The sequence below is a fragment of the Leptothoe sp. LEGE 181152 genome (assembly GCF_032906605.1).
GTDB lineage: Bacteria > Cyanobacteriota > Cyanobacteriia > Phormidesmidales > Phormidesmidaceae > Leptothoe > Leptothoe turfae.
In genome coordinates, this window is record NZ_JASATU010000008.1 from 57,672 (window position 1) to 173,014 (window position 115,343).

Annotated in this window: 83 protein-coding genes, 1 tRNA gene, 2 pseudogenes and 1 riboswitch (1 of these 87 only partly in view); of the genes and pseudogenes, 44 read left to right on the forward strand and 42 right to left on the reverse strand. The window is 47.9% G+C overall.

Going from position 1 to position 115,343, the window contains the following annotated elements:
• The first annotated feature begins 1,069 nt into the window (after nt 1-1,069).
• The gene (locus QGP82_RS04585; RefSeq protein ID WP_163700870.1) at nt 1,070-1,813 is read left to right on the forward strand and encodes a hypothetical protein; all 744 of its coding nucleotides are present in this window, start codon (nt 1,070-1,072) and stop codon (nt 1,811-1,813) included.
• A gap of 156 nt (nt 1,814-1,969) precedes the next feature.
• Here QGP82_RS04585 and QGP82_RS04590 read toward each other — a convergent pair whose 3' ends face one another.
• From QGP82_RS04590 to QGP82_RS04605, 4 genes are all read right to left on the reverse strand, one after another.
• On the reverse strand, nt 1,970-2,539 hold the full coding sequence (locus QGP82_RS04590; protein WP_163700873.1) for a sugar O-acetyltransferase: 570 nt from the start codon (nt 2,537-2,539) through the stop codon (nt 1,970-1,972).
• Nucleotides 2,540-2,684: 145 nt separating this feature from the next.
• A complete protein-coding gene (locus QGP82_RS04595) occupies nt 2,685-3,101 on the reverse strand; it encodes a gamma-glutamylcyclotransferase family protein (RefSeq protein ID WP_499057335.1) in 417 nt (138 codons plus the stop codon).
• A gap of 225 nt (nt 3,102-3,326) precedes the next feature.
• Nucleotides 3,327-3,950, reverse strand: a complete 624-nt coding sequence (locus tag QGP82_RS04600) for a hypothetical protein (protein ID WP_163670960.1) — start codon at nt 3,948-3,950, stop codon at nt 3,327-3,329.
• A 1,032-nt stretch (nt 3,951-4,982) separates the two neighbouring features.
• Nucleotides 4,983-5,783 carry a queuosine precursor transporter gene (locus QGP82_RS04605; RefSeq protein WP_163670962.1) on the reverse strand — a complete coding sequence of 267 codons (801 nt, stop codon included), beginning with the start codon at nt 5,781-5,783 and terminating at the stop codon, nt 4,983-4,985.
• A gap of 644 nt (nt 5,784-6,427) precedes the next feature.
• On the opposite strand from QGP82_RS04605, the gene leuS reads away from it, so the two are divergent.
• The 4 genes from leuS (at nt 6,428) to QGP82_RS04625 (ending at nt 11,711) form a co-directional block, all read left to right on the forward strand.
• Complete coding sequence (gene leuS, locus QGP82_RS04610) at nt 6,428-9,013, forward strand: leucine--tRNA ligase (RefSeq protein WP_163670964.1); 2,586 nt, start codon at nt 6,428-6,430, stop codon at nt 9,011-9,013.
• Between the two features lie 138 nt (nt 9,014-9,151).
• Nucleotides 9,152-9,472, forward strand: coding sequence for a thioredoxin (trxA, locus tag QGP82_RS04615; protein ID WP_163671866.1), 321 nt, complete (start codon nt 9,152-9,154; stop codon nt 9,470-9,472).
• An 805-nt stretch (nt 9,473-10,277) separates the two neighbouring features.
• On the forward strand, nt 10,278-10,958 hold the full coding sequence (locus QGP82_RS04620; protein WP_163671867.1) for a Crp/Fnr family transcriptional regulator: 681 nt from the start codon (nt 10,278-10,280) through the stop codon (nt 10,956-10,958).
• 261 nt (nt 10,959-11,219) lie between these two features.
• Nucleotides 11,220-11,711: a tellurite resistance TerB family protein gene (locus QGP82_RS04625; protein WP_163670966.1), complete on the forward strand. Its 492-nt coding sequence runs from the start codon at nt 11,220-11,222 to the stop codon at nt 11,709-11,711.
• Between the two features lie 16 nt (nt 11,712-11,727).
• Here the strand turns inward: QGP82_RS04625 and nadA are convergent, their stop codons facing one another.
• Complete coding sequence (gene nadA, locus QGP82_RS04630; RefSeq protein ID WP_163670968.1) at nt 11,728-12,684, reverse strand: quinolinate synthase NadA; 957 nt, start codon at nt 12,682-12,684, stop codon at nt 11,728-11,730.
• Between the two features lie 273 nt (nt 12,685-12,957).
• On the reverse strand, nt 12,958-13,794 hold the full coding sequence (locus QGP82_RS04635) for an HAD-IIB family hydrolase (RefSeq protein WP_499057339.1): 837 nt from the start codon (nt 13,792-13,794) through the stop codon (nt 12,958-12,960).
• Nucleotides 13,795-13,849: 55 nt separating this feature from the next.
• Here QGP82_RS04635 and QGP82_RS04640 point away from each other — a divergent pair, with 55 nt between their 5' ends.
• The 9 genes from QGP82_RS04640 to QGP82_RS04680 all read left to right on the forward strand — a co-directional run bounded on the left by QGP82_RS04640 (nt 13,850) and on the right by QGP82_RS04680 (nt 23,102).
• Entirely contained in the window at nt 13,850-14,815 is a 966-nt protein-coding gene (locus tag QGP82_RS04640; protein WP_499057341.1) for a TIGR04168 family protein, read from the forward strand.
• A 47-nt stretch (nt 14,816-14,862) separates the two neighbouring features.
• Nucleotides 14,863-14,947 (forward strand) — tRNA-Ser (locus QGP82_RS04645).
• Between the two features lie 177 nt (nt 14,948-15,124).
• Nucleotides 15,125-16,021, forward strand: a complete 897-nt coding sequence (locus tag QGP82_RS04650) for a 3'-5' exonuclease (protein ID WP_499057343.1) — start codon at nt 15,125-15,127, stop codon at nt 16,019-16,021.
• A 799-nt stretch (nt 16,022-16,820) separates the two neighbouring features.
• The gene (locus tag QGP82_RS04655; RefSeq protein WP_499057345.1) at nt 16,821-18,026 is read left to right on the forward strand and encodes an ABC transporter ATP-binding protein; all 1,206 of its coding nucleotides are present in this window, start codon (nt 16,821-16,823) and stop codon (nt 18,024-18,026) included.
• The gene (locus tag QGP82_RS04660) at nt 18,023-18,949 is read left to right on the forward strand and encodes a carbohydrate ABC transporter permease (protein WP_499057347.1); all 927 of its coding nucleotides are present in this window, start codon (nt 18,023-18,025) and stop codon (nt 18,947-18,949) included. Before QGP82_RS04655 ends, QGP82_RS04660 begins: the two co-directional genes overlap by 4 nt.
• Before the next feature lie 10 nt (nt 18,950-18,959).
• Nucleotides 18,960-19,775, forward strand: coding sequence for a carbohydrate ABC transporter permease (locus QGP82_RS04665; RefSeq protein WP_163670980.1), 816 nt, complete (start codon nt 18,960-18,962; stop codon nt 19,773-19,775).
• A 206-nt stretch (nt 19,776-19,981) separates the two neighbouring features.
• Nucleotides 19,982-21,292 (forward strand): ABC transporter substrate-binding protein, encoded by a 1,311-nt coding sequence (locus QGP82_RS04670; protein ID WP_499057349.1) that lies wholly within the window; start codon nt 19,982-19,984, stop codon nt 21,290-21,292.
• A 147-nt stretch (nt 21,293-21,439) separates the two neighbouring features.
• Nucleotides 21,440-22,243 (forward strand): YmdB family metallophosphoesterase, encoded by an 804-nt coding sequence (locus QGP82_RS04675; RefSeq protein WP_163670984.1) that lies wholly within the window; start codon nt 21,440-21,442, stop codon nt 22,241-22,243.
• Nucleotides 22,194-23,102 (forward strand): phosphodiesterase, encoded by a 909-nt coding sequence (locus QGP82_RS04680; RefSeq protein ID WP_348918277.1) that lies wholly within the window; start codon nt 22,194-22,196, stop codon nt 23,100-23,102. The genes QGP82_RS04675 and QGP82_RS04680 overlap by 50 nt, the downstream gene beginning before the upstream one ends.
• Nucleotides 23,103-23,146: 44 nt before the next feature.
• On the opposite strand, the gene QGP82_RS04685 is transcribed toward QGP82_RS04680, so the two are convergent.
• The 4 genes from QGP82_RS04685 to QGP82_RS04700 form a co-directional block, all read right to left on the reverse strand.
• The gene (locus tag QGP82_RS04685) at nt 23,147-25,189 is read right to left on the reverse strand and encodes a chromosome segregation ATPase (RefSeq protein WP_499057352.1); all 2,043 of its coding nucleotides are present in this window, start codon (nt 25,187-25,189) and stop codon (nt 23,147-23,149) included.
• A gap of 180 nt (nt 25,190-25,369) precedes the next feature.
• Nucleotides 25,370-25,636, reverse strand: coding sequence for a hypothetical protein (locus QGP82_RS04690; RefSeq protein WP_163670987.1), 267 nt, complete (start codon nt 25,634-25,636; stop codon nt 25,370-25,372).
• 52 nt (nt 25,637-25,688) lie between these two features.
• On the reverse strand, nt 25,689-27,080 hold the full coding sequence (locus tag QGP82_RS04695; RefSeq protein WP_163670989.1) for a hypothetical protein: 1,392 nt from the start codon (nt 27,078-27,080) through the stop codon (nt 25,689-25,691).
• A 249-nt stretch (nt 27,081-27,329) separates the two neighbouring features.
• Nucleotides 27,330-28,178, reverse strand: a complete 849-nt coding sequence (locus tag QGP82_RS04700) for a WD40 repeat domain-containing protein (protein WP_499057354.1) — start codon at nt 28,176-28,178, stop codon at nt 27,330-27,332.
• A gap of 26 nt (nt 28,179-28,204) precedes the next feature.
• Here QGP82_RS04700 and QGP82_RS04705 point away from each other — a divergent pair, with 26 nt between their 5' ends.
• The gene (locus tag QGP82_RS04705; RefSeq protein WP_163670993.1) at nt 28,205-28,408 is read left to right on the forward strand and encodes a hypothetical protein; all 204 of its coding nucleotides are present in this window, start codon (nt 28,205-28,207) and stop codon (nt 28,406-28,408) included.
• A gap of 259 nt (nt 28,409-28,667) precedes the next feature.
• Here QGP82_RS04705 and QGP82_RS04710 read toward each other — a convergent pair whose 3' ends face one another.
• Complete coding sequence (locus QGP82_RS04710) at nt 28,668-29,462, reverse strand: hypothetical protein (protein ID WP_163670995.1); 795 nt, start codon at nt 29,460-29,462, stop codon at nt 28,668-28,670.
• A gap of 774 nt (nt 29,463-30,236) precedes the next feature.
• Here QGP82_RS04710 and QGP82_RS04715 point away from each other — a divergent pair.
• The gene (locus QGP82_RS04715; RefSeq protein ID WP_499057356.1) at nt 30,237-31,256 is read left to right on the forward strand and encodes an IS701 family transposase; all 1,020 of its coding nucleotides are present in this window, start codon (nt 30,237-30,239) and stop codon (nt 31,254-31,256) included.
• A 10-nt stretch (nt 31,257-31,266) separates the two neighbouring features.
• Here the strand turns inward: QGP82_RS04715 and QGP82_RS04720 are convergent.
• A pseudogene (locus tag QGP82_RS04720) lies at nt 31,267-32,007 on the reverse strand (IS701 family transposase); the annotation flags it as partial.
• 148 nt (nt 32,008-32,155) lie between these two features.
• On the opposite strand from QGP82_RS04720, the gene QGP82_RS04725 reads away from it, so the two are divergent.
• The 4 genes and pseudogenes from QGP82_RS04725 (at nt 32,156) to QGP82_RS04740 (ending at nt 34,450) form a co-directional block, all read left to right on the forward strand.
• Nucleotides 32,156-33,229: an IS630 family transposase gene (locus QGP82_RS04725; RefSeq protein ID WP_499057358.1), complete on the forward strand. Its 1,074-nt coding sequence runs from the start codon at nt 32,156-32,158 to the stop codon at nt 33,227-33,229.
• A 40-nt stretch (nt 33,230-33,269) separates the two neighbouring features.
• Nucleotides 33,270-33,548: pseudogene (locus tag QGP82_RS04730) on the forward strand (integrase core domain-containing protein); the annotation flags it as partial.
• Nucleotides 33,549-33,581: 33 nt separating this feature from the next.
• Nucleotides 33,582-33,926, forward strand: a complete 345-nt coding sequence (locus QGP82_RS04735; protein ID WP_163669052.1) for an IS66 family transposase — start codon at nt 33,582-33,584, stop codon at nt 33,924-33,926.
• Nucleotides 33,927-33,931: 5 nt separating this feature from the next.
• Nucleotides 33,932-34,450 carry an IS66 family transposase gene (locus QGP82_RS04740; RefSeq protein ID WP_163669054.1) on the forward strand — a complete coding sequence of 173 codons (519 nt, stop codon included), beginning with the start codon at nt 33,932-33,934 and terminating at the stop codon, nt 34,448-34,450.
• 190 nt (nt 34,451-34,640) lie between these two features.
• Here QGP82_RS04740 and QGP82_RS04745 read toward each other — a convergent pair whose 3' ends face one another.
• Entirely contained in the window at nt 34,641-35,858 is a 1,218-nt protein-coding gene (locus QGP82_RS04745; protein WP_163669056.1) for a molybdopterin molybdotransferase MoeA, read from the reverse strand.
• Nucleotides 35,859-35,998: 140 nt separating this feature from the next.
• On the opposite strand from QGP82_RS04745, the gene QGP82_RS04750 reads away from it, so the two are divergent.
• Entirely contained in the window at nt 35,999-37,381 is a 1,383-nt protein-coding gene (locus QGP82_RS04750) for an aminopeptidase P family protein (RefSeq protein WP_499057361.1), read from the forward strand.
• Nucleotides 37,382-37,459: 78 nt separating this feature from the next.
• Here the strand turns inward: QGP82_RS04750 and gor are convergent, their stop codons facing one another.
• Both gor and QGP82_RS04760 read right to left on the reverse strand, forming a co-directional pair.
• Complete coding sequence (gor, locus tag QGP82_RS04755) at nt 37,460-38,800, reverse strand: glutathione-disulfide reductase (RefSeq protein ID WP_163669060.1); 1,341 nt, start codon at nt 38,798-38,800, stop codon at nt 37,460-37,462.
• A 20-nt stretch (nt 38,801-38,820) separates the two neighbouring features.
• Nucleotides 38,821-40,212, reverse strand: coding sequence for an aldehyde dehydrogenase (locus QGP82_RS04760; protein ID WP_499057363.1), 1,392 nt, complete (start codon nt 40,210-40,212; stop codon nt 38,821-38,823).
• A 169-nt stretch (nt 40,213-40,381) separates the two neighbouring features.
• Between QGP82_RS04760 and QGP82_RS04765 the strand changes: the two genes are divergently transcribed.
• The gene (locus QGP82_RS04765) at nt 40,382-41,758 is read left to right on the forward strand and encodes a sensor histidine kinase (RefSeq protein ID WP_163669064.1); all 1,377 of its coding nucleotides are present in this window, start codon (nt 40,382-40,384) and stop codon (nt 41,756-41,758) included.
• Between the two features lie 28 nt (nt 41,759-41,786).
• On the opposite strand, the gene QGP82_RS04770 is transcribed toward QGP82_RS04765, so the two are convergent.
• From QGP82_RS04770 to QGP82_RS04785, 4 genes are all read right to left on the reverse strand, one after another.
• Nucleotides 41,787-42,584 (reverse strand): helix-turn-helix domain-containing protein, encoded by a 798-nt coding sequence (locus QGP82_RS04770; protein WP_163669066.1) that lies wholly within the window; start codon nt 42,582-42,584, stop codon nt 41,787-41,789.
• Between the two features lie 71 nt (nt 42,585-42,655).
• Nucleotides 42,656-43,390 carry a pseudouridine synthase gene (locus QGP82_RS04775; protein ID WP_163669068.1) on the reverse strand — a complete coding sequence of 245 codons (735 nt, stop codon included), beginning with the start codon at nt 43,388-43,390 and terminating at the stop codon, nt 42,656-42,658.
• A 160-nt stretch (nt 43,391-43,550) separates the two neighbouring features.
• A complete protein-coding gene (locus tag QGP82_RS04780; RefSeq protein WP_499057366.1) occupies nt 43,551-44,756 on the reverse strand; it encodes a PAS domain-containing sensor histidine kinase in 1,206 nt (401 codons plus the stop codon).
• 264 nt (nt 44,757-45,020) lie between these two features.
• Complete coding sequence (locus tag QGP82_RS04785) at nt 45,021-45,191, reverse strand: DUF4278 domain-containing protein (RefSeq protein ID WP_499057368.1); 171 nt, start codon at nt 45,189-45,191, stop codon at nt 45,021-45,023.
• 42 nt (nt 45,192-45,233) lie between these two features.
• Nucleotides 45,234-45,354: riboswitch (Glutamine riboswitch) on the reverse strand.
• A gap of 170 nt (nt 45,355-45,524) precedes the next feature.
• Between QGP82_RS04785 and QGP82_RS04790 the strand changes: the two genes are divergently transcribed.
• The 8 genes from QGP82_RS04790 (at nt 45,525) to QGP82_RS04825 (ending at nt 54,969) form a co-directional block, all read left to right on the forward strand.
• Nucleotides 45,525-46,334 (forward strand): creatininase family protein, encoded by an 810-nt coding sequence (locus tag QGP82_RS04790; protein WP_006519531.1) that lies wholly within the window; start codon nt 45,525-45,527, stop codon nt 46,332-46,334.
• 58 nt (nt 46,335-46,392) lie between these two features.
• A complete protein-coding gene (locus QGP82_RS04795; RefSeq protein ID WP_490793050.1) occupies nt 46,393-47,148 on the forward strand; it encodes an ROK family protein in 756 nt (251 codons plus the stop codon).
• Nucleotides 47,149-47,348: 200 nt separating this feature from the next.
• Nucleotides 47,349-48,866 (forward strand): glycosyltransferase family protein, encoded by a 1,518-nt coding sequence (locus tag QGP82_RS04800; protein WP_163669074.1) that lies wholly within the window; start codon nt 47,349-47,351, stop codon nt 48,864-48,866.
• Nucleotides 48,867-48,888: 22 nt separating this feature from the next.
• Nucleotides 48,889-49,872, forward strand: a complete 984-nt coding sequence (locus tag QGP82_RS04805) for a glycosyltransferase family 2 protein (RefSeq protein WP_163699191.1) — start codon at nt 48,889-48,891, stop codon at nt 49,870-49,872.
• A 108-nt stretch (nt 49,873-49,980) separates the two neighbouring features.
• Nucleotides 49,981-51,579, forward strand: coding sequence for a hypothetical protein (locus QGP82_RS04810; RefSeq protein WP_163699193.1), 1,599 nt, complete (start codon nt 49,981-49,983; stop codon nt 51,577-51,579).
• Nucleotides 51,580-51,633: 54 nt separating this feature from the next.
• Nucleotides 51,634-52,581 (forward strand): lysylphosphatidylglycerol synthase transmembrane domain-containing protein, encoded by a 948-nt coding sequence (locus QGP82_RS04815; RefSeq protein ID WP_499057373.1) that lies wholly within the window; start codon nt 51,634-51,636, stop codon nt 52,579-52,581.
• A gap of 130 nt (nt 52,582-52,711) precedes the next feature.
• Nucleotides 52,712-53,083: a hypothetical protein gene (locus tag QGP82_RS04820; RefSeq protein WP_499057376.1), complete on the forward strand. Its 372-nt coding sequence runs from the start codon at nt 52,712-52,714 to the stop codon at nt 53,081-53,083.
• A gap of 32 nt (nt 53,084-53,115) precedes the next feature.
• Nucleotides 53,116-54,969 carry a caspase, EACC1-associated type gene (locus QGP82_RS04825; protein WP_499057378.1) on the forward strand — a complete coding sequence of 618 codons (1,854 nt, stop codon included), beginning with the start codon at nt 53,116-53,118 and terminating at the stop codon, nt 54,967-54,969.
• Nucleotides 54,970-55,203: 234 nt separating this feature from the next.
• Here QGP82_RS04825 and QGP82_RS04830 read toward each other — a convergent pair whose 3' ends face one another.
• Nucleotides 55,204-56,055, reverse strand: coding sequence for an aldose epimerase family protein (locus QGP82_RS04830; RefSeq protein ID WP_490793036.1), 852 nt, complete (start codon nt 56,053-56,055; stop codon nt 55,204-55,206).
• Nucleotides 56,056-56,255: 200 nt separating this feature from the next.
• Between QGP82_RS04830 and puuE the strand changes: the two genes are divergently transcribed.
• Entirely contained in the window at nt 56,256-57,161 is a 906-nt protein-coding gene (gene puuE / locus QGP82_RS04835; protein ID WP_499057380.1) for an allantoinase PuuE, read from the forward strand.
• Nucleotides 57,162-57,289: 128 nt separating this feature from the next.
• The gene (locus tag QGP82_RS04840; RefSeq protein ID WP_163669090.1) at nt 57,290-58,075 is read left to right on the forward strand and encodes a VOC family protein; all 786 of its coding nucleotides are present in this window, start codon (nt 57,290-57,292) and stop codon (nt 58,073-58,075) included.
• A 62-nt stretch (nt 58,076-58,137) separates the two neighbouring features.
• Here QGP82_RS04840 and murD read toward each other — a convergent pair whose 3' ends face one another.
• The 5 genes from murD to QGP82_RS04865 all read right to left on the reverse strand — a co-directional run bounded on the left by murD (nt 58,138) and on the right by QGP82_RS04865 (nt 65,463).
• Nucleotides 58,138-59,517 carry a UDP-N-acetylmuramoyl-L-alanine--D-glutamate ligase gene (gene murD, locus QGP82_RS04845; RefSeq protein ID WP_163669092.1) on the reverse strand — a complete coding sequence of 460 codons (1,380 nt, stop codon included), beginning with the start codon at nt 59,515-59,517 and terminating at the stop codon, nt 58,138-58,140.
• A gap of 236 nt (nt 59,518-59,753) precedes the next feature.
• A complete protein-coding gene (glyS, locus tag QGP82_RS04850) occupies nt 59,754-61,895 on the reverse strand; it encodes a glycine--tRNA ligase subunit beta (protein ID WP_499057382.1) in 2,142 nt (713 codons plus the stop codon).
• 190 nt (nt 61,896-62,085) lie between these two features.
• Nucleotides 62,086-62,280: a 4-oxalocrotonate tautomerase gene (locus tag QGP82_RS04855; protein ID WP_499057383.1), complete on the reverse strand. Its 195-nt coding sequence runs from the start codon at nt 62,278-62,280 to the stop codon at nt 62,086-62,088.
• Between the two features lie 75 nt (nt 62,281-62,355).
• On the reverse strand, nt 62,356-62,622 hold the full coding sequence (locus tag QGP82_RS04860) for a hypothetical protein (protein WP_499057385.1): 267 nt from the start codon (nt 62,620-62,622) through the stop codon (nt 62,356-62,358).
• A gap of 135 nt (nt 62,623-62,757) precedes the next feature.
• Entirely contained in the window at nt 62,758-65,463 is a 2,706-nt protein-coding gene (locus tag QGP82_RS04865) for a TIGR02921 family PEP-CTERM protein (RefSeq protein ID WP_499057387.1), read from the reverse strand.
• A gap of 708 nt (nt 65,464-66,171) precedes the next feature.
• Here QGP82_RS04865 and QGP82_RS04870 point away from each other — a divergent pair.
• Nucleotides 66,172-69,366: a pentapeptide repeat-containing protein gene (locus tag QGP82_RS04870; RefSeq protein WP_499057389.1), complete on the forward strand. Its 3,195-nt coding sequence runs from the start codon at nt 66,172-66,174 to the stop codon at nt 69,364-69,366.
• Nucleotides 69,367-69,444: 78 nt separating this feature from the next.
• On the opposite strand, the gene QGP82_RS04875 is transcribed toward QGP82_RS04870, so the two are convergent.
• Nucleotides 69,445-70,359, reverse strand: a complete 915-nt coding sequence (locus QGP82_RS04875; protein WP_499057391.1) for a branched-chain amino acid transaminase — start codon at nt 70,357-70,359, stop codon at nt 69,445-69,447.
• Nucleotides 70,360-70,642: 283 nt separating this feature from the next.
• Nucleotides 70,643-71,470: a metallophosphoesterase gene (locus QGP82_RS04880; protein WP_499057393.1), complete on the reverse strand. Its 828-nt coding sequence runs from the start codon at nt 71,468-71,470 to the stop codon at nt 70,643-70,645.
• A gap of 379 nt (nt 71,471-71,849) precedes the next feature.
• On the opposite strand from QGP82_RS04880, the gene QGP82_RS04885 reads away from it, so the two are divergent.
• The 3 genes from QGP82_RS04885 to QGP82_RS04895 all read left to right on the forward strand — a co-directional run bounded on the left by QGP82_RS04885 (nt 71,850) and on the right by QGP82_RS04895 (nt 76,232).
• On the forward strand, nt 71,850-73,775 hold the full coding sequence (locus QGP82_RS04885; RefSeq protein ID WP_499057396.1) for an AMP-dependent synthetase/ligase: 1,926 nt from the start codon (nt 71,850-71,852) through the stop codon (nt 73,773-73,775).
• 490 nt (nt 73,776-74,265) lie between these two features.
• Nucleotides 74,266-74,706, forward strand: coding sequence for a YlqD family protein (locus QGP82_RS04890; protein WP_163669113.1), 441 nt, complete (start codon nt 74,266-74,268; stop codon nt 74,704-74,706).
• A gap of 230 nt (nt 74,707-74,936) precedes the next feature.
• Complete coding sequence (locus QGP82_RS04895) at nt 74,937-76,232, forward strand: dihydrolipoamide acetyltransferase family protein (RefSeq protein ID WP_499057397.1); 1,296 nt, start codon at nt 74,937-74,939, stop codon at nt 76,230-76,232.
• 302 nt (nt 76,233-76,534) lie between these two features.
• Here the strand turns inward: QGP82_RS04895 and QGP82_RS04900 are convergent, their stop codons facing one another.
• On the reverse strand, nt 76,535-76,666 hold the full coding sequence (locus QGP82_RS04900; RefSeq protein WP_284681998.1) for a hypothetical protein: 132 nt from the start codon (nt 76,664-76,666) through the stop codon (nt 76,535-76,537).
• Between the two features lie 272 nt (nt 76,667-76,938).
• Between QGP82_RS04900 and QGP82_RS04905 the strand changes: the two genes are divergently transcribed.
• Nucleotides 76,939-79,911 carry an NB-ARC domain-containing protein gene (locus QGP82_RS04905; RefSeq protein WP_499057399.1) on the forward strand — a complete coding sequence of 991 codons (2,973 nt, stop codon included), beginning with the start codon at nt 76,939-76,941 and terminating at the stop codon, nt 79,909-79,911.
• Nucleotides 79,912-80,092: 181 nt separating this feature from the next.
• Here the strand turns inward: QGP82_RS04905 and QGP82_RS04910 are convergent, their stop codons facing one another.
• The gene (locus tag QGP82_RS04910) at nt 80,093-85,708 is read right to left on the reverse strand and encodes a CHAT domain-containing protein (protein ID WP_499057401.1); all 5,616 of its coding nucleotides are present in this window, start codon (nt 85,706-85,708) and stop codon (nt 80,093-80,095) included.
• 562 nt (nt 85,709-86,270) lie between these two features.
• Here QGP82_RS04910 and fbp point away from each other — a divergent pair.
• The 6 genes from fbp (at nt 86,271) to QGP82_RS04940 (ending at nt 94,051) form a co-directional block, all read left to right on the forward strand.
• Nucleotides 86,271-87,338 (forward strand): class 1 fructose-bisphosphatase, encoded by a 1,068-nt coding sequence (fbp, locus tag QGP82_RS04915; protein ID WP_163669121.1) that lies wholly within the window; start codon nt 86,271-86,273, stop codon nt 87,336-87,338.
• 89 nt (nt 87,339-87,427) lie between these two features.
• Nucleotides 87,428-88,567, forward strand: coding sequence for a transaldolase (gene tal, locus QGP82_RS04920; RefSeq protein WP_499057404.1), 1,140 nt, complete (start codon nt 87,428-87,430; stop codon nt 88,565-88,567).
• Between the two features lie 99 nt (nt 88,568-88,666).
• Nucleotides 88,667-90,196 carry a glucose-6-phosphate dehydrogenase gene (gene zwf, locus QGP82_RS04925; protein WP_163669125.1) on the forward strand — a complete coding sequence of 510 codons (1,530 nt, stop codon included), beginning with the start codon at nt 88,667-88,669 and terminating at the stop codon, nt 90,194-90,196.
• A gap of 125 nt (nt 90,197-90,321) precedes the next feature.
• Entirely contained in the window at nt 90,322-91,662 is a 1,341-nt protein-coding gene (gene opcA / locus QGP82_RS04930; protein WP_163669127.1) for a glucose-6-phosphate dehydrogenase assembly protein OpcA, read from the forward strand.
• 504 nt (nt 91,663-92,166) lie between these two features.
• Nucleotides 92,167-93,351: an HhoA/HhoB/HtrA family serine endopeptidase gene (locus tag QGP82_RS04935; protein ID WP_163702796.1), complete on the forward strand. Its 1,185-nt coding sequence runs from the start codon at nt 92,167-92,169 to the stop codon at nt 93,349-93,351.
• A gap of 283 nt (nt 93,352-93,634) precedes the next feature.
• Nucleotides 93,635-94,051, forward strand: a complete 417-nt coding sequence (locus QGP82_RS04940; RefSeq protein ID WP_006519597.1) for a hypothetical protein — start codon at nt 93,635-93,637, stop codon at nt 94,049-94,051.
• 40 nt (nt 94,052-94,091) lie between these two features.
• Here the strand turns inward: QGP82_RS04940 and QGP82_RS04945 are convergent, their stop codons facing one another.
• From QGP82_RS04945 to QGP82_RS04990, 10 genes are all read right to left on the reverse strand, one after another.
• Entirely contained in the window at nt 94,092-95,528 is a 1,437-nt protein-coding gene (locus QGP82_RS04945) for an AAA-like domain-containing protein (protein WP_499057407.1), read from the reverse strand.
• A gap of 192 nt (nt 95,529-95,720) precedes the next feature.
• A complete protein-coding gene (locus QGP82_RS04950) occupies nt 95,721-99,959 on the reverse strand; it encodes a beta-propeller domain-containing protein (RefSeq protein WP_499057409.1) in 4,239 nt (1,412 codons plus the stop codon).
• A 3-nt stretch (nt 99,960-99,962) separates the two neighbouring features.
• Entirely contained in the window at nt 99,963-102,155 is a 2,193-nt protein-coding gene (locus tag QGP82_RS04955; protein ID WP_499057411.1) for an AAA-like domain-containing protein, read from the reverse strand.
• Nucleotides 102,156-102,511: 356 nt separating this feature from the next.
• Complete coding sequence (locus QGP82_RS04960; RefSeq protein WP_499057414.1) at nt 102,512-103,948, reverse strand: carotenoid oxygenase family protein; 1,437 nt, start codon at nt 103,946-103,948, stop codon at nt 102,512-102,514.
• Nucleotides 103,949-104,012: 64 nt separating this feature from the next.
• The gene (locus QGP82_RS04965; RefSeq protein WP_163669142.1) at nt 104,013-104,987 is read right to left on the reverse strand and encodes a hypothetical protein; all 975 of its coding nucleotides are present in this window, start codon (nt 104,985-104,987) and stop codon (nt 104,013-104,015) included.
• Between the two features lie 226 nt (nt 104,988-105,213).
• Nucleotides 105,214-106,245, reverse strand: a complete 1,032-nt coding sequence (locus tag QGP82_RS04970; protein WP_499057416.1) for an endonuclease/exonuclease/phosphatase family protein — start codon at nt 106,243-106,245, stop codon at nt 105,214-105,216.
• 182 nt (nt 106,246-106,427) lie between these two features.
• Nucleotides 106,428-106,955: a hypothetical protein gene (locus tag QGP82_RS04975; protein WP_163702800.1), complete on the reverse strand. Its 528-nt coding sequence runs from the start codon at nt 106,953-106,955 to the stop codon at nt 106,428-106,430.
• An 87-nt stretch (nt 106,956-107,042) separates the two neighbouring features.
• Nucleotides 107,043-108,779, reverse strand: a complete 1,737-nt coding sequence (locus QGP82_RS04980; protein ID WP_499057418.1) for a protein kinase domain-containing protein — start codon at nt 108,777-108,779, stop codon at nt 107,043-107,045.
• 53 nt (nt 108,780-108,832) lie between these two features.
• Nucleotides 108,833-110,953 carry a mechanosensitive ion channel domain-containing protein gene (locus QGP82_RS04985; protein WP_499057480.1) on the reverse strand — a complete coding sequence of 707 codons (2,121 nt, stop codon included), beginning with the start codon at nt 110,951-110,953 and terminating at the stop codon, nt 108,833-108,835.
• A 28-nt stretch (nt 110,954-110,981) separates the two neighbouring features.
• Nucleotides 110,982-111,581, reverse strand: coding sequence for an FHA domain-containing protein (locus QGP82_RS04990; protein ID WP_163669146.1), 600 nt, complete (start codon nt 111,579-111,581; stop codon nt 110,982-110,984).
• 297 nt (nt 111,582-111,878) lie between these two features.
• Here QGP82_RS04990 and QGP82_RS04995 point away from each other — a divergent pair, with 297 nt between their 5' ends.
• The gene (locus QGP82_RS04995) at nt 111,879-113,867 is read left to right on the forward strand and encodes a protein kinase domain-containing protein (protein WP_499057420.1); all 1,989 of its coding nucleotides are present in this window, start codon (nt 111,879-111,881) and stop codon (nt 113,865-113,867) included.
• Here the strand turns inward: QGP82_RS04995 and QGP82_RS05000 are convergent.
• The 3 genes from QGP82_RS05000 to QGP82_RS05010 all read right to left on the reverse strand — a co-directional run.
• Nucleotides 113,849-114,553, reverse strand: coding sequence for a carbonic anhydrase (locus QGP82_RS05000; protein WP_163669148.1), 705 nt, complete (start codon nt 114,551-114,553; stop codon nt 113,849-113,851). The two genes, QGP82_RS04995 and QGP82_RS05000, sit on opposite strands and share 19 nt — an antisense overlap.
• A gap of 23 nt (nt 114,554-114,576) precedes the next feature.
• Nucleotides 114,577-115,233 carry a hypothetical protein gene (locus tag QGP82_RS05005; RefSeq protein WP_499057421.1) on the reverse strand — a complete coding sequence of 219 codons (657 nt, stop codon included), beginning with the start codon at nt 115,231-115,233 and terminating at the stop codon, nt 114,577-114,579.
• An 80-nt stretch (nt 115,234-115,313) separates the two neighbouring features.
• Nucleotides 115,314-115,343, reverse strand: the end of a protein-coding gene (locus tag QGP82_RS05010) for an alpha/beta fold hydrolase (protein WP_499057423.1). Its footprint extends 774 nt past the window's final position; only the last 30 of its 804 coding nucleotides appear in the window; its start codon lies off the right edge, out of view; its stop codon occupies nt 115,314-115,316.

Genomic DNA, 115,343 nt, shown 5'->3' on the forward strand with positions numbered 1-115,343 from the left:
AAAGCAGCTCACACCAATTATGCCTCTGTGAAAAAATAGTCTCACCCAAACTTGCAAACCCAGGTTATTCCAGAGGCTTACATATTCTGCGGAGAGATGTATAGCAAACTGCTGAATGCATATTTCCAAAAGAGAGGCTGTGCCAAGCTATATATTACAACTTACAACTGTGAACTTTCATCTCATCAGTCCCAACCTATTGGTGAAGGGATCTATATTGTGGGTGGAGCGAAAGTTCCCCTGACAGATTAAATCAAAAAGGCCTGTAAAGGCTGAGGAGGTTAACATAGCTGAATCACAAGAATCTGTCTCGTCAAATCAAAAGCAGCACTCAATTGTGTTATCAATATTTTCTCTAATAAGCTAATGGGAGCACTGTTGTTGCTATTTAACCGATTGCAACACATCTCTAAGTTAAGCGCATGGTATGAGAGAAATGGTTTTGATAACTGTTTGGGTGTTGTTTTTGTTTAAATTCGCCAAATGGCTATTGCTGGTGTTACCGAGCCTTAGTCTCCACCCAGCTTTATGGGGGATTCGCCTCGAAGATAAGGTTCGCACCTAGCAGTGACAGGATTGTTCCATTTGAGCCACCATAACAAAGCTAAGCCCAGAACCCATGGGCTCCGACTCCCAGGACAACCGCAATGCTAACCATTGAAGCAACTCTTTCCATGGCCGATTCAGTTGGTTAGCCGGTAGCCTATCAAAGGTCTATTAATAGCTCTATCGAAAGTATTCATAGAAGTATCACAACAAAGACATACTTCTATGTTTTGAATAGAGATGCAACAAGTTAATGGAGATATCTAAATATCTATTTCGGTAGCCTATTATACAATTCTGTGGAGCTATCATATCAATTCCATGCATCTATTTTAAAAGTCTCTATGCGGTCCGTCAGTGAGAAATAGGTAGATGTCTTAGGTGCTTGATAAATATAGGTATTCTGAGTAACAAGTTTCTAGTGTCTACCTCTGAGTTTCTAAAAAAATCTCCGGGTTAACATCTGTTCATAAGAACAATAGACAAGCGCTCATATTCAAAAAAATATTTAGTCATTTAAACAATGTACAGTCTTGAAACCTTTACAAATGCCGATGTTTCCCATTGCGCTGTTGCTCTTCGCAACCTAGAGTACGAGTCACAGAATATGGAAGATGCTGCCAATCGCATTGTGCGTTATATTTACGACAGTTTTCTTGACTCACGCACTGGCGATCAGGAATTGGCCCTTGTTCGCTTCTTTAAAACTCACCCTTTTAGAGAACTGAATCCACAACTCCAGAGAGAAGCGCAATCAATCGCCCAAGAACGATATGTTCCTCCTTCGACAAAATGTCTGACATTAATGGCCACAGCAGGTGATGAGCCTCAATGGAATTCTCGATACAAATCTAACGGTCATCAGGCTATTCCTCTGATAGACGAAGATTTTGTACGACAGGCACCAATGGTTTTTCAACTGATCCAGCAGTTTGGATTAAAAGTCAGTACAGTAGTTGATACCAATTCTTCCTTAATTACCAAAAGTCCCCATAAAGCATTTAATGTTTTTTATGTACCAACTGCTCTAAATAGTCCCTATATTCCTGCGCAGAAAAAGTTTGTTGTCCCCTATCGGGTAAAATCAGTTCTGGGATTTGGCGGTATGTTGCCATCTAATGAGCTGTTTGCAGTTATTCTGTTTAGTAAGACTTTTGTGCCTGATCAAACTGCCAATCGGTTTAAGTTTATCTCAGCCTATATTCGTGTAGCTGTTGAATCATTCAATCGCAGCAACATTTTTGCGTCGGAAGCTCTAAAAGACTAGTCTTTAACAGGAAATTGAGCACCGTCAACAAACATTGCCTGATTTAGAGCTCATGAGTAACCATTATCAGGCAACTTATCGTTATCCTGCCCCTGCTCAATAACACAAACGCATGCTATCTAATGGCTAGGTGTTAGTTCAGTGCTGCTCAGTGCCCTAGGGCTCTCTGTGCAAAAGTCGAATCACGCGGCAAGGATTACCCACAGCTACACTATTGGCCGGAATGTTTTTAGTAACAACACTACCTGCACCAATACTGCTGTTATCTCCAATAGTGACACCGGGGCAAATAATTGCTCCACCACCAAGCCACACATTATTGCCAATGGTAATAGGCGCAGCCATCTCTACACCCGTCATCCGCACTGCCGGATCAGTCGGATGATAGGCTGTATAAATCTGTACGTTCGGAGCCATTAAGACATCATTACCAATGGTCACCCAATTACAATCGAGAATAGTGCAGTTGAAATTGATGTAAAGATTTTTGCCAGCCCGAATATGGTGGCCATAGTCACAGTAAAAAGGTGGATTTATTTCAAACCCAGGTCCAAGATCACTAAAAAGTGATTGAATAATTTTCTGGCGCTCCCTCAAATTATCAGGAGGAGTCATGTTTAATACATGCAAAAGACCCTGTGTCTTATGTCGCATAGATACCAACTCTGGATCGGTCGACAGATAGGGCTCATTTGCTAACATCTTTTCCCATTCTGTTTTACCCATAATTTACGAATTAATTTAAAATCTCAGACTGCGGATGACATAAAAAGAACACATCACTAATCATTACCCACGATTCACTGCCCTAACGCAAATTTTGAATTTGATGCGTTACTAGTAATCATGATTTGTAGAAGTTAAATTTTCTTTATTTAGCGTACGCTTCCCACTCTCCTGACGCTACCCAAACCGCCCCTACAGGTGGTTTATCCATTAAATATATCCAAGCTTCACCAATAGGCTGACCAGCTAAATTAAAAACCATTGTCCGTTGACGTGTATATTCTTCCTCAATATCATCAATGCTCATATTCTGATACTCATCGGGATTATAACCTTCTAAATAGTCCAGTCTTGCCATGGCGGTTGCATCTAGGGTCAATAAATACCCTTTAACCCAACCATCTCCCATTGTCATAGTTGGGTAGCCTAGATGCGGTAAGTCGTAGAGCAGACCCTGCACCTGGGCAGGCTGAGATTGCTTTAAATAAGCGGCGCAATATTGCTGATAATAGATGCCTTCCGGCTTGAGCGTACCGTAAACAAAAACATCAATGGTTCCCATCTGGAAAATCTACCTTTAACAGCACAGTAGCCGTATACATTGAGTCCAAGGAGTGGTACTGCCTCTTCCATGAGTTCTCCAATCATTATTAAGTAACGTATGGATTGAGGAAAGAGATACTATTTCTCACGTCACTCAAACATACACCGCTACAACAGGAAACGTGCTGCCGATGGTAAATCCTTCGACAGCACGTTTCCTGTTATTCAGAGAGCGTGTGGGGCTCTATCTAGTCTTAACTGCCTTTTTAGACAGGCTATAAGTACCGCCACGGCCACGATACCAGTCACCATCACGAGCACCTGCCGACAGGATATTCGAAACGCGGCTACGTGCCTTTAAGTACTGAGGCTTTGGCATATCCTCTTCAAAAATACTCAACATCACATCAGTAATCTTAAAGCTATCCTTAGGCTTAGTCTTTAAGACATCAGTCACAACATCAGGCAACCGTTGCTGGCGATACTTCTCAAGTACATACCGTTGCCACCGCGCTGATCGACCATCTGCCTTTTTGGTTGGAGCAGATTTTTTCACAGTGCTTGTTTGCCGTGCTTTGGTGGGCTTTGGTTCATCAGCGGCAATCTTTGATTTTGTCACCCTGGCGAGCTTCGCAGCCACAGTCTCTTCAGCAGCTTCGGCTTTAGTAGATGCAATGGCTTCTTTAATAACAGGAGCTACCACGGCAGCAAGTTGACCGTTATCGGCTGATGAGTCAAACATTGCAATGACTGTCTGTAAGCCTTTACGTTGCTCCTGAATTTCAGCAAGTTGTTGCATTAATGCAGCTTCTTGCGAAGACAAAAGGGACTCAGCTTCTACAAGCTGAGGAAGCACAGTTACTGACATGTTACGTTTCCTCTATGGGGTCTAAAGTTCAAAGATGAAGTCAATTGACGTCTTAATGTGTGACTTTGGAGAGTAATCAAGCATACCGCAATCTCAGCACTTCAAAACACTAATCACCAAAATACTGACAGATTAAAGTTTTCCCTGATCTCTCTTTTTCTCTACAAACAGTTGAATCTCGAAGGCGAATAAATTTCAATGCTTTTTTAACCACAGATTGCTTTTCGTAAGTAGGTTAGGGCTTCTATCCTATTTCTTATTCTCTACAGCCATTTGACTTTTGGCAATATTTTAGATGCTAAACCTATATAAAATGTGTAGCGTCCTCCAACGACAATAGATCAAAATCAGTGAGATCGAGGCCAGTAAAAACCTCATAATCCGCTTCAGTGAGCAGCTTTTCCCATAATTTTCTTTGATCGACATTTGATTGACAAATGAGAAGTAGTTCATGCGAACTAATTGACTAGATAAATCCTCAAAAGGGTGATACTTACTTTTTAGTTGCTATCCTAGCGTTTCTTCAAATCTCTGAGATTCTTCAATAATCTAATTCACCGAGATGGTGTGCTTATGAAAGCCTCTACAGATGGTTGCTTGACGGCATATTTAGGTCAAAGCTAAGAATAGCTTCATCAAAGTTTCTGATGGGCTTTAATGTTTCTCATTTAAGAGCGCAAACCTGGTAATAGCAGCCCCTTAATAAGCAATCTGTTCAAATATGCTTGAGTAACCATAGATAGATATAGACACTCAAGCCATCTACGTGGGCTTTTTAGCAAAATGTGAGTTAAGTATCTATGGTCTCTCAAAAATCACCTCAAACTCTGCCACTCCCAATGTTGCGCCAATCTCCCTATGGCCTGGTATCGTCATATTCGAGTCCCCTGGTGAGTGATGCGTTCGAGTCCCCTGGTGAGTGATGCGTTCGAGTCCCCTGGTGAGTGATGCGTTTGATTGCTTTGAAATCTCCAAGAATTTAGATGCCTGATCAGGTGTCTTCTAGGTGAACTTGGGATCGCTAGTTGCTGTTCACTTAAATGATTTTCTAAAGACCGGAGACTCTAATTGCAGGTAGTTCGATAACCAATACACGCACAGATAAAATGGCCCCGTATCCAATAGGGCTGCTACCAGTTTAAATACATAGCCATAACCAATAAACAGCAGTAGCTGAGTCCAAAGATCCTGGGTCGGATCAATTGGCAAGACACCAGCAAAAAAATGAGTAATCAGCACCACCGCCGCCGTATCCACCAACTGACTGATCAATGTGGAGCCATTGTTTCGTAACCACAAATATTTTCCCTGGGTTAACTCTTTCCAAAAATGAAACAGCTGCACATCCACAAACTGAGCCGTTAGGTATGCGATCATTGAGGCTGTTACTGTGCCAAAGGTAAGATTCCGAATCTCGAAGAAAATGGGAAGACGTTCAGCTGCATCCTTTACCAATTCCCCTGTGGTGGGATCAACTGCTTCAAACCCTGGTAAAACCCCCCCCAGCCAAACAATAAATACAACCCATAGGTTAAGCAACAGTCCTACCCAAACTACCTGATTGGCCCGATTACGACCATATAGTTCAGAAATTAGGTCAGTACATAAAAATGTAAGCGGATAGGGTAGTGCTCCTACGGCCACAGTAATGGCAAAATCATTCCAAGTGAAAATGTTGACAAACCGGCTAATTCCAAGAATATTCAGCATTCCCAAGGTGCCAAGGAATAAGCCTGATAAGACTAGAAAGACTACAGCACGCCGCTCCTGAATGTAGTCGGGTACTAAATTAGAAGTAACTTTAGAGATCGGATCGTTGATGCTGACTGACATAGATAGATAGGAAACGAGGCCAAAGCTAAGTAACAGGAATAAAGGCTAACCAGCCGAGCAATTAATGTAGATTTTGGTTGTAAGGCATTCTTATGTTTAGAAGGTATCGTGCATGTAAATCCAGAAGATTATTACTTGAAAGATAATCTGAATCTTGACTTGACTCTCATCCTAAACCCTTCTCTCTAGGAGATGAGTACCCTCAACCATTTATCCCATCTATAGAATTAATCCAATCTTGCCTAGATTCAACGAAGGTTCCCATTGCGCATACCTTAAAACAGAATTGCGGCGGTGAACGCATTGGCATCATCCACTCCCGTCATATACGTATCTACTTGAAACGTATCTACTTAAAATTTGCCGGATGGAATCATGATTTGGATCGGCAACAACCTCCATTTATATAGCTGATAAGCCAATTTTTAGCCTTTAGCTCACCGATACGTATCATTTCTGATAACGCCTACATTCAACGACTACTTGCCAAACCACTCAAAACTTTTTTGCTCGATGCAGTTCCAATTCCATCCAGATGGTCACCAGACGACTAGAATTGATTATGCAATTCTGCAAGGTTGCCGAAAGTGGGCATCCGCAGATGTATCTAACTGAAAACATTTATTAGGAAGGGGAAACCAAACGTGGAGTCTCGATACAATCCAGCAGACATCGAGAAAAAATGGCAGCAGCATTGGGTAGAGCAGGGGCTAGATAAGACACCTGCGAACCCAGGGCAGAAAAAATTCTATGCCCTATCCATGTTCCCCTATCCTTCTGGCAACCTGCACATGGGGCATGTGCGTAACTACACGATTACGGATGTCATTGCTCGTGTGCGTCGCATGCAGGGCTATAACGTGCTTCATCCCATGGGTTGGGATGCGTTTGGTCTACCCGCAGAAAACGCGGCTATTGACCGTGGCATTCCTCCGGCCAAATGGACGTATCAGAATATTGGCCAAATGCGAGAGCAGCTTAAAGAGTTGGGTCTTTCCTATGACTGGGAACGGGAAGTGGCTACTTGCTCGCCAGACTATTACCGCTGGACCCAGTGGATCTTCTTGCAGTTTTACGAAGCGGGCTTGGCTTACCAAAAGGAAGCCGCTGTTAACTGGGACCCCATCGACCAGACTGTATTGGCCAATGAACAGGTTGATAGTGAAGGCCGATCCTGGCGCTCGGGTGCAAAGGTGGAGCGTAAGTTGTTGCGTCAGTGGTTCCTCAAAATTACGGACTACGCTGACCAGTTGTTGAGCGATCTCGATCAGCTTGATGGCTGGCCCGAACGAGTCAAGCTTATGCAGGCCAACTGGATTGGTAAGTCCACTGGAGCCCACGTGGTATTTACCACTGAGGACGGTGACGATATCAAAATTTACACCACTCGCCCAGATACGCTTTGGGGTGCATCCTTTATGGTGCTGTCTCCGGAGCATCCGCTGGTGGAAAAACTCACTACAGTTGACCAGACAGATGCCATTAAGGCCTACCAAGATACGGCAGCAGGCATGAGTGAGATGGATCGCACTGCTGAAAACCGTGAGAAAACTGGCGTGTGGACTGGAAGCTATGCCATCAATCCAGTTAACCACCAGAAAATTCCCATTTGGATTGCTGACTATGTGTTGATGGATTATGGTACTGGTGCAATTATGGCAGTGCCTGCCCATGACCAGCGAGACTTTGAGTTTGCTCGTAAGTTTGATTTACCGATCCATGTGGTGGTGCAACCCGAGGGAGAAGCCTTGGAGTCGAACTCCATGGAGGAAGCCTATTCCCACGATGGCGTGATGGTTAACTCGGGTCCTCTGGACGGGATTCCTGCGGGTAAAGGGGAAGGCCAGAGTGTTCCTGCCGCAATTAAGTGGTTAGAGGATAACAATAAGGGGGAAGGCACAGCCAACTATCGTCTGCGAGACTGGTTGATTTCTCGCCAGCGCTATTGGGGTGTGCCCATCCCCATGATCTACTGCGATAGTTGCGGCACGGTGCCCGTACCTGCCGATCAGCTCCCCGTGGTCTTGCCTGAGGATGTGGAATTTAGTGCTCGCGGTGGTTCACCGTTAGCTAAGATGACCGACTGGATTAATTGCCAGTGCCCCAGCTGTGGCGCAGATGCCAAGCGAGAAACGGACACGATGGATACGTTTATCGATTCGTCCTGGTATTTCTTGCGCTATGCCGATGCCAAGAATGAAGAGTTGCCCTTTGCAAAAAACAAGGCGAATGACTGGCTCGCAGTAGATCAATATGTGGGCGGTATTGAGCATGCCATTTTGCACCTGTTGTATTCCCGGTTCTTTACCAAGGTGTTGCGCGATCGCAACCTCGTCTCCATTGACGAACCCTTCCAGCGACTGTTGACCCAGGGTATGGTGCAGGCCATCACCTACAAAAACCCCACCACTGGTAAGTACATCGCCCCTGGCGACATCGCCGATCTAAACGAGCCCAAAGATCCTGAAACCGACGACCCACTGCAGGTGTTCTACGAAAAAATGTCCAAGTCGAAGTATAACGGCGTGGAACCCCGTGTGGTGCTCGGCAAGTATGGGGCCGACACCGCCCGCATGTTTATCCTCTTTAAAGCACCACCTGAGAAAGATTTGGAATGGGATGATGCCGATGTGGAAGGTCAGTTCCGTTTTTTGAATCGAGTATGGCTGTTGGTAAACGGCTTTGCAGAGACCCATGGCAGCAAAAGACGGATTACCAATGTGGATCAAAGCAGTCTCAACAAGGCTGACAAAGACTTGCGGCGGGCTATTCATACGGCTATTAAGGAAGTCTCAGAAGATGTTGAGGAAGGCTACCAGTTCAACACAGCCGTGTCTGAGCTGATGAAGCTGAGCAACGCTCTCAAAGATGCCAAACAACAAGACAGTGATGTCTATGCTGAGGGTGTGCAAACCTTAGTACTTCTTTTGGCCCCCTTTGCGCCCCACATTGCCGAAGAGCTGTGGCAAAAGTTGGGCTTTAGCGAGTCGGTTCACCGCCAAAGCTGGCCTACCTTTGAGGAAAGTGCCTTGGTAGCCGATGAGATTACCCTAGTGATCCAAATTAAGGGTAAAACCCGAGGCACCATTGCCGTTCCTGCCAGTGCTAGCAAGGATGAGCTAGAGCAGTATGCCCGCGCATCGGACATTGCCCAAAAACATCTTGCAGGCAAGGAGATTAAAAAGGTAATTGTGGTGCCAGGTAAATTGGTGAACTTCGTGGCTGTTTAAGCCCTTGCAGTTAAACGGTTTCATCGAGGGATGTTACAAGGAATAGCTGAAAGTAGCTGTGATTAGGTGAATGTAACCATCTATGGTTATGATAGGAGTTGCGATCGCAATATTCTGCACCTTTGGAGCATTTCCACCATGGCCACCGACTACATCCCCGATGAAGCCGCTCTCGACAATCTCATTACCAGTAAGCCTCTAGTTGTCATAGACTTCACAGCCTCTTGGTGTGGTCCATGTAAACTCGTTGGCCCATTAATGGATCAGCTTGCAGAAGAGTACGGTGAGAAAATTACAGTTGCCAAACTTGATATTGATGCCAATAAGCCCGTTGCTAAGCGATTTGGCATCAAAAGTATTCCCGCCGTTCTATTCTTCAAACAAGGGGAACAGATAGACACCGTCATCGGAGCCAAGCCCTACAGCGAGTTTAGTGCAACCCTAGAAAAGCATCTATAAAGGAGTTTGCCAGTTAGCAGCTAGGCAAACTTTGCCGTTGCTGATTTAGAAATGCACCCAGCACAGCTACGTGAGTGAATATGCCCACTAGGCAAGGCTTTAAGTAGCGTCGTCAGCATTGGCATCCCATTGTCTGTTCTCGAACTCAACATTTCAGCCGTTTTATCAAGAAAACTTCAGCTATATTGCGTAAACACCCCTTAATTTATCCGACTAAACTAAGGACATATAAATACAACAAGCAAGTTTGCAGTTAATCTTATCGATTTTTTGCTTGACACTTGGCTGGTTTGTGTTCCCTTTTTTAATCCTCTGACACGTTTGTGTCATCTATATTCCCAATGAGCTAATCGGCTCATTGGGATTTTTTTAGGGATAGCGTTTGCTGTAAATTAGAAATTCTGAGCAAGGAATAGCCATTGGCGGTTCGTTTATTCCAACTGGCTAATAAAATCCTTAAATACACTGACAGCAACCAAACCAGGATGTATTTTTTTTAGCATACTCCCCAATTGGCCCTCACCCATTGAGGCTGTGACCCCTCCCCCTAGATAACGTGTATAACGCACCTCAGCTGGGTAGACTATGGGATGTCACATTTCCTAACCTCTGTAATGAAAATTACGAATATCGCTCGTTGATGTCCAACAGCTATTTCCGTAACCCTACCTAGTTATTTGTTCAACTTTATCGATTTTTTAACAAACACAGAGAGTATCTAAGAAAATACATCCACCCTGCTTTTTGTGGCATTGCTGCTCACGCGTAGATCTACTATATGACTACACTTACCCTGAAAAAGTCCATGCGGCCCGATCTCCTAAGTGAACTATTTCCACTCTTTAATGCCGCAAATCCTGAAACCTTAACGGGTCTTTTATCTGCATCCACCGAACTTACGTATCCAGCCGGTCGCACTGTCCTCATGGAAGACTCCTGGGGTAATGCTATCTACCTGATTGTGGCTGGCTGGATTAAAGTACGCCATGACACCGGTGGCGATTACGTTACATTAGCCGTTTTAGGTAAAGGCGATTTCTTTGGGGAAATGGCCATCCTGGATGAGTCCCCCCGCTCCACGGACGTCGTCGCTCTGTCGCCGGTTAAGTTACTAAGCATTCCAGCTCAGCACTTCATCGACACCCTTTTTCAAGATCATCACCTGCATCATCGCATGCTACAGATGATGGTACAGCGACTACGCCATACCAATAGTCATTTTCAGCGGCGACGCAAGCCCATGGCGGTAAAGCTAGCCCATACCCTTGTCGCCCTAGCCGAAGCCTATGGCGACAAGACAAACGCTGCTCCAGAAATTTTCAACCTGACGATTGATGATCTAGCCGCCATTGCCAATATTCCTAAAGATGACGCAACCAAGATTATGGAAAAGCTGCATGAAAAGGATTGGGTTGTCATCAGTGATAATGGCCAGACACTTCAGTTAAAAGGGTTTAATCATCTGACTCAGCTGGCACAGAAGTAGTTATAGGGTATCAACTCACATCAGGACAGCTCCCAACAAAATAGCCATCAGGGGTCAGGAGTCAGGAGGGTACTGGCTTCTGATTTCTGATTTCTGATTTCTGAGCCCTAACTAACCAAGATCTCCCAGCTCAAATTGATGCCCCCTGATGCATCAGTCTGATTACAAATTATTGCGACATATTGAAAAAAATCTTGCCCCACGGAGGTGTTCTTAAAGTTAGGCAGATACTTAAGATGCCGTGCCACACAGTGAAGCTTCATGGGTACTCAACTGCCTCCGTCTATTACCCCTCGTCAAATGAATCTGCTCCGCATCGTGCTAGCACTGGCATGGGCTGATGGCAACTTAGCCAAAGAAGAGGCTGATGTCATGCTCACTAACTTTAGTCAGGTTTTTGCCAATACACCTGAAGCTCAAGAGGCCGTTAAACAGGAACTCCAAGGTTATTTAGTACAGGATATTCCCCTAGAAGAGGTAGTCCCCAACATCACAACTCAGGCAGAAAAGGAATTTGTCCTACGCCTGGGCTATGAGGTGATCAGTGCTAGTGCTCGAACACCAGATGAAGATCTGATCAACCAAGACGAACAAGCCACCTATGAAAAGTTAGTAGACTTGCTAGGGCTGCCGAGTGGCACCGTTCAGCGGATTGAGCAATCAGCCCAAATAGCCCTTGGTCAAAATCAAGCCCAGGGTAGTAATGTGGTTGATCTGCTAACGTACCAGCTGCGAGAACATTTGAAGGGCTAAACCTCAACATCCATGGCTAAGCACTCATCGTTAACATACGTTGAATAGGCACCAACGCTTTTTTCTGAATGTCCGCAGGCAGCGTAATTTCAGGGGTGCGATTTTTCATCGCTAAGTAGAGCTTTTCCAAGGTATTTAGACGCATGTGGGGGCACTCGTTGCACTGGCAATTAGCATCGGGTGGGGCAGGGATAAATAACTTATGAGGTACCTGCTTTTCCATCTGGTGGATAATGCCAGCCTCTGTGACCACAATAAACTGCTCAATCTCGCTGCTTTCTACATACTTGAGCAGAGCCGTGGTTGAACCAATATAGTGGGCGTGGTGCAAAATGGCCTCTTCACACTCAGGGTGAGCCACAATTTCGGCATTGGGATATTCCATTTTGAGCTGCAGCATTTTCTTCTCTGAAAAGGTCTCGTGCACAATGCAGCTGCCTTGCCATAACACTAGATCGCGTCCAGTTTGGGCCGCAACGTAGCGCCCTAGGTTACGGTCAGGCGCAAAAATAATTGGCTGCTCCGGTGGAATCTGGTTCACAAGTTTTACGGCATTTGAGCTGGTACAAATAATGTCGCTCATGGCCTTAATTTCAGCGGTGCAATTGATATATGACACCACAATATGATCAGGGTGGGCGGCCTTAAATTTGGAAAACTCTGTCGGCGGACAGCTATCCGCCAGTGAACAACCTGCATCTAAATCTGGCAACAGCACTAACTTGTCAGGGTTCAATATTTTGGCCGTCTCCGCCATAAAGTGCACCCCAGCAAACACAATCACCTCAGCATCAGTGGCCGCCGCTTTCTGAGATAGCCCCAGCGAATCCCCAATATAGTCAGCAATATCTTGGATGTCAGGCTCTTGGTAGTAATGGGCCAACACAATGGCATTGAGTTCTTTTTTCAAGTCTTCAATGGCCCTAAACAGATCCTTAGGTAACGTGGCCGATGCTGATGCGATTGTGAACATAGAGATAAACTCGTGCCTAGTTTTAGTTTGATTTTAATTGCAACGTGACTTAATTATAGTTATTTTAACCATAAATGTCAGCAGGGTCTTTTGTATGTCTTAATTAAATAGCCCTCAATAAGTAGTTGGTTTCAAGATAGAGCAATTGTTTTATAGGGAGCAGAGATCAGGAGTTAGTAGGGATCAGGTGTCAGTCGAGGCCAGAGAACAGTGCCTCACTGACTACTGCCCCCCGCATAACCCAGAAGATGTCCCAGCTTAAGTGTGCATTCCCTAATTTTTCAAAATCACATCAAACTGCTGGCATATGGATGTCACAGCCTCTACCCACCCTTGGGGGGCCGGTGATGGCGCAATTTCCCAACTACGATTTCCTAGTTGAGGATGGGGTCCTTCAACCCCTGGCAGCACAATTGGATGGTCCACGTGCTCTAACATATCTAAGTCATTCGGGCTATTACCTAAGCCAATGGTGACGATGGTTTCCTCAGGTGGCAAGATACTTTGGTAAAGTTCTACCAAACGCTTCACAGCATTCCCTTTACCAGCTTCAGGTCCAATCAAATGGGAAAATCGGTCACCAACCACGACCTTGAACCCCATGGATTCAACCGCCTCAACGATTTGTCCTGCGGTCAGGGCTTTAGGGGTGATAAAGGGCTCACTGAATTCGCGTGCCTTAGCCTCTTGCGCATCGTTAGCCGAAAGCCCCGTATACTTCTGCAATCGGGTAATCGTCATATCGCCAAATCCCAGTAAGGAATGACGTAACTCATTCGCAATTACCCGTAAACCAGCTCTCGCTTGGACATAGGGACAGCCCAACTCCACTACATAATAGTCTGCCTCCTGTTCTCCTGGCGGTTCAGGGAAGGGATTATGATTAACTTCAACAAAAATACCACTGCCATTCTCCGTCACAAATGGATCCGTCAGCCCCACATCTTTACGGAGCGTAGAGACCTCAGCTCGCGTTTTGCTGGTGACCGGTACCACCGGGATCTTTAATGACTTTAATTGCTGGATAATAGGTACGGTCGCAGCGTAATCATAGGTCTCGCTGTTGAGTAGCGTACCGTCGAGGTCGGTAAAAATAATCAGCTGGGTCATCGGAATTAAAAGCACCTTGGACCAATCAGAACATGTTTAGATTAAACAATGATTTATGACGCCGATAGAGGCAAATAAAGCTGGCGCGATCTCAAATCCCACAACCATCGCTATCATCGGCGATGTCCATGACCAATGGAACGATGCAGATGCCCATGCTTTGCAAGCTTTGAACGTAGACCTGGCCCTGTTTGTCGGTGACTTTGGCAATGAAGCGATCGACATTGTCCGCCAGATAGCCGCTGTCTCAGTGCCTAAGGCTGTCATTCTGGGTAATCACGACGCCTGGTACACAGCCAGTCGGCAAAACCGCAAAAAAAGTCCTTATGATCACACCAAAGAGGACCGTGTCCAACAGCAGCTAGACGCTTTGGGTGGCTCCCATGTCGGCTTTGGCAAATTGGAGGTGCCCCAATGCAATCTGACTGTAGTCGGTGCACGTCCATTTAGCTGGGGCGGTGCGAACTGGCGTTACAAACGGTTTTATCGAGAACGATACAACATTTCAAGTTTTGCCGACTCAACGGCTAAAATCTGTGCATCAGTAGATGCAGCACGACAAGACACGCTCATCTTTTTGGGGCACAACGGTCCAGCCGGTTTTGGCAGCCAGGCTCATAATATCTGTGGCCGAGATTGGAAACGTAGCGGCGGTGACTATGGCGATCCGGATTTTGCAGATGCGATCGCCCATGCACAGCAATCTAACCGGCATGTAGCCCTGGTTACCTTTGGCCATATGCACCACGAACTCAGGCATGATAAAACCCGACTGCGAGAGCGTCTAGTGGTAGACGACTACGGCACGGTGTATATCAACGGAGCCCAGGTGCCTCGGGTGATTGAAACCAACAGTGGCCGGCATCGCAGCTTTACCCTGGTGACAATGCAACACGGTATTGTCCAGACGGTCCGTTTGGTTTGGGTCAATAACACAGACACCATCGTATCTGAAGAATATCTCTATGGCTCTACATCAAAAACTATCCCCCCTCTAGACGTAGTGATGAATTTGGGCTAGCATGGCTAGCTGATGCTTCTGGCGCTTGTCAGCAAGCTATCTTACCTGGAGAGGTGGCAGAGTGGTCGATTGCGCTCGACTTGAAATCGAGTGAGCCGCAAGGTTCCGAGGGTTCGAATCCCTCCCTCTCCGTTATACGTTTCAGTTTAACCGCCCTGATAGCTGAAGGTGACCTTGGCACGGGCACATAAGGGCGTAGATAGTGAGTGTCAAGTCAACATGTAGATTCTCTGTAGATGTCGGTATAGGTTCTATAGTTGGATTTATACATAGTTAGTCACCCACAGACATCTAACCGGATATCTAGCTATGACGCCTATTGCTGCGAGAAACAATGCTATCCAAACAGCCCAGGCAATTTTGGCAAATCCAGATCGGTACGTCATTCTCGATACTGAGACCTCTGGTCTAGGTAAGACGGCGGAGATTTTGGAAATTGCCATCATTGACCCGGTGGGGGCTACTTTGTGCAACTATTTTCTGGACCCGGTGCATGCCATTGCACCGGCAGCGGCGGCGATTCATGGACTGACAAGGGACGTGCTAAAAGCAAAGGGTGCGATCGCATGGCCTGAAATCCATGATGAGGTGGTGGAGCACCTGGATGGTAAAACCTTAGTGGCCTATAACGCTGTTTTTGATATGGCCATGTTGGATGCCACTGCCATACTCCACGGTAGGGATACACCCCACACTGGCGATATCCTATGTGCCATGCGGTTATGGCAACGGTTTCGGGGCGCTACCAAAGTTGAGGCCCTGGAGGGTGATCACAGTGCTCTGGGTGACTGTCTGGCCACACTGGAACGAATTAAGGAAATAGCCAATAGTTCATTAGAGGACGACCCGGACCTGGTGGATATTCAGGACGTAGAAGATCTAGTACAGTGGCAGGCTCGGATAGAAGAGTTGACCGCTCAGCGCAATGCCTTGGATGCAACGGTGAAGTCCTTGAAAGCCCAGGTGACTCAATATTTGATTGATAACGGTGCTGAGGCGATTCCGTTGAGCAATGGCAAGCAGGTGAAACTGTACCGCACACCAACAAAAATTAAACCTTTGGTACCCTTGGAAGAACTACCTGAACGCTATTTGAAACAGGCTGTTGATCAGCAACTGGTCAAAGCTGAGATTAAATCTCGTCACTTGGAAGATGGACTGTTTAGCTATGAGACATCAAATACCATTCGGTTCGTAAAGCTATGAACATTCATACACTTTCCGTAATCACCCCTGCTGTATATGTTCCTGTATCTAACGCCTTAATGTTTTAATACAGAGCAATAATAATCGCTAGTAAAACAAAAGCAACGAAACAATCGGATGAAATATTGTTTGTTCTGTATGTCGTCATCATTGATGGCTCAGTAACAGAAGAGGCCCAGTAACAGAAGAGTTTATAGAAGATAATCCTGAAACTCACGCATCATTCAACTTAAGGGTGACCACACCCTTAAGGACCTACACAAGCTCCTGTTTAGTGCCTTTGATCGATAAGAAGAACATTTCTATGAATTTCAGTTAGGGAGATTTCTTTGGGTACTGGTTTGATGTTGGGGATGACTGGTGGCATCAGGTGGAAGTCATTGATATTCAGGCCAAAGCTCTTAAAGGGAAATACCCTAAAGTAACCAAAAGAGTTGGGGCTAATACTGTGTCAAACTAAAAATTAGGACTATGTATTGATGAAGAGTAAAGGGTAAAGGAGTGCCCTCTCTGCACTCTTTACTCGCCCCACGGCTTATCCTAAATCTTAGTCTTGACAGTCCACTAGAAAATTGTCTTATTCAAGTTCTTCAATCAAAGCCATTGACACAGTCTATGGTCTGTATTCATAGGCTTTACCAGGCAGCGTTCGCTTTCTTTGAAATACATACCTTAATCCAAACTTAAAGTTCTCTTGATGTGGATTGAATGCTCGACAATTAATGTCTAAACATCTATACAACATAGATGTTTGGTCTGTTTCTGGGCATAGCATCTATGATCGCACTCCCCCAAAACGATGACTAATCTTGTGCTACAAGGTATCTCCAAATATTTTGGTGCCAGTCAAGCCCTGAACAATATTTATCTCACCGTTGACGATGGAGAATTCGTCTCTCTGGTAGGACCATCGGGTTGTGGTAAAACCACGTTGTTGCGAATTATTGCTGGTTTGGAAACCGTCAGCGAGGGTGACGTGATGATTGCAGGGCAGACCGTCAATGAGTTGGACCCAGCTCAGCGCAATATTGCCATGGTGTTCCAATCCTATGCCCTGTATCCCCACAAGAGTGTATTTGAGAACATTGCCTTTCCTCTGAGGATGCAGGCCCCCTGGTTCACACGCATTCCCATTATTAGTCACCTATTCAAAGCTCGTAAAACCCTGGAAGCCCATCTGCAAGAACAGGTTCCCCAAACGGCTGACCTGATGCACCTGGGGGAGCTATTAAAACGTAAGCCAGGGCAACTGTCTGGAGGCCAGCGGCAGCGGGTTGCTCTGGCCAGGGCCATGGTGCGATCGCCCCAATTGTTCCTGATGGATGAGCCTCTGTCTAACCTGGATGCCAAGCTGCGGGCAGATATGCGAGCGGAGATTATTGAACTACGGCGGCAGCTGGGGGGCACATTTATCTATGTCACCCACGACCAAAGTGAAGCCATGACTATGTCGGACCGAGTGGTGTTGATGCATGAGGGTAGTATTCAGCAGATTGCTGCCCCCAGTGAGCTGTACGACAACCCTGCCAATCTGTTCGTGGCTGAGTTTATTGGCAGTCCCAAAATTAATACCCTGGCAGTAAGCTCTCCAGCCGTTGGAGAGCTTTATGGCTTTGGTAATCATTTGCAGGGGGTGCCGAAACACATTGATGGTGTTGCTGTGCCGGTGCGCGAGGCCCTCTCACTTTGTTTACGGCCTGAAGCCCTGAGGTTGTTGCCCACTCAGGCCCGAGATGCCTTCACTGGACGCATTCACATCCTGGAAAATCTGGGTAACGAGTTTCTAGTCATTGTTCATCCCATCGGTGAAGTGGAAAATAGTGGGGATGATACGACAAAGCCGATGAAATTAGTGGCTCGGGTGGCGGCTATGGTGGGGCGTCAACTGCACCCGGGCGATACTGTTCATCTACAACCCGACTGGTCCCAGGCATTGCTATTTAACCAGGATGGCTTCCGGCTTTCTCAGGCCACAGTTACTGTGCTAGAGGAGGTAAGCGTATGACCCTGGTTGCTCCCGGTCGCGATCGCGTAGGTACTCGTGTGAAGAGTCGCGATCGCACCCCCTGGATAATTTACCCCCTGTATCTGCTGCCTGCCTTCTTTTTGTTGCTGGTGTTCTTTGTAGTACCTGCTTTGACCACCATTGGTATTAGCTTTACCGACTGGCAGTTGGGGTCATCCTCCATTGACCTCATCGGGTTAGACAACTACAAAGAACTGTTTACAGATGAGGTTTATCGTAAAAGTCTGATCAATACCCTCAAGTTAGACCTGTTTGTCGTCCCAGTGTCATTCTTCCTGGCCCTGGGACTGGCCCTGGCCATCAATGGGTTAAATCGCTTTCAAGGCTTTTGGCAAACGGTGTACTTTTTGCCCGTAACCACGACGCTGGTGGCCATGGCCCAGGTATGGTCCTGGATTTTGCATCCCCAGTTTGGCATGGTGGCCCAGTTGTTCAAACTGTTTGGCCTCACCCCCATTAACTGGCTCAACGACCAGAGCGTGGTGCTTTACACCATTGGCTTTATCTCCATCTGGCAGCTGGTGGGTTACTACACGGTGCTGTTTATTGCCGGGTTGTTAAATGTGCCCAAAGAGCTGTACGAAGCGGCACTGATTGACGGTGCCCGCTCTCCCTGGGATAAGTTTTGCCACGTTACTTGGCCGATGCTGGGTCCCACCAGTTTGTTTATTTTTATCATCACCATCATCAAGTCATCTCAGATTTTTGACACGGTGAAGGTGCTGACCCAAGGCGGCCCCAACAACGCCAGTGAGATTCTGCTGTATACCCTCTACAGTGAAGGGTTTGAGTTTTTTAGGACAGGATTGGCATCTGCGATCGCCACACTGTTCTTCGCCATCATGCTGCTGCTGACCATGTATCAGATGCGGGTATTTGAAAAATACGTCCACTACCGTTAGGGAGCCTCTGATGAAAAAGCACGAACTCTTTCTGCATTTTATTTTGGCCATTGGTGGGGTGGTCATGCTCACCCCCTTTATCTGGATGCTGAGTCTGTCGGTCAAGCCAGAGAACGAAATTTATAACGCTCAGATCAGGCTATTCCCCCAGCAGTGGGATTGGGCCAACTACACTGAAGCCTTTATTGACGCCCATGTGGGCTCGTTTATTGTCAACGGGGCCATTGTTACCCTGGGGATTTTACTGTTTCAATATCTCACGACCATTCCAGCAGCTTATGTTCTGGCCCGTAAAGATTTTCGCTTGAAGGGGGTGCTGTTTGCCATTGTGTTGGGGGTGTTGCTGATTCCTCCCCAGGTGACCGCCATCCCGGTATACTTGTTGATGGGTAGATTAGGATTAATCAATACCACTTGGGCGTTGATCTTGCCCTTTACCACCAGCGCCTTTGGCATTTTTCTCTTCCGCCAGAGCTTCAAAGCCTTTCCCCAAGATCTGATTGACGCGGCTCGGGTAGATGGGGCCAATGAATTGTACATTCTCTGGAATCTGATTGTACCGCTCTCGTTACCCACCCTGGCGGCCTTTGGCATTTTCTCCATCGTGGTCCACTGGAACGATTTGTTCTGGCCATTGCTGGTGATTTATGACTGGGAAAAGGCTACCCCTCCCCTAGGTATTACCTTTTTTGAGGGGGGGGACAGTGGCGACAACGTGGGGGCAATGATGGCCGCCGCCACCCTAATTGTGGCCCCCCTCACCATTGCGTTTCTAGTTGCCCGTCGTCGGTTTATTGAGGGCATTACCATGACGGGCATCAAGTAAAAATCTGCTAGATGCCAGTCAATAGGTCTTCGAACACCCGATACCCAACACCTTACCCAACCAACATTTTCCAGATTAAGTTGATACCCGGTCTTAGCAGTATCTCTACTCTAATGCCTGATATCTGGTGTCTTTGCCTTTGTGTTTCCTCTGTTTTTTGAGTTCCTGCATAATCTCCGACTAACTTGTTGTAAGGAATCCTGATTATGACTCTACCGTTAGCAAAAACATTAACCCGTGGTGCTCTCGCCACACTGATGCTGTTAGCTGTTGGCTGCAGCGGTGCTACTACTACCTCCGAGAATACTGCCTCCCCTGACACAGCCGCCGCTGATAGTCAAGACCCCGTTACCATCACTTTGGCTTATCCCTACGGTGATCTATTTACCGATGTACACAGGGAGACAATCGAAAAGTTTGAGGCCGAGAATCCCAATATCGACATCGCCCTCCAAGCTCCCCTGGCGAACTACGAAGAACTGGCCCAGCGTACCCTGGTGGGCATTACCCAGCGACAGGCCCCCACCATTTCTTTCCAGGGCATTAACCAGGTGCGTCAGTTTGTAGATGCAGGCCATGCCAGTGACCTGAGTGAGTTTGTGGCGGCAGATTCCCGTTGGACCGACGGTGGTCTCTATGAAAATATGATGGCCTTGGGAGAATTCGACGGCAAGCAGTATGCCATTCCCTTTGCCGTGTCTACTCCCATCATGTACTACAATGTAGAGCTATTGGAGCAAGCCGGTCTTGATCCTGAGAATCCTCCCCAAACCTGGCCTGAGGTCATCGAAGCAGCTAAGAAAGTTCAAGCTTTGGGTGGTGACGTCACTGGCATGTGGTATGACTACCTGATTACGGGTAACTGGGCCTATCAAGCCCTGGTGTACTCCAAGGGCAGCAGCATGATGGACGATAGTGAAAGCAACATCACTTTCGGTGGTGAAACCGGTGTAGAAGCCGCTCAGCTGCTCCGTAGCTTTGTGGATGAAGGGGTGATGCAGGACTGGAGTCGTGAGCAGGGCATTGAGTCCTTTGTCAGTGGCAAAGTAGGGTTTTACTTTAGCTCCACCTCCTCCCTGGCTAACCTGCAAGAGAAGTCTAATTTTAACCTCAAGACTGCCCTCTTCCCCACGGATGAAGGTGGCGAACGTCGTCTACCTACCGGTGGTAATGCCGCTGTGATCATTACCGATGACCCCGCAGAAGCCAAAGCCGCTTACGAGTATGCCATGTTTGCCGCTGGTCCCATTGGTAACAACATTATGGTGAACGGCACTGGCTATATGCCCATGCACAAAGAAGCCGTTGACGAAGCATTCTACGAGGCTAACCCCAACTACCAGGCGTCTATTGATCAGATTCCTTACATCTTCCGCTGGTACTCCTTCCCCGGTGAGAATAACCTGAAGATTATTGACACCATCAAGGAGTCATTACAGGCGGTTGTTTCTGGTAAGGAAACCCCTGAAGCGGCGATTACCAAGGCGGCTGATCAGGCTCAGGACCTGGTGAAGTAAGCGTTCCTTTGAAATAGATGTCTCTCAGACAGGGAGACATCTATTCTTTCTTACTCTCACATACTCTTACTCTTTAGGGGAAGCCAGATTGTCTCCTCACCTGAGATGTCGTCCATGCGGCTTCTCCTTTTCTTATATTGTCTGAAAATGCGTGTATTATTTTTTGGTGATATTGTTGGTGAACAGGCAGTTGACCAATTAGTCACCGATATCCCCCGCTGGCGACAAGAGCACTCCATTGATTTGGTTATTGCCAATATGGAAAATGCCATTGTTAGTCATCCGGAGGATCTCTGGGGTGGGTTCGGTATCTCTCTAGATGTGATCACTCGCTTAACCGAGGCAGGGGTAGATGTGCTGACCGGGGGGAATCACTCCTGGGATGCGCCTAATACCGATGCTGTGATGGCTCATCCAAAAATAGTGCGCCCCGGAAACGTGACCAATGATTTACCCGGACGTGGGCATATCACCCTGGAGGTGAGCGGGGAACTAGTCACCGTTGTGAACCTGATTGGCGATACTGCCGCTGGGAAGCGCTATCACACCCAGCGACCGTTTGACTATTTTCAGGCTCAAACATTTTCAGAAAACAGTTTAATTATTATCGATTACCACGCCAATACTCCCATTGAAAAATGGTCTCTGGCCCGCGTTTTAGACGGTCAGGTGATGGCCATAATGGGCACCCACACCCACGAACCGACGTTAAATCTATATCGTCTACCCCAGAAGACTTTCTTTGTGACCGATGTGGGTATGAATGGACCTACGGGTGGAGTATTGGGCATGGGCAATCGATATTTCCTGTCTAAGGAAAATCAGCCGGATGCACCTGTAGATTTTGATCTGGCACCAGGACCGTTGCAGCTAGGAGCGGTGATTTTTGATAATCAGAGTGGTGAAATTGTTAGGTTGTGCGATCGCAACTGGCCTGGCGATCTCCTATGATGTGTTGCATAACCCACGACTTAATATGACTCTCATTGCCCAAATTAGTGATCTCCATGTCCAAGTAGCTGATGATCGCGCCTACGGTGTGGTGGATACCAATGCCCTGGTGGCCAATGCCATTACCCATATCAACGACTTGAACCCTCAACCCGATTTAGTCATTGCCACAGGAGATTTAGTTCATCAAGGCACGGAAGCTGAATACGAACAACTAAAAATCATTCTCTCGCAGCTCAATGCCCCCATCTATTTGTTACCAGGAAACCACGACTGCCGAGAATCTTTAAAACAAGTATTTAGTCATCATACGTATTTACCCCATCATCATCTAGGGCATTTGAGTTACACCCTAGAAGACTATCCAGTACGGATGATTTTGCTAGATACTACTATTCCTGGTAAGGGAAGTGGTCTGGTGGATGCTGGCCGTCTCGCCTGGTTAGAGGCTCAACTCAACGCTGATACCACCAAGTCCACCATTCTCTTTATGCATCACCCGCCGTTTCCGACGGGCATTACCATGATGGACAATATCGGTTTGGAGGGACGTACAGAGCTGGAAAATCTCATCCGCCACCATCCCCAGATTGTGCGTGTGAGCTGTGGTCATCTGCACCGTAGTATTCATTGCCAGTGGGCCGGGACCACCGCTAGCACCCAGTCCAGTCTGGTTCACCAGGTCGTTCTCGATCTCCAACCTGACGCAGCAGGAACCTTTGTCATGGAACCTGCTGCTTACCAGCTACACCTATGGCATCAAGATATTTTGGTGTCCCACACGGTTTATGTGGGGGAGTTTACGGGTCCTTTCCCATTTTCTGATCCCAAAAAACGTAGAAATGCGCCAGTTATCTAGCGATTCTATCCCGCGAATGGCTTCTCATCTTTTCTCAGATGTTATTATCTAAAAGATTGAGCGTCAACAGTCTCATCCATTTCTAAAAACACAGGTGCAGCCTCTGATTCAGTCCACTCGATGACGTCTGTTTCTTGCGGTTGATTCGCCGCTTGCCAAGTCTGAATTCTTGCTTGAGCAGTCGTATACGCTTCGGCCTGAGAGGGAATTTGCGTAGCCAGCTTAATGGCACGATCTAAATTACTGCGAGATTCACTGTCGGCCAGATTTAAGAGATCCCAACTCCAGCGGTTGATTTGTTGCAGCGCATCCGTATATTGGCTGCTACTGACAGGAATTTGGTTAGCCGTAACAATGGCACGGGCCAGGTCATTGGCAGCGCCAGAACGGGCAATACTTTTGGCTTCCTGCATCAGGGTTTGGTTTTGTTGCTGGTCACGCCAGACTGCTAAATCGTTTTGGACTTCTTGGTAGAGAGAACGTCCTGGAGAAATACGAGATGCGGTTGCGATCGCACCCGACAAATTTCCCGTTGCCGCCAGCCGACGGGCTTGATCCATCAGGGGCCGATCTTCAATGGCTTCAATCCGTCCTTGCCAACCGTCAATGCGCTTTTTAGCATCATCCGTCAGGGCTCGACCAGACTCAATTCTACGAGCTTCCTGAATTGCCTGGCGCAGTGCTTGAGGGGTGCCCACAGCTGCTAGCTGGTCAGCCCGATTCAAAATGGGTAAATCTTCCGCTGTTTCCACCCGATCTTCCCATTGGCCAATCTGGTCGGAAACCTCATCCCAGCGAGGATTATCGCGATTAACCTGATTGGCTTCAACAATGGCTGAACGCAGATCATTGATATTCCCCTGGGCCGCAATTTGACGAGCAATATCCAATTGGGCCAGGGCCTTAATCTCGGAACGCCACTGACCGATCAACGTCTGGGCTCGATCATAGAGTGGCCGATCTTTGCCTAAACTTTGTAAGCGGGTAATGGCAGAATCTAACCCCAGGGCATCACCACTCCAAGCGCGCCGATAGGCTTCTGTAAAGACCTGAAAATCAGCAATTTCCTGATCTAACCCTTCATTTCTAGGAATTGCCCCTAAAATTTCTTCGGCCTGGGGTAGCTGCTGACGAGCTAAGAATCTCTCAGCCAACCGTAGCATGTCCTTAGCGATAGTCTTTTTCACAGCCTTTGCTTCATCATGGAGCACGCTCTCAGGCTTGATGGAAGCCAGGAGTTTCAAGGCATCTTGAAAGCCTTTGACCGTTCCCTTATCGGCGAGGCGTTTAATTTTGCCGAGCTTACGACTATCTTCCCGCGCCATGGCAATAAGCTTAGTCAGCTCGGTATATTTGGTGTCTGACCAATAGTCATTGTTGACATCTAATAACAAAACTGATAGGCGAAACGCCTCTTTGAAATTGCCATCAACTAGCTTTTCTTTGGCGTTTTCAAAGACTTCTGAGCCTTCTCCCCAGACCCTCTGCCAGCGACGAACATTTGTTTCAACCTGATCTGCTGCTGCTGTATTGGCCGGAATTTTATTGGCGGTTGCGATCGCAGCTTCAAGCTCTCCCTGATGAAATAGATCGTCAGCCCTTTCTAGAATTTCACTGGACCAGGTTTCCACCTTGGCATTGATCTCAGCCCGCAGCGGATGATCATCCGGTAGCCTTTCAACCAGGGCAATGGCCTCTAACAAGAAATCCACGCTTCCCTGATTTGCATAGGATTCAGCACACTGCAAGCGCATGGCTGCCGACGCCGTGGGCCAAAAAATCGCTCGGCAGTTGGGCAGGTTCGGCATCCGAAACAAGCTAGTTACCGCAAAGGCCAAACTGCCTGCCAGAATCATCAAGGTCGTTAGCAATAGAAACTGCCAGCTACCAACCCATCTAAAAACCACCATTCCCTTTAAGTCAGATGGCCGGGATGCAGTCTCAGCAGGAGCCGCATCTACAGGAGATCCCCCTGCATAGGACGGAGAGGGTGCCGGACGAGTAGGCGGCACTGGCATACGCTGAGGCCGACTGCGGGGCACAGAAATAGGCTTAGACGGGCGGCGACGATTGCGTTTGGAGCTCATAAACAGATCAGCCAGAGAAAGAATACGCTGAATATGGCGATACTTTAGCGCAATGACTCAGTAGTGTATACGCTATTCGCTAAAGTGATCCAACTTAAAGGACAAAGACACCATGTCTTACTTGCCCTGTCTACACTGTTCGTCCCCTGAGCATCTTATCAAGACAATTGCTTAAGAAGATTACACATCACCTAAAACCATGGCTTTAATTGTGCTGCCTGCCTGAATCAGGGTTTCCCCAAGCGGCACCCTGCCTAAGCCATTGGTGCGACTCAGATTAATTAAGTTTCCAGAACTATGTCCTCCTTTCGCCAGGGTAAATCGATAGCCGTCAACATCTAGGGAAAGCCCCCCACAAAAGGGTTTTCCGTTTACCCCTGCCTTGAGTTCACTGTCGGCTGTGGCCGTTACAAACGTCGGCGAGCCGCCATGGCCCAGACCTGACATTTTTTGTAATGCTGATTTTACAAGTTTTGATATGATTCAAACTCAAGCAGATTCACCACAATCGTTTCAATTCGGCTAGAACTTCAGGGGTAAATGGATTTTCGCCCTTTTGTAGGGTTTCCACCCAGTCTGAAGCGTTATTAAAATACTCAGGATAGTCGTCTAGAGCATCTTCGCTCTTGAGAACAAATTCCCAGTCTGACAAGGCTCCATTTGTATCCCCGATTTGCGCCCTAGCCAAGCCCCGAAAAGATCTTGGCCAATGTTTCTGAAAATCTGGAGTAAGTTTTACTGCATGCTCGCAAAGCCCTAGTACTTTTTCTGCAAGGCCATAAATGCTACCACTAGCGCAAAAGTCTATATAGTCGAAATAAGTCACAGTTATGTCGGGGTCGAGGCTAACTGCTTCAGCGTGAAGGTCAAGCGAGTCCGAAATCTCAGCTTCATCACCATCCCACATAAGATTTCGAGCCTTATCTAAGAGTAGCGATGCCATTTTTTGATTCGCGTATAGGTCTGCTTCTGTTTTTAAGCTATCAGGGGATAACTCCAGGGCTTGTTCGAATTTCTCAACGGCTGCTGACATGTTGTTTGCCGCAATCAAGTCGTCTCCTTCTTTAATCAATGCTTCAGCAGCCAGCTCATTAGTCCGTAGTTCTGATTCAAAATTTAGACTGGCATCCATAGGATCCAACTTTAGGGCCTGATCATATTTAGAAACTGCGGCTGTAACCTCACCTTTAGCAGCTAATTCTTTCCCTTGATTAATCAAGCTAGCCTTTTGGGCCTTCTCTTCGGGGGTTAGCTCCAATTTCTGCCAGCGATCGGCTTTACGAAATGCTTTGAGTGCGTCCTCTTCATTGCCCTCGGCCATTAAACTTTTTCCTCGCCGTTCCCAAGCTGGAGCCGCCGCCGTTTTAATCGCATCGTTCTGACAAATTTCCAACTTTTCTAACTTTTCGGGGTGGGTAACTAAGTAGGCCTGCACCTGTTTACAGGCACGATCGGTCAATGTCTCTAAGTCTTTCAGTTCTTTTAAACGACGAATTACGGTCTCATTTTTACTGACGGTGAACAGTTGCTGGTTGTCAAAACTAAACTCTAAAAAATCCACCTGGTTGGTATGACCCGCTAAGGTAGCAAAAAGCTGGGGCTCAGTTTGCTTCCATATGTGAACTAGGCTATCGGTAGTACTTACGGCCAACCGTTGGCTGTCAGAGCTGAAGGCCAGGGTTTTGAAGGCCGCTGAATGCTCAAATTCTGTAATCAGTTTGCCAGTGGTCGCATCCCAGAGTTGCAGAGCTGCTTGAGATAAAAGGGCTAGCATTTGACCATCAGGACTAAAGTTTACCAATTGATAATCCTGGCCTTTGTCTGTAAGTTCGCTAATTTTGGTGCCATCAGTTTTCCAGAGAACAACGGGGCCTTCATTTTGGTAAGTCACTATTGTTGAGCCTGCTGGAGACATTTGAAAGTTATTGGTAGCGTCGGTTTTGGGAACTAAGTCTTTAATTAAAGTGCCATCAATTCTCCAAAGCTGAATGGGACCACTCGTATTCCCCTTGCTGAAATGGGTGACTAAGGTTTGACTATCGGCGCTAAATTCTGTTGTCAGTCTGTGGCGCTCTTGGCGTAGGGTCGTATGATCAGTTTTTTTAATTAAAGCATTACTGATGGGAGTGCCATCTCGCTGTCAGAGACTGATAGGACCATAACTGTCACTGCCGTAGTCCGAAGGATTAACAACAGTCAAAAACAGTTGACTATCTGGACTAAAAACAACCTGGGTAGGGCTATTTTCACCGCCAGTTGGAAAGCTTTTGATTAGAGAACCGTCAACAGTCCACAGCTTGACAGTTCCTTTTTTGTCAGATGTGGTAATCAGACTGCTATCGGGGCTAAAGCTAATATTTGCCGTGCCTTTGCTAACGTCTGCAAGGGTAACGACTCGAATACCCGTTTCCGCCTGCCAGAGAATCACCGGGCCATTACGCTCCGCCGTGACCACCCATTGACTATCGGGGCTCAACATTACCTGCACTGACCGATCAGTGTCTAACAATTGCTTGATGGGCTTACCGTTACTCTGAAATAGGGTAGTGACATTATCGCCAAGCACAACTAGCCTTTTGCCGTCCTCACTAAAGAAGGAGCGCTGAGAATATATATCACGGACAGTGGCTAGTTGTTTAATCGGCGTCCCATCCATACGCCAGAGTTGAATAGAAGACTCTTCTTCATCACTTCTGTCCACTTTAATCGTAGTAAGTACCTTGCCCTCAGGGCTAAAGTTAATAAGGTCTGAGATTGGTTGCCAGGACTCTATATCTCCAAAGTCTAGGGTAAGTGTTTTGAGTGCATTAGAACGAGTCAGCTGCCACAGCTTAGCGGTACGGTCAGCACTAATGGAAACCAAAAACTCGTTATCAGGACTAAACTTGGCATCAATCACATCATCCTTATGACCTTTCAGGGTTCTGAGCAGTTTTCCCTCGGTATCCCACAGGTTAAGGGTATTGTCATCGTTCGCCGTAACCAACATGACTTTACCCGTTTGATCTCGTCCAAATGGTACTCGTCCCAAAGCAGCGAGGTATCCAAACTGAGGTAGAACCTATCTTCCTGCCAATCGGCGAGCACTGCTTGGATGATGGATTTGTAGAGTCGGTGGACGTTAATCTGGCTATTGCCGAGCCATCGTCTGACGCGTCTTTGCTAGCGCCCCTGGGGAAGGCAGGAGTCCAACACGTCAGGTTGACTTCACCGGCCTGAATCAAAGCTGCCACCATCCACAGCCCCGTGGTCAGTTGGCTCAGATGCAACCAGTTGTCACCTTGAGCCAACCAACTCATCAAGGCATGGTGGAGGTGGGAGTTTTTGTCACAGCATTCTTGAGTTTTGAGTCGTATCTGATTCTAGAATGCTGGCTCCCCCTTGTTGACCTCTGTTGACCCGCTGACAAGTATCTCAGCGATACACGACGACACAACTTTTGCCAGTCAATCAGGCTATCTACCTGTACAGCCGTTATTTAGCTTGGTTGGAACTCAGCTAAATTTCTGGCCAAATAGACTATTCTCTGTAAAAGGTCATCGTTATTATTTGAACTAGGTTTATCTCCAATTAATGCTGAGATTGGAGGAACAATATACTCCACTGGCTCAACATAGTTAACGATGTTGAAATTTAGCACAGGGAGACTAGACAAGTATGGCTGCAATGCATTTTGTAATGCATTGCCACTTTCTTGCAATACCCTTTCTACTAATCTACATGTTTCTCTGCGTTCAAAAAAAATGCGTGAATTGTATTCTAACCATAGCTTCTCAAGCAATAGCTTTACATCAACGTCATGACGCCAATACTCTACAGGATTTGAGGGTCTTTCAGGCAGATTAGATCTTCCAAGCAGTTGAGGTATTGAATTTAGAGCAATTTGATGTTGAGACTCTTGCCATTCTAAAAGTTTCCTGTGTCTTGCTTCCAGACTCTGCACACTTATTGAAGATGGACTTATGTTGGGATTCATCTCCAGAATCCTAGGAATCATTTCCATATCAGTAGCAACTTTTTTATTTATTTCTGTCTGAAGAGATGGCACTTGCCAACTCAAGCGAGGATCTCTTAAGACTACAATCTCGTTTAACCACGATTGCCAACTATGGCAAGTCATACCAGTTTCTCGGAGACTTCCATTTCCATCAGAATGCTTATCAAAAGGGGCTACATTCAAACCATCTATCTCTAATACCCAGATGCAGAAATCTACTGCGGGACTGGTATTGATACTAATAGAGTAGGAAGAATTATTTTCCTTTGAAATCATGATTACTTCAATTAAATTCCCGACTGGGCAAACCTTACCCTTATTAAGGATATGGAGACCATCAGGGCGTGCTCTAAAAGTCAGTCAAATACCATTCCTTGATACGCAAAATAAAGGTTTTAGGAAATTTCACAACAGGCTCTAGTCGTTGTCCTCTCTTGAGATAGAGAACATTGTCACTTCATATCAGGAGTTAATACCTTTACTATGATCATAGCTTGTGAATCAAAAAAGCGTGTGACGCGTCACAAAAAGAGATGATACCTATGAAGTGTTATGGACTGTCCCTATTGCGACTACCGGCATGACTTCGCGACCTATCCTACAGTCTTCTGATGCACAACCGCATTGACATAGCTAAAACAACCGAAGTAAGAGCTGCTTCAGCATACTTTCACCGCTACGTTCAATTCCGCTTCTCTACTTAGGGCTTGCTGAATAAATCGGAATCGAATCTGGATAAGGCTTTCAGCCTCAAAAGGCTCAGTTAGGTGCAAGGTTAAATAACAGAATTTTACGGAAAATCAATGGTTTCAGCGATTTCGACCTTGCACTAGCTTTTTGAAAAATCGGTCAAATTCCTTGCTGTTAAAGCACTGATTACTTTTTCAGCAAGCCCTACTTACATCGGCTTTATCAAAACGTAAGCCTTCCTTGAGAATGAAATAGTCCTGTAAAGTGTGACTGTTAATACCAATAGGACTTACGCAAAGCAGATCAGAAAAAGGAAGTTAGTCATAGCTTAATACAGGGGAAATCGATAAGATCAAGGGCATGAGGAAACCGTTCAGCCGACTTGATGACTGCCAATATCTCCTGATCAGCCAAGTCAACTATACGCTGACCAATTTTGCTGACCATAGCGAAGCCTGGACCCATGACACCATTAATCGATACTTAAAACGAGAACGCATTACCCCTCGATTGGTCTGGGAGAACACACAATCGCAAGTCGAGGCAGATATCTATGGCTATGTGCTCTTTGACGACACGGTTCTCGACAAACGGCATTCGTTCTCGATCGATTTGGTGCGTCGACAATACAGTGGTAATGCCAAACAAGTGATTAAAGGCATCGGTGTAGTCAGCTGCATCTATGTCAATCCCAACAGCGATCAGTTCTGGTTGATTGATTACCGAATCTATGACCCCGATGGCGATGGCAAGAGTAAACTTGACCATGTTAGCGAGATGCTAATAAATCTCGTGTATCACAAGCAATTACCTTTTCATGCCGTCCTGATGGACAGTTGGTATGCGGCCAAGGCGTTGTTGTTACTCATCGAATCGCTTGATAAAGTCTATTACTGCCCACTCAAGTCAAATCGCAAAGTAGATGATTCAGGAGGACAAGGTTCTTATGAACGTGTAGACAGTTTGAACTGGAACGAGACCGAACTATCCACAGGTAAAGTCATTAAGCTTAGAGGATTTCCCAAAGACCATAAGGTGAGACTGTTCCGGGTTGAGGCGTCTACCCGCCGCACGGACTATATCGTCACCAACGATTGGACTCAAGAGTCAACAGCGGCGACACAAGAAGCGTGTAGCTACCGTTGGCGCATTGAGCAGTTACACCGAGAGGGAAAACAGACCACGGGCTTGGAACACTGTCAGTGTCGGCTTGCCAGAATTCAGCGCAACCACATTGGGTGTGCGCTGTTGGTCTGGGTCAGGCTCAATCAATTAGCGATCCAAACAGGTCAGACACTTTACCAGCTCAAACGTGGGTTGCTTGACAATTATCTGGTTCAACAACTCAGAAACCCTGATATTCAGTTCGCTGCTGCGTAAGTCCTAGTTTCTCTGTTTTTCCATCCGAGAACGTACGGATATACTCTCGCCAACGGTTGTGGCGAACTCGTTGTTCTTTGGGTCACCAAACGCCATGATTAGAACGGATAGCGAGGACATAAGGTATCTTCAGTTCTTGCAGAACTCGCACAAAATTACTGCCGCTTTCGCCATATAGACTATCGGCTAAAACCAAATCAAATTTAAAGCCTAACGCACATAACTCTCGAATCATGGCAGCGGCGATCTCTGGTTTAGTCTGATAACGGTCTGTAGGTTTGAGTCGCTCTTTGGGTTTATACACCTCAAAGGCAAGTGGAAACGTAATATCATCCAACAGCCCATAAGCACTTACAGCGACAATTCCATTTTCGACCTTGCCCAAATTACCGATGTATTGTCGTTTTACATAATCGGTAGAGGTGCCTTTTTTACGGTCGCCCGTTTCATCGATAATCAGTGTGACTTTTCTGCCAGCGATAACTTTGAGAATGAGCATTAATCTTCGCTGGCAGAAGGTTTGGCTAGACCAAGGAGACTCACATATAAATTGTTGTAATGACTGTGAATTAGGCAAACCAACAACTTTAGCGATAGCCGGTAAAGATTTTCGTTTAACCTCTGAAATCAGACCCACATGTAAATGTTTGAAGGCTTCAAAACTTCTGACTTCAGCAAACAGGTCTCGATAGGACTCGCAGTAGTCATCAATAAATTTGACGGTAGGTTGGGCAGCTCGGGGCGTCACCATGAGTACGGTTTGACCACCTTGGGTCGATAGTTACCCCTATTTTATACTGCCAGAGTCATTAAAGAGCGCTAAGTAGGTCAGTCTTGAAAAAATCAGCTATGTGAAGTTGAATAAAGCAGTTGATTCTATCGCAAAGGGGCTTTACGGGATGGGTGCCCGATTACGAGTGTTTCTGAGTCCTGAAGAAGATCGCACGTTATTTGAACTTCGCACAGCAACGACGGTTCCTCAGCGGGTTAAAGATCGTGCAGAAGTAGTCCGTTTAAGCCATCAAGGGATGTATGTCGAAAAAATAGCGGCGTTTTTCAAGTGGAATGTTCGGACCGTGCGAGAGACACTTCATCGATGGCAAGAGCAGGGGTTAGGTGGACTGTGGGATGCCCCTCGTCCTGGTGCCCAACGCCGTTGGCAACCAGAAGATATGGAGTATCTTGAAAATTGCTTACGTGACGAGCAACGCACCTATAATAGCCATCAGTTAGCCGAGAAATTGAAAACAGAACGCAATGTGACCTTGAGTGCTGATCATCTCAGACAACTCCTGCAAAAAAGGGGGGTGATTTGGAAGCGAACTCGCCATAGCCACCGTGGCAAACAAGATCCGGTTGAGAAAGCGACCAAACTTGCGGATCTGGATATGCTGCAATGGTCAGCGGCCCTCGGAGAGATTGATCTCTATTACCTCCTCGATGAATCGGGCTGTTGTCTTTGGATGCCTGTGGAATACAGCTATTTCTTTCGAGGTGAACAGAAACGTCTTGAACAAACAAAACGCAGAGGCAAACGGATTAGTATTTTGGGGCTCCTCCAGCCGTTGGTCAGTTTTGTCTATGGTTTGGTCGTCGGAAGTTTTGATGGAGACCGTTATATCACTGTGATGGATGACCAAGCGCGTCAAGCCAAACAACAATTCGATAAGACCGGACGAATTCGAGTGGTTGTTCAAGACAATGGACCGGTTCATACCTGCAAAAAGGTGAAGGCAAAATGGACCGAATGGGAGGCCCAAGGCCTTTATTTCTTCTTTCTGCCCAAATACTGTTCGGAGTTGAATCCGATTGAAACCGAGTGGCATCAACTCAAAACTCATGAATTAAAAGGCCAAATGTTCGACCATGAAATCGATCTAGCCTATGCCGTGATGGATGGGGTTGATGCTAGAGCTGAGGCTGGAGGCTATGAAGCAGAACGATTTCGATTCCCGTCAAAGCTAGCTTCTTAAAAGTGCGTTACATACATGCATCTTTTTACCCTTGGCTACTTATCAAAAGGCTTTGCAAACGGCAGGCATTCAATGTAGTATGAGTCGTCGTGCAAATTGTTGGGATAATGCTGTTGCAGAGAGTTTTTTTGGTACGCTTAAAACAGAGTTAGTGCATTCTCAGATTTTCTCTGACCAAGCTGAGGCTAAAACCGTAATCGCTGAGTGGATTGAGGTTTTCTATAATCGACAACGGATTCATTCAACCATTGATTTTCTCTCCCTTGTTCAATTTGAGGATAAGTACTGGCTCTCTCTAAGACAGTCCATCGCAGCTTAAGTTTACTGTCTACTACTTTGGGAGAAGATCAGTGTGGGTCGCTTGCGTAATGAGATGAGCGAGGCCCTCAGTGATCCGGTGACCACTGCCAAGGCGTATGTTCAGGCTCAGTCCGTGCTCCACACCGATGAAACAAGTTTTCCTCAAGGAAACCGTGATGGTCGCAATCCGAAGCAGACGAAAGGTTTCCTGTGGGGTTTGGTAACCCCGCTGGTGAGCTTTTTTCAAGTAGTTCTGAGTCGGTCTCAAAAGACTGCTAAGGAGTTGATTGGTGAATCCTATCGAGGGATTGTCACCTCTGACCGCTATATAGTGCCTATGGTTGGATTGCACTGGAGCAACGACAAGTGTGTTGGGCACATCTCAAATGAGATTTAACAGCTATGGCTGAGCGGATGGGGGCATCCCATGAAATTGGAGAGGCTCTGTTGCGTCGTCAGCGTTGGTTATTTCGCTGGTGGCATCGGGTTCGGGATGGCACCTTATCTCGTGAGCAGTTTATCTGTCAGGTCGCCCATCTACGACATGGGTTCAAAACAACGTTAGACGAAGCCGCCGCACTGCCAATTGCCTCTGACGAGCAGTCACCCTTAGCCAAAACAGTCAGAACCTGCCGACGGTTGCTCACGGTTGAACCGGCTCTGTGGACCTTTGTTTCAACAATCGGAGTGGAACCGGCGAATAATTCGGCTGAACGAGCCTTGCGAGCAGCGGTGATTTGGAGGAAAGCCAGTTTTGGTGCTCAATCTCAACGGGGAAGTCAGTTTGTCGTACGGGTGATGACAGTGACCACTTCGCTCAAGGCGCAGGGGCGAAATATTCTCGATTTCCTTGCTCTTGCCTGCTTAGCTGCACGGACTGGAAAAGAGCCCCCTTCCTTACTGCCACAACAGCAATACTAGGGACGGTTACGATTTTGTTCAACTAGCCGTTCGTAGAGTTCCCTCGCAAAGATTTTACTGTCAACACGACCATAGGAAATAAATGCATCCTGAAAAGGATTCATGGTAAAGCACTAATTCACACAAGCAATATCTTAATATACCCAACCTGAATGTGAGAGGGATAGAGTTATACAGTCATTTAACGAACTTACCTGACCATAAGTACCCTAACCTCACTACCAGCCTGAATCATTGTTTCTCCTAACGGAATTCGCACTAATCCACTGGTCTGACTGAGGTTGACTAGATTTCCAGAACTGTGGCCACCAGCCGCCAGGATAAATCGATAGCCATCCTGCCCTAGGTATAAATGTCCCCACAGATAGGTCTCCCGTTTACCACCGGCCTTAAGATCATCGTCTGTCTTTGCCGATACAAAGGTCGGTGACCAACGGGTCTCAAGACCAGAAAGCTTACGCAGGGCTGGTTGTACAAATCGCCAAAAACTGACCAGCGATGAGACCGGATTACCCGGTAAGCCAAAATAAAGTTGCTGATTCTTCCCACGCCCAAACGTAGCCACCGTCAGGGGTTTGCCAGGCTTTACGGCCACCGAACGAATGTGGATAGTCGCCCCTAATTCAGTCAAAATTTGGTCCACATAGTCATAGTCACCCACAGACACGCCACCGGATGAAATCACGACATCCGCTTGATTGAGGGCATCAGCAATGGCCTGCCGCGTGGCTGCCTTTTGGTCTGGCACAATTCCTAACGGCACAGGCACCGCACCTGCTTGAGCGATCAAAGCTGCCAAGGCATAGCGATTAGAATCCACAATTTGCCCAGGTGCTAAGGGGTGGTTTACATCAACTAACTCATCTCCGGTGGATAAAATTGCCACACGGGGGCGTCGATACACAGGCACTGACACACACTGCGCTGCCGCCAGCACGGCTATTTCAGCAGCTCCAATTTTGATGCCAGGCTTTAATAACTCTGCCCCTGCCTGATAAAAGCTACCTTGCTTACGGATAAAAGCCTGGGCTGAAGGAGCGGTCAATACAGTTACCTGCGGTCCCTGACGCTGGGTATTTTCTTGAATCACAATGGTATCGGCACCCGTGGGCACCATGCCCCCAGTAAAGATGCGAGCTGCTTCCCCCGTCTGTAGCTCGCATTTAGGCACCTGTCCCGCCGGAATTTCCTCTACAACGGTCAATGTGGCGGGTACTGTTTTTACATCGTCGTACCGCACCGCATAGCCATCCATGGCTGAGTTATCCCAATGGGGAAAATCCAGCTGACTACTTATGGGTTGGCCTAAAACTCGTCCTAAACAGTCCCCTAAAGACGCTGTTTCTAAAGCCTCCACAGGGGTTACCAGGTCTAGGATCAACTTTTCCGCATCGTTTGCAGGCACCATAGGCTTTAATTTTAAATTTTGATTCTTTGAATTTTGATTCAGACTCCGTATCAGTCATACCTAACCATATCAAAGGCTCCGGTTACGATAGGAGAGTGGGCGTTGCCTACCCTTCGGATTGATCGTTTCTGTTTTCTAACATGCCCTTCGCTTCCAGCCTTGCAAAATCCCTTGAACACCGTCGCCAGCAATTGGCAAAGCACCTGGATAACCCGGTCTTACTCTGGTCGGGGCAAGCAACGCCACGCAACTTTCCGGCTAACACCCATCCGTTTCGACCTAGCAGTCACTTTCTTTATTTTGCAGGGCTGCCCTTGGAAAATGCGGTCATTCATATGGCAGATGGGCACTTAACGTTATTTATGGATGAGGCGACACCGGCTGAAGCACTATGGCATGGTCCTAGCCCTAGTCGCACTGAGTTGGCCCATAAAATTGGTGCTGGCAAAGCCCTGCCCCTAGAAGACTTAAAACATTTTGTGGGCGATCAGGTGGCTACTCTCAAGGTACAAGATAATGCCACAGCGGTGCACCAGGAACAACTTTTAAATCGCTCGATTCCTATCGCCAAACAATCTCAGGATCAAGATCTGGCGTTACTCCAGGCTATTGTGCAATTACGCATGTGTCACGATGACTATGCCCTGGATGAGATGCGTCGTGCCGCAGGGGTTTCAGTCGCAGCCCACAGGGCAGGCATGGCGGCAACAAAACTGGGAAAAAACCTGACTGAGGCCCATGTTCGGGCAGCTATGGAACAGGTGATCATGGCCCATGGCATGGCCTGTGCTTATAACAGTATTGTGACGGTCCATGGTGAAGTTCTCCACAACAACCATTACCACTATGCCCTAGGGGAAAACGATTTAGTGTTGGCGGATGTGGGGGCAGAAACCAAGGCGGGTTGGGCGTCAGACATTACCCGTACCTGGCCTGCTGGTGGCAAATTTTCATCGACTCAACGGGACCTTTATGATGTGGTTTTGGCAGCCCATGATGCTTGCATTGAGGCGGCCAAACCTGGCGTGGAATATCGGGAGTTGCATCTCTTGGCCTGTCGAACTCTGGCAGCGGGTTTGGTAGACCTTGGTATTCTCATCGGCCAGCCTGATGACCTGGTGGAACAAGATGCCCACGCGTTGTTCTTTCCCCACGGTGTCGGTCATCTGTTGGGGTTAGATGTGCATGATATGGAAGATTTGGGTGATCTGGCAGGGTATGCCAGCGGTCGTAGTCGTAGTGACCGTTTTGGCCTCGGCTTTCTGCGTCTTGATCGGCCTTTACAGACGGGCATGGCCGTGACCATTGAACCTGGTTTTTATCAGGTGCCGGGCATTTTGGAGGATAAGGGCAATTGCGATCGCTATGCCCACATCGTCAACTGGGACCGCCTAGCCCAGTTTAGTGATGTCAGAGGTATCCGCATCGAAGATGATGTGCTGATGACCGAAAATGGCTGTGAGGTCATCACAAAAGATCTACCAACACACGCTAAGGATATCGAGGCACTAATCATAAATTAGGGGGTTAATTGTTCCTGGTGTAGGGACATTCCATGGAACATCCCTACACTAGGAATACGATTTCCCGTATTCACTTGTTTACCGCATGGTGACAAACTCTTCTGCCGAGCTCGGGTGAATCCCTACGGTGGCATCAAAATCTGCTTTCGTTGCCCCCATTTTGACCGCCACCGCCACCCCTTGAATAATCTCAGCGGCAGCATCACCCACCATATGTGCCCCCAGAACCTTATCAGTCTGCACATGCACAATCAGTTTCATAAGCGTTTTTTCTTCTAGCTTAGGCAGGGTATAGTACATCGGTCTGAATCGGGACCGATACACCCGAATGGCGACTTCGCCATATTTCTCCATGGCCTCGGTTTCAGTCATACCCACCGTGGCCACCTCTGGTGTAGTGAATACGGCTGAAGGGACATTTTCATGGCTCATTACCCGACGTTTGCCACCGTAGTGGGTATCGGCAAACACCCGCCCCTCATTAATGGCGACAGGCGTGAGATTAATGCGGTCTGTGCAATCTCCTACGGCATAGATATTGGATTCTGCTGTCTGGCTATGGGCATCGACAACAATGGCTCCATTTTTCACCTCTACCCGAGTATTTTCCAAACCCAGATTCTCTAGTCGAGGGATACGCCCCAGGGCAGAAAGACCAACAACATCAGTCAATACCAGGTTGTTATTTTTGAGATTAACCTGAAGTCCCTCATTGGTTTTCTCAAGGCTAACCAGCTCATCATTAATAATGCGGATGCCGTGGCGCAGCATGGCATCTTGGACCTCGGTGCGAATATCTTCATCAAAGCCTCGCAAAATCTTATCGCGTCGAATAATTTGGGTGACTTCTGTTCCCAAAGCATTGAGGACACAGGCAAACTCACAGCCAATGTAGCCACCGCCAAAGATCACCATGCGTTTGGGCTGCTGCGCTAAGTGGAAAATCTCATCGGAGGTGATGGCCAGCTCAATCCCCGGAATGTTGGGTTTACTGGGCTTGCCGCCAACGGCAATCAAAATTTTCTCCGCTGTGATTGTTTGTCCTGCCACCTCAATCGTATGGGGATCCATAATTCGGGCATGGCCCTTAAAGAGAGTCACCTCCGCATTGTCAATCATGCGTTGATAGATGACATTTAGCCGAGTGACTTCGTCGTTGACGGCTGTAAGCATGCGAGACCAGTCAAATTTACCTGGCTCAAACGTCCAACCATAGCCTGCGGCCTCTTGCACATGGCTGGCAAAATGAGAGGCGTACACCATGAGCTTTTTGGGCACACACCCCCGGTTTACACAGGTGCCGCCCAAGCGATCAAATTCTGCCACTGCGACCTTTGCCCCATACTGGGCAGCCCGTCTAGCGGTCGCAATGCCACCGGAACCAGCACCAATCGCAAACAGGTCAAAATCATAGGCCATAGGTAGGTTTTCCTCTGTAATTACCGGGTAACAAGCTTTTTAATCTGGGCTAGCTTAGCTGGCTTGTAGGGCGCATAACGCCAGTCTAAATCAAACAAAAATGTCTTTTTGAGAACACTCTTGTAGTGGGAAAAGGTATCAAACGTGGCTTTGCCATGATAGCTACCCATACCGCTTTGTCCCACACCTCCAAAAGGTAGATCGGGAACACCAATATGCAACACCGTATCGTTGAGACAAACGCCCCCGGATGACGTGCCGGTTAATACCTGTTGTTGTTTAGCCTGATCCCGAGAGAAGAGATAAAGGGCTAAAGGCTTGGGGCGAGCATTAATTTGAGCCAGGGCCTGGTCAAATTGGTCGTAGGTTAATATCGGTAGAATGGGACCAAAAATTTCATCCTCCATCACTGGAGACTCCCAAGTGACGTTATTCAACACGGTGGGAGCCATGTAGCGAGTGCCAGCATCCGTTTGCCCCCCAATAAGCACATCACCGCTATCGAGGAGAGCGGTTAATCGGTCAAACTGCCGCTGGTTAATAATACGACTTAAGTCAGCACTCTGGGACGGGTCATCACCAAAGAATTCACGAATCGCTGCTGTGAGTTTGGCTAAAAATGCATCTTTGACGGTGCGGTCAATCAGCAGGTAGTCAGGAGCAATACAGGTTTGGCCAGCATTGATAAACTTGCCCCAGGCAATCCGCTTAGCGGCATGGTCAAGGTTGATATCGGCATCAATAATGCAGGGGCTTTTGCCGCCTAACTCCAGGGTTACAGGCGTGAGGTGCTTCGCCGCAGCTGCCATGATGATGCGACCAATGGCAGTGCCACCCGTAAAGAAGATGTGGTCAAACTTTTCGGCCAGTAGCTGCTGACTGACGCTGGCATCTCCTTCAAATACAGTGACATAGCTGGGGTCAAAGGTATTGACAATCAGGTCGGAAACAACGTTGGCTGTATGGGGGGCATGCTCAGATGGCTTCAGAATGGCACAGTTTCCAGCTGCGATCGCACCCACTAGCGGCGATACCATCAGCTGGAACGGATAGTTCCAGGGACCAATAATCAGGACTACGCCTAACGGATCAGGCTGTACCCATGCCGACGACGGAAAGTTCTCCAGCGTTGACTTGACTCGCTTGGGCTTCATCCAACGTTTGAGTTTTTTGAGCGCCAGGTTAATTTCTGAAAGGGTGGCGATTTCAAAATAAGCTTCAAACTCAGGTCGTCCTAAATCAGCCTTGGCCGCAGCTACAATATCTGATTGACGGTCAATAATAGCCTGCTTGAGTTTGGCCAGCTGAGCCAGACGAAACTCTAAAGGTTTAGTCTGCCCCGAAGCAAAGAAAGCTCGCTGCTGCTCAAGGGCAATGGGAATGGGAAAAGATTTTGTCAGCTGAGCTGTCATAGTTCAGTAGGGCAGATGGAGCAAAAGTTTAGAGTGTTACACAATCTATGATGTCGTGAACTCACTTATCTGACCAGCTTCTGTTAAGCATGTTTTCTGTCAGGCTTAAAACAGAATCATCCTGCTGCTGTCATTTTAATCCTGAGGTTTTTCATTGACACAATCTCCCATGTTCCAGACCACCCGCCGCCGTTTGGCGCTGTGGTACACGGCCATCACCGGTATTCTGCTGATCCTTTTTGCCAGCGGCGTGTACTTCTATGTGCGCAATACGCTGGTGGAGCGGGTAGATGACACCCTAAATCATGTGGTAGAGGTGGTGCAGCGCTCATTGGTGATCGAAGCCGCAGCACCATCCTCAGGTCGGGTGCTGACCGCTGCAGGTGTTAAAGGGCAAGCTCCCCTACAGGTGAATGTGGAAGATAGCTTTCGCGATAATGCCCAGACCCTAGAAGACGACCACATTGACATTGAATGGTTTGGCCCCAACGGTCAACTACAGTGGAGTACCCTGTCAGTCCCTAGCAACCTGCCACTTCAGGTAAATGCTGCTGGGGAAACGGTGCATCTTAGACATCGTTCAAACAATGGTCAGAACGATGGCGAGGATACCGATCAGGTACTCCGGCAAATTAGCCGCCGAGTGCAGATCAACAACCAGGTACTGGGCTATTTGCGGGTTAGTCATCCCTGGTTTGAGGTGAGCAAACCCAGCCGTCAGTTGGTAATCGATCTCAGTGTTTGGTCTGGGCTGGTCATGGTGGCCACTGGCACCATTGGCTGGCTCCTGTCGGGGCTAGCCATGGCCCCGGTACGCCAGTCCTATCAGCAGCTCAAGCAGTTTACGGCGGATGCCTCCCACGAACTACGCAATCCCATTGCCGTCATCCAAACCAATGTGCAGGTGGCGCTGGCGGATCCTGAGCCGGATGTGGAGTTTCAGCACAGTCAGCTACAGGTGGTAGAACGGTTGACCCGGCGCTTGGGTCGCCTAGTCGACAACCTGCTGTTTCTGGCTCGACAGGATGGGGGGCTAATACCGATGCAGTGGGAGCACCTGGACCTTAATAAACTGCTATTAGACGTGATTGAAGAACAGTCTCTCGTAGCTCAGGGGCAGGGGTTAGATTTGATTTATAATCCCATGCCATCTGAGGTGTCCATGCCTGGCGATCGCGACCAGTTGATTCGCCTATTTACGAACCTGATTAGCAATGCTATCCAGTACACCCCCGAGGGGAAGGTGACCGTCACTCTAGCCACTACTCAATGGCAAGGCCAAGAGGCATCCAAAGTAACCGTATGCGATACCGGTATTGGGATCTCAAAAGAACTACAGCCCCAAGTGTTTGACCGGTTTTATCGGGTGGATAAGGCCCGCAGCCGTCGTGATGGAGCAGGCTCGGGGTTGGGATTAGCGATCGCAAAAGCCATCATCACTAACCACCAAGGCCGCATCCAGCTAGAGAGCCAGACTGGACAAGGAACAACGGTAACGGCAACGCTGCCTTGTCATATAAAATCCGAATTCATTAAACCCGATTAACCATGGATAACCCAGTAGGGGCATGCTACTACCAGACTAAACTGGCTAGCTCACCCGGTGTGCTGGGAGTAAACGTTTGTTCAACGACGGTGCCAGGTTTACCCATGGGTTTGGCCGTTCCTTGGTTGTAGGTCAAAACCACGCCCCCTGCGTTACCGGCACGAATAGTCAGAGACTCTTGAGCCGTCCAGGAACGTTCAGCTCCCTCCTGCAAAATCCCTTCATACGCCTCATCGCCATCAGCCGTCACGCGTACCCAAGACTGTTGAACGAACTCGACATCTACCACAATTGGCTCTTTAGGAGCCGGCGTTGTCTCGGCCTGCTCAGGTGACACTTGAGCAGGTGCCGTGGGCGCAGCTTGTCGAGGAGCTAACTGTTCAGCAGTGGCAGAATCCACAATGGGCTCAGCGGCATTTTGCGGAATTGCACGCTGCATGAGGTATGACAAGCCGCTGACTGAGATTGCAATTAGGGCCACGTAGGCAGCATACAAGTGATAGGGACGCAGCTGGACAGACTCATGGGACCAGTTACGACCCCCTCCTTTCAGGGCAGGCATTGCCACATAGTTCTGAGATAGAGCCTTACCGTCAAGACCCAACACATCCGCGTAGCGTCGGATTAAACCACGAATATAGATAGGCTCAGGCAGCTCAGATGTTTGAGCTTCTTCTAGGGCCATTAACAGCCTGGAACGAACTAAAACTTTACCGGCCACTTCGTCTAGCGTCTGACCACTTGCAACACGAGCATCACGTAGCATAGACCCTATGGCCAATAACTGCTCATGCTGCGGTTTACTCGTGTAGCCTTGCCGTTTCATAAGTTCAAAATGTTTCTTAACAATTTAACCACACTGACGTGATCCAAGCATACGTTGTTGGAAATGGTGAATCAGAGAAGACTCAAGAGTTTCTTAGTCTCTTCTGATGTTAGGTGACGACAATGCCCCAACGGTAAATCTCCTAGACAGATAAAACCAATGGCACTGCGATGAAGACTAATGACAGGATGACCTAATTGCTCAGCAACACGACGAATCTGACGATTACGACCTTCACGCAAAACAATCTCTAGCAACGTAGGGGCGTTAGGGTGCAACACCCTAACCTCTGCAGGCGCGGTCATTTTGCCTGCTAAATTCACACCAAGACGCCACTGGTCTAAACTGGCCTGATTGGGAGAACCTTGTACCCTCACCCGATAGGTTTTGGAAATATGGTGCCGGGGATGGGTCAAGGTTTGAGTCAGTTGGCCATGGTTGGTGAGTAACAGTGCCCCAGTAGAATCCGTATCTAGACGACCTACAGGATGTAAACGAACATCGCCTTGACGTAGTTCCTGGGGAAGCAAATCAATCACCGTTTTGCGACCTTGGGGATCATCGCAGGTGGAAACTACGCCCCGAGGCTTATTTAGCAGCACATAGTGATTCTTTGGACGATTGTCTGGTTTGAGAGAACGGCCATCAATCCGAATATCATCCACCGCTGGATTGGCCCGTTGACCAATGTGGGCCTTAACACCATTGACGGTGATATGCCCTTGAGAAATCAACAACTCCGACTGACGTCGTGAGGCCACACCCCACTGTGACAGAAGCTTCTGAAGTTTTTCGTCGGATGACACGTGTTTAGACAATAACAGCTTAGACAATGCTCCCAACCAAATATATTCTTTTGAAGATCAACCTCGGGTGCATGTTACAGCACTTTAACTAAGCCTGTTAATACAGAAAAGTTTGAAGCTCTGTCTTAGTGTACATCAGTGATTCTACGTAATGAACACGTTACTTAGACACCGAATAGTCTGCATCTGTCCTGTTCAGAGACTTGGGCAGCCAAACCTGTAGCCAAGCGCCTCCAGTTTCAGGGTGGTTGCGAGCTTGTACAGTGCCTTGATGAAACTCCACAATTTTTTGAACAATGGATAATCCCAATCCTGTGCCTTTTGAGATCGCATCATCCCCCGAACGAGTGCGTGAGACATCGGAGCGATAAAAACGATCAAAAACAAAGGCCAAATCTTTTTCTAAAAAACCTTCACCACAGTCAAAAACATCGAGTAACATGCCCTGAATACCGGCTTTCTCAGAAGGCTGGTAATGGACATGGATAGTCTGATGCGAGGGACTATATTTCAATGCGTTGTCCAATAAATTGAGCAACATACGATATATCAATCCGCTGTTAACGGCTGCGATCGCATGTTCAGGCCCTTGGTACTCCAAATGCTTATCCCACTGTTTTGCCTGGGGTTCCAAACTTTGCCACGCCTGCTGTAGTAACTTAACCAAGTCGGTTTCTTCTAATTGCTCCTGCTGGCGATGTTCTATATGACTTAGGCTCAGCATGTCATCGACTAACGCACTCAAACGATTCACTTCCCGCAATAGTCTATCGGCCCAGTTGACGAGGCTGGGATCAATCCGATTGCGTAGGGTTTCGCCCACCAAACGAATTGACGTTAGCGGAGTTTTTAACTCATGGGCCACATCTGACGTCCAGCGATCCCGTTGCTGTGCCAGGGTTACGGCTTCCTGACGGTTCTCCAGAAATATGCCGACATGGCCACGACTTAACGGAATACCGTAACCGCTCAAGGGATAGACCGGTCCTTCTAAAACATTGGCGGGATCAGGGGAAATCGACCTGAGTGTCCATTCCTTTTTGCACTCAATCTGGCTTTCACGAGTCTGTTCAACAAGGTGGTCCAACTCATAGGATCTTGCGATCGCCAGGAGCAATCTGGGGGATGTGTAGTCAGTCTGCTCAATCCCTAAAAGTTGCCTGGCCTTAGCGTTACACCAGAGCAGACGATTTTCCTCATCGATTTTCAAATACCCCAACGGTGCATATTGTAGAACCCGATTGTTTTCATCGACTTCAGTCTGTAGCTCATCCACCAGTGTGCTCTGATTGGCAATGGCGCTGGCAATCTGAGCTTCGTAAGAAAAAAATTGGGCCTCAGGCTGAATACTGATACGTTCAAACAAAGCTTTCCGCCTAGCACCAGAACGTAGGCGGGCAACCAAAAGAAACGATAATCCTATTGATAAACCTGCTAGGAAAGAGAGCACAGCACAACAGACTTATGGCTCTCAGCATAATACCCCAGGTCAAGAAGCAAGAATGATATTCAATTGTCTAATAAAAAAGGCTCCTTCAAACTAGAAGGAACCCGTGAAATCAAAACAAATTGAATGGAACAGTATAGCTGTTCTATACGCACCCTTGTAACGAAAGGGAAACGCTAAACCTTAGCGGACCTGAGCACCGCGATACTTTAGACCATGTACATGACCATGTGCAGAGCCTACAGCCTTTTTCACACGATAAGATACGCCACGGTAACGAACAACATCACCATCTTCAACAGCGACGTTGCGCTCAGGAACAGTGTATTTAACTCCACGGTAAGACAGTTGCATGGATTTCGCCTCCTTAATAATCAGCGTAGAGAGTTAAGATGAGGCGCGTTCCTTCAGTTGGACAGTCAATGGCTAACAGTCAATGGCCACCCTTCCTACTTCCGTTCCCATCAAGACCAAACGCAACTGGTAGATGCAATTAATCCGGAGAGGAATGAACGTTTCGTTTCTGTATTCAAATATACAGAAGACAAGATTATATTGTCAATCTTTTTTTGTTTTCTTTTAGAAGCTTACGTGTATTGGCTTAGGGCACAGAATTAATTAAGAGCTCCAATTTCCGACTGTAGAGGCGTTCCATGGAACGCCTCTACAGTCTCTACCCCGCATATGATGAACCAAACTATTCCATCCCATCGCTTCTACCCCTACCTCACCTGGCAAGACATCGACACCATGGCTGATAAGGAGCAGGTTGTGATTATCCAACCTGTGGGTGCCATTGAACAACACGGCCCTCACCTGCCCATAGCGGTTGATACAGCCCTGGGACTCGCCATCATTGGCCGTGCCCTGGAGCAATTAGAGCCATCGATTCCGGCCTATTGCCTGCCGCCGCTTTGCTATGGCAAATCTAACGAGCACTGGGGTTTTCCGGGCACCATTACCCTATCAGCGTCAACCCTAATGGCTGTGCTCACAGATGTAGCAGAGAGTGTTTATCGTGCTGGGTTTCGCAAACTAGTATTCCTTAACTCCCATGGCGGACAACCCCAGGTCCTGGACATTGTGGCCCGCGATATCCATCAGAGACAGCCGGATTTTTGGGTATTTCCCCACTTTGTCTGGCAAGTGCCCCACCAGGTAGGCCAGCTGCTAAACCCCCAGGAGCGTCAGGAGGGTATTCACGCCGGGGATGCTGAAACCAGTTTGATGCTGGCGATTTTACCCGACCAGGTTCACATGGACCGAGCCGTTAAAGAATATCCACCTAAACCTGATCATGAAACGCTTTTAAGCTTGGAAGGTGCGCTGCCCTTTAGCTGGACCACCCGTGACATTTCTAAAAGTGGCGTTGTCGGGGATGCAACCGTAGCCACGGCGGAAAAGGGCGAGCAAATTTTGGCCGATGTGGCAACTGGCTGGGTAACAGTTTTGGAAGAAATTTATCGGTTCGAACCACCCCAGCGTTGGCGTGAGTGATCGAGGGGCAGAATAGGAGGCACTTGCCATTACCACCTAACCTGGCCAAGGAGTTTCCATGCTAACCACTAAGCAACCTGCCCCCAATCAACCTGACACCCAGAAAGCCGCAACCGATCAAAAAGCAGCGGTTACATTGGCTATCGATATTGGTGGCAGCGGCATTAAAGTGATCCTGCTAGATGCAGCGGGTCAACCCCTGGGGGAGCGAGCACGGCTCAAAACCCCATCACCCGCTAAACCGGAGACGGTGATGGATGCGATCGCAAAACTCGCTGCTGACCAACCCGCTTTTGACCGCGCCTCCGTTGGTTTTCCGGGTGTGGTGCGTCACGGTATCACCTACACCGCCGTCAATCTGGACAAATCATGGGTTAACTATCCCTTAGCCGAACGCTTAACTCAGCGATTAAACTGCCCTGTGAGAGTAGCCAATGACGCTGATATTCAAGGCTTTGGGGCAATCTCAGGGGAAGGTGTGGAGTTAGTCATTACCCTGGGCACTGGATTTGGCTCTGCCCTATTCGTCAATGGTCATCTGGTGCCTAACTTAGAAATGGCTCACCATCGCTTTCGCAAAGCAGAATCCTATGAAGAGCAGTTAGGCCGGGCTGCCCTTGAAAGAGTGGGTAAGGAAAAATGGAACCGCCGCTTGCAAAAGGCCATGGATTCCCTTGGGCACTTATTCAACTACGATCACCTCTACATCGGTGGTGGTGAAACCAAGCACATCACTCTGAAGCTGCCACCTAATGCTGCCATTGTACCCAACGTATTGGGGCTGCTGGGTGGAATTGCCCTATGGCGAGAATGAGAACACCTGCATTCTTCCTATCAATTCTTTTAATATCCGATTTAATAGAAAAGGGGATACCGCTGCTGTCTCCCATTGAGGCAGCGGGCACCATGTATTAGAAAGTTTTGAATTTTGAGCAAGCTGTTGGCTTAATCCTCAAGATTTAGGCTGGTTCTTATTTTGATTTCTAAACACGCGAACACCAATTAAATTTCCATATGACTGGCCAGGTAAAGGATCCACCAGCAAAACACCATCAGCTTTTTGGGTGTCCGACCATTGCTTTATTTGTTGCTATTAGTCTGATCTATTTGGCCTTCCTCAAACCAGGTATTTGGGGGGTGGATGGCAACGATATGTTGCACATGTCCCAATCCCTGATTCAAAAGGGCAACTTTTCTATTCCTGAAGGAACAGGGGGCATCCAGGGACCGGATGGACAATTCTACTCTATTCGTTATCCACTACTGCCCATCATTGCCATGCCCTTTGTTTGGTTCGGCATGATCCTTGGCGAGGCGTTTAACTTGCCTGTGAGGTACACATCCGCAAGTTTAGGTCTGGTGCTCAACATTTTGCTAACAGCTGCTACCGCTATCCTGATTTATGCCTTAACTCTAAGACTGGGAGGGCAGCGTCGGGGGGCCTTTATCGCCGTCATTGGCTATGCCTTTGGCACCACGGCCATGGTCTATGCCCGTGAGTTTTTTGCTGAGCCGCTTTTAGCGTTCATCATTACCCTGGCCCTCTATCTGGCATTTGGAAAATACCGTTGGGAGCATTGGACAAGCGGGTTATTGGTTGCCTTGGCCATTGCGGCTAAACCGGCTGGCATTCTCCTGGGTCCGGTGTTGGCCCTATATTTTTTGCTGCGACGCTGTAGCTGGGATCGCATTTTGGCCCCCTGCCTTGGCACCGCCATCGGTGTTGGTCTGTTTCTGGCCTATAACTATGTCCGGTTTGGCAGTTTTACCTCATCGGGGCAAGACACCTCGCAGTTAGGCGGAGACGGCTTTTTGATGCGGGCTCTGGGGCAGTTAGTTAGTCCTGGTAGCGGCGGTGGTTTGTTTTGGTACTGCCCTCCCACAATTTTGGCCATTGTTGGTTTTTGGGTATTGTGGCAGCGTCGTAAGTTGGAGTTTGTTGCTCTATTTGGCATTGTGGCTAGCTTTTGGCTGCTGCACAGTGGCTGGGACTTTAACGGTTGGAATTGGGGGCCTCGTTTCTTAGTCCCCATCATTCCGGCGATGATGGTCGCTGTTGGTCTGTTGGGTAAGCGTTGGCGGATGCCGTTAGTGGGCCTGATTGTGTTGGGTTTCTTGGTCAATGCCCCCATACTATTGACCTACTATCAGCGTTATTTTGCTGAGGTTTCCGACCAAAGTATGGATTTGCTGATGCAAACCGTGTCGCTTTGGAGTGAGCCTTCCCAGGCACCGATTTTTAATATTTGGGGTGCAGCTGGGCGACAGTTAACGGATGCATTTAATACCCCTGTGCAAGAGATCATTAGCAATGTCGGCGAACCGCCACCGCGTGGCGAGTTTACGAAAGCTGAGTTGCTAAGGATTGTGGCCGTATGGTGGTGGTTTTTACCCGCCGTGGGTCTTCCCATATGGGTTGGAGTTGCGATCGCAGCCACCATGGTAGCCATCGGTATTGCACTCCTACGCCTCAGCTGGCAGATCGGGTTAAAGCCCCCTATTAAACTAAAATCGAGCCAAATCCCCTTCTAGGCAAGCATCACAGGCATCTCCTATGAAACTTATTATTCAAATTCCCTGTTACAACGAAGAAAATACCCTGGGGGTTACCCTGTCGGAACTGCCACGGCAGGTGCCTGGTGTGGATCACGTTGAATGGCTGATCATTAACGATGGCAGTGTTGACCGCACGGTGGATGTCGCCAAAGAGTGGGGGGTGGACCACGTTGTCAACTTTGACCATAACCAAGGACTGGCCCGTGGATTTATGGCCGGCTTAGATGCTTGCCTCAAAGCTGGAGCCGACATCATTGTCAATACCGATGCTGACAACCAATATTGTGCAGCGGATATTCCTAAGCTAATTGAGCCAATTCTCCATGGCGAGGCTGAAATTGTGGTTGGCGAGCGTCCGATCATGGAAATCCAACACTTTTCGCCCATCAAAAAGATACTGCAACGCCTCGGTAGCTGGGCTGTGCGGGTAGCCAGCAATACCCCCGTTGCCGATGCTCCCAGCGGCTTTCGCGCCATCAGTCGCAATGCGGCCATGCAGCTTAACGTCTTTAACGAATATACCTATACCCTAGAAACCATCATTCAAGCTGGGCAAAAGGGTATGGCGGTTGCATCGGTCCCTATTCGTACCAACGGCTATCTGCGGCCCTCTCGTCTGGTTAAAAGCATTACGTCCTATGTGCAGCGGTCTCTATTTACGATTCTGCGCATCTTTATCACCTATCGTCCCCTGTCGTTTTTTACGATTCTGGGGGCGATTCCCTTTGGGCTGGGCTTTTTACTGAGTGTTCGCTGGATCTGGTTGTTTCTCACTGAGTTTGAGCAAACCGGGCGCAGTCATGTGCCCAGTCTGATTTTTTCAGCCATCTTGATTTTAATTGGCGTTCAGTGCTGGATCTTTGGTTTGATTGCCGATTTGATGTCGGCGAACCGGAAGCTGCTGGAGGATATTCAGCTGCGTCTGCGACGGTCGGAGATTGAGGAGCACATGAACAAGCATCGAGAGAAAGAAATGAGGTAACGCTTTATTCTTTTTGGTGGACGGTGCCCACCCTCCTGCGCTCCTGGATTTCTTTGCCTTGTTGGGTTTTGTGCCTCAACCGCACCCTATGTTTATTCCCCCGCTTATATGAAAGACTTATTTGCTAAAGCCGCCCTCGCTGAAATTCCTAAAATTCTGACATTGCAGGACCGTAACCCCCACAGTCCTAACTACGGCTGCTTTGATCGCAATTATTGGCAATACAAGATTATTGACTTTCCCAGTGGCATGTCCCAGGAGTTTGTCTGGCCCCTAGCATTGGTCTACGACATGCCACTGCCGGATAATCCTTACTATCAGCAGCCCAATATTAAGACCTGGGTAGAAGCAGGAATTTTGTTTGCGGCGAAGAGTGCCCACCCGGATGGGTCCTGTGATGATTATTTCCCCTTTGAGCGAGCGGGTGGGGCAGCTGCGTTTTCGTTACTAGCCTGTTTAGAAAGCTATCGATTGTTGAAACTGGAGAATCAGCAGGCTCTCAAATTTTTTGAAACTCGGGCTGATTGGTTAGCCCACCACCAAGAAAGCGGTCGTCTGACCAATCACCAGGCACTGATTGTTCTATGCTTAGAGCTAGCCTCTCGGGTCCTGAATACGCAGAAATGGCAGGGGGCAATTCAGCAACGATTGGAGCAGGTGCTGTCCTGGCAGGATTCTGAGGGATGGTTCCAGGAGTATGAGGGCTGCGATCCGGGATATCACACCCTGACGATTGCTTGTTTGGCTCGGGTGTATGACCTGGGCGATCGCAACGATGAGCGGTTAAGGGATGCGATCGCAAACGGTGTCCGTCTTGCTAGCCATTTTGTCCACCCCGATGGCTCCTATGGCGGTGAGTACACCAGCCGCAACACCTACAACTATTTCCCCCATGGCTTCGAGCTAGTGGGTCGCTGGATGCCTGAAGCCCTGAGTCTCAACGACCGCTTTCTCAAAGGTCTGCAAAATGGGTGTGGCTCTTGCTATGCCGATGACCACATTGTTGGTCACCACACCTGGAATTATTTGCTGACCTGGAAAGATTTTGTCGATGTTCGCCCACCGACGCAGCCCCCACATCTGGGGCGCGTGTGGTTCCCCAATGCCCGCATTCTGATCGACCAGCGAGCCGACACAAAGCTTTACCTGGCCCTAAATAAAGGTGGAGCCTTTAAGTTTTTCCGCAATAACAAGCTGGTCCTTTCAGATACCCAGTTTTCATTACAGGTAAAAGACAGCGGCAAGATAAAAAATGCCGTTGGTCATTTGGTCGGCGATTATCAATACGACATCCAGGAGAACCAAATCACCATCGAAGGCCCTTTAGGTTGGGCTAAACAAAAGCAAATGACCCCCCTAAATCTAATGATTCTGCGGGTGGTGATGCTAACGGTTGGTCGATTTTTCCCTAATTTGATCCGTAAGCTATTGCAAAAGATGCTGATTACCGGCAAAAATGACGCTCCATTCCGATTTCAGCGAACGTTTCAATGGCAAGACGGTCATTGGATGCTCACAGATAAGCTTATGGCTACCAGCGGCTGGAACAATGTTCTCACCGCTGGTATCGGTAGTGACCAGACCTCTATCTATGTCGTCATGAGCCGTACATTTCAGTCAGGTCAGCTGCAACCCTGGAAAGATTTAACTAATGAGGTGCATTCTCTTTCGTCGACTCAGCCTCTGGAGGTTGAACGGCAATTGTAGGCTGATTTTCCCAATGTACAGGCGTTCCATGGAACGTCTCCACCTAAAAATCATATGAAACGTTTTATATCTATTTTTGTTAGCACCCTCATTTTGGTGATCTTGTACAACAAGATCAATTTTCCCGAGCTCATTAAAGTTTTCCGAGAGTGCGATCCTTTCTGGATGGTGGTGAGCCTGGGTATGGTTATTCCCATTACATTTTTCACCGGTTGGCGGCTAAAGCAGCTGATTCCTGTACAGGCAAAACTCAGCATTTGGGAGGCCAACAAACTAATCTTGGCCGCCAGCGTACTCAACATGGTGCTACCCTCAAAAATGGGCGACATTGCTAAGTCTTACTTTATGAAAGAGAGGGGTAATCTCAGCGGTACCCTGTCTCTATCTATTGTCATTTTTGAAAAAGCCTGCGACATGCTATCGCTGCTACTGTGGTGTGCTTTTGGCCTCATCCTTTACCCCCAGAAAGATGCCTTCTTTTGGACCATGACTGCGGGCATTCTCGGCGGTTTAATTTTTGGTCTTTTGATGCTGGGGTCCAAAGGGTTTGCCAGAACAGGATTCACCACGATGCGCCGCATTGCCCCTAAAAAAATTGCCGAAAAGCTAGCCTCGTTTCAAGACTCCTGGGACGAAATGCATGATTATTTTTGGGGTAATCCTACCCAGCTCACCCGCATTGCTGGCATGTCAATTTTTGTTTGGTTTCTGCACCTATTGCAGATTTGGCTCTTTATCCTGGCCCTAAATGCCTGGGCACCACCTGTGATAAGTTTCGCCCTTTCGCCTTTAGCAATTTTGGCTGGTTTGTTGCCTCTCACCTTTGCCGGTGTCGGCACCCGTGATGCCGCCTTAGTTGCTCTTTACGCGCCCTACTTTAGTGCAGCAACTGGCGCTGCCTTAGGCGTTCTGTGCACCTCTCGCTATTTCCTGCCTGCCATTGGTGGGTTGCCTTTCTTGAACCAGTACTTGAGCACCGTCAAACAATTTAAAAAAGCCTAGAGCCAATAGACAATCTACAAAGATTCACTCTGCTCCACATGGGAATAGGGAATGCACACTATGCTTTGTGTATCAACCTGAGACCCCTTAAGTGGGGGTTAGAAAATTAAATAAATTTTCACGCCAACCCATGACAGACGCCACTGTTAAGTACACCATCATTTTTAATGACCCCGAACTAGACAACGAAGAACGGGATGAGGAAGTGGATAAGCTCTTGCCACAAATCCGAGAGCTGGAAGATGTAGTCGTTGCCCGCGTCAAAGATCCTAGCCCACCCATTGGGAATAAGTCTTTGGGTGGCTTTTTAGTGGGTGTCCTCACCGCTGAAGTCAATGCAGCCAATGCTAAACAAGCCTTCGAATTTCTGCGCGACCGTCTAGGTGGAAAGACTATTGAGCTGGAGGTAGAAGGCAACGGTAAAAAGCTCAAGGTCAGTGCCAGCAATCGGGCCGACTTAGAAGCTGCTATTCAACAGGCTCAGGCATTCATCGCGGCCTAATGGCTAGCATCACATAGGGAGAGAGCGTAAGTATGGCTAAGGTCGCTTTAATTGTAGGTGTCAGTGAGTATCAAGCTGGCTTGGCCCCTCTCCCTGGCGCTGTTAAGGATGCTGCTGCCATGAAACAAGTCCTGGAGCAGCAAGGCAATTTTGATGAAATTCAGGTCCTTGAAAACCCTGACCCCCTAGAGTTACAGGAAGCGGTTGAAGTTATTTTTTCAGGCCGAAAAAAAGAAGACTTGGCATTAGTCTTTTTTTCGGGCCATGGCATTAAAGACGATAGGGGCCGCTTGTATTTTGCTACCCGTCTAACCCGTAAAAATGCTAGGGGCGAGCTGGTGAAAGCCACGGCAGTGCCAGCTAGCTTTCTCCACGACATCATGGACAATAGCCGCTGTAAACGGCAAGTCATTATTTTAGACTGTTGCTTTAGTGGGGCCTTTGCGGAAGGGATGCAGGCTAAAAGTGATGATACGGTTGACCTGCAAACCCAGCTAGGTGGAGAAGGTCGGGCCGTTCTCACGTCTTCTTCTTCAACACAATATTCCTTTGAACAAGATCAAGAAACCCTATCGGTTTATACCCGATTTATTATCGAAGGCATTCAAACTGGTGCAGCCGACACTGACAATGATGGGTTTATCTCCATTGATGAGCTCCATGAATATGCCAGCGCCAAGGTGCAAGAAGCCGCTCCAGCAATGAGGCCCAAAATCTACATCGTAGAAGAAGGGTTTAAAATTCATGTGGCTCAAGCACCGATAAATGATCCTAAACTGCGATATCGCAAAGAAATAGAACAGTTTGCTAGCCGTGGTGAGATCTCAGCCATTGGTCGCTCCACCCTTAATGTCTTACAAAAGCAGTTGGGCATTTCAGCTGATGAGGCGGCCACCATTGAGGCAGAAGTCCTGCATCCTTATCAGGAATATCAACAACGTTTGCAGCAATATGAAACTGCGTTTACTCAAGCCGTTCAAAAGCAGCAACCGATTACCCAAATAACCCGTAGCGAACTCGATCGGTTTAAACAGGTCTTAGGGTTAGAAAATGTGGATGTAGCGCCGATAGAGGCAAAATTTGCCCCCTCACCTGAACCAACGCCAGCCCCTCAGCCTGAACCAGCACCTGTAGTTCAGCAAATCTCACCGTTATTGTCTCCTGAGGAGAAACCACAGTCTAAGTCGATTAACTTTCTGTGGTTAATGGGGAGTATTGCAGGTGTTGGGGTTATCGTTGGTGCGATCGCACTATTCACAAACGTCTCTTCTAACCCAACTATCAATAATCCTGATATCCCCACTATTGAGATTCCCGATACCCAGGATCGTGATGCTCAAATTCCCGACACCGAATCACCCATAGACAATCCACAACTAATATCTAATTCTTCAACGCTTTATAATCACCCTCACAACTTATATCAAGTCGTCATTCCCAAATCTTACACAGTGGAAGAGATTAAATCTGACACCATAGACAAAGTAGTTTTTAAATCATTAGATGGTCATTTTACGGGGACAATTAATGTAACAACTATTCAAAGTCCTATACCAACAGATGAATTCAGCGAATATGTCCTAAAAGATGTACCCGACTTTAAACATGTTCGATACCGCGATGGTAGTGCTTGCACTCCTCCACCCGAAGGCTTTGTGTGCAAAGCTTGGTACGGCAATGATAATAGGGGTAAGCCGGTAAAAGGGGAACGCATTGCCCGACAGCTAGGCAATAAGGTCTATATCATGGATCTACATAGCGTAGATGAAACGTTGCTTAAATACTCTTCAGTTGCAAGACAGATGGTTAGAACATTCACACCCTTTGAGCATAAAGCAAGCGTTAACCGAGCTATTCACCTAGCTCCTATTACACCAGGCAATTAAGCTGAGTACTGCTGGTAACGACTGTCACCACTTACAATTTTCTCTCATACAAAATCCTGACTGATAGCGCTCGGTATCGCAGGGCATCCACAAGGGAGTACTCCTACAGAATGGTCTATTTTAATCAGGTTTAATGAATTCGGATGGGTGTCAGATGGCAGCTTGCAGGCTTAGGAGTTAGGGGTCAGGGTTCAGTGAGCTACTAGAACTCTGACCCCTAACTCCTGATACCCTCTAGCTAAGGGTCATAGAAATAACAGTTTCCACAGTTTCTTGGGGGGCTGCACTTAGCAAAAAGTCGCCGGTATTGATAGCATTGCGAGGACCACTCCAAGGCTCTAGACAATAAAAATCTTTTCCTTTTACGGTCCAGAAAACCAGGGTGGAATAATTCTCGTCATAGGAGATGGTTAATGTAGTATCACCATCTTTTACAGTGGCTGTTTGTCCTTCAAGATTAATGAAAGCAAAGTCAATCTCTTCTTGATCAAAATCAAATCGACCATTATAAGCAAACACATCTCTACCACCCTTGATTTTATAATCGGTAGACGGGATTTCGAAGACGAGCTTAGTCTTATCGGCTACTGCAAAATATGGGTGTGTGCCCGTCGAAAAAGGCATGGGCTGGCCAGATAAATTTGTGTGACGGAAACGCTGCTCCAATGTATTGCCTTTAAGGGTGTAAATAAAGTCTAACTGGAAATCAAAAGGATAAACAGCGCGAGTCTCATCGTTGCTTTTGAGCGTGATAGTTAAACTAGCTCCATCATCGGTGGATTTTTGGGTTACTTCCCACGGCGATGTGCGGCCAAAGCCATGCTGCTTAAGCATGTAGGTTTCGCCTGCAAGGGTATAGGTGTCGTCTACCAGGTTGCCGCAAATGGGAAATAGTAATGGAATACCACCTCGCACCGAGAGGTTAGGATCTTTGAATCGTTCTGTATCTAGATAGAAGACCTCTTTTCCCTGGATTTGCCAGCTAGTGACGATGCCCCCACGCTCTGGTACTACAGCCACCTGGGAATCGCCATCAGTCAATAAATAGGTTAAATACTGCTGTTTTTCAGTCGTAATAGTACTCATAGGGGTTTCCTCGGGGCGTTGCTTCTAAACACTGCCATAGGATAGTCCTTTTGCCATGCAATCTGGGACACCACCACGGAATCTTTATGGGCTTTGTTGCCCGATTGCCTCCGTACACAATCTATACAGAATCCGTTTCTACTTTCTCCTTACGCTAATATTCTGGCTAACCTTTATTCACTATCGAGGTTTGCTGCTATATGTCTGCTGGCTATCCCCGTGATCTCATTGGCTATGGTCAAAATCCTCCCCATCCTCAATGGCCCAATAACGCTCGACTAGCGCTACAGTTTGTTATCAATTATGAAGAAGGCGGCGAAAACTGTATCCTGCATGGCGATCCAGCCTCTGAAGCTTTTCTATCTGAAACCGTAGGGGCAGCTCCACTACCAGGGGTGCGCAATATCAACATGGAATCCATGTATGAGTATGGCAGTCGTGCGGGATTTTGGCGATTGCATCGGCTGTTTACCCAGCGCAACCTGCCGGTGACGGTCTATGCGGTGGCGATGGCCCTGGAGCGTAATCCTACCGCTGGCAAAGCCATGGTGGAGGCAGGCTGGGAAGTGGCCAGCCATGGCTATCGTTGGATTGATTATCAATATGTGGGCGAAGACGCTGAACGGGCACATATTCGCAAAGCCATTGAAATTCACACTCAAGTTATCGGTAGCCGTCCCCTAGGCTTTTATCAAGGCCGACTGAGCCCGAATACCCGGCGTCTGGTGGTGGAAGCAGGGGGCTTTCTCTATGATGCTGATAGCTATGCAGACGATCTGCCTTACTGGAATCAGGACTATGGTCGTCCCCATCTGGTGATTCCTTACACCTTGGATAACAACGATATGCGGTTTGCCACCTATCAGGGGTTTAACTCGGGCGATCAGTTTTTTACGTATCTCAAGGATGCGTTTGATGTGCTCTATGCCGAAGGGGAGACGGCACCCAAAATGATGAGTGTAGGATTACACTGTCGATTGTCAGGGCGACCGGGACGGGCAGCTGCTCTCGGAAGATTTTTGGACTATGTGATGCAGCACCCAGACGTCTGGGTATGTCGGCGGGTGGAGATTGCGCAGCATTGGCATGAGCACCATCGGCCCTAGTAGAGGCGTTGCCTTAAATGTAGAGGCGTTGCATGCAACGCCTCTACATTTTGTAATGTGGGGACCTAGCCACTTGCTTGAATTATGATTAGTATATTTGTATTGTCTTGAGTCCGGAGACGACACTTATGGGTATCAGAGACAGTTACGAGAATGGTGTATTCAGCTGGGTCGATTTGATGACCACCGACCAGGAAGCTGCTAAACAGTTCTACACAGAATTGTTTTCCTGGAAGTTTCAAGATATGCCGGTGGACACAGGTGGTGTGTATTCCATGGCATTCAAGGGTGAGCGCCCTGTAGCCGCGCTGTTTGCCAGACCCGATAATATGCAACAGGTCCCGCCCCATTGGAGTAGTTACATCACAGCCCATGATTTAGAGGCAACTGTAAAAAGTTGGCAAGACCATGGTGGCACAGTTGAAATGCCCATCTGTGACATTATGGACTCAGGTAGGATGGCCATGGTGAAAGACCCGACGGGAGCCATTGTGGGTCTTTGGCAAGCCAAAGACTTTTATGGTGCCGGTCTGGTCAATGAGGTCAACACCTTCTGTTGGACAGAACTGCAAACTCGAGGGGCAGAGAAAGCAGCGGAATTTTATAAGGCTGTTTTTGGCTGGGATCTTGAGGTGGATGAAAAACCACCCAATTACATTTCAACTAAGGTGAAGGGCCACGATAACTGTGGCATGTTTGACATGGATAAGGCAAAGCTGCCTCCAGAGATTCCTTCGACTTGGGCGGTGTATTTTAATGTTGTTGACCTGGATGAATCTCTAGCAATTGTGAATCGTTTGGGTGGAGAAGCCTTGATGGACCCCATCGATATTGAACCGGGGCGTTTTACAACGGTAAAAGATCCGCAAGGGGCGATCATAGCCTTGATGCAGGTAAACGACCCAGACGATTAAATTAATCTCGTGTAGGGGCGTTTCATGGAATGTCCCTACACGGGGTGTAAATTGTTGTTCTGTTATTTCAAAAATCTCTCGCATTGATTTCTGAAGTCATCGCCACGGGCTTCAAAATTTGTATATTGGTCAAAGCTTGCGCAAGCGGGAGACAGTAAAACAACTTTTGCCTTGAGGCCCAGTGCAATTTCTTTACTACGTTGCACCGCATTTTCCATGGTGCCAACGTCTTCAAAGCGACCGTAGCCGACATCAATTAAACGCTGGCTAAACTGAGGTGCGGCATCACCAATGAGGAGCACCTGAACCACTTTTTCCTGGATGCGTTCTAGCCAAGCTGTGTCGTCTCCTGCTTTGGCTGCACCGCCTGCAATCAAGATGACGGGACTATTAACAGAGCTGAGACCTACCTCTGCCGCATCGTAGTTGGTAGCCTTGCTGTCATTGATAAAATCTATACCTTCCCAGGTGGTGATGTATTCTAGCCGGTGGGCGACACCAGAGAAGTTTGCGATCGCACTTGCTATGGCCTCATTGGGAATATCCGCAAGCTTGGCAGCCGCAACAGCCATCAAAAGATTTTGCAGATTGTGACGACCTACCATTTTGAGGCTATCTACAGCAAGAATTCTCTCATCTTCATGGATCACCCAGCCTTGTTGGTCAATGTAGGTACTGGGAACTAAGGGCATGATGGCATTGGGACCATCAATGCTTGTCCAATAGCTATTTTCCCAACGATTGGCCAGGGTTTCTCGCAGGCAAGGATCGTCACCATTGAGAACGCGCTTTTCGCTGCGTTCTAATAGAGAAGCTTTAATCCCATAGTAGTTCTCAATGGTTTTGTGGCGGCTCAGGTGGTCGGGGGTAAATGTGGTCCAAACACCAATTTTAGGTTTAGGACCAATGGAGGCTTCGATTTGATAACTGCTGAGTTCTGCCAGTACCCAGTCAGGTTCTGGATCGAGGGCAACCTGACAGGCCGCGTAGCCAATGTTGCCACAGGCTGGGGCATTTAGTTTGGCGGCTTTGAAAATGGCTGCGACAAGTTCGGTGGTGGTCGTTTTACCATTGGTGCCAGTAATACCAAGCCATGGCAAATGGCTCAGAGCCCGCCAGGCTAACTCCATTTCACCAATGGTGATAATGCCGTTTTCTCTAGCCTTCATTAGCCCAGGTGCATCCCAGGGGACACCTGGGCTGGCGACTGCCAGATCCATTGGATCATCGCCAGGGAATGTGTGACCCAGTTTGACGTCAATGCCTTCAGCGGTCAATGTCTCCTGTTGGGCAAGCTGGCGTTCGCCATTGTTGCGATCGCTAACCACAACGTGCCAACCTTCTTTTTTCAATAACCGGGCTGCAGCCACGCCAGACAGCCCTAGGCCGATGACATAGGCAATGGGCTGCGATTCGGACTGACCTAGCTTGGCTGATTCCATGGTTGATTCCCTGCTATCTCAAGTCAGTAAATGTAGCAGATTAGATGGAAGAGTGGGCAGTAGAGAGTGGGCCGTAAAGAATAAAGGAAATTTTTTGGCCCTGCTCTAATCTGCTAAAGCGTTACAGTTCAACGTTGCCTACATTAACTAGGATATGCGTCCCTAAAACTTATGAAGCAGATTTAGTTCTGTGAAGCCTGTTCACTGGGAATCACTCCCCTCCCTGTCCCTATTCCCTAGCCTTTAACAATCGCCCCAAAATCCGCCAGTACCCTGGCATGGTTGCGCAGTAGACTCAGCAAATTCAGTCGATTTTGGCGAATGGCAGCGTCATCATCCATAACCAGTACGCTATTGGGACCATCAAAGAACTCAGCCACCACCGGAGCCGCTTTCTTAAGACCGTCAATTAACTTTTGATAGTCACGCTCTGCCTGAGCAGCTTGGGTTTGGGGCACTAACTGTTGCAGACTTTCGTGGAAGGCTGTCTCGGAAGGAGATTGGAAAAGGCTGGCATCAACAACACCTGCGGGGTCCAGAGTAGCGGTGTCTAGGTCGCCCTTGGTGGCTAGCTTAGACGCCCGGTTTACAGTTTCGTAGACGCTGGCGAGGGTGCTATTGGTGCGGATTTCCTCAAGGAAACGGGCGCGAGCGCGAGCATCGAGAAGGCTGCTCAGCATGCGCTGACGGTAGTCAAGGTCCCCATCACCGACGACGGCATTGACCAAGTCGTAGTCAATGGCCTCATCGTCTTGCAGTAGGGTCTGTACACGCTGGGCAAAGAAATCCTCTAGCTCGTGCTGCAGCTCATCGACATTGACGCCATCACGGTCGGCAGCAAAGCTGGCAATCACATCTGTGAGCAATGTACTCAGGTTTAGACTCAGCTCACCCGCCCAAATGATATGGACAACAGCGTTAGCGGCACGACGCAGGGCAAATGGGTCGGAAGACCCAGTTGGCTTCATGCCCAGGCTGAAAATGCTCACCAGGGTGTCAATTCGGTCGGCGAGGCCCACCACCTGACCGGTTAAAGTCTGGGGCAGGCTGTCCCCTGCACCTTTGGGTAGGTAATGCTCAGAAATAGCCGTGGCAACGGCGTCTGGTTCTTGGCTGTGGCGGGCATATTTTTCGCCCATGATGCCTTGCAGCTCAGGAAACTCGCCCACCATTTGGGTGACGAGGTCGGCTTTACAGAGCAGGGCAGCCCGATTGGCAAGCTCGGTTTGGGTAGCGTCCAGGTTGAGTTGGGTTGCGATCGCACTCGCCACACCCACAATTCTGTCCACCTTCTGGCGCACGGAACCCAGCCGTTCCTCAAAGGTAACCATCTCTAACTTAGGCAGGTAGTCCGCCAGGGTTTGAGTACGGTCAGCATTAAAGAAGAACATCCCGTCTGAAAGGCGGGCACGAATCACCCGAGCATTACCCTCAGCAATGATGTCCGATTTTGCCGGGTCACCGTTAGAAATGGTGATGAAATTTGGCAGTAAGCTATCGCCCGACTTCAGTGGAAAATAGCGCTGGTGGCTTTCCATCTCGGTAATGGCCACTTCAGAGGGCAGTTCCAGAAACTCATCATCGTATGTGCCAACAACGGCAGTGGGCCACTCCACCAGGTTAATCACCTCATCCAGCAAGCCTGGGTTGACAATAGCTTCGCCGCTGACTGACTTCGCCGCGTCTTCCACTTGAGCCACAATTTTCTGGCGACGCTCTTCAGGGTCCACATCCACATAGATGGACTTCATGGCGTCAACGTAGCCGGTGGCGCTCTGTAGCGTAATCGGTTCGGGATGGAGGACGCGGTGGCCTTGGGAGGTGCGATCGCTATTACACGTTTCAGACCCATTTGTCAGCGTAATCGGCAGCACCTGGTCATCCATCAGAGTCACCAGCCAGCGCACCGGACGAGGAAACTTCAGATCACCATCACCCCAACGCATAAACCGCTTACCCTCTAGACCCAGAATCCATTGAGGTATCAACTCAGCCAGAATTTCAGTAGCCGCCCGCCCAGCAATTTTCTGAGTGACAAAAATAAACTCACCCTTTTTAGTTTCACGAATCTCAAAATCATCGATGCTGACACCACGGGAGCGAGCAAACCCCTCAGCCGCCTTAGTCGGTTTCCCCTCCTTAAAAGCAGCCTTCACAGATGGACCCTTGGCTTCCTCTTCACGGTCAGGCTGACGCTCAGGTATCCCGTTCAGCACTAATGCCAACCGCCGTGGCGTGCCATAGAACTCAATGCTCTCCGGACTAAGCAACTGCTCCTCCAACTCCGCAGGAATCTTCGCTTTCCATTGTTCAAGAGCATCGCTAACAAAACTAGCTGGGAGGTCTTCAGTACCGACTTCAAGTAAGAAGGTCGCCATGGGTGCGCTAAAAAGGTCGAGTAAAACCTTAGTATTATGGCAGGAATAAGGAGTTGTGGAACGTTGACTTCGACTCCGCTCAGTCAACGTCGACACTCGAGGGCTAAGCGGAGTCGAGTCATACTCCGAAGGCTAAGCGGAGTCGAGTCATAATCCGAGGGCTGAGCGGAGTCGAAGCCCGGCGCTTCTATTAATCAGGAAACTTATCCGAACATAGCTCCCCACCGACACCCCAATTCTCCTTCTTCACATCCTCAATAACAACATATATAGACTGCTCACTACAGCCCGCAATGCGAGCAGTCTCGCGAGTCAGCACCTTCACCAACTCCCGTTTTTGCTCAATGGTTCTACCAGGCAAAATCTCAACACGAATAATTGGCATAGAACGTCAGTATTGGGATAGTCAGCCTCACCAGAGTAGACCGAATACCCATAAGTTCCCAATGCCCATCAACGTCTATTTATCCTTCTGAACACTGAGTTGAGCCTCTAAAGCAAGCCAATCCTCATCTGTGGCAGCTTCCCAAAGCGTTAGGTCTTCCTCTAGATCATCATTCAATGGTTGCACTGCCTCATCTAATTTGTGGCGCTGCAGCAGAAACTCCACAAAATCCAAAACCTGATGCTGGCTTTGTAAAGGTAGCTGATTCACCCGTTGAACGATGGTATCAGCGATAGTTTGTGATTTTGGGCTCTGTATTGAATTGTCAGGGAGGCGACTCATAGGGGAACTCCACGGGGTGGTAAATGTGCGCTAGTGAATGAATGAGATCGCAAACGACTACCTACAGTTGCAAACGCCATTTTCAAGACCTTCCATAGTCAAGACGTGATGAGGCCACCACATCGTTCCTTTGCGCTATTTGCTAGCCGATTGTTTGCGCTGCAGCAAAATCAACCCAGTAGCGATGATTCCCATGCCCACTACCGAACCCGGCTCAGGCACAGATACCGAATTTAGTGGGTTAGACGGATCCGTCAGATCATCCTGACCATCCTCCACTTCACGGTCAAAGCGATCAGCAGCAGCCTCAGCCTGACGCAACAGCTCTCGCTGACGGTCGTTAACTAAGACAAGCATGGAGGAATAGGGCGTAACGATTTGGGTCCGCTTAGCAACGGCGTGTACCCCATCCAAATTCTCCAACTGGGTCATGTCTGCCGTACGACTACGCTGCAGAATCATCTGCCGTGCAGCCACAGGGGCAAACTCATTTGCCTGAGCAGTGCCATCATTGGCGGCCACAGCCCATTCATAACCATCGATCACATTTTTGTCTAAACGCTGTAGCACAGCGGTAACATCCGTGGCCACTCCGCCACCGCTTGCTTGGATGGCCTCTAACAGTTTGTCGTCATAGGCAGAGGGTAGCTGATGGCCCATGTGCACTAACCACAGGGGCGCAGACAGTTTGGGTAGCTCAAGCTCCTCTTCCGTTAGCTCGTAGCTGCCTGCATCGGTCAGCAACAAGATAGCGTCGTAAGTTTTTGGTAGGCGCTGTGCCTCAAACTGTTGCAGCATCTCTGCCGGTTGCAGACTGCCGTAGGGAACAATCAGGTCCAAGGAGTTGAGATCGTCGCTAGGTGTCAAGGTCTCCCCAGTGGCCGTTGTCCGATAAAAGTCTATGGTGTTTTGCGTTTGGATCGTTTCAAGCTGTTGCAAGGCTTCAGCATGGGCACCGTTATCCATACTGTAGGAAGTGTCTAAGATAGCCGCGATTCTTTTTCCGCCTGGTACGACAGTTTTGGCTACCGGTGTTGCCGTAACCTGATAGCCTTCCGCTAGCTGCACCTGGTGAGCCGTGGGTTTGGCCTTCTTCCTAGCCTGAAGGGTGGGTTCAAACCAGGTATCTTCACTCACCAGGACGTTTTTGCCCCGCCGCTGATGAATAGTTTTGTCAGTCCAGAAGATATTGCGTTTTTCGGTGAGCTGGGGCAAAGGCCAGGCACCGTCTTGCTGGAGTACCTGATAGGTCATCCATAGGTGTAGCTCACCAGGTTCTTTTGTAGATACGGCAGCAGGAATCGGAAAGACACGCAGACGATATTGACGGGGACCAACTTGTTCCAGTAATGCCGGGTCTTCTGCCCGTTGGGTTTCTGCCCGTTCAACTTCACCTTTATAGACCTGTTGGGCAGCACCACGGGGCGATACGGTGAAGGGAAAGCGAGAACCATCTTTCGCTTCGGCCAACCAGAGACCCGTAATGGTGGCACTTTCCGGTAATGAGAAGCTGTAGAAAATCTCTTGGGCGTCAGCAGTTTTGTTTTCGTATTGCTCGTAAACTTCAAGTTCAGCCCAGTCGCCATTTTCTTCTACAGTGACTGTCTGTTCTGCCAGACGAATGACCTTTTGGTCCAGGTTAAGCACACCAGCCTGGGTTTCGTCTCGGTTGGCGGTTGCTTGGAGGGCGTTACGGATTTCGGTGCGTTCTGCCTTTTGAATGGACGTATCAAAAAAGCTGGTGTAGAGCGCTTCTGCTTTGGCATCATCGTTGCGATCGCCTTTATACAAAAACGGTGACAGCAGCCCATTATGAAAGTCTTGGAATACCTGAGCATCGGTTTCTGGCATATCAAAAACCGCCTTATACATTTCCCTCAGCTGATTGCTTTCTTCAGCAGTACCGAGATAGCGATAGCGGAACAGATAGCCGTGTACTAGCCCCTTGCGAATAGTTTCTGACTGTTTGACCAGGGTTAAACGGTCAGCTGGAGTTTGCGGTGCAGGTCCATCTAACAAGCTAAAGGCTTGGGCCTGGGGCTGGGGCAGTTGCAATAGCCCGAAGAGCAAACAGCTGATGCCAACGACAACGCCAGTAACAGCCCAGCCATGGCCGTGCTGTTTAGTAAATGCTTTACGAATGCGATGCCAGGAGAGCACATAAAAATTGACGAAAACGTAGGGCATGGAAACAAGCACCAAGGCGCTTGAACCCCATAATACGAGAAAGAGAAAACCGACAAGAATTAAGTGAGGCTGGCTTAGCATCCGGCCTATTTCTTGTAGCCACCACCACCAGTCAATATTGAATAGTCCCGTTATGGTGCCGTAGATCAGAACGCATAGGGCAGGCACGGTGTAGAGCAGCAGTAGTGTGCCTGCATACAGACCAGTGACCAGGATTAAGCTGTGGCCAATCATTTGTGCCCAGGCCAATCGCGGTCGGTAGGCGGCATAGCCAGCCAGAGTTTCGATGGCAAACATGGCAATGGCAGCCAACACCGTCAGTAGGATATGGGCGCTGGCGGGAGTGGTATCACGAATAAGGAATAACCGCAGCAGGCAAAGGCCAAATAGGGGCACCTCCACACCGTAAAACAGCCGCATCAGTAATATCGGATGTTTGCGCAGCCATTTGCCGCCGACCACGGTGCAGATTGGGGGTACCACCAGCATGCCAAGAATGCTAGCGACAAAGGCGGGTGGAATTTCGCCCATGCGAGCGGCTTCAAGGATAGGGAGTCCTGCCACTGGCAGTAGCCAAAAGTAGATAAAGCCAATAAAGGCAATGTTCCAGACCCAGAAGATAGTGTGAGATAGCCAGTGGAGCGCGGTTTTCATGACTTATGCAAGGAATAACGCAGACTGTTTGGTTTGACACAACCCGGCTAAAGGGCTTTACGGGCAAAGGCTGGAAACTTTATGGGGATTTCACGTTGAGACTCAAAAAGTTAGCAATACTTTGCCACCTAAGGATTCCAAGTTTTATTAGTGTAAATATACTCCCCCTGGAGGGAATGAGGTGATTCCTAGGGGTGTTGGAGGTGCGTAGTGGAGTCTTGAAATTATTTGTGGTTAATAAAAATTTCTCTTCGTGGGAAGGCTGTTGCGAAGGCGGGGTGGGTTTCGATTGCTAACACTAGTAACCGAAACCCGCCTCGCGAATTCTACTGGGAACGGAAAAGTCGTAGTAGATGTCCTGAGTAGATGATTGCTGGGTCGAGACAGAATTCTGACCTGGCTCAACTAGCAACTTAAGTACTTTAACAACTGCTCGCTGGACACTATGCCGGATCGAGACCATGGGCTTATGTGTCCACTAGCGGTTACAAAATCTGAATTTTGAGGTAAGAGCATTGGCTGTGGGTGGATATGGCCTGCTAGCAAATCAAAGGATTGTAGGGAGGTCCTTGTTTAACCAAATTCATCAATTTTTTCTGGTTTCAGGTCTACAGTAATGTTTCTCCATATTTCAGCTTGTTAATCCTTTTGCGATCTAGGAAAAAGCTGGCTATGGTCTAAACAGTTCTTCCTAATCAAGAATTGCTGATGGCTAGTTTGAAAGGGTTTTGGCAGTTTCTCAATACGGATATAAAAGATATTCCGTGGGGGGAATTGGCCGAAAAGGGAATTGAAACGGTTAGTGCTAGCCACGATTTAGGTGAAAAGTGGGAAGAACATAAGTCTGACTTAAACCAGCTAGCTCCCTATTTTGAAAAAGTCGAACCGTTTTTTAAGGCTCTGAGCGACCCTGATGCTCAGATGATCATTTCAGGGCTGCCGTTTGTTTCTATTGGTATTGGCCTCCTGAGACTATATCTGGGTCTCAGCAAGACCGAACCTACGTTTGAAAGTTCTGTGTTGATCGTGGCACAGCTGGCCTACTTGCAGAGTTTAGAAGCAGTTTTGGAACAGATTACAGATACTGCTATTTCTGAAAAGCTGGCAAATATGTCCCTAAAGGTTCTGTTGGAGAAACAGATTGCCCGGTTGGATGCTGAAAAACTTAATTCTAGTGAGCTGAAAATAGTCACTAGTTTGTTTAGGGAATCCAAACTAGCGGAGCATTTCAGCGCGGTGCTTTCGGAACAATTACAGCAAGCTAAGCTAGGTCAATCTGAAGTTCAGCGGTTAATAGATCAAATAACTTGGGGGACTTATCAATATCTGTATCAAGCTATCGCTGAGGCAGGAGAAAGTATTGAACCGCTGGCGGAGCTTTATCGTATCGGAGGGCAACAGAAACAAGATCGTCAGGTCAGTATAGACAGCTATCTAAAAAATGTAATTGAACCCTTGCCTAAGGAGCAGGTGTTTGATGAAAGTGATCCGCTAGTCACATTTAACGACATCTATGTTCCCCTTAATGTGCAACCTTTGACTCAGTCAGGGGAGAGTATGGATGCAGAACCTCTAAATATTCATGCCTGGGCGCAAAATATTCTGGAGCGAATAGGCCCTCGTAAGGTGATGTTTATCCAGGGGGATGCAGGTCAAGGAAAGTCCGTGTTTTGTCGCATGTTTGCCGATTGGGTGCGTCAGAAACTCAGGTTTTCATATATTCCGATTTTTATCCGGCTACGCAGTCTGCGTGTAGTGGAAAACAATCTCACGGAGACATTAGAAACCTGTCCTGATTTAGAGCCTATTGAGTTTGTTGGTAAAGAGGGATGGTTAAAAGATAAAAATACTCGATTTTTAATTATTTTGGATGGTTTTGATGAGTTGTTGCTCCAAGGGCTTGCCAGCGGTGGATTACAGGAGTTTCTACAGCAGGTTTCAGATTTTCAAGAACGCAGCCATCATCAGTGTTTGGTAACCGGCAGGCCCCTTGCTCTGCAAGGGATCGAACAACGCATTACGCAAAATAAAAGCCTGGAGCGGGTCAAACTTCAACCAATGGACGATGCTCTACGAGAGCAGTGGTTGACTAACTGGCAATCTATCTTTGGAGAAGCAGAAGTTACTCAGTTTCGTACATTTTTAGAAGCTTGTCCCGAGGAAATTTCCAACAATCTAGCCCGAGAGCCACTGTTGATCTACTTGCTAGGGCGACTCCATCGTGAAGGTCGGCTAACTAGTGAGATGTTTGCAAATGCCCAGCAAGAAAGTCAGGCAAAGCTAAGAATCTATCAAGAGTCGGTCAATTGGGTACTAGAAAACCAACGTCAGGATGAAAACCGACGTCTGTCTGGATTAGATGTGGATGATTTGCGAGAAGTGCTACAGGAGGCCGCGCTATGCGTAGTGCAATCAGGTAATGAAACCGCTCAACTGACTATGCTGAAAGCACGCTTTCAAGATAGCTCTAATTCTGTGGCCGATTTACTCAAAGAATCACAGAAAACAACTGGGCAATCAGACGATAAAGCGCTCAATAGCTTACTGACAACGTTTTATTTACGGCCTGGAGAAGGAGACAAGCGGGGATCAGTGGAGTTTGCCCATAAAAGCTTTGGTGAATATCTGTTTGCGGAACGTTTAATGGCAGCACTTGAAAACTGGACAGATCTTGATAAAAGAAAAAAACGGTTTCTTTTGGATGACCGTACGGTGTATAGCCAAATCTATGATCTGTTGGGATTTAGTGGTCTAAGTGTTGAAATTATAGAATATTTGTTTGAGTTGCTAGACGAAAGTGAGATTGACCGAGTCAAACTTTTTCAAAGACTACATATATTTTATGAGCGTTGGTGTGAAGGAGAGTTTTTGAATTTGGGGCCTACAGAAAATCTACCACAGCAAAAGAAAATACAGCTCAGTAACCAAAATGTTTCCACTGGCCTCAAGCAAATTGATATCTGTGCAGGGTTAAACGTGTTAGCTATCTTGTTTAAACTTCATGCGGAGGCTCAGGCTGTAAACTATCCAAAATTATCAGTAGAAAGAAAATCTAAATCCAAGATCTGTTTTCATCCCTGTGGAGAGCCTGATACAGAGGCATTTGATGAGGACAAGCTACTTAAAATTATTCATTACGGAGATTCTTTAGGTCCAGATACATTTACTCGTATTGTTGGACCACATTTGTCGAATGCTAACTTTTACAGCACTAGTCTTGATAGTGCTAACCTTTTCGGTGCTAACCTTTTCAGAGCCAACCTCGCTAATACTAACCTTTTTAGAGCTAACCTTTCCAAAGCTAATCTCTCTAGAGCTAACCTTTCCAAAGCTAATCTCTCTAATGCTAACCTTTCCAAAGCCAATCTCTTCAGAGCTGAGCTCAATAATGCCAACTTCTACAGCGCTAACCTAGATAGTGTGAATCTATCTAGAGCTAGGCTTTTCAATGCATATCTCTCCAGAGCTAATCTCTTCAATGCTTATCTCTTTGGAGCCTATCTTTCTAAGGCTGACCTTGATAGTGCTGACCTTGATAGTGCTGATCTTAATAGTGCTTACCTTGCTAAAGCCTATCTCTACAGTGCCAACCTCTACGGTGCCAATCTCTACAATACTGATCTTTCTAGAGCCAATTTTGATAATGCTAACTTATATAGCGCTAACCTTAATAGTGCAATTTTGCTAGGCACTAAACTGCGTACAGCTCAAAATTTGACTCATAATCAACTTCAAGGCAAGATACCTCCCTTCATTTGTAATTCGACTCTACCTTCAGGGTTAGAGATCTATCAAAATCGCGATTGCGATCGCTTACCGGCTATCTTGAAAGCAAGATATTCTAAAGTTCTTGATTCGCTTGAGGCCGCGCAAAAATTTATTAACGATCAACATACCCCCTAAGAAAATAGTCTAAAAGACGACGAATCAGGTGTCATTAATTTCCTTAAAGTGATCAATATAAATCTCCTCTATAGAGCCTTAGGCTAAATCTATTCCAAACACCCAATCCTTATACTGATCATCTCGTCCTTCTGTAATAGCTGAGAGTTTTTCGCGAATTTTATCGGTGATGGGTCGCACTGTTGATAGCGTGTAATTCTCCACCTGGCGTACTGGGGTTACCTTGGCTGCAGTACCGCTGAGAAATACTTCATCGGCAATCAGCAACTCTGATTTATCTACAGGGCGTTCAATGACATCGATACCTAAATCTTGAGCGACCTGGAGTACGCTGTCACGGGTGATACCTTCTAGAATGTCCTGCTCAAAACCGGGGGCAATTAGTTTGCCATTGCGCACAATAAAAATGTTCATCCCTGAGGCTTCGCTGACTTTACCTTGGGAGTTCATCAAAATGGCTTCGTCAAAGCCTGCTTCGACGGCCTCAGTCTTGGCTAGGGAAGAGGTAATGTAAGCGCCGCTAATTTTGCCTCGCAACGGCAGACTGCGATCTTCCTGGCGATACCAGGAACTAACCCGACAACTGACACCCTCTGGTGAGAGATAATCCCCAAGTTCCAGACCATAGACGAAAAAGTCTTTTTTTACGTTATGTAGTCGAGGGGCAATGCCCAGGTCTGAGGTGTATACAAAGGGCCGAATGTAGAAGGATGTTTTGGGGCTGTTGTGCTTTACAAATTCTGTAATTACATGCTGAATTTTGTCCGCTGGTAAATCAAAATTCAGCAATCGAGCACTTTTACTTAGGCGGGTACAGTGGCGATCTAACCGAAATAGCAAGACCCGATTTTCATTCTGAGGATCGGGAATGCCGCGTAAGCCACCAAAGGCACCTGTACCGTAGTGCAATGCATGGGTGGCAATGGAAATTTTGGCATCTTCAAATGGACAAAACTGACCCTCAAAATAGGAAATCGGCAGAAAGTTGTGCATTGGCTCGGCAGCTTCAAGAAATTGTTCTACCTAGGATAGAGGAGTTCTTGAGTAAACGGAAAGTTGGTAGGGGGTAATGTTGGGGTTCCTTAAGATTTTGGAGAGGGAAAGTTTTGAGTTCATTAGGAGTAAGCGATTAATAGAATCTGGAACGTCTTTACATTCAAAAGTTGGGCCTTAGTCATTTTCCTTCCTTGGTTTTGAGTTAATGCTCATGGGCTTGGTAATACCCTGTTTCAGGCAACTCACTCAAAATTCAAAATTTAGGACTCAAAACTAAACATTAGACCAGAGTGATCGCCGTAATTTCTGGATTACAAAACAACCGTCCTGGGGCATAGCTGCCCAGGCCACGATTTACATAGAGTAAATTCTGGCCTACTCTGTGCAGGCCCATGGCCCATTCCCAATGGTCGACGACGCTGGCGCATTTGTCGCTCAGGTAGGGGATATTGCTTTTTCGGAGTATTGTGGGCAGTCGTTTGCGGAACTGGAACCAGTGACGGGCGACGTTGCCGATGCCGGGTAGGATGATTTGACCACCGTGGGTATGGCCGGATAGCTGTAGATCGACGCGCCAGGGCATCATGTGTTCAGCGGTATCGGGATTGTGGGAAAGGACGATACGCGGCAGGGTGGTGGGTAGCTGGTCTAGGACAGTTGGGGTAAAGTCGCGATTATAGTAGTCGGCGAGGCCAACCAAGGCGAGGTCATTGCCGAGGGGATAGTCGATTTGATTCCAAAGGACTCTGATATTGATGTCGGTCAGGGCCTTAGTGACGATGCCTCGGGCCATGGGCCAGTAATTATCGTGGTTGCCCAGGATGGCATAGGTGGGAAAGGCTTTGGCGAGGGGACTGAGCTGTTCGGCCAGTGGGTAAATGGGGTCGGGTTCGGCGGTGATGAAATCGCCTGTGAAAACGATTAAATCGGGGTTGAGGGTTGAGGCGGTTGCGATCGCATCGGCCAATGTTTTTTCAGCCAGGCACTTTCCGTCGTAGTGAAAATCCGATAGCTGCACAATGACCGTGCCCTGGAGTCGCTCAGGTAAATCCCGAATAGGTACTTCCAGGGTTTCAACCGTCAGCGGACCAACAAATAAAGGGCGCATAGTTTCAGGAACGAAAGATTCGTTACTTAACTTAACTTCTGATGTTTAGCCTGACCATGGTGGCTTGTCATGGCCCATTGTCAACTTTGACAGTTGCCGGACTGGTCTATGTAAGGCTATGGGTGCAGAGTTTATCGATGAAATTATAAAATCCACGTGAGTTTAATTTTGAGTTCTTAGTTCTAAATAAATTTGGATATCAACTTAAACTGAAAAACTCTGACCAGGTAGGGAATCAAGCATCAGAAGTCAGTGATGTCCCGATTCCTAGCTTCTGATTCCTGAGCATTATCCTGGGGGAAACGTTCTGATTTGAGTTGATACCTTTAAACTAAACTCACCCAAGGCACTTTTAGATACCGTTTTACAGGACGTTTTTATGACTGCTGCCACACTTACGCCCCAGGAACAAAGTAATCTTGCCCAAGCGATTGACTACAGTCATGTCCAGTCGGTGGCTGGCATCTGGCCCATCGTTGCTGAGCGCTTTTCCAACCAAATCGCCCTGGAAGATCCCCACAGTACCCCCCAGCTAAAGCTGACCTATGGTGAGTTAAACGAACAAATTAAACAGTTTGCTGCCAGTCTACAAACACTGGGCATTAACCCCCAGGACAAAATTGCTCTCTTTTCAGATAATCAGCCCCGCTGGCTAGTGGCTGACCAGGGAATCATGACCGTTGGAGCGGTGGATGCTGTGCGCGGTTCCCAAGCTGATAAAGATGAACTCGCTTACATCCTTGAAAATAGTGATGCTGTGGCGATGATTGTGCAGGATCAAGCCACCTTGAATAAGCTAGCCGACTGCCTTGGGGATAAAAATCTACGGTTTATTGGGCTGCTGTCGGATGAAACGCCTCAGCTAGAGACGACGACCAAACTGCTGAATTTTACACAGCTGATGGAGCTGGGGGTCGGTGTGGAGCTGGAAGCTGTGAAATGCGATCGCACCGACCTCGCCACTTTAATGTACACCTCTGGCACCTCCGGCAGACCCAAGGGCGTCATGCTCAGTCAAGATAACCTACTATCCCAAATTTCAGGGGCCTGTAGTGTCGTGCATCCCAAGCCGGGCTCCAAAGTCATGAGTATCCTGCCCATCTGGCACTGCTATGAACGCACCTTTGAATATTTCACCCTGTCCCAGGGCGTACAACAGGTGTACACCAATATTCGCCACGTCAAAAAAGACCTCAAAGCCTACAAACCTAATTACATGGTGGGTGTCCCTCGACTGTGGGAGTCCATCTATGAAGGCGTACAAAAACAGTTTCGCGAGCAACCCGAAAGTAAGCAAAAACTGATCAACTTTTTTCTACACCAGAGCCAGCGCTACATAGCCGCCAAGCGCATTGCCGAGAACCTTAGCCTCGACTATAGCCCCAGCGCCTTTGACCGAGCCATGGCCAGCATTCAGTGCGCCGTCCTCTTACCCTTCCATAAGCTGGGCGACTCCATGGTTTACAAAAAAATCCGCGAAGCCACAGGCGGCGACATTAACTTCGTCGTCAGCGGTGGCGGTTCCATTGCCGATCACCTGGAAGACTTCTATGAAATCATCGACGTTGCCATTCTCGGTGGCTATGGTCTCACCGAAACCTCTCCCATCACCCACGTACGTCGCCCCTGGCAAAACCTGCGAGGGGCCGACGGTCAACCCCTACCCGGCACCGAAACCCGCATTGTCGACCTAGACAGCCGTCAAGACGTCCCCCAGGGTCAGAAAGGCCTTGTACTAGTCCGTGGTCCCCAAATCATGCAGGGGTACTACAAAAATCCTGACGCCACCAGCAAAGCCATCGATCCCGACGGCTGGTTCGACACAGGTGACCTTGGCAAAATTACTGCCAACGGCGATCTGGTCATCACCGGTCGTGCCAAAGATACCATTGTCCTCACCAGCGGTGAAAATATCGAACCCCAGCCCATCGAGAACGCCTGTGCCCGCAGCAAGTACATCGATCAGATCATGCTTGTCGGCCAAGACCAAAAAGTCCTTGGAGCCCTGATCGTTCCCAATCTAGAAGCCCTCAGCCAGTGGGCCACCACCCAGGACATTACCATCGACGAAGCCAACCCCGTCGAATCCCTGAATAACTCCAAAGTCCAAACCCTCTTTAAACAAGAACTCACCCGCGAAGTCAAAGCTCGCCCTGGCCATCGCCCCGATGAACGCATTGGTCCCTTTACGCTGTTAGGCGAACCGTTCTCCATGGAGAACGGTATGCTAACCCAAACCATGAAAATCAAGCGTCCAGTCGTTACCCGCAACTATCAAGACGTTATCGATGGGCTATTCAAATAGGGGATATCTAACAATTACCGTGATTGCGTAATTACAGAATCATGCCATCACGGGGTTGAAAAATCGTATAGGTTATCCCGGGTCACCCACAGGGGGATGTCCCTAAGATATATATGTGGAGCGATAGAGAAAATCCAAAGAATCTATAGGTTATTCCAGGGCACCCACAAGGGGATGCCCCTACAAGATATGCAGGTCAGAATCTACAAAATCGACCCCGCCGTAACGTCTGTCTACGCAATGTGGGATACCCTTATACGTTGGGTCGTAGGGTGGCGTCCCGGCCCTACCCAGGGAAACCCCAGTTTGCCTAAACGAGATCCTAACTACTTCCGGAAAGGACACACAGATGGCCCCCAATCAACCCCTTAAATATCCTCCCCGAGTCCCTCAAACCCATAGAAAATCTTGCAAAAGTCCCCTTTCCTACCGGAGAGGGTAATATACCTAGTGAAATTGATCACTAAAACCAGTCTTTATTTATAGTTTCATGGACGCTTCGCAATCCCAACTACTCCTAAAACGAGTCATCAACGTCAAAGCCGTCGTTACCCCACTTTGGAAAGAAGAAGCCCAAAATCAACTACAAAAGCAGATCAACGGCATTGACAGTCGCCTACAACAACTCGAAATGCAAGGCCAGCGCATGGTAACTGAGCTACAAAAGCAAGAAGCCAACGAAGCTGTGCAAAAACAAATGGCCGCTGTACAAAATAAAATCAACGAAGACAAAAACAAGCTACTTCAGCAAAAGAACCAGGTTTTACAGCAGCTACAGCAAGTTCAAACCCTAGAACTCAACAAAGAAGTCAGCCAAGGCCAGATCGATGGTTTCTTCAAGGTGTCCACTGGCGATAACCTCGTCAAAAAAATGCAAGTAGAAATCCTACTACGTGACGGTGTCATTGAAGAAATTCGCGGTGAACTATAGGTTGGGGCTTACCCATTATTAGGTGTGTATCCCTAAATCCAAAGAGAGAAGTAAGCTCCAGCCTACGCACAAACATAAAATTTATATTCGACACCAATCGTGACTTCGCGGTTGGTTTTTTATTTTGCTGTCCATTTAATTTAATGACACAAAGTCTTTTAGAATAAGATGCTGGCGCGCCTTTACGGTTCGTTAATTTATTTGTTGTCCATCCGTCCTGGAATTTTCCAATGATTCGCGAAGTGTTCATGCCCGCCCTTAGCTCAACCATGACTGAGGGCAAGATCGTTTCTTGGACAAAAAGCCCTGGTGACAAGGTAGAAAAGGGTGAAACCGTTGTCATCGTTGAGTCTGACAAGGCTGACATGGACGTCGAATCGTTCTATGAAGGGTATCTGGCCACTATCGTTGTAGAAGCTGGTGGTGTTGCGCCAGTGGGGAGTGCGATCGCACTCCTAGCCGAAACCGACGCCGAAATTGAAGAAGCCAAAAAGCAAGGCGCTGCCGCTGCCGCTGCCCCAGCCACTGCTCCAGCTCCTACCCCCGAACCCGTCGCCACCGCGCCTGCTGCACAAAACGATAATGGTGCTGCTGCTACCGCCATCACCGTCACCAGTGGCCGCCTCATCGCTTCACCCCGTGCCAAAAAGCTGGCTAAGCAACTCAAAGTTGATATCAAAACCCTAGTGGGGTCTGGTCCCCACGGTCGCATCGTCGCTCAGGATGTTGAAAAAGCGGCCGGTCAAACACCTACGCCCGTTGCTGCCGCTGCCGTTGCACCTGCTGCCGTTGCCGCCGCTGTTGCACCCGCTGCTTCGATTCCCGCTGCACCCACTGCACCCCCGCCGGTACCTGGTCAGGTGACTCCCTTTAACACCATGCAGCAGGCCGTCGTTCGCAACATGAACGCTAGCCTGACCGTACCTGTCTTCCGCGTCAGCTACAGCATCACCACTAATGCCCTAGATGCGCTGTATCAGCAGATCAAGCCTAAGGGCGTGACCATGACTGGTCTGCTTGCAAAAGCTGTTGCGGTCACCCTAACTAAGCACCCCATCGTCAATGCCAGCTATACCGACGCCGGTATTCAATACAACGGCAGTATTAACGTGGCCGTGGCCGTGGCTATGCCCGATGGCGGTCTGATTACCCCAGTTCTGCGCGGCGCTGATCAGATGGATATCTACTCTTTATCCCGCGCTTGGAAAGACCTCGTTGCTCGCTCCCGTAGTAAGCAACTACAGCCTGAGGAGTACACTACTGGCACCTTTACCCTGTCTAACCTGGGGATGTTTGGTGTTGACAGTTTCGATGCTATTTTGCCCCCTGGCACTGGTTCAATTTTGGCCATTGGCGGCGCTAAGCCCACCGTGGTTGCTGACGAGAACGGCATGATCGGTGTTAAGAAGCAGATGACCGTAAATATGACCTGTGACCACCGCATTATCTATGGTGCTGATGGCGCTGCCTTCTTAAAAGACCTGGCGGATCTAATTGAAAACAATCCTCAGTCCTTGACCCTGTAGGATTTGTTTCTGCCCTCTGTAGAGTAGTGAAATCATCAACTAATTTGACATCTTTGATGATCCTTGAAGACATCGCGTTTAAGCAATGCGATGTCTTTTTATAGAGACGTTAGAGCAAGCGATAACTATTGGAATCAAATAGAGCATAGGACGCATTGATATATCCATTCAAGGGAGAATATGCTACATTCTTACATCTTTAACTTATGCTACAAAGTCCTGGATGTCGTAGTTTGGGGCGAGAAAAAGATGCTACATCCGAATGGCACGGACGTAGGTCGAATCAAGCCATCAGTTTAACTTTAAGCACTGAACGCGGTTGCTACATTCTGGGAAAAAGTCACACCCATTTCACATTTACTCAAGATCTGAGCAAAGGGCAGACCGAGACTATCTTGATACTTTTGCTTGAGAATCTCCACACGATTCGGCATAGTAAAGGCAGTAGTATATTGGGGCTTCCAGGTTGTAAGCTTCTCAGATCATCATACCTGAGGCCTTTTCCGCGACTTTTACGTCAGTGCCATTCTGCTATATAGCAACCTCTTCAGGTAGTGGACCAAACTGCTACAGCTTACAAATAGTCATGTAAAAAGGGGGACATGATAAAAATATGTTTCAGAATATGAAAGTTATAATTGAAATTATGACACGCTTCATTTGAAGAACGCTAAGCTAAATCCAATATAATGCTCGTTTTAAGCTCATGAATCGCCATTCTACATCTAAAAAGATCTTAGTATTGGCAGCTCATCCTAAGAAATCTTCAGAGTTGCGCTTAGGAGAAGAAGTGAGAGAAATTGAAGAAGGGCTTAAGCGTTCACTTCATAGAGATAGCTTTAATTTAATTTCAAGATGGGCTGTAAGGCCAAAAGATTTTCGTAGGCATTTACTAGACATAAACCCACAAATAGTTCATTTTTCTGGACATGGAGTTCACGAGGATGGGATTGTACTAGAAGATGAGTTAGGCGATATACAGTTAGTTTCATCTAAAGCTCTGAAAAGTTTATTTAAGCTCTTTTCTAGCAGGGGGGTTGAGTGCGTGCTACTAAATGCCTGTTATTCAGAGAAACAGGCTGATGCTATTAGTCAGCACATAGATTATGTGATTGGCATGAGTAAAGATATTGATGATGAAGCTGCTATATCTTTCTCAGTAGCTTTTTATGATGCCTTAGGAAATGGTTGGAGTTACGAAGAAGCTTTTGAGTTAGGCTGTAATTCTATCCAGATGGAAGATTGGCCAGACTTTAGTATTCCGATCCTCAAGAAAAGGAGGGAATTGATAGAGGGTAAAGCTAACAGTCATGATATTAAAAATGTTGAAGCAGAAATTTTAAAGCGAAAAGAGCAAAAATTAAAGGAACTAGAGAAGCTGATTGACTCATCAGAAGATGTTAAGAGTCTTCCCAAAGAGATATTCTTAGATTTTTTAGCTCTCCGAGATGAAGTTGAAATATTAAAACAAGTCAATCAAGATGTTGATCAAAAGAGTAATAAAGCAGAGAAAGATTTCTTGAAAGATTCTTACGGGATACCTGAATTACCTGTGGAATTTATTGATCGACCAGAACAGCGTGAAACTATTGAAGAACCACTAAAATCTAGAGAAAGATGGGTCAAAACTGTTGTTATTCAAGGTATGGGTGGCACAGGTAAAACTGTGCTTGCAACTGAAATTGTTAGAAATATTAAAAATAAGTTTGAGAAAGTTATATGGGCCTCAGCAAATGAGTCGCCGATTGATTTAGCTGATTTACTGGATATTGTATTGAGAAAGCTTGATTATCGTTCTGATCAATTAACCTTAGCTCAGAAGCAAGAACAGGTCAATGATTTACTTCGAAAAAAACGATATCTATTAGTGATTGATAGTTTTGAAAGAATAGGAGATGATCGAATTGATAAGTTTTTAGGTGATAAAACCTTTTATCCAAGTAAGATTCTTATCACAACAAGACAATTTTATCCTCAAGCTTCTTGTTTGATAACGCTTGAAGGTTTAACACGTCAGCAAACACGACGAATGCTGGAGCGGGCAAGACTAAAGAAAGGAGTGAAGCACGCTTTTACAACGGATACAGTGAAGGCTATTTATAGTGCGACTGGTGGTTTGCCACTTGCATTGGGGGTGATAATTGGCCTTCTTTCCGAAAATGTGTCTCTCAATGTAATTATTAATAGCTTAACTGGTCGAGGAACAAGTCCAGATGAAGCATTATCAGCAGATGTCTCTAAGGTAGAGGCAATGTTCACAACCTTAATTGGTGCATCATGGAAAATTGTTAGCAATAATGCTCAAAGAATTCTAATGGGGATGACATTTTTTGCGGCACCTGCTTCAGAACAAGCTATTCAAATTATTAGTGATACTGATCAAGAAGAATTTCGTTCTGAAATTGATCATCTAATAAGGTTGTCACTTTTACATACTCATCGTGAGCAAATGGGTGGCGATGAGTTTCGATATTCTATTCATCCCCTAATTCGTAGTTTCGCAAGTGAAAAGATAAACAGCAACACAAATTTAAAACAAGAAATATATGGTAAGGCCGTTGATTACTTTACCGAACTTATGGAGGAATTAGGTCGTCCAGGCCTAGAATTAACAAAATACAATAAACTGGAGCAAGATTTAAAGAACTGTATTGCTACATTTGATTGGTGTAAAGCTCAAAGAGATTTTGCAAATACGTTTAAAATTGTCGAATCATTACATCATTTTCTGTTTGAACGAGGTTTTTGGGATACCCGTATTCAGATATGCAGTTCTGCATTTAATCTAGAAGATGATTCAACAGATAGGAATCCTGAAATCTCATGGAGGTTAGCTTTCAGAGCAGGGTGGGTTTGCAGTCGTCAAAACAACTATGAAGAAGCTAAGCAGTGGCGAAAAAAAGCTAAGTCAAGCTTGAAAAAAGTTGCAACAGATAATGTTTTTTATAAGCTTTATCAGGCCAAAAACCTTCAATTGAGTGCTCTAATTGCCCATGGTGAGGCGATAGAGGCTGTAGAGGAATATAAACAACTTACAATTCCTGAAATGATTGGAGATATCAATAATCTCTTTGAACAATCAAACAATTATCATGATGAGGCTCGTCAGCTACTGACACAGTATCTACAGGAACATGGCCTGACTTGGTCTTCAGAGGAACCGGAGTACACTATTTCAATTACTGACTCTAATCAAGGAGATTTGGCTGTTGATAGAGGTCATTGGAATAACATTATTAATCAAAAAGATGAGAGCATAAAATATTATGAGATTGCTCAAAAATTATATTCTAAAGTCTTAGATGATGCACAAAATAGTAACTGGAGAAACAGAGATGCATTTATAGCATTTAGTGCAGCTAATTTAGGTCATGTTGAAATTTGGCTAGGTCAGAAGCCTCTTGAGGAGATCAAACGACGTTTTGATAAAGCACTCCAGATAGCTCAATATATTGGTAGAGACCATACCATTGCATGGTGTTATCGTGGATATGGTTTAATTGCTAGGCGATTAGCTAAGAATGAATCATCGATACGTAAAAAGAAGAAGAAACTGAAAGAAGCTTTAGAACAACTTAGTGATGCTTTAGATATTTTCGAAAGAATCGGACGTAGAGAGAGGGTTACAGAAACTCGAAAAGCCTTGCTTGAAGTAGAAACAGCTTTAGGTGCTTTATAACCTCTTAAGTCGTTTTGAGAAATATGATTTTTCTTCAAAGTCAATTTTCTGAAAATCGAACTATTTCTCAATTCTATAGGTCTTGTAGAGATTAGAGATTAATGATACTTTTAAAATTTCTGCTATAAAATTAAGGCAAATTTCAGACCTTGAAGAATTTCTCTAGAATTAAAGCATATCTCTACCAGGGGCTGCCCACCAGGGTGTATGTCGACCAATAAAAAGGATGGTCAAAATCCCAACGTCCGTGATATTCCAGTTCTGGAAAATGCGCTAATGCTTCCCCATCAAAACCATATAATGTCCCATCTGCAAACGACAGTTCACCTCGTAACATAGCTAGCTGTGCCTGGCGTAGGGCATTGGCTCGCACTGAATTTTCCTGTAGATTGTCATAAAAATAGGTCATTAACCCTAGCGTTCCCTCATCACTGATGGGCCAGAGACTAGCAACGGAGGTTTGTACCCCCGCATTCACCGCTAAGCCAGCAAAGCCATATTCGGCCTCACGATCGCCCAGAGCCGTGTTGCAAGCGCTTAATACCATCAGGGCAATGTTGGCATCCTGTAAGCCTAAGGTGTGGACCTGATCCAACTGTAGGGGCTGGTCCCACAGTTGAATATAGGAATTGTGTGGTTCACCGGGGGCAAACACACCATGGCTCGCTAAATGAACAATCCCATACTGATTGCGGGCAACTTGGGTTTGCAAATTATTGAGGGTAAATCTTTCATTGAGAAATACCTCACTCTCATGAAATGCTTCGGTAACAATGTTTAGTTCTTCAGGTACAGCAGGTAGAATCTGTTGTGATTGAAACTGCGCCGCTCCCATGGCTAGCAGGTGAGTGTTCTCCAGTTGAGAATAGAGAAAATTTTCAGGATTAAAGTCAGTCAAGCTAAAACTGGGAATCACTCCTAAGCTGTAACGTTCAACTAAGTACTCATTCCCATCGTGAAGTGCGGCAACGGGTAGAGTACGTAAACCTGTGTCCATGGCCAGGGCTAAGCTTTGGATTCCTTGGCTTTGTAATTCATTTTCTATGGGCGAGATCAACCAGCTATATAGCTGTTGAGCAGGGGGCAAGTATTGGGATGGGACAGATATGGAGTTGGTTACCTGGGCGTAAAAATTCTCTGCCATGGCCATTACGTCACTGCGGGTAACCCCTTCAACTTTTCGTCGTATGGTCTGTCCTGTATGGGTGATTAGAAGGAGTCCCAATTCATCATTATTGGGGTTTAAGGGACTAGACTCGGATGCTGCTGTAGTGTTCTCTTCCGGTGGCAAAAAGTATATGTATAGAACACCGGGCTTTACCCCCATAATCTCTTCAACATTACCAAGGGTTGCTTGGGCCGAGGCCAGGCTGGTGGATGAGATGCTAACACGCTCGTATAGATTTAAGTGAGACTTAAACTGATCGGAAAATGAATTTTCTAAACGTTCAAACAGCGCACTGTTAGAATCATTGGCACCCACTGAAGACGTTGCTTCATCTAAGGGGGTAGCGCGGCTGTCGAGGAGCGGTGACCTTAAATCGGTAGTAAATAGGGAACTAGTCGTAGGTAGTTCAATAACCGTAGGCAGGTGACTACTTAGTTGGGCATTAACTGTGGGAGAAGGATTACGTGTGAGCGGTGTGGGAGGAGTGGGAGGTGTTAAGATATCTTGGGTTAAAAAACTGATATTGCCAAGGGAATAGCTATTTAAATACGAGTTGTCTATGGCAATTTTAAATTCACCACTGGTTATCAGGGCATCACTGCCTAGAATGCTGCTATCACCAACTCGAAAAGGGGTGGCACTATTGCCGCCATGGCGAATAGTAATGTTACCTGTGCCATTGGTGGCGGCTGTGGAAATACTGGCGACGTATCCGTCTAAACTGGTAAAGCTGTTGGTGGCTCGAAAGAATTGGTCGGTGATAATATCCACATTGCCGCCTGCACTATCTCCCTCGGCTCGAATGCTTTGAACCTGAATAGTATCTGCTGCATTCAGGGTAACATTGCCCCCTGTAGTGCCAGTGGTGTCAATCTGTTGTGAGGTAATTGTTGTTGCTGCATTAACGATGGTATCACCACCATCCAGAGGGCCTGTGGTCAAAATATCTTGAGTCCTGATAGCTCCACCGCTGTTGAGCATCACACCTCCTGGAGCTGTGAGATTAGCAGTTGTGATATCTTTTGCCGCTGATAGTGTAAGGTCAGGTGCTGTCAGATTAAAGCCTTGGGTATCAATCTTTCCATTGTCTTGAGGAGAGATAATCGTAGTGGGAGAAAGTAGGGTTATATTGTCTCCTAGGGTAATGGTGCCACTACCCTCCGCATGACCAATGGTAATAGCTGTAAAGCCACTGTAGATACTTGCTAATTCAGCTGTGGAAATTGTCAGAGCAGAGGGGGTATCAGAACCGCCTAGTTGAATATCTCTGGAGGTTGACAAGGGAGAAAGATTTAATGCTTCAGTCCCTACAAGGGCCGTGCCTAGACTGATAGTGTCTCCTATATAGGTAAGTGGACCGGCACCGCCATCTAAATCTTCAGTAAATCCGGCACCGTTGGTAAGAATGTTGATCTGGTCGGATTGATTGCCTGCGATCAGATTTTGGATGTTGGAGAAATTGTCTATTCCTGTGCCATTACCGGTATTGCTAGCTGTTAAGTTCCAAGTACTGTCAACATTGTCACCGATTAAGGTATTACTACCGATTCCGCCATTTATAAACTCAATGGGGGTATTTGCATTAAGCCTAAACGTGTCGTTACCGTTGCCGCCAATGAAGGATTCCAGTGTATTAAATCCACCAAGGCCGGTTGCATTATTGGTTTGAAAATCAACATTAATATCGGTGGTGTAGGCGCTGTAGTTAGCTGTGTCGCTGCCATCGCCGCCAGTTAGGGTGCCCGTGATTGAGGCACCATTGTTAAAGATAAAATTATCATTACCGGCCTGACCGTTTAAATTTTCAAAGCCATTGAAGGCTAAGGTGTTGATAGTGCCAATGTCCGTACCAGTGAGAGTAATGTCGTCGTTACCACTTGTTCCCTGTAATGTATCAGTATTACCACTACCTCGAAAGTCTTCTATATTGGTGAATGCTGCGACGTTTGTTGTTATTTGATTCTCAAGATCGATGGTGACACCAACGGCACTAGACCCGTAATCTAGGGTATCTGTTCCTAATCCTCCATCCAGTGTGGTCCACGTTCCTCCATTGACAACAAAACGATCGTTACCATCCCCTAACAGAATAGTCTCAAAGCCTTGAAAGTTAGTACCATTTAAGGTGCCAGTGGCTGCACTCGTGAGTGTAGCCACATCATCAGTGTTTGTCCCTTGCAGTGTATTAGAACCACTTCCAGCAATTATATTTTGAATATTGCGGATGCCCCAAGTACCCGGTGCATTACCAGTTTCCAGGTCGAGGGTCATATCTGTAATGTAGGCACCGTAATCTAGAGTGTTGTTACCCGTCCCACCATCAACGATGCCGCTAATAACAGCTCCATTTCCAAAAATAAAGCGATCGTCTCCACCGGCACCATTAACTGTTTGAATGCCAGCAAAATTTATGCCATTAAACGTGCCAGCATCCACCCCTGAAAATGTGATGGTGTCATTGCCATCAGCCCCTGAAATCGTATCATTGGTACCATTGCCAACGACAATTGAATCGATGTTTTTGAAGCTCAGACCGTTATTAAAAAGGTCATTGAGATGACCTTGATTGCTGGCTGTAATTACCCAAGGTGTTACCCGATTGGGACCTCGTAGAACATTTGCTCCAAGGAGAGTGACAGGATCTTGAAACGGAGTTGTGCCTCCATCCGTAACAGAATCATTGAGAGTAATGGTACCTGTCCCATCGGAGCGTCCGATGGTGATGTTAGTAAAACCATCTTGCAGGGCTGAAACATCGGTTTCTAAAAGGTCCAGATCGAATAAAGTATTAGTGCTGGGACCTACGTTAATGGCTAGGGTTGGATTGTCAGGTGCAATTGATAACGTTGTGCCACTAATGGAGTTGTTGCCACCATTTAAATTTAGCTCATTGCTTCTGACGGTAATGTCCTCAGCGTCTAGCCTACCTGATACAGATGTGAGCAGTGGAGCTGCAAGATTAACATTGCCAGCCCCTGTTCCTGTTCTTGTATCCAGGGACTGGAGAGTAATAATTGTGCCTGAAATGCTGATATCTCGCCCCGACGTTTTCAAGGTATTGTCTGTTCCACTCATGAAAAAGCTACCGATAAAGTTGTTATCAGCGTCAGCTATAAACGTAATGGAGCCTGTTCCTGGTTGAAACGTCAGTTCATTGTTGCTACCTAAATCAATGTCGATGTTGGTATTGGCCTGTAGAATAATGTTGTCATTACCATTCCAGCTTTCTAACGTGTTGGCGTGTAGGGTTAACGTACCGAGGTCGTTATCAGTCGCATTGATATTGGGGAATAAAAGCGATTCTGTTGCAACTTCAGCAGGTGTACCACCGCTGACAATGCGAATATTATCGGGATCAAATAAGATGGTACCTGATTCACCCTGGGGAGCGCTGAGGGAAAATTCTCCATCGAACCCTAGATGGTCTTTCCCAGAAATTTCAATAAAGCCGCCATTGCCCCCTTGCTGTCCTCCCTGGGCATAGGCACCGCCGCTAAACACCGTGGCGTCATCGGCCCAAACAATTATCTGGCCCCCATGGCCTTGCTGTAGGGCACTGGCATTGATTTCAGAATCCTGGTTTACCCACGTGTACGTTGCGTTTGGTAGAGGACCTGTGCCTTGATAATGACCGCCAATATAGATCTGGCCGCCTTGGTTGATCCCATCGGCATTAATGGCCGCATCGACCAGGGAGACCCGGTCGCCTAAAAGTGCAATTTGCCCACCCTGATTACCAGCACTGCTGATGGTTCCAGTAATGGCCACATGTCCTGCTGAGGGGGTAATGGTTTCTGTTTGCGTGAGGCTGACCGTACCGTCTGTGTTGACGGTTAGGGTATCGGCATTGTTGATGTTATTGCCGGTGAGGAGGGCTGGCAGGCTGGCCGGTGTAATACCCTGACTTGAAACTGTCTCAACCCAGGGCGTAACCTCCAGGGTGAGTATTTGATCCGCCTGGCTTAAGCTAACTCGGTTGCTATCTGTCACGGCAGCCACAGTAACTGTGCCTGCAGGAGCCGTAATCGTCCCTACATTGGTAAGACTGCCCCCGAATAGACGGATATGTTGCCCAGGATCGACCTGTAGGTTTCCTAAATTAATCAGATGAGCGGGGGGAGAGATAAATGCCAAACTGTTAGGATGGCCGACTAACGCTTGAGGATCTGCACCATGGGTGAACCAGCCCTGATCAAATCCGATGGTGTCAGCCGTTGTGGCCGTGAAATCTCCATTGAGATTGAGATGAACGTTGGGGCCAAAGAGGATGCCAGCTGGGTTGAGTAACCAGAGATTAGCACTGGTTGGAACAGCTAAGCCACCATCAATAATGGATGCTTGATTTCCCTTAACCTTCCCTAGGATATTTTCCACTGAGTCAGGAGCAACAAATGTAACCGTTTCGCCAGTGGCTACATTGAACGCTTCAAACTGATGAAAGAGATTTGTTCCATCTGTTGACTGAGTACCCCCAGTGATTTGAATCTGATCCCCTGCCGTGGTGATAGCTGTTGTTCCTGTAGGTTGTAGTTGCCCCCAGGCAGGAGGGCTACTTAGGGTAAAAATACCTAACCAGCCCACTAACTGTAAGACATATTTAGCGGGCTGCTGCCATCCCGAATAGCCCATAATGTTGATAATGCTGAAGCCTGACAAAAGAAGGTTGTAATTATTACAACTCCCCCTTTCTAATCACAGCTAACTTATCGATGAAATGTAACCCTAATGACACGGGTTTTTATCCTAAAGTTGCTGTGAAAGCGATGGCGGTGTAAATGCTTACAGTAGTAACAAGATTTATAGTAAACGGCGCAGTAGATGTAATTACCTACTTGTTTTTACGTACATTTGCTTATCGCCCTATTCGTTTCGTAATGAATAAATGATCCCTGGGGGTGAATGTTGTTAGACCTATGAAATGTGACTCAGGCCAGACTCATCTATTTCTTATTTGTTTAAAGCTATTTAAAACTTTGTAAGCACCTTGGATGACAAATTTAGGAGTGTTTCTGTAACTGATCTAAAAGTTTTTTTCATTTCCTAGATCAGGTTTCTAACATGGGCAATAGAAGTATCTAATGGCATTGGTAAGCGATCCAAATAATTTCTTAATTACTCGGATGTTGTCCCGATGGCCAATAGATGCTTCATTCGCTCACCCACCTCAATCACAAGAGGGAATGGAGGTTCTATGGTTGAAACCTATCAACCATCTCACGAGGCCACGTTAGATCGTGACTCAATGACGCTGTCGCGCCATGTATTGCAGCAACTTCAAAGCTTTGGGCCAGATGCTCAAGATCTAAGCGCTTTGATGAATCGCATTGCCCTGGCTGGCAAGCTGATTGCTCGGCACTTATCGCGAGCGGGCTTAGTCGAAGATGCCCTCGGGTTTACCGGGCGTGAAAATGTACAGGGGGAATCGGTTAAGAAAATGGACGTCTACGCCAACGACGTCTTTATTTATGTCTTTAAGCAAAGCGGTTTGGTCTGTCGCTTAGCTTCTGAAGAGATGGAGGCTCCATTCTATATTCCTGAGAACTGTCCCATTGGGCGATATACCTTGCTATACGATCCCATTGATGGTTCATCCAATGTAGATATCAATCTCAATGTTGGTTCAATTTTTGCCATTCGCCAGCAACGGGGTAATGATGAAGGGCAAACGGGCAAAGACCTGTTGCAGCCAGGACGAGAACAGTTAGCGGCAGGCTATATTCTCTATGGCCCAAGTACGGTACTGGTATATACCATCGGTACAGGGGTGCATATGTTTACCCTTGATCCCAGCCTGGGAGAGTTTATTCTTTCGGAAGAGAACATTACAATTCCTGCCCATGGGCCTGTTTATAGTGTAAATGAAGGTAACTTCTGGCAGTGGGATGATTCTATCCGAGATTATATTCGTTACGTACACCGCCATGAGGGATACTCAGCTCGCTACAGTGGTGCGTTAGTGGGAGATTTTCATCGTATTTTGACCCAGGGCGGAGTTTTCCTGTATCCAGGCACTGTGAAAAACCCGGATGGTAAATTGCGCTTGCTTTATGAGTCGGCTCCACTGGCCTTTTTGGCAGAGCAGGCGGGGGGACAGGCCTCAACGGGAACCCAGGAAATTTTAGATGTGCTTCCCGATCGGTTACATATGCGTACGCCTTTAGTTTTGGGCAGTACAGAAGATGTGGCGTTAGTGAAATCGTTTATTCAGGATCGATTTCGCGAGCGTGAAGCTGAAATCGCTGCCATTGGCCAAGCTTAATTGGTAACTCCTGGCTGTCGACAGCGGAATTTTTTCTGTACAAACAAAACTTTTGAAAACACGAAACACCCATATAGGATATTTACCCTATGACTACAGCGAATGACAGTCCAATTCTGCATCTAAAAGACCATGGTCAAAGTGTGTGGATGGATAATCTGAGCCGAGATTTGCTTGTTTCTGGCGAGCTGGTCAAGCTAATTGACAGTCGAGATGTACATGGGATTACCTCTAACCCGGCGATCTTTGAAAAAGCGATCGCAGGTAATGAAATCTACGATCAAGAAATTGAAGCGGGGGTACGGGCTGGTCAGTCCGTTGATCAAATTTACGAGACTTTGGTCTTTGATGACATCCAACGGGCCTGCGATGTGCTTAAGCCAGTGTACGAATCCTCCCATGGTTTGGACGGCTATGTCAGCCTAGAAGTCCCCCCCAATCTGGCCCATGATGCTGAAGGCACCCTTGCTGAAGCCCGTCGCTATGCAGCTGCGATTGGGCGTCCCAACCTGATGATTAAGATCCCAGGTACACCCGAGGGGCTAAAGGCCGTTGAGCAGACCATCCGCGATGGGATCAACGTCAATGTGACGCTACTGTTCTCAGTACAGAGCTATATCGATACGGCCTGGGCCTATATTCGGGGTCTAGAAGGTCGCTTGGCGGATGGCCATGACATTAGCGCCATGGCATCGGTGGCTAGTTTCTTCTTGAGCCGCATCGATAGCAAGGTTGACAATACCCTTGATCAACTGGCGGAGTCCGATGAGAGTAAGCGGGATCAGATTGCTGGCTTGAAAGGTAAGGTTGCGATCGCAAATGCCAAGCTGGCTTACCAAGAATACAAAAAGATCATTCAAAGCGATCGTTGGCAGGCACTGGTTGCTAACGGTGCAAACGTGCAGCGCCTACTGTGGGCTAGCACCAGCACTAAGAACCCTGCCTACAGCGATGTCATGTATGTAGATGAGCTGATTGGTCCAGATACTGTAAATACCCTGCCTCCCCAGACCATTGAAGCCTGTGCCGATCACTGTGATGTGAACAGCCGCCTTGAAAGTGATGTGGATGCTGCCTATGCAGTAATTGAAACTCTTCCCACCGTGGGCATTGACCTTGAGCAGGTGATGGATGAGCTGCTGGCTGAAGGCATCGATAAGTTTATTAAACCCTTTGACCAGCTGATGGATTCATTGGTGATGAAGGTTAAGCAGCTGTCGCCTGCATAACAATAAACGTAGAGGCATCCCCCTTGTGGGTGCCCACTTCGCAGCCTAGGGCACCCATAAGCGGTGCTCCTACCATTTTTATTTTCCCTTTACCCCCAAATGGTTTCTCTCCTCGAAAATCCCCTCCGCGTTGGTCTCCAGCAAGATCGTATTCCAGAGCCTCAGATTTTAGTTATTTTTGGTGCGTCGGGAGATTTAACCCAGCGTAAGCTGGTGCCCTCTCTCTATAAAATGCGCCAAGAGCGTCGGCTACCACCAGAGCTAACAATTGTGGGGGTATCTCGTCGAGAATGGAGCCACGAATTCTTCCGTGAGCATTTAAAACAGGGTATTGAAGACTACGGTGGTGGTATTCATAACCAGATGCTTTGGGAGAACTTTGCCGCTGGACTGTTTTACTGTCCGGGTAATATTGACAAGCCAGAGAGCTATCAGAAGCTGAAAGTCTTTTTAGCTGAGCTGGATGAGAAACGATATACGCGAGGCAATCGGCTGTTTTATCTGTCGGTTGCTCCACGCTTTTTTGCTGAAGCCACCCAACAGTTGGGGGCTGCGGGCATGCTGACAGACCCAACCAAGCAGCGTTTAATTATTGAAAAACCCTTTGGCCGTAACCTGGCATCGGCTCAATCTTTGAACCAAAAAGTAAGAGCGGTGGTGCCGGAGGAGCAGGTCTATCGTATTGACCACTATCTCGGTAAAGAGACCGTTCAGAATCTACTGGTCTTCCGATTTGCCAACGCCATTTTTGAGCCATTGTGGAACCGGCAGTTTGTCGATCATGTGCAGATTACGGTGGCAGAAACCGTTGGTCTAGAAGGGCGTGCTGGCTATTATGAGACTGCTGGAGCCCTGCGGGATATGGTGCAAAACCACCTGATGCAGTTGTTTTGCCTAACGGCGATGGAACCGCCCAATTCCCTGGCAGCCTCCAGTGTGCGGGACGAGAAAGTTAAAGTATTGCAGGCAACACGACTGGCCGATCCTCTTAACCTGGACCGTTGTGTTGTGCGGGGGCAATACACCAATGGCTGGATGAAAGGACAGCCTGTACCTGGCTACCGCCAAGAAGAAGACGGGTTAGAACAATCGACGACCCATACTTTTGCCGCCATTGAGATGCGCGTCGACAACTGGCGTTGGCAAGGGGTGCCATTTTACCTACGTACGGGTAAACGGATGCCCAAAAAAGTATCGGAAATCTCAGTACACTTCAAGCAGGTGCCTCACCTAATGTTCCAGTCGGCGGCAAAGCAGATGAATGACAATATTCTGGCCTTGCGAATTCAGCCCGATGAAGGTATTTCCATGCGGTTTGAAGTGAAAACACCGGGCAGTTCTTTGCGGACACGCTCAGTGGATATGGACTTCCGTTATGATGCAGCCTTTGGTAAACCCAGCACCGATGCCTATGCCCGCTTGTTGGTGGATGCCATGCTCGGGGATCAAACCCTATTTACCCGAGGAGACGAAGTAGAAGAATCGTGGCGGGTGCTTACACCAGTCTTAGAAGCTTGGGATAGCCCAGCCGATCCTGCCCAGATTCCGTTATATGAAGCAGGTACATGGGAGCCAGTAGAGGCCGAATTCTTGCTGAATAAAGTCGGTCGTCGTTGGCGAAGACTTTAGTTATACGTTTATTAGTTATTAGCCATTTCAACACAAAGAATCAATAACCAATAACTAGGACCCAACACCTCAAACCTCAAAACTTCCACCCCCTGACCTTACTATTCAATTGCGCGGTTAAAGCCATGGTGACCTCTCTAGTTACGCTACAAAAGCCTAAAGACATTTCAGTTGACGATATTGAAGCCGAGCTTCGGGAGATATGGCATAACTATGCTGCTGATGCTTCCGGTGTAGCGACGCGAGCCACGACGTTTAATGTCATCATTTATGAGCCAGAAGAGATTCAGCAGTTGTTGGCAACTCTAGGCTTTTATACCAAGCCTATTGATGGGCAGCATGGGCCAGAGACAAGACGTGCGATCGCAATCGCCCAGCAAACCTATGGCTTACCCATTACCAACCGGGTGGATCAAGTAACTTTACAGCGTCTGCGCGATGAGTTTCGGGCCCTATCTCCTGAGCTGCGTCGCTATACAAATGCCGACCTGCGGGGCTTTAGCCTTAACGAAGCCCTAGCGGCCCAAAACCCTTGTCGGGTAATTACCCTTTGCCCCACCTTTGGCGATGAAGATACTGGCGTTACGGCCCAGGTGTCTGCCTACTGCCCGATTCAGAAAAGCAGTAACAGTCGTCTAGTGTGCTGTGAATACATTACGTTGCGAGGTACGAAGAAAGCACTGGATCGGGTGGATAACCTGGTTAAATCTTTAGTGATTGACGATCTGCCTAAATTTATCTGGTGGAAAGCTACCCCTAATCCAGAGCAGCTTCTCTTTCAGTCCATGGCCTCCCTCGGTAGCTGCATAATTTTAGACTCCAGCTACTATGGCAATCCTGAGTCAGAGCTACTAAAGATCCATCAGCTAGTGGACAGCGGTACTAAAGTGGCTGACTTAAACTGGTATCGTCTGGCTCCGTGGCAAGAACTATCTGCCGCTTCCTTCGATCCACCTGAGCGACGGTTGGCATTGTTGGAAATGGACCAGGTGGGTGTCGACTATGAGAAAGGTAATGCCGCCCAGGCACTACTGTATCTTGGCTGGTTAGCCAGTCGTCTACAGTGGCAGCCTGAAGATTATCAATTAGAAGGCGGCGACTACGATTTACGACGCATTACCCTCAAAGGTAACCATGGCCGCTCCATTGATGTGGAATTAGCTGCTATTCCGGTGGCTGATGTGGGGGAAGTACTGGGTGATTTGACCGGCTTGCGGATGTCATCGACTAATCTTGATGCTAACTGCTGCACCATTCTCTGCTCTGAGACGGCAGGCTGTATGCGAATGGAGTCTGGTGGGGGTGCGCAGTCTTGCTATATCCAAGAAGTAACAGCTATCTCTGACCAACGTTCTGATTTGTTATTAGAACAGCAGCTACAGCGCTGGGGTGAAGATGTGCTGTTTGAGGAGAGTTTGGCGGTTACAGCTCAGATTTTGAAGCTGTTAAATAATGCTGAGAAGTAGTGAGTAAGAGGCAATTGCTGACGCCTGGATTTTAGGTTTCAGGTGCCAAGGCTCCGAATTTAACAAACCTGATTGTATGAATAATCCCGTAAGGGCAGATCTTATACGACATCCTGACTAATAGCGCCCGGTACCGAAGGGCATTCACAAGGGGGGTGCCCCTACAGGATTGTCCATTTTTAATCGAGCTTAATGAATTCGGATTCGATACTATATCTGTTCTAGGTACAAAAGAGCCAGGCATAGCTATGCCTGGCTCTTTTGTTGTTTGAGCATCTGACTTAATGTTGCATTTAAAGCCTTATTCTGATCTTTCTCCATAAGGGACAGTTCAGCGCTCCGGAAGCATTGCGTGTGACTGCATCTGGAAGACATCACTCCTTATTTTGTAGGGTTATCCTGACTTTCAAAGTCTTAAAGACGTTGCAAACTATGAAGAAAGACTTAAACCAGGTTTGACCATGGACGGTCAGACCGAAATCCGTTGAATTGAGAGCACGTCCCATGCGTCAGATCAGGAACTACGCGTTAGTTATTGTCCTCAGTGTGGCATTGACATTAACCTCGTTGAGGCTATTTTCTAAATGGATCATCCCACCAACCATTGCTGAAGTGGGAGCGCCTGCAGCGCAGCTAGTACAGGCTTCAAGGATTCCAGATAGCCCCCATAATTTTGTTGCAGCGGCGGTTGATCGTGTGGGTCCAGCCGTTGTTCGTGTGGATACGGAACGTACGGTTGCTACCCGTGGACCTGATCCATTTTTTAACGATCCGTTTTTCCGTGGTTTCTTTGGCGAGGATGCATTTCCTCAGTTACCCCAGGAGTATCGTCAACAGGGGCAAGGGTCTGGCTTTATTGTCGACGACAGTGGTTTGGTGCTGACCAATGCCCATGTAGTGAACGGCGCGGACAAGGTCACCATTACCCTGCGGGATGGCCGTACCTTTGATGGCGAAGTGAAGGGAACTGACGAACCTTCTGATTTAGCAGTTGTTAAGATTACAGGCGATAACTTACCCGTAGCCCCTGAAGGAGATTCTAGCCAGCTACAGGTGGGCGACTGGGCAATTGCTGTGGGCAACCCGCTAGGTCTGGATAATACAGTTACTTTAGGGATTATTAGTACGCTCAACCGTTCTAGCTCTCAGGTGGGTATCCCAGATAAGCGTCTGGACTTTGTGCAGACAGATGCGGCCATTAATCCGGGGAATTCCGGTGGTCCTTTGCTCAATGAACAGGGAGAGGTCATCGGCATTAATACCGCTATTCGGGCTGATGCAGAAGGGATTGGCTTTGCGATTCCCATCAATAAGGCGAAGGAAATTCAAAGCTTTTTGGCTCAGGGTAAGAGGGTGCCTCACCCATTTATTGGTATCCAGATGACCAATCTGACGGTGGAGCAGGCGAAGCAGATCAATGAAGATCCAAACTCTGTGCTGACGGTGCCTGAGACGGAAGGTGTGTTGATTGTGCAGGTGGTGCCAGATAGCCCTGCGGCGAAAGGTGGACTGCGGCGTGGTGATGTGATTGTTAAAATCGATGATGCCGCTGTGACTAATGCCGAACAGTTGCAAGATGTTGTTGAGGGTAGCAAGATTGGTCAGGCGTTGAAATTCGAGGTAATTCGGGGTGATCAAACGAAGAATCTGACCGTGCGACCTGCCGAGTTGCAAGAGGCGGCTCAATAGGTTTTAGGGGCTGGGCTGGCCTTCGGCTTGAGACTTCGGCTTGAGACTTCAGCTTGAGACTTCGGCGTGAGCTCAGTCGAACGCTTAGTCGAACGCACAAGCCACAGCCCCTACAGGATTATCCATACCAAATCCGAATGCATTACCCCCGATTAAAAGTGGATAATCTCATAGGGGCATATCCTTATGGTTGCCCTTCGATATCGGGGACAGGTAACCAGGATTTTGTATTAGTCAAGATCTGTCAAGGTTTGTTGGCCATTTGTTTTGAGGAGTAATCACCATGTTGTTATGTCAAATTGAAATGCAGGCTTTGGATCCTGTTGCTCAGGAGCCGACATATTATATTGTTGGTCGTTATGGCTTTGATCCAGGTCTGCAGGAACAGGAAGAAGTATGGATTAACTGGCAGATATGGGATAAGAAGTTTGAGATTAAGTCGAAGGTTGTTGGGCGGCGGAAAGAGATTTATGTAGATGGTAAAAGTATTGCCTTGGGGATGAGTGAGAGCGAAAAGGAGAAATTTTTGGTGATTTATCCCGACGGTATTGAGACGTTATCAGATGGGGCTAGTTTGTTTTTGTTGAGGATCTTTGTAGAGGCTATAGATAAGGAACAGTTGTTTGAAGTGCAAAAGGCTCTTGCCCAGGGTGAGCGTAGGCTAAGGCCGCAGGGGCAGCTGCCTAAGACGAAGCAATAGTATTGAAAGACGTTCCAGGGAACGTCTGTACATTTACAAATTAGCGGGTAAAAATTAGGATTACTATGGATAATATTAAAAGGCCACAGAGTATCAGGCTCAGGGTGAGTTGCTGTTTGAGTTTGGCTATGCGGCGGGTTGAGATCGCATCTGCTTCTTTCAGCATTTGTTCTTTCTCTCGTTTGCGAATCGCCTCCTGTCGGGCAATGGTCTGTTCATAAATATGGGACTGGCTGCTCATCAAAAACTGATGATGCTCTTCGCTTAGGCTCTGGGTGCCGGCCCAGGTTCTGGCTTCTTGTAATGTTTGCTCATTGAGTAACCACCGAGCATCACACTTTGAGGAAAGCCACTTGTCTAGCATTTTTTGGTAAGGACATAGGGATGTGAGGCGGCGGTCAACCCACCAGGGTCTAAAGATTTCGGCATAGATTTTATTCGCGACTTTCAGATAGGCTCCTTCTTTGACGACAAGACCCGTCAGCTGTAATTCGTTGTGTTCTGGGCTGCCGTCGAGCAAGACAATGCGCGACTGTAGTATGTCTCGATAAACTTCTAGCAGTCTCTGGGCACGGGAACTATGGAGAAGTCTATCTTGAATGGTTTTGAGGTGTTCAGGGGTGTCTTGCTGTAGCCAGTCTTGGATAATTTTTCGTTCGACGAGTTTATCAACGTAGGGGGCTGGATAGGCCCGAGGTTCAATGTCGGCTTCGCTGACGATGAGTTGGCATAGTTTTTGGGTTAAAAATGGTTGCCCGCCTGTCCAGCGTAAAATACATTGAATGAGTCCTTCTGAATATTCTGATAGGTGTGCCAGACCGGTGCTGAGGGGTTTGGCTTCTTCTAGGGTAAAGCCTCTGAGTTGGATGGCGGTGCCGATGTTGAAGGGGGTGCGATCTCGAGCTGAAATCAACTCTGATGGTGTAGCAACACCAATGAGGGTGATGGTGAGGCGGCGGTAGTCAGGTTGCTCAGCTCGTTCTTGGTAGAAATAACGGATGAGGGAAAAGAAATCGTCACTAAAGTCGAATTGGAATAGGCTGTCGATTTCGTCGATGAAGATAACAATGGGCTGCTGGATTTCTTTTAAGAGAACATCTTCAATAAATTCGCTAAAGCGTTGAATTGGTGAGAGTTCAGCTCGATCCTGCCACCAGGGGATAACTTTGAGTTTGATGCCCAGGCTACGGCTGAGGCGACGGATAATGCCGAGATACCAGGCTTCGGAGGTCATGCCGTGTTCGACGATGGCGCTGACTTCGATGACGCCACAGGCGATGCCTTTTGCTTTTAGGCGTTGGGTGGTTTGGACGCGCAGGCTGGATTTGCCCATTTGGCGGGCATTGAAAATATGGGAGTATTCTCTAGCTGCCAGTGCCTGAAAGAGGTCTTCGTCGGCTTGACGAGAGATGTAAGTGGGGGCGTCTTGGCGTAGGGCTCCGCCTACAGTGTACCGGTAGGCGGATTGAGCGCTCATAGCAAATAAATTCCCAAAATAGTGGAACTATTATTATCAAAAAACTCTTCTCTCAGAGAAGTAATTAACTTCATAGACCAAATTTCTAATGCGTTATGTAGGATTAAACTGTATATCGGAACTCCAACCGGAGGCTGTGTAGAAAAGTTGTCTGGCTATGTCATTTTGACTTTGTTTGGCTATCAAATAGTCCTATAAAGCAAACGATGCCGAAGGTTGACGAATTGATGCCTGACAAATGGGAAGTGTTTCTAAAGCTGTTGGATGAGTTGCAAAATATGCATTGAGATAATTGCAACCCCGAGCTAACAACTTATCAAGATTATCAGAACTCCATATCCTTGCAGTACCATCAAAGCTTGCCGTAACAATATGCTCACCATTTTGACTAAATGCAGTATCCATAACCCAATGTTTGTGACCTTGCAAATTTTGTAATAACTCTCCTGTCTCAACATCCCAAACTTTTGCAGTGCGATCATCACTTGCAGTAACAAGACGCTTACTATCAGTACTGAATCGAACTTTATTGACTGCTAGGCCTTGATGTCCTCGTAATACTTGCAAAACTTCACCTTTGTGAGCATTCCATAGCCTTACGATACCTTTATTCCCTGAAGTAGCAATATAGTTTCCATCAGGACTAAAGCTTGCATTTCTGAGTATATCTAGGGGAACTTGAATCGTATAAATCAGCTCTCCTGTTTGAGGGTTCCAAACCTTTGCAGTACCATCAAGACTTGCCGTCACTACACGCCTTCCATTGTGGTTAAAGCTTACGCTCATAACCCAATTATTATGGCCTTCCAATACTTGAATTAATTTGCCAGCAGTAATATCCCAAACCCTTGCAGTACCATCATCACTTGCAGTAACAAGATACTGACTATCAGGGCTAATGCTTACATCACCTACCACATCTTGATGACCTTCTAAAATGTGGAGCAAATCTCCAGTAGTAACATTCCAAACTCTTGCAGTACCATCCTCACTAGTCGTGACAATATACTGGCCATTAGAGCTAAACTTTGTGTTCGTTAATGGTCCTTGATGACCTTGTAATACATGAAGAAGTCTACCATTACTGCTTTCCCAAAGTCTTGCAGTACCATCAAAACTTGAAGTAACAATACGCTGATCATCAGGACTAAAGCTTCCGTTCATTACCCAATTTTGATGCCCTTGTAATGTATGGAGAAGTTTTCCAGTTTCAGTATTCCAAATTCTGGCAGTACCATCCTTACTAGTCGTAACTATTTGTTGTGTATTAGCGCTAAAGTTGACACGCATCACATCCTTTTGATGCCCCATTAGCGTTAGTGGGTCAATCTTTTTGCTAATGGTCCATAATCGTGCAGTGTGATCATGGCTTACGGTGATAATTTGCTGGTTATCAGGACTAAATTCAGCATTAGTTACTACTGGATCTTGATGACCTCGCAGTATTTGGAGAAGTTTGCCAGTATGTGTATCCCAAAGTCGAGAAGTCTGATCACCACTCGCAGTAGCAATATGTTTCCCATCAGAACTGAAACTGGCATTTGTAATTAAACCTTGATGTCCTTGTAGGACATGGATTGTTTCTCCTGTGTCAACATCCCATATGCGTGCGGTATTATCTTGGCTCGCAGTAACAATATGCTTCCCATCAGGACTGAAATTGGCATTTATAATTAAACCTTGATGTCCTTGTAGGACATGGATTATTTCTCCTGTGTCAACATCCCATGTGCGTGCAGTATTATCTTGGCTCGCAGTAACAATATGCTTCCCATCAGGACTGAAATTGGCATTTATAATTAAACCTTGATGTCCTTGTAGGACATGGATTATTTCTCCTGTGTCAACATCCCACATGCGTGCAGTATTATCTCGGCTCGCAGTAATAATATGCTTCCCATCAGGACTGAAATTGGCATTTATCACTGCATTTTGATGCCCTTCCAAAGTTTGTAAGACCTCTCCTGTTTTAACATTCCATATACGAACAACATTATCTTTACTTGCAGTAGTAATACGCTGTCCATTAGGACTAAAACTAGCTCGATATCCTTGTAGGACATGGATTGTTCTACCTGTCTCAACATTCCATATGCGTGCGGTATGATCAGCACTCGCTGTGACAATATATTGACCATCAGGACTGAAACTCGCTTTCGTAACATTGCCTTGATGGCCTTGTAGGACATGGATTGTTCTACCTGTCTCAACATTCCATATGCGTGCGGTATGATCAGCACTCGCTGTAACAATATACCGACCATCAGGGCTGAAATTACCATCAAGAACTCTTCCTTGATGCCCTTTAAACTGATTGAGTTCTCTTATTTCACGTAAGATAGTATCCAATGCCACAATAGGACTGTAGGCGGGATACTGGTAGATCTCATCTGATTTTTGGAAATCTTTTATCTCCAATTGTTTGAGTTTTTGTGCGGCTTCGAGCACACTCACTAATGTATTTAAGGGTTCTGCTGAAAAATTTCTTAGAGCCGATTGTCCTTGCCTTTCTAATTCTAATCCTTTTCTGGCTCTCGTTAAACTTGTTTCTGCATAAATCTGTTCCTCTTGGGCATTACGCAGATTCTCTGCTGCATCTTCAGCCAATTGTTCTGCACTATTTAGTTCCAGCTGTGCAGCCTCTACCGCCGCTTGAGCTATCTGAACATCTTGCAAGGCTACCTGTTCTTTCTGCTGTGCCGCTAACAAATTTTCATTAGCCTGTTGAGCTTCTTTCTTAGATTTCTCTGCCTCACCCTCAAACTTCTTAGCATCCTTCTCAGCTTTTTCGGCATCTCTCTCCAAAGCCTGCGCATCCCTTTCTAGAGTTTGCTTGTCTCTTTCTAAGGTTTCATTATCTACCAATAGTTGAGCATTCTCAGTAGCAGCTTGTTCAGCTTCTGTCTGAGCCTCTTCTGCCACAGCCAATCGATTAACAGCTATCCCACCCGCAATCACAGCTCCCACAATGCTGCTCGCTAGCAAATACCCGCCCCACCGCAGCCGCTGTCCCGTCTTCCTTAACTGACTTTTCTGAACCTGAAGCTGTTGCTCTTTTTCATGCAGTTCTTCATCCGCTTTTTTAAGTCGCGCTTCGGCTTCCTTATTAGCAGCTGCTAAAATCGCTTTCGCCTGCTGCTCAGCAGATAAAACCTTTCTCAGTTCTCGCCGCCCCAACTCTTGACTCGCATCCAAAAATAGCCGATCATCATCGCTTAAACGCTTTCCGGCTGCCCAAGTCCGTGCCTGTTGCAATGCCTCCCCCTGCAACAACAGAGCTTCATCCTGTCGCCCAGAGGCTATCCATGCAGCAATCGCTGTTCCATAAGGCCGGAGCTTTAACAACCCAGCATCAATCCACTCCTGATCAAATACCGCCCTATAAATCGGGTTTGCCACTCGCAAATAATTCTGTTCTTCCCGTATCAACCCCGACAGCCGCAGCTCAATCTGTTCATCACTACCATCTGCTACAATCTCCTCCGCCTGCAAAACCCGCTGATATAGCCCTAACAGCCGCCCAGTTCTCTCCTCATCTGCAAGAATCCGATCCCGAATCGTCTTCAAATGCACCGACACATCCTGGGCTTCCCAGTCATCAATCACCCGCGATTGCACCAGCTGTGCAACTAAATCCGCCTCACTACCAGTGGCAATAGTGAACTGTGAAACAGTAATTAACTGACATAACCGCTGGGTCAAAAACGGCTGCCCTTTTGTCCAGTGCAAAATCTCATGCAATACGGCTGCCGGGTTCTCAGCGACACTTTCCAAACCTGCGGCCAGAGGATTAATTTCCTTAGCCTGAAACCCTTTCAGATCGATCAGCCGACCACCAATGTTAAACGACGTGCGCGTCTTATCCCGAATCAAATCATTCGGTGTTGCCACCCCCAGTAGCACAAAGCTCAGCCGCTCAAACGCATTTACATCCGACCGCTCCTGATAAAACGACCGAATCAGCGCAAAAAAGTCATCGTTAAAGTCAAACTTAAACAGACTGTCGATTTCATCGATAAAAATAATAATCGGTCCAGGCCGTTCCCTTAGTAATACGTCCTCAACAAACTCACTAAACCGCTGCACTGGCGATAGACCATCTCGCTCTCGCCACCAAGGGAGTACTTTTACCGATAGCCCTAAGCTGCGGCTTAGCCGACGGATCAAACCCAAATACCACTGTTCCGAGGTGGCTCCTTCACCTACAATGCTGCTGACTTCGAGCACACCGCAGGCGATTCCTTCTGCTTTGAGACGCTGCATCACCTGGACTCGCAGACTAGATTTACCCATCTGCCGCGAGTTAAACACATAGCAGTACTCTCCCGCTTTCAGGGCGTCATATAGCTCTTTATCTGCCTGTCGAGTCACATAGGTAGGCGCATCCTGCCTGAGAGCACCACCCACCGTGTACTGATACGCTGCAGCCATAGCTTACCCCTCCAAGTGCTCCCTAAAATACTCACGATAAATTTCACACAGCGGCGATGCCTGATTCCCTGATAGCGTTACCAACCCCATACTCTCCAACTTAAACGAAGACTCCGCATCAATATCCACCGGACGACGTTTCGTTACCACCTGCCGAAACGCCTCCGCCAGCTGCGGATAATCCTGTAGCACATACAAATGTCGCCGCAGATGATCACTATAAATTCCCGCTTCCGTCGCTGCTGTTTCAGTTAATGCATTTATACTCAAATCATCCCGCCGCAGATGATATAGCGCTTTACGAATCAAATAGGGATGTCCCCCCACCAACTCCATTAATGCCTCAGTTTGACTCGCACTGGCTGATAACCCATATCTTTGAGCCAAATCCTGCACCTGCTCCGCCGAAAACTCTTCCAGCTCTACATTTTTGCCCACATTAAACGGCGACTGGTTAATATTCAACGGCACATAGGCTTCGGTTGAATGCACCACCACCAGCCGTAATTTCTCCCATAGCTCGCTACCAAAATCCCCATAGCGTGCCGACTCATACCAGGACCGCAACAACCCAAAGAAATCATCCGCCACGGTGGCATGGGGAAACACCATGTCCACTTCGTCTAGTGCCAGAATCAAGGGCGTATCTAAATCCTCTAGCAAACACTCTTCAAAGTAGGCAATGCATTTGTCTTTACTCCCAAAGCCCATCCAATAATCTTCTAGTTCCTTAAGCTTTTTCAACCGCCTGCCCACCTGAGAGCACAACCACTTCAGCAGCAAATCCAAGTCATTGAATAACCGACTGTCTGCCCGCTGAAAACTCACCGGCACCGTTGCATACCCTAACTCCCGCCCGTGGTTCAAAATCCGAGCCATCAGGGATGTCTTACCCATTTGCCGCGGTGCTTTAATCCTAATCAACGAGCCTGGCTGTTCAATCTCAGCAAAACAATCCTTTTCAATCGGCGGACGATCTACATAGAGGCCAGACTTGAGTGGCACCGAGCCCCCTGGCTCTCGCTGTAGTTCCGGTTCAGCCACCGGTAGCGGCGGTCGATCGATGCTATCGGCCACCGGTCGGATGTGAACTGCAGACTCGGTCTCAGCCGGGGCAATGTCCCGCTGCGCCTTGTGCTCCTGCATTAGCGACTGCAACTCCTGCAACAAGGCAGGCGTATCTGCGGCTGAGTGCCATTCCCTCTGCTGAATTTGCTGTAAATATCCCCGCAGTTCATAGTTCAGCGGGTCATCCATGGGAAACTGCACCCGAATGGGCAAAATCACCGGTCGATTACGCCGATCCCGCAGACTCCGCGCCCGCTTCACCTCTTCGGTTACCATTTCACTGGTGGCTGACAAAGGCGATAGCAGCAACAAGAAATAATCACACTGGTGCAGTTCAGTACTGATGCGTTTGCGCCAATTTTCCCCTAACTTGATGCTCTCTGCCGCCATAAAGGCTTCATGGCCAGCTGCCTGAAACGCATCGTAAAAGTCCTGGGCGAGGTCCTTATCCGGAGCCTCATCGCGATAGCTAATGAAAATCCGCCGTGTGGCAGTTCGACTGTCTGAAGGGCTAGCTTTACTGCCGAACCGATCATCAATGACCTTGCCAGCACGGGTCCGTAGAACGGGTGTGGCTACTTCCTCAGTAATGTCTTCTAAATCAATGGCTGTACGCCCCATTTCATAAGCGGCTTCATAGGAGCTGCTATGACCCAGGGCAGTGTAAAATCCCCGTGCAAAACTAATGGCCGCTACATCGCCAATGGGCTGATTCATGCCAATGACACAAGATACAAACTGGCTAATGGCTTGGGCCTGACTATCGGAATAGCAGGCATTGAGCAAGACACACTCCACATTGGAGACCTGCTGAAATAAGCGTGCCAGGGCTCGCGTCGGCACCAGCTGACTCCGACCTCGACTATCATCTAGGACTAAGCCATGATCACCAACACCATGCCCGACAAAATGCACAATGTGAGGCTGGTGGGACATCAGTGCTTGAATTAGATCCTCAGTGCGGACGGCCCATTCTGAAACGATTTGAAACTGATCCCGTTCTTTGGATAGCTGGATACTGCGCTGAATACTACGCACTTCTTCATCTAGACTCAGCCTGGCTGTATCACTAGGATTGGCCGCCAGCACCAAAATTTTGCGCAATGGTAGTTTGGCATTTAAGGGCATAGTAAAACAACTTAGCAGTGGCCAATCAGAAATTTATTCCTTTACCTAAAATTACACAAATTTTAGTTGATGTCTTACTCCGAAGACATCTGTTTACATAGGTCACATACTTATGACGGCTGTTTGATGTTTTGCGGTTTTATTTGAAGATTTGGGCAGATGCTCTAATGAATTCTGCAATCGCTGCACTTAGCTTTGTAGTTTTCTGACCTCATATTGGGATAGCCTAATTTGCCTGGATCAGAGGTTATGGCAAGGTCAATTGTATTTGTTCTGCATTGGTCTCCTGTAGGGGCTGTGCCTTGTGCCTGCCCCGTGACATCATGTGCTATTAACCAGGATTAAGCAGGTCATAATCACCGAGATTGCCAAGTTCCATGAAATCCAAAGGGAATAATCTCGGGGAGTTCCAACACACAAACTGGGCCTGCTTCCAGGTTGTCTGCTTGTAAAAGCTGGACGGTACTTTGGTCGTGATTGCCATCAAAGACAACGGTGAGAATCCAGCCAGAACCTTGAGAGTTAGGAACGTAGATTGGTTCGATGGGATAGCAGCCTTTGGGAAATGTCATGAGGTTGGTATGGCCATCGTCAGGGTCTAAACAGCCAATACTGTCGAAGTATTCTTCGTTTTTGGGATTGGCTTTGTAGCAGAAAAAGAGAGATTTATGGTGATGCCCTACATCATTGGGAGATGTCATGGGGAATTCGCTGTCTAGGTCAAACAGTGTTTCGTTGGATAAGACTTTGCCTGCGATCGCATCAATCTGTAATCGAAAAAGTTTTGATGAGGCCTGGGTTTTGGGAAATCCGGTGACAAATTCTTGGAGCCACTGATTGGTATCAAAATTTGAGTAGCGGGCGTAGTCGATGATAATAGAGCCATCGTCTGCTTGATAGCCGTTGCCAAAGTGCCATTGATACCAGGGATCGGTGGCAAACCGTGAGACTTCTGTTAGGGTATTGCGGTCGACAATGATAACTTGGGTGCCATGTTGGGGTTTCCACGCCATGGCATCGCTAAAACCCTTGGTTCCTAACAGGATGGGCAATACTGATAAAACTACGGGTGGGATCAGAAAAACCAGATAAGGGCCTGCTATGACAAAGTCGTGGACTAAGGTGGTCCGAGGTAGTGGAATCTGGCTTTGTTGGCGCATCTGGCCAGAGGCATCAAGGCGGTATAGCTGAATGGAGTTTTTAGCACCGAGGACAACGCCAAAATTGTAGATGTCTCCGGTTTTTGGATCCCGTTTGGGGTGAGCTGAAAAGGGCTGCCCTGGCTGTAGGTAGCCCAAGTTATCTAAGCCGATGGTGTCTAGGGTGTCTAGATCTAAGGCATGAGGGTTACCCGCTTCCCAAAGGGCCAGGAGCTTATCGGGTAGGGCTAACACAGAGGTGTTGGCTGCATTTTTGGGCTGAGTGCCCCAGCGTTTCCAAAACGGGCCGGGGGCCATTTGTCCATAGCCCGCATATAAATATTCGTCAGCGGCGGCTTCTGCCTGGAATCCCTGGGTTTGAACGTAGCGATACAGCCCGGTTGCCCCTGCATCGGTAAAGTGGATGGCCAGGATGCCGCCATCGCCATCAAACCAATGGTGGGTGGTTTGTCCGCCACGCTGTAGACGGCCTGCTCCATTGCGGTACAGGCTACCTCGCAAGTCTGTTGGGATTTGCCCCGCTAAAACGGGTAGGGTAACGGGGCCAAATTCGACGGCAGGTTTTGCGATCGCACGAGACCAGAGGGGTTTACCTTGGCCAAAGGTGTCGCGATCTCGCGTGGGGGCTTGCATCACAGTTTCGGGGGCATCAACATTTACCAGTATAGGGATGCAGATGATATCAACTAATCTGTTATTAGATAAACGCTTGCAGTTCCTGGCGTAGTCTCTGATAAAGCTGATTCTGAGTTTCGCCCAGGGCCTCACGGGCGTCTTTGCGTTTTTGGAGGCTATAAAACAGGGCTAGATTGCGTAGCTGATCGGCATCGGGAATTAAATTATGATCAAAGTTTGGATGCCTGGCTGTGTTATCCATTTGCCCATTGGTGGAGCCTAGGACAGCGGCTAATTTCTGGTGGCGTAGGGCTATTGCTTCATTGCTGCCCACCCGGATGGGGGCTGGCACCACTTTGACAACAATATAGTCGTGGGGAAATGGCTGGGTGCCATCTTCGGGAGTTTGTAGCTGTAGCTTATGCAGCTTAAACTTAGAGCCATCTACAGTCTCTTTGAAAAAGACATAGGCTCCATACCGTAGACGTGCTTCCCCTTCTCCCCCATCGCCATATAGATCGAGACTACTAAGAAAGATGCGGCGTTTTTCTTTTCTGACGGTGTTTACTTTCTGCATAACATCGAAGGTAACACCACCAAAGGGTAAAAAGGAGCTGAGAACCATACCAAAGGTATTTTTGATGGTTTGAAGACCCTGGCCAATGTCTTTGTTCAGGCTAATCTCCCCGGGGAGTTCCATGATCTCCACTTCCAGATGGACTCGGTCCAGGGTGGAATACTTTTCTTGCGAGTAGATATACTCACACAGCAGATTGTCTCTGACGATGCCGGCTGGAACGTCATTCTCGAAGAAGTTAATGGCTTCTACCATGGGAGCATTGCCATACTTGAGACGAGAACGGACCAGCAGATCGTTATCGCTTCTACTGTCGTAGGTTTTTACAATTAACAGACTCTCTAAGGTGACGAGAAATGAATCTCCTTCTTTGGCAACAGGATCTGTCGCAGATGGCTTGGCATCTGCGGGCCTGAGGGATGCTCCTGTGGCTGCATCTAACTCATTTAAGGGAATAAACCAATGGGGAGTGGGGTGCATATTTTCAGTGCCGATTTCTATACCGTTTAGGGCTAACGCATCATCATGGTTAGAGAGCGTTAGCCATACTCAATAAAAGCTCAAGCCTTTGAAAAATTGAGCAATACGGTACAGTATCGCCTCTTACCTCAGTTTACCCGCGCTCATGGGGAGCTTCGGGATATTTTAGGTATTCTTTACTGGGTGAGGGAGCCTACCCTGAGCGTGTCGAAGGGGGGCATGGGGATTACTTGGCGGGGCGGTATTCGAACTGGGCACGGATAATGCCGTGGTCTGAGGAGCCGTCTTCTTTGTGGTTGTCCCAATTGAGGTGGTCGTTGCTGACATCCATGCCCTTAAAGGCCCACAGACGCTGGCGTGAGTTGTCGTAAAATTCTTGGGATACCAGAATATGATCTAATGACTCTCGGAAGTTTTGGTAGATGTGGGTGTAGTACACGTTGCGATCGCTACGGTACTGCTGTAGCCGACTCACTGCATAAAGGTCCACATCGCTACCGCCCTGTTCTAATCCACTCAAAATATAGTTGGGCTGTCCAGTCAAAATATTTAGGGTATTGCTGCTTTCCCCATCGTTGAGATCCCCCAGAACGACCACTGGCTCATGGGTATTTTTCATGCGTTCTGTCAGAATCATCCGCAGGGCCGTAGCTTCGGCTGTACGGCGAATGGTGGAAATGGCTGAGCCTAGGGCTTCACTATGCTGTCTATAGTATTCATCTGCATCCCGGTACCAGCCTTCGCGGTAGACCTTAGTGGGGGCTTTGGACTTAAAGTGAGCGACGTAGATGGAGATGGGAGACGATTGCGATCGCACCTGCACCTGAAAATGCAGGACTGGTCGGGAGAATCTGTTTACATTGACAGAGATGCCTGATGTTTGGGCGTCATCGCCACCGCTTTCCAAAATAAATTTCTCTGGAAATGCGTCGATCCATTGGGGCTCGCCAACCAGAATATCTTTGCGTACTGCCCCGGCACAGACAATCCGCTGTCCACGATGGTCTTCAGGCACTAAGAGCTGATAATCGTCCAGTTTTTTATGGTCGAAAATATCTTCTAGTGCACCTGTGTGCCAGAGTTCCTGGAATCCCCAAACATCGGCCTCATTGTTGAGAATGGTACGACGGCTCCACTCTAGCTTGCGTTCGTAGGCTCCTTTATCCCAGCCGTCTAAATCAGAATAGATTCTTAGGCCTGGACGGTTAATGTTGTATAGATTAAATGTCGCAATGGTGAACTGGGTACGTCGGGCCATGGGAGTGCTAACGAATAGGGCTAAAAATAAGACAATTTGAGCGGTTTTGCAGACAATCTTGCAGACAATCTTGCAGGCAACCTTGCAAACAATCTCTAATTCCTACGGTTCTTAGGAGTTAGATTTCTGACTGTATTAAAGGCATTAAAGATGCTGCATTAAACGACTTGCTACGGCCCGATTCACGGACTACCAGACGTTTTAGACGTTTTTGTCCGTTTGCGCGGTTGTAAAGGATTCACAATTTCATAAGGATCACTCCATTCACTGAGCGATAGCTGTAGACCTGTTAGGGGCAAGCGAATGTCGTTGAGGGTGAGCTGGCCAATGTGTTCCAGGTGCTGGTGATACTGCCGTTGTCGGTTTTTCCAACGGTGAGAATTGTGATATTTGCGATGACAGGAGCCGCAAAGCAAAGCCACCGGGTCTGATCCCGTTTGTTTTGATGCAGTCTTGTGCTGAACAGTGGGGGTATGCTTCTGCAGTTTGGTCACGTGGAGGGCCCAGCGGCGTGGGTGGGCTGCGATCGCCTCTACTTCATTACCAATGCGTGCAGCAAAATCGTCCAGGGATTCGTCATGACGCCGACAGTGTCGTCCACAGGTCCTGCATTGCCAATTTGCCGCTTGCTTGAGTGCAAGGGCATGGGATGGTTTTGCATTGTGGCTGGACGATGGCATTAACGTAGAAACACATTGGTCTTGCGCCATAGCTTAGCGCTAAATGACAGTTTTGCAAGGGGGGCATCGCCAAATACATCTGTAGGCTTGATAGTTTCAGCCTATGTGCAGGCTAAACTAACGAGCCTGTATGACCCGCACAAACGATGAATCCACGATGCGGGGCTGCCCGTCGATCAGCTGCACTGTAAATGTGCGTGCTTCTCTCTGGATTGCGCCATCGCTATACACATAGGTGTTCTGGCCCTCAAACTCGATGCCTTCGGAGGTTTGGTTTTTGATTCGCAAATTCTCAACCGAGACCTGCTGAAACTGTTGAAAGAATTCGGGGTTAAAATTCTGGGCTACGCTGCCACTGGTTTGTGCCTTGGCCTGATCCCAGGCCTGACTGGATAGATAGGCATAAAAAGTCGTGACAACGGTTTGGGCCGTGGCTGGCGTCAGGGCTGCTGCTGGCGGCTCCGGTGACTCTGTTGTCGGAGCCTCATCCGGCACTATTTCTGCGTCTAGTTCCCCAGGGGGCTCGCTTGCTTCAATGGCAACTGGTTCCTCCATGGGGGGACTCTCTGAGGTGTCTAGAGCTGGGGTCTCCAGGTCCTCAAGGGGGGCTGCCTCTGTAACAGGAGGCTCAACAACCGGAGCCTCAACCGGAGCTGGTTCTGTTGGTGCCGTGGGCGATTGACTGGCGACTGGAACCTCAGCGGTATTCGAGGTGGCTGATGTGCAGGCTCGCCCCATTAGGAGGCCGATGCCCAAGATGGCTACACCGATGATAATGGCTGGTATCTTCTTAATCGTGTTAGTCGTGTTAGTCGTGTTAGTCGTATTAGTCGTGGACGGCGGCGGTACGACCTCTGTAGCCATGGAGGTTTTGGCCCGGTTTGGCGGCTGGGGCTGGGGGGCCATTGCCGGTACCGTCAGCGCGGTGGGCTGAGCTGGTGGAGCCGGTCTGCGTGCGCCGGATGTGGCACTTGCCCCGGTGCCAGTCGCATATTGCCCTAGGCCCTGCGGCAAAGACTGTAGGGCCCTGAGAGCTTCCTTGGCTGATGGATAACGCGTACGGAAGTCGTAACGTACCATGGTGTCTAAAATCGTGATCAGCTCCAGGGGACTATGGGGCACATAGCGATGCCATTCCAGTTCTCCGGTTTGGGCATTGGGCATTAACTGCCTAGGCGGTTGGCCGGTGAGGGCCTGAATGCCCATAATGCCAACGGCATACACATCGCTGCTGAACTGGGGTTGACCGATTAATTGCTCATTGGGCATGTAGCCCTGGGTGCCAATGGAAATGGTGTGGCTAACGCCAGACCCTGCCGGTTGAGTACCGGCTTGCTTAACCGCGCCAAAGTCGATGACAACGATGCGATGATCGCTTTGTCGGCGGATCAGGTTGGATGGTTTTAAGTCTCGATGGATCACCCGATTGTCATGGACAAAGGCCAGGGTTTCTAGCACATCGGCCAGGAAATCAATGACTTTAGGAATGTCCCAGGGGGCTGTTTTGAACTCGCCCTCCAGGGAATGGCCTTCAATCAATTCTTGGGCCAGGTAAAACTCTCGATTTTCTTCAAAGTGGGCCAGTAAGTGGGGAATCTGTGGATAGGACCCCAGCTGGTAAAGAACTTTAGCTTCTGTATCAAATAGCCGCCGAGCAACCTGTAATCCTTTAGCATCTTCCACCTGGGGTTTGAGCTGCTTGACCACACACAATGGATGCCCTGGCAGGTGCAAATCCTGGGCTCGGAAGGTTTGGCCAAAGCCGCCACTGCCTAACTGCTCGACGATTTTGTACCGGCTACCTAGGGGTTGGTCTGATCCAGATTGGCGGGATCGGAGGAAGTTTAGGTCCATGGGGATTAGCAGGCAGAGTGAGCAGCAGAATCAGGAAAGGAAAACAAGGGGGGTCAATGGGTTGTGTCCCGGCGGTAATTGGGATTGGGGACAACGATTTCGGTTTTAATTTCGGTGTCGCCCTCCGTGATGTCTTGGTTTGAAATTACTGGATCTGAGGGTGATTCTATATCTTTCTCCAGGGCAGCTGGTGAATCTTGATAAAACTGATAGAGGGCCTGGCTGGCCTCGAAGTCTTGACCTTCGATGGTGGTGGCGATCAGCCCCTTATGCAGTAACCATTTGCCGACTAATGTGGCTCCTTCATGGGTGTAATCCCGTTTTTGCTCTAGCCATTCTACAGCCGCTGTGCCGGTAAAGTATGTGGGGTCACTGTCCGGTTCCTCTGGATGAGGTTGCAGGGTGATACCCTGTGGTCCTTGCAGGGCATCGGCCAGGGCTTCTAGATCAAGATTTACCAAAAAGTCAGGCAGTGGTGACTTGGGGTCTACCGTTTGCTCAACGGGTGGCTCGATGGGGGCCTCGGGGACTTCTGCTGTCGTGTCGGTGGCTGGGGGAATGTAGGGGGAGGGGATACTGCGGTAGCCGTCCGAAATACCAATGGACTGCTGTTTAAGGAGTTCTAGAATGTCGTCTAGTTGGGGCGATCGCAAGTGTAGATCCTGCTGAGGAAATGGCACCTCAATATCGTAGTGGCGCAGGCTGGCCTCGATGGCGTAGTTAAGGTCGCTTTTGACGCGAAATTGTTTGCGGGGTTCTCCCGTCCACACCATAATGTCAAAATTTAGGGCACTATCGCCAAAACTTTGGAACCAGACTTCTGGCTCAGGTCGCAACAAGACTTCAGGATGACGTTTAACGGCTTCTAACAGGGCGGTTTTTACCTGGGAAATGTTAGAACCATAGGCAACACTGACCGGCACCCGCAAACGAGAGATCGAGTCACCGTGACTCCAGTTAATGACTTCACTCTCTAGAAAACGAGAGTTTGGCACAATAATGGTGACTTTATCTAGCGTGTTAATCTCTGTGCTACGGGCTCCCACCTGCTTGACAATGCCAACTAAGTCGCCAATTTTAATAAAGTCTCCCACTTGAATCGGGCGCTCTAGGGTGATGATAAAGCCGCTGATAAAGTTGTTGGTAATGTTCTGAACACCAAAACCAATACCTAGACCCAACAAACTGGCTAAAATTGTCAGGGAGCTGGCGTCAATTCCCAACAGCTGTAGCAGAACAATAATGCCCAAAAACAGCAGAACATATTGAACTAGAGCGCTGAGAATATCTTGCAGTCGGGCTTCGACTTGGGCTCTGCGGAGGATATAGGTGCGGAAGAGTCTAGAGATTAACCGGGCGGCAAACCAAAGTCCAATGGTGAGGGCTAGCAGCAGCACCATTCTTAAGGCAGAGTATTGGTTGTCGCCCAGGGTGATGCTTTCGGCAGTCAGCAGGGTGGCAATGGTATGACGCCATCTACGTAGCTCTGGAAACAGATCGGTGATGTAAATGGCAAATGTCAGCCACAGGCCTCCTTTTAAGCTGATTAACCCCAGCCGCCAGAAGAACGTAATGGGTCTTTCCCATACGGTGAATGGGCCGGTGGTGGTGGTAAACCACTGGGTTAGGAAGCGAGAACTGATGCGACCAAAGGTGCGGAGGAAGAGGTGAATTGTCATCGCAATTCCCAACACCATTAGACTGTAAAGTAAGGCCCGGCGTAAATAGTTGGGCCGTCGTTCTAGCTGCCCTCTACGGATAGCGGCTTCTAGCTCGTTTGCCCAATCTTCAGCCTGCTGTTCCAGACGATAGCCAGGCCTACTTAAATCCACCTGGGTGACGGTGGCTATCAGGTCTTCACCGTCTTCACCCTGGCTTTGGAGATAAACTAACCCCGTCTCTTCATCAACAACAACTTCAATATTGGGTGGTTCAGGTTTCTGTACTTCTTCCCTTAACCGTTTATTAATGCTGTTGGCTCGTTCAAGGGGAGTGAAATCAGCCACTCCACGGACATCAAAAACTCTCCGTCCATTGACCACAACTTCTGCTGTCGATCTGTCTATTGGCTCGTCCACCTCAACTGTCTGAGACTGAGCCGGTAGTGTCAAGTTTCCCCAGGTAAAAACCACCAGGGATAGACAAAGCAAAACCCAATATTTGCAGCGGCGCACCAAGGGGGTAACTCTATGGTCTTGTGGGCTATGGTTTTGTGGGAATCTCAAGGGCACCAATTTCCATATTGGAGAGGTTTAAAGATGATTCTGCCGGGTCGTCAAGGGTGGGGCGAGCTCGGTTTAATAATGCCTGGCCTCCCAGCCATAAACCGATGCCCATTAACAGTAGAATGCCACCCCCGATCAGCCATCCTAGAATAGCGTTGGGCTCTGCGGTTGCCATCTCACTTTTAGCCAGGTGGCTATACTCACGATTTAATTCAGTAGAATTCGCATCGGTGGTGTTGATAATCATGGCCGTTAACTTAAACGGACCAATGCGGATGGTGTCTTTAGGTTTAAAGATTTGACCATTTTTCTGAATGGGTCGACCGTTGAGAAAAGTGCCATTGGCGCTTTTGTCTGAAAGGTATAGCTGCCGGTTGGTCATGGAAATCACCGCATGGCATCGCGATACCTGCTGGTGGATCAATTCCAAATGAGATACCGGTTGATTTTCTAGCTGTGTTGGCATTTTGCTAGTTTCACGGCCAATGGCAACGGGCAGTTGACGCGAAGCATACTGGGATTCTCCCGTCACCGGATCTTCCCAGTTAAATTGGATAACGACCGGTTCACCTGACATGGGGGCGTTTGTTCTAACGATACGACGGTTTCGAGGACGATCTTACTCTACTCGTTATAAAGACGGGATGTATTTAAATTCAGTTCAGAAAAGTCAGTTCAGAAATTTCAGGGGTAGTGGTCGGTCAGCAGGACTGTCTATTTCGCAGGCTAGTTCTTAGGTGAAATCGCTAGGTTAGGACCGTACATCTGCCTAACTTAGTAACTCTATTAACGACTGCCCATCATGCGTTTGCTGAGGGTATGGGGGCAATTATATTAAATCCACTTCAGGCATTACTGCTCTTGGGATCGCCGTATGAACCTGATACAACTATTGGGTGTTAAATCTAAAGAAACACTCGGAGGCCGATACAAACTTATCCAACCCCTTGGTCAGGGTGGGTTTGGCCATACCTTTTTAGCAACCGACTTACATTTACCTGATCATCCAACCTGTGTCATTAAGCAGCTCAAGCCCCATCTACAGGATGCTGAGAGCTTAACGACGGCTAGACGTCTGTTTGAAACGGAGGCCCGGGTGCTTTACCAGCTGGGTGAGCACTCTCAGATTCCGCGTTTGCTGGCTCACTTTGAAGATGGCCAAGAGTTTTATCTAGCCCAGGAGCTGATTGAGGGAGAGTCTCTGTCTACGTTGATTCAACCGGGGCAACCCTGGTCTGAAGCTAGGGTTCGTCAGTTGCTGATAGAAATGATGACCCCCCTGGCCTTTGTCCATGGGCAAGGGGTGATTCATCGCGATCTCAAACCGTCTAACTTGATCCACCGTCGAGCCGATGGTCATATGGTGCTGATTGACTTTGGGGCCGTTAAACAGGTCAGTGAGAGGCGGGAAAATGGCGAAGTTACGCGTACTATTTCCATTGGCACCCAGGGGTATATGCCTAATGAACAACTGGCTGGCAATCCCTGGTTTAGTAGCGATATTTATGCTGCAGGTATGATCTGCTTGCAGGCGTTGACGGGGACTCGACCCCACTTGCTACAGCGTGACCCTCGCACCAGCGAAGTTCTCTGGCAGAGTCCTGATTTAGACATTAGTGATGCCTTTCAGGCCGTTTTGGCGCGCATGGTGCGCTATGACTATCGCGATCGCTATCCAACGGCAACGGAGGTTTTGACTGACCTACGGTCTTTACCGGCGATGGCGAGTGAACCCATTGCGACTGGTGCTGTCAGTGGATTACCCACCCAGATGGCTGCGCCCGCAAAGCCCTCTAATAGCCCAGGGATAACACCAGCCTCGGACCAGGGCCAAATTGAAACAGTCTCCATATCAGCGCCAACTCAAACGTTACCCATTGAAAAGCTTCAAGCAGTTACTCGCTCTCTGCAAGATGCCACCCAGGCCACTGTTGAGGCGTTGCCCACCCTGCTAAATAGTCGCCAAAGCCGCTGGTCAATTTTGGGATTAAGCATTGTGGCCGTCGTGGCATTGGGGTTGGTACGCAATGGCCAAACCTCTGCCAACCTCACCTCCCAGCCTGAAGCTGCGCCTACGGTAGCGGTAGCTCCTGCTGAAGCGACTCCGGCATCTGAAGCCGAGTCTCCCCAGACTGCAGAGGGTAGTCCATCGGCGGATTCTGAGCCTGGGAGTGCCGCTGTAGAACCCGCTACTCCAGGGGCTACAGCAGTGCCGACCGCAGCACCGACCGCAGCACCAAAGACACCCACAAAAGTGGCGGCACCGGCCCAGCCCGCTGCCCAGCCCGTTGCCCAACCATCCTTAGATGAGCTTTTCGCCAAGGCCAGTGATTTGCGCGATCGCAACCACTATAAAGAAGCGCTTCAGGTGTATGACCAGTTGGTGGAACGCAGCCCCGACAAGGTGGAAGCCCATTGGGGACGGTGCTATAGCCTGAATCAATTGCAGAACTATGGTCAGGCGGTTGAAGCCTGTGAGCTGGCCCTGGCGATCGCCCCTGACAATATCCAAGCATTGTGGAGTAAAGGCTATGCCCTGGAACAGCAGGGACAACCCCAGGCCGCATTGGTTTTATATGACCAGACTTTGGACATCGACCCCAGTTACACCGAAGCGTGGAACAATCGAGGCGGCATTATGTTGCAACAGCAACGGTTCCAGGATGCGCTAACTGCCTACGATCGTGCCCTTGAACTGGATCCGAATTTTGCAGAAGCCTGGAGTAATCGGGGAGCAGCCCTGTGGGGACTGCGGCGGTTTGATGCTGCGATCGCATCCATCGAAAAAGCCATTGAACTACAGCCAGATTATCCAGAGGCCCAGGCATTACGAACCCAAATTCGTCAAAAACTAGGTCGTTGAAGCGGTCGAGCATTATTACCCAACACTTGATGAAACATTTCAATCTGTTGGGCCGATGCTTCGATGGGGTTCACCATCATTAGCCAGGTTACCCCTTCAGAACAGGGAGGTGTTGTCAGAGAACCGCTGTAGCGCACCAGTGTTCGCTCCGTTGGTAGCAGGTTGCCCGGATTCACCATGGCAGAAGCACTAATCTGTTCTCCCGATTGTTTAGGCAGATGCTGGCCTAGAACAGCGAGTTCCGGCTGTTCTAAGCCTGGCGTGATCCACACCCCCACAACGACTAACGCTTGAGTCTCGGCATGACGGTGCACCAGGTGCAACTCCATCGGATAGGGCGCGCCACCGTCAGTGTGTTCGCTGGGGGTGTGAAAGTGAAATTGACTCAGATTATAGACCTGATCATCAAGGGTGAGAGAGCAGCGGTCATTACCAGTTTCCTGAATGGTACGACCATTGTTGAGCAGGGAAATGGGCATGGGTCGATAGTCAAAACTGACTGTCTCTTCGGTCGCCGTAGTTTTGTCGATCTGGATGGGAGATTGCCGCTGACCGTCACCGCAGATGTGGTAATCACTAGATAGCGTAGACCAGTGGGCAGGCCCTTGATCACCGTCATAGCCCCAGAGAATACTTGCAAGACTGAGCTGAAGAAAGTCACGTCGCGTTAGCAGGGGGCCGAACATAAACTACTAAAGCCGCAATAGCCTTAATCTGGGCGGTGTACAGGAGATTGTAATCTAACAGAATTATCCCTAAAGACCCACAACAGTGCAAACCCAGTGATCACCCCATAGACAGCCCACCCTTTTCCATCAACAAGACCGATCAGCGAACTGGGTAAGGCCTGGCACACACTACGACAGAGTATGGCACTGACCGTTCCATTCAAGGCGGCTCCTAAACAACTTGCCAATAGCCAAACTCCCAGTATGCGCCAACGTTGACGCGCATGGTAACTCAGGATCATGCCCTGGGCGATGGCCATACCCCACATCCAAATTGACGGATTCATCAGCAGATTTTGCCAGAACTCTTCCCAGGCAATTGCCTCAGCCGTGGAAGACGTCACCATTGATGTTAGCGACACCAGCAACATGCTGAGTAATATGCTGAGTAATGTACTGGCAATCCACCCTAAGGCACTAGCCACGGGCCACAGCGTCCAGCGTCCCCCTTGTATATTTATGCATCTAAAGGTTAACCATTGCAACGAGCCAATGATGGCTCCTGACAAAAAAAGTGTTGCCATAAACTGGGCACCATTGTTTTCTAAGAAACCAATTAGAAATCCTCCGATTGCATTGGCAAAAATCCAGGCTAGGAATAATTGTGTTTTCTTTTTCGGTAATGTTCTGGTGGTCATGGGTTGATTGCGCCTAATGTAGTGCGTCAAGTTCAAAATTTAGGTTAAGACGGTGGGTAGGGAGTAGGGAATTGAGATTGTTATTTGCTTGTGGTTTCTGAGTTCAAGAA

Bases quoted from the DNA above. Each gene is read 5' to 3' on its own strand.
- QGP82_RS04585 (WP_163700870.1), top strand. From the start codon at position 1,070: ATGTACAGTCTTGAAACCTTTACAAATGCCGATGTTTCCCATTGCGCT.
- QGP82_RS04590 (WP_163700873.1), bottom strand. From the start codon at position 2,539: ATGGGTAAAACAGAATGGGAAAAGATGTTAGCAAATGAGCCCTATCTG.
- QGP82_RS04595 (WP_499057335.1), bottom strand. From the start codon at position 3,101: ATGGGAACCATTGATGTTTTTGTTTACGGTACGCTCAAGCCGGAAGGC.
- QGP82_RS04600 (WP_163670960.1), bottom strand. From the start codon at position 3,950: ATGTCAGTAACTGTGCTTCCTCAGCTTGTAGAAGCTGAGTCCCTTTTG.
- QGP82_RS04605 (WP_163670962.1), bottom strand. From the start codon at position 5,783: ATGTCAGTCAGCATCAACGATCCGATCTCTAAAGTTACTTCTAATTTA.
- trxA (WP_163671866.1), top strand. From the start codon at position 9,152: ATGGCCACCGACTACATCCCCGATGAAGCCGCTCTCGACAATCTCATT.
- QGP82_RS04620 (WP_163671867.1), top strand. From the start codon at position 10,278: ATGCGGCCCGATCTCCTAAGTGAACTATTTCCACTCTTTAATGCCGCA.
- QGP82_RS04625 (WP_163670966.1), top strand. From the start codon at position 11,220: ATGGGTACTCAACTGCCTCCGTCTATTACCCCTCGTCAAATGAATCTG.
- nadA (WP_163670968.1), bottom strand. From the start codon at position 12,684: ATGTTCACAATCGCATCAGCATCGGCCACGTTACCTAAGGATCTGTTT.
- QGP82_RS04635 (WP_499057339.1), bottom strand. From the start codon at position 13,794: ATGACCCAGCTGATTATTTTTACCGACCTCGACGGTACGCTACTCAAC.
- QGP82_RS04640 (WP_499057341.1), top strand. From the start codon at position 13,850: ATGACGCCGATAGAGGCAAATAAAGCTGGCGCGATCTCAAATCCCACA.
- QGP82_RS04650 (WP_499057343.1), top strand. From the start codon at position 15,125: ATGACGCCTATTGCTGCGAGAAACAATGCTATCCAAACAGCCCAGGCA.
- QGP82_RS04655 (WP_499057345.1), top strand. From the start codon at position 16,821: ATGACTAATCTTGTGCTACAAGGTATCTCCAAATATTTTGGTGCCAGT.
- QGP82_RS04660 (WP_499057347.1), top strand. From the start codon at position 18,023: ATGACCCTGGTTGCTCCCGGTCGCGATCGCGTAGGTACTCGTGTGAAG.
- QGP82_RS04665 (WP_163670980.1), top strand. From the start codon at position 18,960: ATGAAAAAGCACGAACTCTTTCTGCATTTTATTTTGGCCATTGGTGGG.
- QGP82_RS04670 (WP_499057349.1), top strand. From the start codon at position 19,982: ATGACTCTACCGTTAGCAAAAACATTAACCCGTGGTGCTCTCGCCACA.
- QGP82_RS04675 (WP_163670984.1), top strand. From the start codon at position 21,440: ATGCGTGTATTATTTTTTGGTGATATTGTTGGTGAACAGGCAGTTGAC.
- QGP82_RS04685 (WP_499057352.1), bottom strand. From the start codon at position 25,189: ATGAGCTCCAAACGCAATCGTCGCCGCCCGTCTAAGCCTATTTCTGTG.
- QGP82_RS04690 (WP_163670987.1), bottom strand. From the start codon at position 25,636: ATGTCAGGTCTGGGCCATGGCGGCTCGCCGACGTTTGTAACGGCCACA.
- QGP82_RS04700 (WP_499057354.1), bottom strand. From the start codon at position 28,178: ATGTTGGTTACGGCGAACGATGACAATACCCTTAACCTGTGGGATACC.
- QGP82_RS04705 (WP_163670993.1), top strand. From the start codon at position 28,205: ATGGTACTCGTCCCAAAGCAGCGAGGTATCCAAACTGAGGTAGAACCT.
- QGP82_RS04710 (WP_163670995.1), bottom strand. From the start codon at position 29,462: ATGATTTCAAAGGAAAATAATTCTTCCTACTCTATTAGTATCAATACC.
- QGP82_RS04715 (WP_499057356.1), top strand. From the start codon at position 30,237: ATGAGGAAACCGTTCAGCCGACTTGATGACTGCCAATATCTCCTGATC.
- QGP82_RS04725 (WP_499057358.1), top strand. From the start codon at position 32,156: ATGGGTGCCCGATTACGAGTGTTTCTGAGTCCTGAAGAAGATCGCACG.
- QGP82_RS04740 (WP_163669054.1), top strand. From the start codon at position 33,932: ATGGCTGAGCGGATGGGGGCATCCCATGAAATTGGAGAGGCTCTGTTG.
- QGP82_RS04745 (WP_163669056.1), bottom strand. From the start codon at position 35,858: ATGGTGCCTGCAAACGATGCGGAAAAGTTGATCCTAGACCTGGTAACC.
- QGP82_RS04750 (WP_499057361.1), top strand. From the start codon at position 35,999: ATGCCCTTCGCTTCCAGCCTTGCAAAATCCCTTGAACACCGTCGCCAG.
- gor (WP_163669060.1), bottom strand. From the start codon at position 38,800: ATGGCCTATGATTTTGACCTGTTTGCGATTGGTGCTGGTTCCGGTGGC.
- QGP82_RS04760 (WP_499057363.1), bottom strand. From the start codon at position 40,212: ATGACAGCTCAGCTGACAAAATCTTTTCCCATTCCCATTGCCCTTGAG.
- QGP82_RS04765 (WP_163669064.1), top strand. From the start codon at position 40,382: ATGTTCCAGACCACCCGCCGCCGTTTGGCGCTGTGGTACACGGCCATC.
- QGP82_RS04770 (WP_163669066.1), bottom strand. From the start codon at position 42,584: ATGAAACGGCAAGGCTACACGAGTAAACCGCAGCATGAGCAGTTATTG.
- QGP82_RS04785 (WP_499057368.1), bottom strand. From the start codon at position 45,191: ATGCAACTGTCTTACCGTGGAGTTAAATACACTGTTCCTGAGCGCAAC.
- QGP82_RS04790 (WP_006519531.1), top strand. From the start codon at position 45,525: ATGAACCAAACTATTCCATCCCATCGCTTCTACCCCTACCTCACCTGG.
- QGP82_RS04795 (WP_490793050.1), top strand. From the start codon at position 46,393: ATGCTAACCACTAAGCAACCTGCCCCCAATCAACCTGACACCCAGAAA.
- QGP82_RS04800 (WP_163669074.1), top strand. From the start codon at position 47,349: ATGACTGGCCAGGTAAAGGATCCACCAGCAAAACACCATCAGCTTTTT.
- QGP82_RS04805 (WP_163699191.1), top strand. From the start codon at position 48,889: ATGAAACTTATTATTCAAATTCCCTGTTACAACGAAGAAAATACCCTG.
- QGP82_RS04810 (WP_163699193.1), top strand. From the start codon at position 49,981: ATGAAAGACTTATTTGCTAAAGCCGCCCTCGCTGAAATTCCTAAAATT.
- QGP82_RS04815 (WP_499057373.1), top strand. From the start codon at position 51,634: ATGAAACGTTTTATATCTATTTTTGTTAGCACCCTCATTTTGGTGATC.
- QGP82_RS04820 (WP_499057376.1), top strand. From the start codon at position 52,712: ATGACAGACGCCACTGTTAAGTACACCATCATTTTTAATGACCCCGAA.
- QGP82_RS04825 (WP_499057378.1), top strand. From the start codon at position 53,116: ATGGCTAAGGTCGCTTTAATTGTAGGTGTCAGTGAGTATCAAGCTGGC.
- QGP82_RS04830 (WP_490793036.1), bottom strand. From the start codon at position 56,055: ATGAGTACTATTACGACTGAAAAACAGCAGTATTTAACCTATTTATTG.
- puuE (WP_499057380.1), top strand. From the start codon at position 56,256: ATGTCTGCTGGCTATCCCCGTGATCTCATTGGCTATGGTCAAAATCCT.
- QGP82_RS04840 (WP_163669090.1), top strand. From the start codon at position 57,290: ATGGGTATCAGAGACAGTTACGAGAATGGTGTATTCAGCTGGGTCGAT.
- murD (WP_163669092.1), bottom strand. From the start codon at position 59,517: ATGGAATCAGCCAAGCTAGGTCAGTCCGAATCGCAGCCCATTGCCTAT.
- glyS (WP_499057382.1), bottom strand. From the start codon at position 61,895: ATGGCGACCTTCTTACTTGAAGTCGGTACTGAAGACCTCCCAGCTAGT.
- QGP82_RS04855 (WP_499057383.1), bottom strand. From the start codon at position 62,280: ATGCCAATTATTCGTGTTGAGATTTTGCCTGGTAGAACCATTGAGCAA.
- QGP82_RS04860 (WP_499057385.1), bottom strand. From the start codon at position 62,622: ATGAGTCGCCTCCCTGACAATTCAATACAGAGCCCAAAATCACAAACT.
- QGP82_RS04865 (WP_499057387.1), bottom strand. From the start codon at position 65,463: ATGAAAACCGCGCTCCACTGGCTATCTCACACTATCTTCTGGGTCTGG.
- QGP82_RS04870 (WP_499057389.1), top strand. From the start codon at position 66,172: ATGGCTAGTTTGAAAGGGTTTTGGCAGTTTCTCAATACGGATATAAAA.
- QGP82_RS04875 (WP_499057391.1), bottom strand. From the start codon at position 70,359: ATGCACAACTTTCTGCCGATTTCCTATTTTGAGGGTCAGTTTTGTCCA.
- QGP82_RS04880 (WP_499057393.1), bottom strand. From the start codon at position 71,470: ATGCGCCCTTTATTTGTTGGTCCGCTGACGGTTGAAACCCTGGAAGTA.
- QGP82_RS04885 (WP_499057396.1), top strand. From the start codon at position 71,850: ATGACTGCTGCCACACTTACGCCCCAGGAACAAAGTAATCTTGCCCAA.
- QGP82_RS04890 (WP_163669113.1), top strand. From the start codon at position 74,266: ATGGACGCTTCGCAATCCCAACTACTCCTAAAACGAGTCATCAACGTC.
- QGP82_RS04895 (WP_499057397.1), top strand. From the start codon at position 74,937: ATGATTCGCGAAGTGTTCATGCCCGCCCTTAGCTCAACCATGACTGAG.
- QGP82_RS04900 (WP_284681998.1), bottom strand. From the start codon at position 76,666: ATGCCGAATCGTGTGGAGATTCTCAAGCAAAAGTATCAAGATAGTCTC.
- QGP82_RS04905 (WP_499057399.1), top strand. From the start codon at position 76,939: ATGAATCGCCATTCTACATCTAAAAAGATCTTAGTATTGGCAGCTCAT.
- QGP82_RS04910 (WP_499057401.1), bottom strand. From the start codon at position 85,708: ATGGGCTATTCGGGATGGCAGCAGCCCGCTAAATATGTCTTACAGTTA.
- fbp (WP_163669121.1), top strand. From the start codon at position 86,271: ATGGTTGAAACCTATCAACCATCTCACGAGGCCACGTTAGATCGTGAC.
- tal (WP_499057404.1), top strand. From the start codon at position 87,428: ATGACTACAGCGAATGACAGTCCAATTCTGCATCTAAAAGACCATGGT.
- zwf (WP_163669125.1), top strand. From the start codon at position 88,667: ATGGTTTCTCTCCTCGAAAATCCCCTCCGCGTTGGTCTCCAGCAAGAT.
- opcA (WP_163669127.1), top strand. From the start codon at position 90,322: ATGGTGACCTCTCTAGTTACGCTACAAAAGCCTAAAGACATTTCAGTT.
- QGP82_RS04935 (WP_163702796.1), top strand. From the start codon at position 92,167: ATGCGTCAGATCAGGAACTACGCGTTAGTTATTGTCCTCAGTGTGGCA.
- QGP82_RS04940 (WP_006519597.1), top strand. From the start codon at position 93,635: ATGTTGTTATGTCAAATTGAAATGCAGGCTTTGGATCCTGTTGCTCAG.
- QGP82_RS04945 (WP_499057407.1), bottom strand. From the start codon at position 95,528: ATGAGCGCTCAATCCGCCTACCGGTACACTGTAGGCGGAGCCCTACGC.
- QGP82_RS04950 (WP_499057409.1), bottom strand. From the start codon at position 99,959: ATGGCTGCAGCGTATCAGTACACGGTGGGTGGTGCTCTCAGGCAGGAT.
- QGP82_RS04955 (WP_499057411.1), bottom strand. From the start codon at position 102,155: ATGCCCTTAAATGCCAAACTACCATTGCGCAAAATTTTGGTGCTGGCG.
- QGP82_RS04960 (WP_499057414.1), bottom strand. From the start codon at position 103,948: ATGCAAGCCCCCACGCGAGATCGCGACACCTTTGGCCAAGGTAAACCC.
- QGP82_RS04965 (WP_163669142.1), bottom strand. From the start codon at position 104,987: ATGCACCCCACTCCCCATTGGTTTATTCCCTTAAATGAGTTAGATGCA.
- QGP82_RS04970 (WP_499057416.1), bottom strand. From the start codon at position 106,245: ATGGCCCGACGTACCCAGTTCACCATTGCGACATTTAATCTATACAAC.
- QGP82_RS04975 (WP_163702800.1), bottom strand. From the start codon at position 106,955: ATGGCGCAAGACCAATGTGTTTCTACGTTAATGCCATCGTCCAGCCAC.
- QGP82_RS04980 (WP_499057418.1), bottom strand. From the start codon at position 108,779: ATGGACCTAAACTTCCTCCGATCCCGCCAATCTGGATCAGACCAACCC.
- QGP82_RS04990 (WP_163669146.1), bottom strand. From the start codon at position 111,581: ATGTCAGGTGAACCGGTCGTTATCCAATTTAACTGGGAAGATCCGGTG.
- QGP82_RS04995 (WP_499057420.1), top strand. From the start codon at position 111,879: ATGAACCTGATACAACTATTGGGTGTTAAATCTAAAGAAACACTCGGA.
- QGP82_RS05000 (WP_163669148.1), bottom strand. From the start codon at position 114,553: ATGTTCGGCCCCCTGCTAACGCGACGTGACTTTCTTCAGCTCAGTCTT.
- QGP82_RS05005 (WP_499057421.1), bottom strand. From the start codon at position 115,233: ATGACCACCAGAACATTACCGAAAAAGAAAACACAATTATTCCTAGCC.